The following is a 98,154-nucleotide window of genomic DNA, read 5'->3' as shown; positions in this document are numbered from 1 at the left end:
GTCGGCACGTCGGCCGTTTTCCCCGACGGCGAGTACCAGGTGCGCACCAAGTGCAAGGAGGAGGGCGACGTCGACTACCAGGACCCGATCGCCCCGGTGCGGGTCACCGTCACCTCGACCTCCCCGGGCGGTGGCGGCCTGGACTTCGGTCTTGACGGCCTCCTCGACCTCCTCAGCGGGTTCGGCAGCTAACAGCCGCAGCGGCGGTGGCGACGTCCCAGACGTGGCCACCGCCACCACGCTGCACCGGCCGAAGGTCGTCGGCCCCGTTGTCGCCGCCGGGTCCGGGCGCGCTCACGTGCCGCAGCATTGGATCCCAACGGTTTCCAGCCTTGCGCACCACTCTCACATTGGACGGCAGGGCAAGTGCTGCATTGTTCTGTCGACGGTTGGGGCTGATCCGGGTCGGTAGCCCACCCGGAACGAGCGGCCTGTGAAGGGGACCTGCTGTCCGCGAACCGTGTTCGCGGAGATTCATCCGGGCATGGCAGCGGCCCGACTTCCACTGTCCTGGTGAGTCGAGCTGCTGCTGTCTTAGTTTGGCGCCGAACGGTCAGCCGATGCCGATGCCACCGCCGAAGGTGACGCTCAACCACTTCAGGAAAGCGTCGAATGCGACACTGAAGTCAATACCTGCAGAACCCATCAGAAATCACTCCTCACCCTTGTTGCATTCCACGGGATCTGCTGATCCGCGCTTACTTGCATATCGACCTGACTTCAGAAACGTTTCACGACACGGAGAATTTTTTTGATTTCATCGATTTGAACAATTGACCAATATCTGAGGACCTGTGCTCGCATTTATTGGACGGGCGATCAAATGGTCAAACGTCCTGGACAATTAGTCAGATAAAGAAAGTCCTCAGCAGTCCCGTGTCATATCGAGGGGTCCGATCCCGAGGACGGTGTCCCGTTCGCATCGTGAAACAGGCAGACCACCTGCTCGGCTTCGTCTGCGGTAGGAGCGGCCGGGGCGCAGCTGCGCAGTCGCCATCGGGTATGGGCAGTACCTGGCCCACACAGGTGGCCGGTGGCCAACGCCCGCTCGATGCGGCACCGGACAGCGCTTTTGGGCCGGGCCGACGGTGAACACGATCCGGATCCGGACCTGGTCACCGTCACGGATCGTCTGTATGTGGTGCCGCGCCAGCGAGCAGGGCCGCTGGTGGCCCCAGTGCGTGCATAACGCGGACGTGACCGCGGCGCCGGGGCACCGGTATCAGCGTCCGGTGTCATGACCAGAACAGCTTGGTGAGCGAACACGCTCCGCATATCTCGTAGTGTCCTCCCGGGAAGGTCCCTGCCAGGTTGATGGGGACCGGAAGTTCACAGCCAGGAAATCATGGACGCCCGACGACTGGGCGTGAGTACTGGCCGTTGCGGTGGGCCGCTGTACGCGCGAATATTTGAATTCGCGGATCGAGAGAGGTATCGGTAACGGTGAAAAACTCGTGAAGCAGAGATCCGGCCGAGAATGTGAAAACATTCCCGGCCGAACCCCTGTCTGGGGGAATTCTCGATGACAGCAGCGGACCCGGAGAAGTTCCTGCCGTGCTCGCTCGCCCGCGCCAGCCGACGGGGCCGGGATCCGGTCCCGCCTGCTCTGCCGCTTCTCATCTTCGAAGAGCGAGGACTAGCCAACGGCAACGCTTTCGGTGCCGACCCGGCGGACCCGAACACAGTGGGGCCGATGTTCCACGACGTGGGAACAGTCTCCACCGCTGGCGATTAAACGTCTGATGTCATTCGAATAACTGAACAGGCGCACAGCATGATTCGACCGTGTCAACGATCGGGACGGCGTGTCGGTTAATTGATTAGCTGTCCCCGAAAAGGCGCGCGTGCGCCCCGCGGGGAAATTGCTGATTGAGAACCTATCGGCGGGGAAAGGGGGGTGGGCCAACGCCGCTACCCCGTAAGAATCGCTTTCTGCAAGGACGGAGATTGTGCATCCGAGAAGGAGACGACTGGCTTCGTAAATGCCTGGGCAGTGTGCTTCTCTGAATTGGTCGGACGTACAGTAAATTTCGGTTCTGGTCAGACGTACAACGGTTTTTATTACTGGTTGGACGTCCAGCAAGAGAGATTGCTAGCTTGTTACCAAGCTACATTGCATGGCATTTCATACCGGCGGCGCGATAGCTGGTGCCAAACACTAGCTGGAACCGTGATTACCCTTTTTGTCCGACGGGCACTACGTATCCTGCATTCGTTTGTTTTCTTGGTAACAACCTATTTTGCCTTCACGCCTGCTATCTTTCTATCCGTAGGCTTCCTATCCGTAGGCTTCGGTTCAGGTCCGTTCCAGTCGTCACTGTAGGCAACAGAATTTCCGATACTCCGCGTAACCCGCAACATGTCGACTGCAAGGCCGGCCTCGTGGAACGGACACGCCAGGGTGCAGCACCGAGGCCGCCGATCTCGTCGACAGCTACCTCATCGGTTCGTCAAGGAGATGAAGATGTCCAACGAGCACTTCATGGGAGCACCCGACACCGCGTTGCAGACCGCGACGCCCGATGGTGATAACAGTTCGCTCGTACCGAGGACTGCAGCCGAGTTCGCCGCACCGTCCGTGGGTGCGCCGAAACTCCCTCAATTCTCCGCCCGCGTAGACCCGGAGTTGCTGCGGCAGGTGAAGATCGAAGTAGCCACCCGGGGGACGACTTTGCAGGCGGCGACGGCCGAAGCATTCAGACTGTGGCTGTCCTCGAAGTAGCCCGTCCGGGCCGTATGGTCGTCGACAGGCGATTCAAGCGGGACCGGCCGACGCATCGTTGAGTTGCTTCGTGACACAGCGGGAGGGTGAGTTTATCGCTCCGAGGATCCCGGTCGAGCTCGACGTGTTCGTGCGCTCATCGGGTTCCGGCCGAACCGCCAGTTGGTCCGCTGCGCCTCGACGTCGTACGTCACGAACGCCACTTGGCGCACCTGAAGCACGTCGGCGAGGTCGGCAAGACCTTCTTCCTGCGCCATGCAGCGGCCCGTGGTTTCGACGATGCCGCATTCGTCGACCCGTCACGGTCGCTTGGCGAGGCCACCATTTGGAACCTCGCCTTCTGGGACGGCGAGTCTGTCATTTGGCCACGCGCCGGCTTGCTGCCCGGGATCACGATGCAAGTTCTGGCCAGGAGACTCGCCGCCCGAGGAGTCGCGCATCGAACAGTCGACGTACACGCCGAGGATCTCGGCGTGTACTCAGCCGCCGTCGTCATGAACTCGTGGACCCCCGGGATCCCGGTGGACCGGATCGGCGACCACCAGTTCACCGACGACGAGCAACTCGTGCGGGTGCTGCACGCCCCGTACGCCGACGAGTCTCTCGTCACCGTTTGAGGCTTGCTGCTCCTGGATGGTCTCGATCGACGAATGCCGACGTTGACCCTCAACGGATCTTGTGCCACACGGGCTCCCCTGATGTGACCACGTGCGGACACGTCGATGATGGATGCCACACTTCGGAGTTCGATCGCGTCGTTCGGGCGGCGACGGCTGACCCGGATGCGGCTAGATATCTGATGGTTGCGGCTGAGCCGGTTCCTCGGACTTCGCCCCCTTGGTGCCGTCCGCGACCTTGAGCCAGACGACGCCGCCGATGATGACGGCCAGCCAGAAGGCCTTGACGGGGGTGAGGGTCTCGTCGAAGAAGACTGGTCCGAGGACGGCGGCGCCGACCGCGCCGATCCCGGCCCACACGGCGTAGCCGATGCCGACGTCGATGCTGCGAAGTGCGACGCTGAGCGCGAACAGCGTCAGGAGGAAGAAGGCGATCGCGACGAGAGACCAGGGCAGCACTGTGAAGCCTTGGCTGCCTCCGACCGAGAGCGCGTAGCCGATTTCGAAGAGTCCGGCCAAGAGGAGGACGAGCCAGGCGCTCGTGATGGTGCTGCGGGAAGTGGTCGTGTCCGTGGACATCTGTGTGGCCTTCCTGTGGGGCTTGGTCGGGCAGGTGGGCTGTGGCTGAGGGTGCGTGCGTGGGGTCATGCCGCTCCGCTGATTTGGAGCCCGACGACGCCGCCGATGACGGCCGCGATCCCGAGGGCCTTGCGCCAGTCCAGGCGCTGTCCGAAGAGCAGGGCACCGAGGATGACGATCCCAACGCCTGCCACGGAGGTCCAGATCGCATACCCCACTCCGATGTCGAAGGTGAGCAGCGCCAGGCTGAGGAAGTAGGTGGCGACGCCGCCGCTGACGAGGGTCGCCGCGGTCCACCCGACGCGGGTGAAACCTTGCGCCTTGCCGGCCGCGATCGCGACGGTGATCTCGAAGAGCACGGCGATGCCGAGGTAGAGCCAGTGCATGGTTGGTCCTTCGTGTGAGTGTGACTTCAGTGCTGGGGGGCCAGTGCGGTGCCGTGAAGCTCGAGGAATCTCGCGAAGGGCTCGAGACCACGGTCGACGGTCACGAGTTGCGCACCCTGGGCGATGAGCAACCGGTCGGTTCCGAGCGCGTCGTAGCTGGAGCGGTAGTCGAATCCCCAGCGGGCGACGGTGGTGCGATCGACGGCGAAGTGGACTGCGTCGACTCCGTGCTCCGCGGCGAAGCGGTAGCACAGAGCACACGGTTCGCCCGTGGCCAGCAGGGTCATGCCCTTCAGACTGGTGAGACCGCGTTCCTGCAGGACGTGCCGCATCGCGACGATCTCGGCGTGGGCACTGGGGTCACCCGTCTCGCGGACCAGGTTCACGCCGGGGTCTGACACGGACCCGTCATCAGCGACCAGCAGCCCAACGAAGGGAAGTCCCCCAGCCTCGACATGGCGCACACTGAAATCCACCGCTTCGGCCATCAAGGTCACGAGCCGGCTGGTGTCGCGGCTCATGCAGCAGCCGCCTCGTCCAGGGCCCGCCGGATCACGCCTTCGGTCGCCACACCGTTGATCCGACGCCCGCCAATGACGATGGTGGGCACGACGGTGATCTCCATCCGCTCCGACTCGGCCAGCGCCTGGCGGTGCCGCTCGGCGTACTCCTCCTGGTCGAGGGCTGCGGAGTAGGCGACCGGATCCAACCCGGCCTCCTCGGCCAGGCGGGCCAACACCTCCCGATCGCCGATGTCCAGGTCCTCCCGGAAGAACGCAGTCAGCAGCCGCCGGTGATAGTCGCCGCCCAGCCCCTGATCGGCGGCGTACTGGGCGCCGCGAAAGGCCAGCCTGGTGTACGGCTGCGGTGAGACACTCGGCAACGTCATGGGCACCTCATGGTGGCGGGCCATCGGGTAGACGGTGCGCTGCCAGATGTCGGGCAGGTATTCGTCCTCCGGCCGCAAGGTCGGCGTCGGGTAGGGACGCAGCTCGTTCGCATGGTGGACGACCTCCACGTAGGCTCGGTCAGCGATCGCGCGCTCGATCAGCTCATCGGCGATCAGGCAGAACGGGCAGACGTAGTCGGACCAGATATGGATCTGGACAGTCATGCGACCTCCGGTTCGATCGGCACCCCGATCGGGTGCGGCCCGTCGATTGTGGAAGTTCACACCGGTGTCAGCTGCAATGCTGGGGCCAGTTCGGCCCGATCTGGAGGTGTCATGCGCATCGGTGTACTGGCGGACGCAAGCGGAGTCAGCCCACGGTCACTGCGGTACTACGAGGACCACGGCCTGATCCGGTCCGAGCGCACAACCGGCGGCTGGCGCGACTTCGACGACTCCATGGTCGAACGCGTCATCATGATCCAGCACCTCTTCGCCGCAGGCCTGTGCAGTGCCACGATCGGCGACCTGCTCCCGTGCCTCGAAGCGCCACCCGAGGAGCGCACCGGCGTGATGGACCAACTCCTGGCACAAGAGGTTGAGCGCCTCGAGGCCAAGCGACGCGACATCGACCGCGAACTCGACACCCTGCAGGCACTGCGAACCGACACAGCCCTGCCCAGCACCTCGCGCGACTGAGCCCCCGCGCGACCGGTCAGCGATCGGTGACCGGTCATCGATGGCCAGGCGGCCGGATCAATGCCGTGTCTGTCAGTCCGGTGCGTCGTCGCCGATGTCGGTGGGGGCGGTGTGGGCCCGCTCGGCTGCGTGGCGGTGCGCATCCGTACCGGGGGCGGAAAGCTCTACTCGGACGCTGGCGTGCGCGCTACGAGTGATCCCGGCGATCGATCGAGGTCACATGTTGTCGAAGATGACGGCCTCGGGGACGCCCGCGGTTTGTGCGGCGCCGACCGCCTCCATCAGTTCGTCGGTGAGCTGACGGTAGGTGTCCACTCGGACGGGTGTGGGGATGTTGGGGTCCGTGAGGTACATGAAGCTGCGCAGCACCGCGTGTGCGTCCCGCACCCGTTCGAGCGCCCCGCGCTGTTCGGCGGTCATCTTCGGCGCCCGAGTGCAGGAGTTGCATCGGGCCCTGCCGTTCGCAACGCTTCGCCGCACGGAGACACCGAGCGGTTCCTAGTTCGGTGTTCCGGGGGTGTGCGCGGGTTCGGGCGCATCGGTCCGGTGCGCGGTGCCGACCGCCCTGGTGAGGTCGCGGTGCAGGCGCCGGTAGGTGCTCAACCACGCGGCGTCGACCGGTTCGGCGCGCAGGTGCGCCATCAGCGCCGCGCTGTTGTCGTCGGTGGCCAGCCATCGGCGCATCGCGGTCGCGCAGTCCTGTACCTGTCGCAGCGACTGGGGATGTCCGGACTGGTTCGGCATCGTGCTCACTCCCGCCTGTCACGAATCGGTGCGGTGCAGTGATACGCCGTTCATGGTTGCACGGTCGGAGTAGTCGCCGCGTGCTATCGGCCGGCAAAGATCGTGCGGACCGGCGGGAAGGAGACCGGCGGATTGCCTGTCGGCATGAAATCCGCATCACCGGCTCACTAAACCGGGGTGGGCACTGGTCATAGTGTGGATCCGGTGCCGTAAATCAGACCCGCTGTCCGCCTTCGGTGTGGTGACGGGTCCGCTCCCACGGCCACGTCATCATCGCCCACACGATGAGGATCAGCGTGGTCGCGGTCAGCAGATACAGCGGCCAGGGGCCCAGCACGTCCAGCAGGGTCGCGGTGGCGGGTTTTCGGTTGAGGAACCCGTAGTTGGTGCCGGCGATGGCGTTGAAGGTGACCGTGGCTGCCGCCCAGACCGCCGTGACCAGGACCACGATCCGGTAGCTGCGCCACCGCGGCCGCATCCGCCGGCCCCAGGTGAGGTAGATCGCCGCCCAGACGACGAGCAGGTGGATCCCCCAGAACGCGAGGAACTCGTGGTGGGGGAAGTCCGGGCTGGTCAGCACCGGTGAGATCAACGCCTGTGTGCTCAGCACCAGACCCCAGTAGTAGGTGAGCGCGAACGCCCACTGTGCCTGCGACCACAGCGCGTAGGCCGCCGCCACCGTCGCGAGATCGGTCAGGCGCAGCGGCACCGACCCGCCGATGCTGGGCGGGAACAGCGAATAGACCAGCGCCGCACCGTAGATCACGGCGGTCAGCACCGCCAGGGCGCGGCCGAGACGGCGCGCCTGCGCTTCGCTCTGCCGGCGCCCGAGCCAGACCAGCAGCGCGGCGACCGTGACGAATACCGCGATCACGGCCCAGTACGACGGACCGTAGGCCGTGAACTCCCGTTGTGCGGTGAACACGTCCATCAACTCCGCAGTGTCATCCCCCGCGGCGTTCTGGTGCATCGGGGTCCCTCCACGCGCGCCACCTGCGGCCCGCCCCGGTCACACAGCGGTGAGCTTCCTCCATCCTGTACCACACCGCCGGTCCCCTGCTGATAATTCGCTTTCACGGAGGGGTGCGTTGTTGGTTCCGAACGGAAGCAGCTGCGGAGCGGGAAAGCCGTGGCGAGGTTGGACGACGCGAACGCTGCGGTGGCGGCAGCGGCGGCGGCAGGGGGGTGATCCTGCTGGTCCAGCAGGATCGCGGGCGCGGGTCCGGCACCGCCAGGCGCCACCCCGGGGCGCCGGTCCGGCCGGACCTTGGCTGGGCGGCGGCCGAGGAACAGTGCCAGTAGCGCTCCCGCCGCGCACACCACCGACGTGATCAGAAATATCCCGCGGCGCTGTTCGGTCGGTCCATCACCGTATGCAGGTGGGGTACATCCAACGGGCACGGAAAGGCTGCTGACCCGGCGAAACCTTGTTGCAGCCGTGGATCGGGGCAGTGTCGTTGTCAGGAGGGCGCCAGAATCGCCGCTACCGGGAGGGCGCCATCTGCCGTTTTGGTGGTGGCGGCCGGCGATCGTCGTGGCGGTGACTGCGGGTGTGCCGTCTGCGCTCGGTTTCGGTCATGCCGCCCCAGATTCCGTATGGTTCACCGGCCGCCGGGGCGTGGTCGCGGCACGCGGTGAGCACCGGGCAGTCCTGGCAGATCTGCCGGGCCCGCGTTTCCCGTCGGGCTCGGGCGTGGCCGCGTTCCTTGTCCGGGGAGAAGAACACCGACGATTCGGCCCCGCGGCACGTTGCACGGTCCTGCCATCCCACGGCCTCGGTGGTGGCGGTCTCGGACGCCGGTATCGGTGCGGTTCCTGCGGGTAACACTGTCGATTCCTTTCGTTTTCTCCGACCCCGAGGAATGAATCGCCCGCGCCAGGGCATTGGTTTTCAGGTCGTTCAGGTGGCTTCGGGTACCGGTTACCCCTCGTGGCATATAGCAACCGGTCACCCTGTTTTTAGAGGTATACCGGAGGGCGCGGCCCCGGCGCTACTCGATCGGGTGTCCAACACATCCGCCAGTCAAGGCTGCGAGTCCGCGATTTACCTGCAGGTTTGCTCACATCCACGCGCCGTTCACGTAGACCGACCACCTCGGGCCACGCCGATGCCTCCGGCGGCCGGTGCCGGCTCCCCGGCTACGTGGTGCGGCCACCTCTGTGGCGGCGGCGCTCGTTGAACCGGGCCCGCTGCCGAGCGAGCAGAATCAGCCGTTCGTGCTGGATCCGCTGCTGCTCATGGGCGATGGTGAACCGGACAGTGGTGGTGTGGCGGCGCAGGTCCGCGGCGCGGGCGGCGGCATTCTCATCACCGAGCAGGTACGCGGCGGCCCGATCGCAGTCGATCAGGAAATGCTCGAACGCCAACCGGGCCGGTGCCTGCTCGTCGATCCGGGACATCCCCCGGTCTTCGATCACCTGCAAGGGGATCCGCAGCACCCGGTAGTTCAGGCGCGCCAGCGTCACCGGCACCGAATCCAGTCGCATCGTTGCTCCTCACCACGGAAGATGGTGTGTCGCCGCCACGTGTCGGGCGAGGTCAGCCGTTCGGGTGGAACGGGGCACCGCGGGTGCGGCGGGTACCGACCCGGCCGAGAAACCGTTGCAAAGCCGCGGTGCCGGCGATGGCGGCGGACAGCACACTCACCCGCACGAAGACGGTGGTCATGTCGATTCTCCCGGCCGCGCGGACTCGTCGTCGTGGGCGAACGTGGCCTCGATGCGGGCCTTGATCTCCTCGGTACTGATCGTCCCCGACACCGCCGAGGTGCGTGCCGGGACGGGTGTCGGTGTGATGGTGCTCATCGGTGAATTTCCTGTCGGGTGGAGGGATTCGGATGCGCCGGAAAGGTGGTCAGATCATCACAGCGGCGGCGGCGATGCAGATCAGGGCCGCGACCGCGGCCAGGCCGCCCAGGGGCAGGGATCCGGTCACGGCCCATGCGGGTGCGGACGCCGCTGCCGCGGCGCCGAGCGTGATCGATGTCCCGGACCGCATGCGTGAGGTCGTCGGTTCGTCGGGACATGCGGTGTGGTCGGTGGTGTGCATGTCGGATCCTTCCTCGGTGCCGGGGTCTGACCTGCGGGGTTGGATGGGGTTCGGGGTCTACAGTCCGACGGCCCGCTCGAGGGCGTCGAGTTCGTCGCCCAGATGGTCGAGCATCGGGTGCAAGTCCGGCACGGCACGCCGGCAGCCGGTGAGCCCGAAGGCAATCCGGTCGTCGCTGCTGGTGGCGGTGATGTTGAGGGCCTGCCCGGTGGTCGGAATCGACAGCGGGAACAGGGCGTCGAGGCGGGCCCCGTTCCAGTACAACGGGGTTCGTGGTCCGGCCACATTGGAGATGACCACGTTGAACGGTGGCCGCAACGGGCCCCGCCGGCCGAGGAGCATCTCCAGCCCGAGTGGGGCGGCGCCGAGGGCGCTCATCGCGAGCACCTGCGCCGGGCTCATCGCCCGCAATGCCTGCTTGCCCTCGTTCATGCTGGTGCGGACCATTTCCAGCCTGTGCTCCGGGTCGGGTAGGTGGGTGGCCAGGTTGCACATCAACACCCCCACCCGATTGCCGCCGGATTCCCCTCCGGACTCGTGCCCGGTGTCGGGGCCGCGCAACGAGACGGGGACCATCGCGATCAGCGGATCCGCCGGCAACGCGCCGCGGCCGCGCAGGTAGGAGCGGAGCGCCCCGGCACTCATGGTCAGGACGATGTCGTTGATGGTGGCGTCGGCGTGCTTGGCCAACAGCCGGATCCGCTCGAGCGCAACGGACCGGGCGGCGACCTGCCGGGCACCGCCGATCGGGACGTTCAGCAGGGTGCGCGGCGCGGTCAGCGAGACCGCACCGCCTCGGCCGCGCAGCGCCCGGTCCACGGTGCCCACCGCCGCGGGAACCAGACCGGCGACTTCCCCGGCCACACTCCGGGCGGCGTCCCACGCCATCCCGGGCAGCGTCGAGGTCAGGCCGGCGATGCTCTCGGCGTCCGTCGGTTCCGGGACCACCGCCAGGCGGTGCCGGGGTTGCCAGGGGGCGGGCAGGTGCCGGCGGTGCGGGTCCTCGCTCATGCTCTCGCGCAGCAGCCGCATCGCCGACGCCCCGTCTGCGAGGGCGTGGTGGATCTTGATGTAGACCGCGTACCGGCCGTCGGCGAGGCCTTCGATCAGGTGTATCTCCCACAGCGGGCGGCTGCGGTCCAACAGGATGCCGTGCAAGCGGGACACCAACGTCATCAGCTCGGCCATCCCACCCGGCCGCGGCAGTGCATTCCGGCGGATGTGATGGCCCAGATCCACCTCATGGTCGGGCAGGGTGTCCCATCCCCAGTGGCCGAGGGAGGCCACCGAGCGGCGGGCCCGCCGACAAAACAGCGGCGCCACCTGCTCGCCGGTCAGGGCGGTCTCGAACAGCACCCGCACGTCCGCCGCCGTCGCCCCCTCCGGCGGGGTGAACAGGGCCAGGCCGCCCACGTGCATCGGATGCTCGCGGGACTCACCCAGCAGAAACAGCGAGTCGGTCGGCGACATCGGAAGCAACATGATGGTTCGGCCCTTTCTTCCCCGACGCGTGGCTTCCGGAACTCGGAACGGAAAGTTCCGTTCCGGAGGAACCGGCGGTGGTGCGGATGTAGGTCACGGTCACGGTTAGGTGTGTGATGAATCACAAACCGGACACGTTGGTTTAGTTGTACCCCACCGCGACGGAGATGCCAACACGGGCAATCATCTGGCGCCGAGTGCCTATTCGCAGGTCAGTGCAAGGTTCAACGACTGGACGCTCGAGTAGGTGACAGGCGGGCAATCCTCGGGTTAGAACTGGTCGACTATCGAAAAACGTGACGCAACCCACTACGTTGTCGGGTGCGGTGAGACCACGGTCCTGCCGATGCACGAGCCGCAAGAAGCAACCCGTGGCCGTCGAAGGACATCCCCGAACCATCGCCACCAGTCGTCCCACTACCGGTGCCGATTTCCGCTGCTGCGGCGGCGACCCGACGGCCGGGAAGTCCTCGCCACCGCGAAGGGGATCCTGATCGCCGGCCGCGGCTGCACCGACACCCAGGCATTCGACGAACTGCTCGATGTCGCGCGGCGCCACCACCTCGGCGTCACCCAGCGGTCGGACCAACTCCCGATCCCCTCCCATCCAAGGAGATCGGGAGCGCCAGCACCAAAGAATCGGTGTCGGCGTACTCATCGTCGTTCAACCCGAAATCGGATTCCGCTCGCTGTCGGCGGCCGCCGGCTGATGAAAAGCTGGGGCGTCGAAATACGCTGCGTCGTAAGGCCCACCACGGCATTGACCGGCACACGATGCGCGGCGAGAAGCACATCTATCCCGGGACGAGAGAAGGAGAGCGCGGATGTCCTCGAAGGATAAGTATTTGAACAAGGGCCAACCGGGTGGCATCGGTTGCGGTCATGGTGCTGATGGTCGTGTCCGGGGGCAGCGTGCTTGCCTGGTGCGGTTCGGCGTCGGCCGATATTCCGTCGGGGTCACGCACAACCTCGGCGGTCTCAACGCGGACATCCATCACGCAGACCGGGACACCCCGCCGGCCAACCTCCCCCGCGAGGCCTAGGGCTGGCTACTCGCCAAACACCGCACCGCAGCCGGCAACCACCGGGACCCTGCCCAACAAACTGAAAAACAGGGCGCCACACATCTAACCGATCTGAGGAAACTCCGCAGATCAGGACCATGAAAGATCCATGGTCTGGTCAGTGTGCAGCGACCTGTTGCTCGTCGCGGAAGCCACGATAAACCGCCGCACCGACAACAACGCGTCGGCAAGCTATCGCGGCGTCCCCTCGAGGCTGCGGGGTATTCCGTGAAACGGGGCCAAGTCCGCGCATGCTGACGGACGGCACCATGTGGCCGGGTCAGGTGAGGCCGGCGACTTCCTTGGCGATCGCCGCCAAACGGGTCTGGGCGGCCGAGACGACCCCGTGCCGGTTCTTGTTCGCTTCCTCGTAGGCGACGATCGCCCGCACATCGGCGGATTCGGTGAGTTCCTTCACCGCCGCGACGGCCTGGGAGACGTTGAGCTCGTCGAAGTCCTCGATCGGCAACTCGCCGGGTTCCAGGACACCGGTGTTGGTGCGGACCGAATGCAGGGCGTCGGCGGTACCGTTGGCGCCTTCTCTGCGGGTGACCCTCTCCGCGGTCTCGAGGGCAGCGTCGCGGCTCGCGGCCAGGGTTTTGACCGCGACATCGCCGGCGTGCGCGCCCCGGCTCAACAGGTCCCCCAATGAGGGTGGGGTGGCGCGGACGGAGTCGAGGGCCCGATCCAGGCCGCGGGCGGACCAGGACACCGGCACATTGATCAACCGCACCGCCGTGCCGGTGGCAGCCTGCAGCGGGGTGCGGCGCAGCGCGGCCGGGCCACCGAGGGCGTCCTCGGCCAGGACGATGGTCAGCCAGTCCACCGTGGCCTGGTGCGCGGTGATCAGGCGGAACGCCAGATTCTCGAGGTCTTTCCGGCCCGCGGCGGTGGCGAGGGCTTTGACGTAGCGGGCGCGGTCGAGGAGTTGATGTTCGAGGGCGAGGTCACCGAGAAGGGCTTCCTCGAACGGTTGGGCCTGCTCGACCACCGTCTTCACCGCCGCGGCGGCGCGTCCGAGGAAGGGCCCGATCAGCTCGGGGATTCCCCCGAGGTCGCGGATCGCGGCGTCGATGGCCTCGGTCCGGGCGCGGGCGTTCTGCGCGTTCTCGGTCAGTTCCCGGCGCACGGCCTCGGTTCGGGCCTGGGCTACCCGGGTCTCGGCGATCTGGATCTCGGTGTTGGTCAGGTCGAGGATGGTGCGTAGCTGCGTCAGCAGTGTGGTGGTGTCGGGTGTGCTCATGCGGGATTACCCCTTCGACGGTGGACGGCATCGGTCGGCGCAGGGTGCACCGCCCCGTGACTACCCCGCCCCACCCTTCGGTAATCGTCGTGCGCCGGATCGTGTCGCTGCTTATGCGGAGATCTGCAAATGCCCCGGGGGATCCACCGAGCGAAAGGATGCGAGCAATGCCCGACAACACGAGTGCGAAGAGACGGTGCCTGCGGCGGCGGTCACGGTGGGTATGCGGCTGTTGGTGCGCCGACAATCCGAGGAGGCGCAGACCGCTGAGTCGTCGAGGACTATGCCGCGCCGACCGACTTGGACGAGCGTGGGCACGAGTGGGCACCCGTGCATCGGTGGGCCATCGCCCTCGAAGACGGACGCCTCGTCTTCGAGGGCACCGAGGACCTGACCATCGGTTCCGGCACACCGCAATCCGGGCCGCTGAACAGAACTCAGCTGACCAGCAGAGTTTTCCCACGATGTGTCTCACTCGTACGGGAGTGGGCGGCCACGAAATCTCCCGGTGGAGCGATCGCAACATCAGATGTGCCCGCCCATAACGCGTCGCTGGGAAGTGGCAGCTAACAATGGGCCCTCCGGACTCGACCGGCGCCAGATCGGCCAGCTTGGCCCACGGATACCGGCCCGGAGCATCGGCTACAGATTCGATGACAGCCTCATCACCGTCGATGCTCACAATCGCGAACACGGAAAACCCGAACTTTTCGTCTTCGATGCGGACGGTAACCCTGTTTCGACGATCGATGCGCCGTGGGCGTACGACGCCAACGGCACCCCCATCCCGACGCACTACGAGATCCGGGACGGGCAACTCGTCCAGGTCGTCGACACCGCGGGCATCGAAAACCTGGTGTATCCGATCCTCGCCGACCCGTTCGAGCCGGGAAGCCCGGAATGGTATGCGGAGCAGGCCCGGTTGGAGGAGATCGAGGCTGCAGATCTGCAGAAGTACCTGCCCACACCGGACGATTCCGATGACACGCCGGCATTACCCGAGAATCCGACGGTCGAGGGCGGCGACCAGGGGCTGGTACCGGGTGTAATCGGGACCGGGGTCCTGGCAGGCGCTGCCACCGAAGCCGGTGCCGGAGCAGCGGGTGCGGCGGCGGGTGCGGCGTTGCCGTTGGCGATCGGTGCCGGAGTGATCGCCGGAGCTGGGTATGCGGGGTATCAGTTGGCGCGCTCGCGTGATGGCGCCGACACGGTCAACAGTTCCCCGATCATCGTGCCGATGGGCTCTCCGGCGTGGATCGAGCAGCAACGTCAGCTCGAGCAGATCGAATCCGATGATCTTCAGAAGTATCCGCCCCGCTGGACGCGGAACCTATTCCCGAGACCCCTGACAATCCAGAACAAGGGGATGGAGAGGGCACTGCGCCCGAGACGGGTCCGGAGATCACACCCCAGCCCGATCCACTCCGGAACCGGGGCAAGAATCTGGTGACAGTGATGGCGAGCAGAGCACCCCGGAATGGACCGGCCCTGGATGGAGGTGAAACCGCACCCGGTACCAGCCCGGGCAGCGACGTCGAAGTTCCGCAGATCTCCGAGACCCCGCAAACGGCGCCGCCTTCACCGATCGTGCCCGACCCGAAACAGTCGGGTGTCGACCCCGAAACACCCGGCGCACCGACACGACCCGGATCGCCGGAGTTCGATCCCTTCGCTACCGATCCGAGCACCACCCCCACCCCGGTGTCATCGAGGATCCGACCGAGCAGCCGTCAGTCACGATGCCTCCTACACAGCCGGAAAGCCCGGACATGCCGGGGGGTCCGAGCCGGGGGTTGTGGAGGATCCGTTGTGGTGGATGCCGTTCGCACGCGAGAACCACCACAACTCGCGCCCGGAGAAACACCGCCGGACATCGTCGAGGTCGAAGGAGTCGGCCCGTTGGACCTGCGTACCCTCCAAGCACGGATCATCGGTGATCGGGCGGGAACCGAGGACGGGGCATGGGGTCGGGCAGGCGAAGGTGAACGGTACACCCCTGGTGGGGTGTTGAAGCCTTCTCGGGTATTTCAAGAACTCGTCACTCTGGTGGACGGGAAGTATGCCTTCATCCTGCCGCTCGATACCGCGAAGCCGGGGAGATCAAGTTCGACGGTTGGTTCCCGGAACTGAACATCATCGTCGATGCGAAGCACCTTTTCGAGTTTCTGTTCGACCGGACCGGCGAACCTCACGATGCGGGCTTCCGGGGCCGGCGCCGGGTTTGGGTTCGGGTGTTGATCCGCAGGATGCGAGGGCGAGGCATGAGAGTGCGATCGCGGCGGCGATGGTGCGCCCTTGACGCGTCATTTCGGTGGTTCCCGCCCTGTATTTGACCGTGTATGAGTGTGCGGGTGAGCGTGGTCAGTCAGCGTCTCGGCGTACCCACGTCGAGTTGTGCGTTCAGCTGAGGCGGTCGAGGAGGTCGGTGCGTTGACGGGACCCGACGCCGGCGACCCGGCGCGATTCCGCGATCTTGGTGTCTTCGATGGTGTTTCGTGCTTTGACCCTTCCGGCCTTCGGTAGTGATTCGAGGATATAGAGCAACCGCGTTCTGCCGACGACCTCCTCGGTGTCGGCGAGGTCGAATACCTGGGTGAGGGTGAGATTGCCGGCCTTGAGATTGTCGCGGAGCTCGGCGCGGGTGCGACGAGCGATGAAGGCCTTCTCGAGGGACGGCGCCTCGTTGTTCGGTGGTGAGGGTCGGAGGAGGTGTCATCGTGGATTCCTTTCGAGGGGTCTCTACTTCTCCGTAGGGAGAAAGGTAGACCAGATCGTTCGCCTGGGGGTGGCTGCGCGTGTCGTCCTTGGACCCGAACTCTGGTCAAGGGGCCGATGAATTCGGACACCGAACGGCTGCTGTGGGCCCGGCTCTCCTTATTTCCGGGTAGCTTCGATCTCGATGCAGCAGAAGCGATCTGCGGATTCGGGAACCTGTCGGACACACTGGTCATCGACGTCCTCGACCGGCTCATCGGCAAATGCCTTGTCACCGTCGATCGTTCGACCGAGCAGCTCCGATACTCACAACTAATGACCGTGCGCGAATACGGTCACGAACTTCTCGAATCCAGTGGTGACAGCGAGGAGCTGTGTCAGCGCCATCTCGAGCACTATTCGACGCGAGCCGGCCGTTCGTCGATCGACTGGGTGCGGGCCTGGACAGGAGCGGGGTGAAGTGCTCTGGGTGACCGCCTGGACCGCCCTCATCCAAGGTGACCGCGACGCCGCCCTCGAACACCTCGACGAGTGCACGACGATTGCCACCGCACTCGGCGACGATCGGCTGCGGGCACACGCGGACCACTGGCGCGGCATCCATGCCGTCTTCTCCGGTGACCCCGCGGATTCGATCCGTCTGTTCCACGACGCCATCGCCGTTCACCGCTCGGTGGGCGACACAGCGTCAATGCTGACCGCATCGTTCGAACTGGGCATGGCCCAGACCTACGACGGCCGGCTCGACGACGCCCTCCGGACGTGCCATGAGGTGATCACCCTGTCGGACACGCACGGTGAGAAGTGGAACAAGGCCTATGCCCTGTGGGTTTCGAGCGTCGCATACTTCCACCTCGGCCGGAGCGGCGACGCCGTCGAGGCGGCCCAGCAGGCATTGCGCATCCAACGCGACTTCAAGGACAAGATCTGCACGGCCCTGTCCATCGAGGTGCTGTCCTGGGTGGCGACGTCGAGCGGCGATGCCAACGCGGCAGCCACACTGAGCGGTGCCGCCAAGGGCGTCTGGCACCGGCTCGGCACGTCCGTCGCAGCGTTCGGTCCACACGTCACCGAGGATTCACTGACGTCGGAGCGCGAGGCCTGACGATCGACCAGGCCGTCGACCTCGCACTCGGAACCCGGCAGGAGGCGGCACCGGCGCCGACCGCGGAGACCTCACCGCTCACCCATCGTGAGCAGCAGATCGCCGAACTCCTCGCCGAGGGACTCAGCAATCGACAGATAGCCGACGCACTGGTGATCTCACGGCGCACCGTCGACGGCCATGCCGAACACATCCTCGACAAGCTTGCCGTCAGCTCGCGCACCCAGGTCGCGGCGTGGGTTGCGGCTCGCGCGCACCCTCGCCCGGTGCAAGCCGGCGGATAGCCGGAACGTAGCCATCACCCACGCGAAAGGTGGTGCACACCCGGGCATCTGGGCGGGTCTATACTCCACGTCGGCGCTCACGGTTGTGGGCGTGACCACGGGGAGGCATGCATGACGGCGCAGCATCAGGACACCTCGGCAGACTGCGACGGCCCACTGGCGCCGCCGCCCGCGAGCAGTCTGCCGCTTGCGATCCTGGCGGTCGTCGCCTTCGTTCCGTTCGGCGTCGTCGCGCTTCTCCGCGCGCTCACGGTGCACCGGCTGTGGGAGCAGGGCGAGTACGACCGTTCGGTGCGGGCCGCCTCCGACGCCCGCCAATGGTCGATCAGAGCCATTTCTCTCGGCGTCTCGATCACGGTGTTCCTCGTCGGCGCCGCGTACGTGCTTGCAAACCCCTAGCCGTTCGTCACCCAGGTGTTCTGGGTGCGTGCCTCTTCCGTCGGTCGAGGCCGTAACCAGGCGGGCAGCCAGCGCGGCTGCGCGTCCGGTGCCTGATCGAGCACCCCACCCGCCGGATCGTCGATGAACCCGTACCGCACGAGGTCCTCCTCGGGCCGGTAGATCTGACGGATGATCAGCACGCACAGAGCAATCACCGCGACATCCCGAATCACCACCGCGGACGTGAACCACTGCTCGGGAAGACCTTTGTTGGACACGCCGAGGTAGTACAACATGCGGGGCACCCACACCAGTGCATCGATGGTCATCCAGGCGAGAAGAATTCGACGGTGCGGTAGGGCGAGCACAGCCAACGGGATGAGCCACAGCGAATACTGCGGACTCCACACCTTGTTGGTGAGCAGGAATCCCGCGACCAGCAGAAAACACAACTGTGTCAGCCGGGGACGCTGCGGGGCGGTGAGCGCGACATAGCCGACGCCCACGCAGACCAGTGCGAACAGCACCAACGACACCGCGTTGAGGATGGTGGGCGCCTGGCCCGCCGGGAGAATCCCGTCGAAACCCGTCCAGCCGGTAAACGAAGACACGACGTTGTACAGCGAGTCCGGGTCGGCGCCGCGCTCGGAGTTGAGCCTGAAGAATTCGGCCCACCCGCGCGGGAACAGCAGGGCGATGGGCAAATTGACCGCGAGCCACGTGGCTGTCGCGGTCAGCGCGGTCACCGACCAGTCCCGCATCTTGCCGGCACGAAAACACAACACCAGCAGTGGCCCGAGGAGCAGCAGCGGATACAGTTTGGCCGCACCGCCGAGGCCCAGGAGCACACCGGCGAGCACCGGACGTTTCCGCGACCATGCGAGCAGACCACCGGTAGCGAAAGCTGTTGCCAGCGGGTCGAAATTGGTGAACGCATGGACGATCACAAGCGGTGAGCCGGCCACAAGCGCCGCGTCCCAGATACGACGTCCGGCCAGAAGTGCACTGGCCCAGACGGTGACGAGCCACGCCAAGGACAACCCCAGCGCCACGACGTTGAAATAGATGGCGACCTGCAGGGCGCCCGGTAACCAGTGGACGGCGTCCCACGCCTTGGCCACCGCCATGGCGCCGTACTGGTACAGACCCGACACCACCGGATACTCCATGTAGCGGCGCTGCATCTGGCCGTTGCCGGCGTCTTCCTCCCACCACTTCTTGTACGGGAAGGCGCCCTCGTTCAGCCGCTCGGCACCGTACAGCGGCACGGTGTCGGAGTAACACATCGCGACGTACTGCCGGCTACCGCTCCAATCGAGGCCGAGCGCTCCGTTCGCTCCCACCGGGGCCTGCTGGATGCAGGGGGCCTTCGCGAACCAGCCGAGTGCGAGGAAGACGATCGCCAGCAACAGGATCGCTCGCATCGGGGTGAAGAACCGACTGCGCCCCACCACCGCGTGCCGTCCCACCGGGCCGCCGATCACCCCCGAGAGCTCCGAGACCAGCGGGTCGGTGCGGCCGGGAACATCCCGCCAGTCCGCGGAACGCCGATCCTTCGCCAACGGTGCGGGCGAGACGAATCCCGCCTCGCCCGCGTCTCGGACGACGTGCGCGTTCGGGTTCTCGGCCACTACGCGAGGCTACCGGTCGCCGCTAACCCGTCGGAACCTGCCGCTGACCGTTGCCCGCGTTCGGTGGTGTCGTGATCTCCGGTTCGGCCGGCGCCACCGGTGCCGGTGTGGTCGGTCTCGGGGCCAGACCCGGAACCGGAATGGTGATGCCCGGCAGGATTTCGACCGGCGACGGCGTCACCACCACCGGCGGCACGAGCTGCGTCGGCAGCTGGAACGTACTCGTCGGCGGCGCAGACGTCTTCGTGGGCGCGGGCGCCGAGTACGCCGGCAGACCCGACTGGCCTCCGATGGGCCCCGGCTTCGGGAACTTCTCGACGGGGGTGCCTTCGAGGGCACCGTCCATCGTGTCCTTCCAGATGTCGGACGGCAGGCCGGAACCGTAGATCATGGCACCGTTGCTGTTTTCGAGGGCCTGACCATCGGTGGTGCCGACCCAGACCGCCGTGGACAGCGACGGGGTGTACCCCACCATCCAGGCGTCCTTGTTCTGCCCGGTGTCCCCGAGCTGCGCGGTACCCGTCTTGGCCGCGGACGGCCGTCCACCGGACAGGTTGTGGCCGCGCGAATATCCGGCGATCGGCTCCATCGCGGCCGTCACGTTGTCGGCGACGTCCTTGTCGATGCGCTCCTCGCCCGGATCGACACCGCGGTCGAGCAACACGGTGCCGTCCGCGCTGACCACCTTCTGCACGAAGTGCGGGGCGCGGTAGACACCCGACGCCGCCAACGTGGCATACGAGGACGCCATGTCGAGCACTCGCGACTGGTACTGACCCAGCACGATGCCGTTGTTGGGACCGCTGCCGTCCGGCTCGGTCAGCGTCGGCCCGACACCGGGGATCTCCTCCGGGATACCCGCCCGGTGGGCCATCTCGGCGATCGCCTGCGGCCCGCCGTCGAGTTCGAGTTGCTGACGGTAGAAGCTGGTGTTGAGTGAGCGCTTCAACGCCTCGGCGATGGTGCAAGTACCACAGCCCTCACCTTCGACGTTGCTGATCGTGATGCCGTTGACCGTCAGCTCCGAACTGTCGTACATCTGCGACAACGGAATTCCCTGATCCAGCGCCGCAGCGAGACCGAACACCTTGAACGACGAACCGGTCTGCAAGCCGGCATTCGCGAAGTCGTAACCGCCGCCGTCCTCGCCGCCGTAGTAGGCACGCACAGCGCCGGACTTCGGATCGACGGACACCACACCAGTCCGAAGGTTCTCCGGCTCACCGTCCATGTTGGAACGCACCGAGTCCACCGCGGCAGCCTGAGCGGCCGGGTCGATGGTCGTCGTGATCTGCAGTCCCTCGGTGTTGAGCAGTTGCTCACTGATCCCGGCGTCACCCAGCTCCCGCAGAACCTGATTCTTGATCAGGCCCTCCGGACCGGAGTCCTGGTTACCGTTGTCGACGTGGGCGAGGGGCACGTAGGGCGGATACTGCATGCCGGCGCGAGCCGACTGCTCGAGCGTGCCTGCGGTGACCATGCCGTCGAGGACGTAGTTCCACCGCGACTGCGCACCCTCGGGGTTGGTCTCCGGGTCGAGCAACGACGGTAACTGGATCGACGACGCCAGAACCGCGCTCTCCTCGACGGAGAGCTGGTCGACGGGCTTGTTGAAGTACGCCTTCGACGCGGCCGCGATGCCGTACGCACCACGTCCGAAGTAGATGGTGTTCAGGTAGGCGGCCAAAATGTCGTCCTTGGACCACTCGCGGGCCATCTTCGACGAGATGACCAGTTCCTTCATCTTTCGCGTCAGCGACCGTTCGGAACCCACCATCGTCTTCTTCACGTACTGCTGGGTGATGGTCGAGCCACCACCGGCACTGTCTTTGCCCAGGACGTTGTCGCGGGCAGCACGTGCGAAACCGCCGATGGAGAAGCCGGGGTTCGAGTAGAAGTCGCGGTCCTCGGCTGCCAGCACTGCATCCCGCGTGTGCTTGGGGATCTGGTCGAGCGTCACCTCGGTGCGGTTACCTTCGGGCGGCACGACCTTGCTCAGCACCGACGAACCGTCGGAGGCGTAGATGGTAGCCACCTGATTGGTCTTGAGGTCGCCGGGACGCGGGACCTCCTGCACGACGTAGGCGGCCATGAACAGCAGGATCGGGATGATCAAACCCAGCGCGACACACGTGTAGGCGGCGCTGCGCACGATCCTCCACCGCGAACTCTTCTTCGCCGGTGGCTTCCTCGGCGGTCCACCAGCGTTGCCTCCGGGTCGACGGCCACCCGTCGGCGGCGGACCGGGCGGACGTCCACCGGGAGGCGGCGCGCTGCGGGGACCCGCAACCGGACGGCCGGGCGGCGGACCGGGACGTCGCGGCGGGGGACCCGGGGGCCTGCCACCACCCTGCGGCGGGGGACCGGGACGACGTGGCGGGGGACCCGGGGGCCTGCCGCCGTCCTGCGGTGGAGGAGGCATGCGGCGCGGGGGCGGAGGCCCACCTGCAGGCTGTCCGCCGCGGGGTGGTGGACCTCCGGGGCGTCCCTGTGGCGGGGGGCCACTCGGTCGTCTCGGTCCGTTCGGTCGATCACCCGGGGCGTTGCTGCGGGGGGAACTCACGTACAAATCTCCAGTGGTTGTGGACCTGTTTCAGTCCTGCGTTACGTCAGTGGGCAATCCTCGGCCCTCGTCCGTATTCGGGCGTTCTACTCGCTCGCGGTCCGCCGACTCGGCGGCCGAGGCCTCGGAGACGATCGCCTCGGCCTCTTCGGTGCGGGCACATTACCGAGAACATAGGACTGGACCAGATGGTTCCAGCTACAGGTTCTGCACACCTCGACCACGTGAACCGAGAACTCCTCCTGGGTGGATGCGAGACGCACCAGTTCCTCGGCGGTCCGAGCCGAACCCGATACCGGACCCAGCTTGTCGCCGAAGACCCAGGAAACCAGAGTCAACTGCTCTTTCCGGCAGATAGGGCACACCACGTCACAGCCCTTGCCGTGGAACTTCGCGGCCCGAAGCAGGTACGGGCTGGCATCACAGACCTCCGTGACGCCTGTCCTGCCCGAGTAGACCTCGGCCAGCAGAGACTTGCGCTGAAGCGCGTAGTCCACCACCTGCCGCTGTATCCGCACGGAGACCAGAGTACGTGCGTCGCGTCCGGAGAGAAGGGGTCGGTCGAGTGACACTGGTCAAACATCGTTCCCCCACTACGATGCCGATGTGGCCTCCGCACCGTCCCCGCGCACCCGCGCACGCGACCTCGATCGCGTCAATGCGTGCAGCCAGCTCGACGCCGCCTACGCCGACGGGCAGCTCGGTGCCGACGAGTACCACGACCGCACGTCCCAGGCTATGGCGGCGAAGACCCTCGCCGAGCTGAACCTGCTGATCAGCGACCTGCAGTTGCCCGCATCCCTCACCGACGACGTACCCGTTCGCCGCCCCGGATCGCCCAGAAGAGCCCTGCGTATCGCCGTGGGTGTCGCCGCATTGGTGGGAGCGGGCATCGTCGCAGTCGCGCTGACGCAGCACGACGGCCCCGAGCACGCAGGCGCGTCCGTGCCGGTCCAGGTCCAGGTCGAGCCACCTGTCGACAAGCCCGCCGCGGCAGACCCGGTCACGCCGATCGTCGTCACAGCCCCCAATCCGCTCACCCCGGCCGGCATCGCAGCAGTATTCGACGCCTATCGGGGCAAGTTCGGCGACCTCACGGCTCATCGGATGGCGCTGCATCCCGCTTACGCGTTTGCGGACAGAACGGTGATGGAAGCACCCGACAAGACCGACAGCTACTCCTTCCGCGGCGAATTCACCCCGTGGGGACCGCGCACCCCGCGACTGTCCGGCGCGGCCGACGTCGACCTGGGGCAGGTAGACGTTTCCGCGCTGGGAGCACTGCTCGGCGACGCTCCTCGGCTCGTGGGTGCCCCGGACGGCAGCATCGGCCACGTCCTCATCGCCGACGGGGGCAGGGGTCCGACCATGAACATCTACGTCAAGAAAGCAGGAAATTTGGGCGGCGGGTATGTCAAGGCCGGTCTCAGCGGCGACATACTGCAAATCGTCCCGGCAAGTTAGAGGTCCGCACACTAGGATCTCTCCGTGGCCAGCCGATACCCAGCGAATACGCGCGCGCGTGACATCGACCGCGCCAGCACCGCCGCGATACTCGACGCCGCATTCGGGGATGGACAGCTCAGCCAGGAAGAGCACCGCGCCATGACCGAACTGGCCGCCGGGGCGCGCACACTCGACGAACTCGAAGCCCTCGTCGGCGACCTGCAGCGCCCCGCGGATGCGCCACCCGAGGCTCGGCCACCCCGCGAGACCCGCCGTCACCTCTTCACCGCCGCAGTCGCAGCAGCCGCCGTCATAGCCGCCGTCGGTGCCTTCACCCTCACCGACAGCGACGACGCGCAGGTGCCCGCACCCGCCGCGCAACCGGCCGCGCTCGACCTCGGCGCGGCCCAGCCGGTGGTGATACCGACGCCGGATCTCACCACGCGTGAGGGAATGGCCCTCTTCATCGACCAGTACCGCGCCAAGTTCGGTGACACGGTCGTCGACGAGTTGAACCTCTACCCGGGACATGCCAATTTCGAGCGCGCGCAACCGTGGGAACCGAACCGGCTCGTCAAGTACGACTATCAGGGCGGATTCTCCAGGTCTGGGCCGCCGACCACTCGGAAGATCGATACACCGACCATCGACCTCACCAGCCTCGATCTGGACGCTCTGGCCGGAATCGTGGCCGGGGCGCCGACAAAGATCAACGTTCCGGACGCGCATATCGTCTACCTCGGAATCGACACCGACGGCGGCACACCCCTCGTGCGGATCTACGCAAGCAACGACTTCGACGAAAGCGGAATGATCGTGGTCACGCCAGCCGGCGCGCTCCTGCGCGTCTCGCCGTTCGGGGGATAGGACGCGAATGACCAAATCAACTCTCGCCGGTTTACGGGCGCGCGACTCCGATCGGGCCGACGCCTGCGGAGTGCTCGACGCCGCCCAGGCCGACGGTCAGCTTTCGGCTGAGGAACACAGCTACCGCACAGCCCGGGCGATGAGCGCGAAGACGTTCGACGAACTCGACCGGCTCGTCGGCGACCTGCAGATTCCCAGTCGCCTCGCCAATGCTCCCGTCGTCCGCCCGAAGCAGCGCAGGTCCCGGCGACGGTGGATTGCCGCCGGTGCCATCGTTGCGACAGCTGCGGTGGGCGGCGCAATCGCCGGCACGCTCGGGGAGGAACCCGGATCCCCGACTTCGGTCCCGACGTTGACCACGGGCAGTGGCGTCCAGTTCTTCATCGACGACTACAGCGCAGAGTTCGGTAACACCATCGCCGACGAAGTCGACCTCTTCCCCGAGCACGCCGTTTTCGACCGGCAGGCGGCCGCCAACCCGTCCCAATCCGACCCGTACTACTACGACGGAGAATTCGACAGCTGGGGCAGCGTCTCGAGCCGCGACGCCGACGAGCGGTCGTTCGATCTCGCTACGGTGAACCTCCCGGCTCTCGCCGGCCTGCTGAAGGGCGCACCGGAGAGCGTCCGCGTCCCCAACGGAACCGTGGATCACCTGTCCTTCGGCTTCGAGGCCGGCGAAGAGGACGGCCCACCGATCATCTCCGTGTACGCGAACAACGAAGCCGGCAACACCGGATACTTCAACGTCACCTTCGACGGTGAGATCGTCGCCGTCTACCCGTTCGGCGACTGACAGTCGGCAGGGTCCGGCGGGGGCCGCCTGCCGGGACGGAACATCGCTCGTAAACAATCTGTGACGGCTTGTCCCATGTATCGCCCACGCGTATCGTCGTATATATCGGTGCGATATAGTTCGGCATCGCATCACACGGTTAGGTCTGGCGACTCAGGGGGTGGACAAGTGCTCGAATTGGCAATTCTCGGGCTGCTCCACGAGTCACCCATGCATGGATACGAGCTGCGGAAGCGGTTGACGGGACTTCTGGGTGCGTTTCGCGCGTTCTCCTACGGTTCCCTCTACCCGACTCTGCGACGCATGCAGGCGGACGGGTTGATCGCCGAGGACGCAGGTGCCCCGGGCACCGTCAAGCGTCGTGCCCGCCGCGTCTATCAGCTCACGCCGGTCGGACGGGAGCGGTTCAAGGAACTGGTCGCCGACACGGGTCCACAGAACTACACCGATGACGGTTTCGGTGTTCATCTCGCCTTCTTCAGCCGCACACCCGCCGAGGCGCGGATGCGCATTCTCGAAGGCAGACGACGCCAGGTCGAGGAGCGCCGCGAGGGGCTCCGCGAAGCCGTGGGACGGGCCAGTGGGTCGATCGACCGCTACACCCGTCAGCTTCACCAGCTCGGCCTCGAATCCAGTGAGCGCGAAGTGCGCTGGCTCAACGAGCTGATCGCCGCCGAGCAATCGACAGCAACACCTAATAAAGAAGGAGAACCCGACCATGGGTGAGAACAGCACCGCGGTGCGCGTGGCCATTGTGGGCGTGGGGAACTGTGCCTCGTCCTTGGTTCAGGGCGTGCAGTACTACAAGGACGCCGACGAGACGGCGACCGTTCCCGGCCTCATGCACGTCAAGTTCGGCAAGTACCACGTGCGCGACGTCCAGTTCGTCGCCGCGTTCGACGTCGACGCCAAGAAGGTCGGATTCGACCTCTCCGAGGCCATCTTCGCCAGCGAGAACAACACCATCAAGATCGCGGACGTTCCGCCGGCCGACGTGCCGGTGCTGCGCGGCCCCACCCTCGACGGCATCGGCAAGTACTACGCCGAGACCATCGAGATTTCCGAGGCCGAGCCCGTCGACGTCGTCAAGGCTCTGCAGGACGCCGAGGTCGACGTGCTGGTCTCGTACCTGCCCGTGGGTTCCGAGGACGCCGACAAGTTCTACGCCCAGTGCGCCATCGACGCGGGTGTCGCGTTCGTCAACGCCCTCCCCGTGTTCATCGCCTCCGATCCCGAGTGGGCGGCGAAGTTCAAGGACGCCGGTGTCCCGATCGTCGGAGACGACATCAAGTCGCAGGTCGGCGCCACCATCACCCACCGCGTGATGGCGAAGCTGTTCGAAGACCGCGGCGTACAGCTCGACCGCACCATGCAGCTCAATGTGGGCGGCAACATGGACTTCAAGAACATGCTCGAGCGTGAACGCCTGGAGTCGAAGAAGATCTCGAAGACGCAGGCCGTGACGTCCAACCTGACCCGCGACCTCGGTCCGGGCAACGTGCACATCGGCCCGTCGGATCACGTCGGCTGGCTCGACGACCGCAAGTGGGCGTACGTCCGCCTCGAGGGTCGCGCGTTCGGTGACGTGCCGCTGAACCTGGAGTACAAGCTCGAGGTCTGGGATTCCCCGAACTCGGCCGGCATCATCATCGACGCCGTCCGCGCCGCCAAGATCGCCAAGGACCGCGGCATCGGTGGACCCGTCTACCCCGCTTCCGCGTACCTGATGAAGTCCCCGCCGGTTCAGATGGCGGACGACAAGGCTCGCACCGAGCTCGAGGCGTTCATCATCGACGCGTAAGACCCAGTTGTTCTCGAGGCGGATGCCCCTTTCGACGCTTTTCACCGCGCCGTAAGGGGCATTCGCCTTTGTGTTCGAATACTTGTCAGACCCTCCCTCTACGGTGACACCCAGGATTCATCGAGGGAGGCGTGATGTCCGAGAACATTTTCGATCGGGAGATCGATGACGCCTGGACGCAGTTCCAGGATCGTCTGACCCGGTACGTGCGCGCGATGCAGGACAATGACGAGTTGATGCTGGTGTCGCGTTACGACAGCACCGACGACGGGCTCGCCGAGACGGCCGCGTGTGTGCGGTTCTTCGCCTGGGCCGGTGACACGGTGCGGTGCGAGGTGCCGTCCAACCTCTTCCTGCATCCGGCGCGTGCACTCTCCGAGGAAGATCACGTTCGGCTGCTCGAACTCGGCTGGAACCGCCCTGATACGCCCGAGCACGCCGACGAGGGTAACGGCTCAGCTTCGTTCTATCTCGACGCCGACCGCAGCGAGGCCGATCGGCTGGCGACAATGACGATCACCGTGTTCCGGGAAATCTGGGACCTCATGCACCCGTCGTTCCTGCACGCGATCACCGAAGGCCGCCACGATATCCCGCCGCTCGAGTCCCTCGACGAGTCGCCACAGCAGGTACGCAACGGAACCGGTTTACGCGAAATGGTGGACTCGGCCGTCGAATCGATGCTCGGGCAGGCACCGGAAAAGGACGCGGACGGCGACATCCTCGTCTGGGTAGGTGAGATGCCCACGTACATCAGGGTGCTCGATGATGACGCCCGGGTCGAGGTGTTCGCGCGTGTGGTCCACTCGATCAGTGACCGCACCCGCGCCGCGGAAGCGTTGGCAGACCTCAACCGTCAGTGGTCCGACATCAAGTTCCTGTTGATCGTCGACAATGTGGTCGCCGTCATGCGGATCGACGGTTCCCCCTTCGCCGCCGAACACCTGCTGTCGGTGTTCCGTACCTTCGAGCACCTCGTCGACACCGCCGACGAGGCATTCGCCGAACGACTGGGCGGCACCCTCAACACCACTGCCACAAGTTCACCCGGCGGCAGCGAGCACGAAAGCCACGAGTTGCCCGCGGCGCTGATGACGCTGATTCATCTGGACTCCGACAGCGGGTTGGATCCCGACGATGTCGCCGAGATCTGCGGGCGTGACCGCGACACCATCCTCGAATTCCTGCGCCTCTGCTCCGACCAGGAAGTCGAGTGGCGCCACAACGCGGACCTCACCCGTGAGCACGACTCCGAAGAAGCGGATATGTGTGAGAGCGAAGCCCAGTCCTGGGCAAGAACGACCGACAGCCTACGAGCGGCGCTGCGCGTCGTGGTGCTCCCGCATCGCGCGCCACCCGGTAGCGGGTATCGGAGCCTGGGCTAGCGGATCAGCGAACGCTGAGGCCGCGGTGCGGCAGGTCGCGCCACGGTCTCGCGCCGCAGGCCTAGCCCGGCAGCGGAATGATTACACCCGGCAGGATTTCGATCTGAGTGGGCGCCGGCAGCTGTACCGGCGGCGGAGGCTGAAGGGGCGGGAGCGGTGCGGGCGGCGGCGCCTCTACGGGCGCAGGCGTGGGATTGGCAGTCTGGCCGGTGCCAGACCCGGACCCGGTGCCGTCGCCACTCGAAACGCCACTCCACGAAGGCACACCCGCCTGCCCGCCGATGGGATCGGGCCACGGGAACTCCTCCCAGTCGGTGTCCTCGAGGGCGCCGTCCATCGTTCCCTTCCAAATGTCGGACGGCAGGCTAGATCCGTAAATCAGTCCACCCCAGCTGTTGTTGATCGCGGTGGCGTCTGCCTTGCCGATCCACACCGCCGTCGACAACGACGGGGTGTAACCGACCATCCACGCGTCTTTGTTCTCACCGGTGTCGCCCAGCTGCGCAGTGCCCGTCTTCGCCGCCGACGGACGTCCTCCCGCGAGTGCGTGACCGCGAGAGTAGGCGGCGACCGGCATCAAGGCCTGGCTGATGTTGTCGGCCACCGCCGCCTCGAGTCGACGCTCGCCCGGGCTCGGCGCCCGATCGAACAGGACAACTCCATCGGCGGTCACCACACGCTGCACAAAATACGGCGGGTGATAGATGCCCGAGGCGGCGAGCGTCGCATAGGCCGACGCCATATCGATCGGACGAGACAGATACTGACCGAGAACGATGCCGCCCTCGGGTTCGCCGCCGTTCTCACTCAGTGTCTCGCCCTGCACGCCGGGAATGAACTCGGGTATCCCCGCCTTGTGCGCCGCGTCCGCAATAGCCTGCGGACCGTTGTCCAGAGACATCATCAGCCGATAGAAGCTGGTGTTCAGCGACCGCTTGGTGGCCTCGGCGATGGTGCATGTGCCGCAGGATTCGCCCTCGACGTTTCCGATCTGCACATTCCCGACGGTCAGGGGTGCACTGCTGAAGCGGGCGGAGAGCGGAATGCCCTGCTCGAGCGCGGCGGCCAATCCGAACACCTTGAACGACGAGCCCGTCTGCAGTGGGGCCTGCGCGTAGTCGAATCCGGCGCCGTCCTCACCGCCGTAGTACGCGCGGACGCCCCCAGTGTGTGGGTCGATGGACACCACCGCGGTGCGAAGACCGGGATCCTCCCCTTCGAGGGTTTCATGAACGGAGTCGATCGCGGATTGCTGCGCTTTCGGATCGATCGTCGTGGTGATCTGCAGGCCTTCGGTGTTCAGAGTCTGCTCGGAGATCCCGGCGTCCGACAGTTCCCGAAGCACTTGATTGCGAATCAGACCCTCCGGGCCGGGCGCAGAGTTGGCGTCGGTGGGCCGATTGGCCGGCGCCGCAGCCGGGAACTCGATGTCGCTCCGGCCCTGCGCGGTGAGCACACCCATGTCGACCATGCCGTCGAGCACATAGTTCCACCGGGCCTGCAATTGGTCGATGTTCGCTTCGGGGTCGAGGTATGACGGGCTCTGGATCACTGAGGCGAGCACGGCACCTTCGGCCACCGACAGTTCGCCGACCGGCTTGTCGAAGTACGCCCGCGACGCCGCCTCGATGCCATACGCGCCGCGGCCGAAGTAGATCGTGTTGAGATATGCCGCGAGGATCTCGTCCTTCGACCATTCGCGGGCCATCTTGGTGGAGATGACGAGTTCGCGCATCTTGCGGTACACGTTGCGGTCGGCGCCGACCAACACGTTCTTGACGTACTGCTGGGTGATCGTCGACCCGCCGCCTGCGCTCTCTTTACCGAGGACGTTGTCCCGGGCAGCGCGCATGAAGCCGGTGATCGAGAAGCCGGGATTGGAATAGAAGTTCCGGTCCTCCGCCGACAACACAGCATCCCGGACGTGCTGCGGAATCTCACCGAGCGCGATCTCGGTGCGGTTGCCCTCCGGAGGAATCACCTTGGCCAATTCGGAAATGCCATCCGCGGCAAACACCGTGGCCACCTGATTGGTCTTCATATCCGACGGGCGCGGAACCTCGGCCTGAACATAGCTCACCAGAAACACGACAAGGGGAATGATCAGAAGTAGTGCGATCACGCCCAGGCCGGCGCGGCGGACGGTCCGCCAACGGCGGGACTTCTTCCTCCCGGCCGGTGGCGTGCTTGGAGCGGCCGCGCCGTCGTCAGCGACGGGCGTGCCGCCGGACTCGGAGGCGCCATCGCCCGTAGCGTCGTTGCCAGAACTCACTTACACACTCCCGGTCAGGTATCCGGTCACGGAGGATCATCGCACCCACCCCGTACGTATGTTAGGTGATTGCGTCGAGTGTGACGCGCGCCGCGCTACCGTTCAGCAAATAATCCGACCACGCGTTCTGTTTCAAGGGACTCGTTTGCGGGCCACCACTGCCAGCCCCGACAGCACCAGACAACCGAGCAGGACGAGCGCCGGCGTGACGCCGGGGTCACCGTTCACCACTTCCACCACCGCCGCGACGAACGCCATCACCGTGAAGAACCCGAGGATTCCGATCAGAACCTCGAGCCGCTGCCGCCTCGCCACCGGATGCACAACAAAACCTCCCCTCGCTCCGCTCGACCGTCAACTCTTCACGCCGCCTGCCGTCAGCCCCGACACGATGCGACGCTGGAACAGCAGCACCATGATCACCAACGGAATGGTCACGATGGTGCCCGCTGCCATGATCGCCGCATACGGCACGACGTGCGGGTCGTTGCCGGAGAACCGGGCGATCGCCACGGTGACCGGTTCGGTGGCATCACTCGACAGCTGGCTGGCGAGGAGATACTCGTTGACGGTGGCGATGAAGGCCAGGATGGCGGTGGTGAACAGCGCGGGCGCGGCCAGCGGCAACATCACCAACCGAAACGCCTGGCCGCGGTTGGCGCCGTCGATCCGTGCCGCCTCCTCGAGTTCCCAGGGAAGCTCCTTGAAGAAGGACGTCAAGGTATAGATGGTGAGCGGGAGGACGAACGAGATGTTGGGGATGATCATCGCCTGGTAGGTGCCGATCCAGCCGATGTTCGTGAAGAACTGGAATAACGGAGTGACCAGTGCGACGACCGGGAACATCGACGCGCCGAGCACGATGCCGACCACCACGTACTTGAACCGGAACTCGATGCGAGCGAGGGCGTAGGCGGTGAAGATGCCGACAGCCAGAGCCACCGCGGTGGTGACGCCGCCGACGATCATGCTGTTTATCACGGCCCGCGTGAAGTTGTTGCCGCTACTCGTCGACAACGCGTTTTGGAAGTTTTCGAGGGTCAGGTGCGTCGGCCACGGTGTGGTGTCGAAGGTGTAATCGGGGTCGCGGAATGCCGTCACCGTCATCCAGTAGAACGGGGCGAGACCCCAGACGAGGATGATCGCGACGCCGACATAGATGCGAGAGTTTTTGAAAGCGAACCGCTTGCGACGATTGCGCCGCCCCGAATTGTCGGGGACGTCCGGTTCAGGTGCGCGATGCGTCACGGCTTCGGCCCCTTTCGCTGTGCTTCCTGAGTCTCGACGGCATTGGCCCCGAGGAACTTCACGAGGATGAACGCGACCGCGAAGATCATCAGGAACGTGATGGTCGAGAGCGCCGACGCGCTGTTGAACCCCTGCCGCACCTGGTCGACCACGAGAATCGACACGGTGGTGGTGGCGGGGTTTCCGCCCGTCAGGATGGCGGGTAGGTCGTACATGCGCAGCGCGTCCATGGTGCGGAACAGGATCGCCACCATCAACGCCGGCTTGACCAGGGGGAGGGTGATCCGGCGGAATCGCTGCCAGGCCGACGCGCCGTCCACCCGGGCAGCCTCGTACACGTCCTGAGGAATCATCTGCAGACCGGCCAGGATCAGCAGCGCCATGAACGGTGTCGTTTTCCAGACGTCGGAGATGATCACGGCGAAGCGGGCCGGCCATTCGTCCGACGTCCACAGGATCTGCGTGCCGAGTAGCCGGTTGGCGATGCCGTCGTACGCGAAGATGAAGTACCACAGCTTCGCGGTGACCGCGGTCGGGATGGCCCACGGGATGAGGACGGCCGCGCGCAACAGCGCACGACCCTTGAACGTCTTCCCCATGATGATCGCCATCCACAGGCCGATCGCAACCTCGATGCCGACCGTGACGACAGTGAAGAAGGCGGTGTTGCCGACCGCCGCCCAGAACTGCGAGCCGAGCGTTCCGGGCGGGCACGCCACGGCCACACCGCCCGGGGAGGTGCACTGCTGCAGGATCCAGTGCGTGTAGTTACTGAACCCGGCCCAGCCGCCCTCGACGAACATGCCCGTCGACGGGTCGAGGCCCGCGTCCTTCTGGAACGACATCACCAGTGCCCGGATCACCGGGTACCCGATGACGACTGCCAGCACTGCCAGCGTCGGCACGACGAACAACCACGCGCGGCGACCGCTCAGCCCAAAGCGTCGCCTGTTCTCGCCCTTCTCACGCGAACCGCGGCCGGGATCGGAATCCCCGGCCGCGGTACGGGCCGGCGCTCCACTGGTGGTCCCAGTCGGAACGGCCATCTTCACTCCTGTGTTCTACGAGCCTGTGTTTTCTACGAGCCCGCGGACTGGATACCGGACTGCATGTCCTTGATCGCCTGATCGACCGACTTCTCACCCTTGATGGCAGCGTAGGCATTGTCCTGCACGGCCTTCGACACAGCCGGGTAGAACGGTGTGACCGGGCGGGGAACGGCGTTTTCGATCGACACCTTCAACGTGGGCATGAAGGGGTACTTCGCGACGATTTCCGGGTCGTCGTACAGCGCTGCACGGACCGGAGGAAGCGAGTCCATCGCCATGATGCGCTGGGCCTGCTCGCCCTGCAGGAACGTCAGGAAGTCGCGGGCGGTTGCCTTGTTCTCCGAGAACGCGCTGATGGCAGCGTTGTAACCGCCGAGCGTCGAGGTGCCGATGCCGTCCTTGCCGGGCAGGGGAGCGACTGCGAACTTGCCCTTCACCGCGGAAGAATCCTTCTCGGCGTTGGCGTACACGTACGGCCAGTTACGCAGGAACAGCGCCTTGCCGTCCTCGAAGGCCTTCTGGCTTTCGGGCTCCTTGAACGTAGTGTCCTGGGCCGGGATGTCGCCGTTCTTGAAGTTGTCGACGAGGACCTGCAGGCCTGCGCGCGACTCCGGGCTGTCGACGGTGGGAGTCTTGCCGTCCTCACCGACGAACGAGCCACCGAACGCGTTGATGACCTCGGCCGTGTTCACCGTCAGGCCTTCGTAGGGCGCGAACTGCCCGGCGTAGCAGTCGATGTTGTTGGTCTTGGCGACCTCGCACGCCGCGGCGAGTTCCGTCCACGTCTTCGGGGCGGCGGGCAGCAAGTCGCTGCGGTAGTACAGCAGACCACCGTTGGTGTTCTTCGGTGCCGCGTACTGGGTGCCGTTGTAGGTGGCGCTGTCGACCGTCGCGGGGAGAATTCCGGTGTTGTCCACCGCGAACTCACCCGTCAGTGGCTGCAGCCAGCCCTTGGCCGCGAACTCCGCGGTCCAGGGCACGTCGAGTGCGACGACGTCGTAGTCGGACTGCTTTGCCTGCAGGTGCTGGACCAGGTCGTCGTGCGCCTGATCGGCGTCGTTCGACTGCTCCTTGAACGTCACCTGCTCGTCCGGGTGCTCGGCGTTCCACGCGTCGATGATCTGGCGGACGACACCGGTCTCGGTGGTGTCCTTGCCCTCGACGTACGTGATGGGTCCGCGGCCGTCGAGGTTCTCCGACGTGGAGTCGCTGCCGCTGTCGCTCGAGCACGCGGTGAGCGTGACCAGCGATGCAGCGGTGGCAAGCACCGCGGCGCGCCGGACCGCTCTCGAAATCTGAACCATGGAGTCTCCCCGTAGGTAGATGTGGATGAACCCGCCACCGGCACCAGGATTTCGGCACATTGCACACGAAATCCGGCGGCACCGGTGCGGTGTCGGAACATACTGTGGCACGGAACACCGTCGAAGTGCCGCATTACCCCCGACCTGAATCGTTCAGGAACGGCGATGCGCACTCCTCGACTAGCTCAACCGGTAGCCCTCGGACGCCGAGAACAGGTGTACCGCGGCGGGATCGACGTGCAGTTTCACCAGGTCGCCCTTGCGCGGAGGGTTCCGCCAATCGGCGCGGGCCACCAGCTGGTGTGTCTCGCCGTTCACAGTGCTGCGGCCGTAGATGTAGGCGTCGGATCCGAGCTCCTCCACTACCGCGACCTCCATCGGGATGCCGGTGCTGGACAGCTCGAGGTGCTCGGGACGGATCCCCACTACCACCTCGGTTTCGGACGTTTCCGAGCGCAGTTGGCGGGGCAGAGGAATGGTCGCGTCCCCGAGCACGACCCCGTCCGGAGTGATCGGCAAGGTGAACAGATTCATCGACGGAGAACCCATGAAGCCGGCGACGAACACGTTGGCCGGCTTGCTGTAGAGGTCACGCGGGGAGGCACACTGCTGCAGCACACCGTCCTTGAGCACTGCCACCCGATCGCCCATCGTCATCGCCTCGACCTGGTCGTGGGTCACGTAGACCATCGTGGTCTCGAGGCGGCGCTGCAGCTGCGCGATCTGTGTGCGAGTCTGCACGCGAAGCTTCGCGTCGAGGTTCGACAACGGCTCGTCCATCAGGAACACCTGAGGTTGCCGGACGATCGCACGGCCCATCGCGACCCGCTGACGCTGGCCGCCGGACAGCGCCTTGGGCTTGCGGTCGAGGTACGGCTCGAGGTCGAGCAGTTTGGCCGTCTCCTCGACGCGCTGCCGGATGTCGGCCTTCGGCTTCCCGGCGAGCTTCAACGCGAAGCCCATGTTCTCGGCCACCGACATGTGGGGGTAGAGGGCGTAGTTCTGGAACACCATCGCGATGTCCCGTTGCTTCGGCTCCTGGCCGGTGACATCCCGGTCACCGATGAGAATGCGCCCACTGTGCACGTCTTCGAGTCCCGCGAGCATCCGCAGCGACGTCGACTTACCGCAGCCGGACGGGCCGACGAGGACCAGGAACTCACCGTCCTCGATCTTCAGGTCGAGCGTATCGACGGCCGGCTTGTCCGAGCCGGGGAACAAACAGGTGGCACCGTCATAGGTCACTGTGGCCATGAACGTCGAAGTCCCTTCTACCCGGCGCGCCGCGCGCACGTGCGTGCGAATGTACCTTCTGGCATCTTTTGCACGCACATGGATCTACTACCGGCCGTCTGTCGTGGCCACAGCCGACATCTCGATCACGCGGTAGTGCTCAGGGTTACCCACCACTGCGGCGCTGCACGCGGTCAGCCGCGGTGGCGCAGACTCGGTGCGCAATCGCACCCGCACAGTCGCGTCGCGGAGACCGACGACGACGTCGGAGTCGCCGTCGTCGCGCAGGGCGGCGGTCAGCGGAACGACGTCGTCGATACCGACCAGCGCCCGGTCGGCCCGCACAGCGTGCTCGGCAAACTGGAGCAGCGGCGCATCGATGCACCGCCCGCGATAGTGCTCGAGCACGATGCGACCCCGATCATGTTCGGCAACAATATGTTCGGCTGCCTCGGTGGTGACGCGCCCGTAGTAGATGCCGGACGGCAGACACACCATGGTCGCCGCGAACCTGTCACCGCCGACGTGCGTGGACTCCCACACCCGGCCACCACGATCGCCGAGGCCGGCAACCACCGGACGTCCGAAGGCGGCGCAGCAGGCATCCTTCTTCCCGTGCGTGCACACCAGGAACAGGGACGGATGGACGGCGGACGGGTTGACACCAGGAACAGCAATTTTCGAGACGAGGTCGAGCAGGTCCCGATCGTCGTGCACCAGTTCTCGCTCGACCCACGCGTCGGACCGGCCCGGACGGATGAGGTAGACGCGTCGCCCAGCGCTGATGTCTCGACGCCCCCTGGTCCGAATCAATACGGGACGGACCCCGGCGTCCGCGCAGCGAGTGGCCAGCGTGTCACCGAGGACCGGGTCGAGGCGACTCTGCCGTAGCCGGTCCCGTCCCCACGGACCCGGTTGCTCGATCAGCAGCCATGCCCGCACCTCCGGAGCTGTGCCTGCCATCGGCTCCTGCAAGGAACGCGACAGATCGGCACACGCGGGCGGCCTGAGGCGACTCGTCGGATCGGGTTGAAGTGGGGTACGAGAACTGGACGGCACGGGCTTCTCCGATCACGGTCGACATCAACCCGCCGCCTACTCTATAAGGTTAGGATCGCCTATCTTCGCCCCTTCGACATCGAGGTACGACATGCGCGCAGCCACGTGCTCCCCGGAAGTGACCGACGCCCAATGGCAGGAACTCGTCGCTGCCCTCACTCGACGGCAGTTCGGGGTCGGCCTCGGTGCGGCCGCACTCGCCGCGCTCACCGCCGCCTGCGCCGGCGGTGAAGCCGATTCCGGCACCGATGCCGAGGGGCGTCGCACCATCACGCATGCAATGGGAACCACCGTCGTCGGCGGACATCCCACCCGCATCGTTGCCCTCGACAGCCTGCCCATCGATACCGTCGTCAGCCTGGGGAAGACACCGGTCGGCGCCGCCCAGGCCGGATCCGCAGACGGGCTGCCCGCCTACCTCGGCGCCGGACTCGTGGACACCGCGGTGGTCGGATCGATCGCCGAGCCCAGCCTCGAGGCGATCGCAGCACTGCGCCCCGACCTGATCCTCAGCAGCAAGCAACGCCACGGTGAGCTGTACGAATCACTCGCCGCGATCGCGCCCACGGTCTTCGCGGCATCACCCGCGGTCGACTGGCAGGCAACGATTACCTTGTTCGCCGAGGCGATGGGGGAACAGGACACCGCTGCACAGAAATTGGCGGCCTTCCACTCCAGGGCCGCCGCGGTACGCGCGCGACTCGGAGCCGGTGGCCGCACCGCCCACATCATCCGGGTGATGGACAACGGCCTGCGTTTGCACGGACCCGGGACTTTCGCCGGTTCGGTACTGACCGAGGCCGGGTTCACGATCACCGGTCAGCCCTGGGACGCGAAGAACAACATGTCCGAGATCTCGCTCGAGCACGTGAACCAGGTGGACTCCGACATCGCCTTCGTCGCGAACACCCTGGCGCCGGGCCAGCTGGGAATCGCCGGCGAACTCGTCGCGCAGATGGGAGCATCACGACGCGGTGGCGTCCACCAGACCAACTACCGCACCTGGATCACCGGCATCGGTCTCGGTGGAGCGAACCTCATTCTCGACGACCTCTAGGCGCTTCGCGCCCGTGCGCGGTTGAGGAGTGTCTGGACTCGTTAACCACGCACGGGCGTAGCCTGCCCTGGTGAGTTCCGACAAGATGCTGACCCGCATCGGTGGGCTCCTCCGGCAGGCGGAATCCACCGACAACGCGCATGAAGGTGAAGCGTTCATGGCGGCGGCGCAGCGGCTCGCGACGGCCGCCTCCATCGACTTGGCCGTGGCCCGGTCACACGCTGCGGGCAAGGAGAGGCGGGCCACCCCGACGCAGCGGCTGATCACGATCGGTGAACCGGGCAAGAAGGGTCTGCGCACCTATGCGCAGCTGTTTCTGGTGATCGCGGCCGCCAACGACGTCCAGTGCGACATCGCGCAGACGTCGGCCGTCGTCTACGCCTATGGGTTCGCCGGCGACATCGACGTGTGCGAGGCCCTGTACACGAGCCTGTTGATCCAAATGGTCCGGGCGTCCGATGCTTACATCAAATCGGGCGAGTACCGGAACGAGACGACCGTGCGCACGCAGGTCGAGCAGCGCGGGCGGCGCCGGGTCCGGACGACGGTGCGCCGACCGGTTGCGGGTGTGACCGCTCGGCTGAACTTCCAGCTCGCCTATGCCGCCCGCATCGGCCAGCGCCTCGCCGACGCGAAGAAGGACGCCGAGCAGGAGGCCGCGTCCATTCCGGAATCGTCGGCGGAGACGGCGTTGGTGCTGCGCGACAAGCAACTCGAGTTGAAGGACTACTACTCGGAGAACTCCGAGGCACGTGGGACGTGGCGTGGAGCACGCGCCTCGGCAGGCCATGCGTCGGGCGCTCACCGAGCCGGGGATCGGGCCGCGCTGACGGCGCGGTTGAGTAATTCGCCCGAGCTGTCGACCGCACGCAAACAGATCCCGTCGTGAAACGCACCCGCGACACGCAGCGCGGCGCCGTCTACGAGGCGGAAGCGTTGGTGCGCACGATGTTCGACCGCGCCGACGAGCGTGGGCTGCGCGTCGTCGACGTTCTGGGGTCGCAGGTGACGCTGCCGGTGGAACGTAGATTCGCGTCTATCGAGTCGGTGCAGGACTACGTGAACCGGGTGCTCGCTCTCAACTGGGTGCGGGAGACGTGGACGCGAGCCTCCACCCCGATCCATGTTCGTGCGAGGTCGGGCAACAACGCCGCGCATTACGAAAGTGATTGCGCCACCATCGCGGTCCCCGAGTACCGCAGTGGCAAGGCCTGGGCCTTCCGGGAACTGGTGGTCCTGCACGAACTCGCACATCACCTCGACCCGTCCGACCCCGACGATCCGAGCACCGCGGCACACGGGCCCGAGTACGTGGACCGCTACCTCACCTTGGTGCGTGAAATCATCGGCCCGGAAGCCGCATTCGTCCTGAGAGCAATGCTGCTGGCGGGCGGCGTGCGGCTCAGTTGATACCGGTGGCGACAGTGATCCCACGGTCAGCGCGTCCAGTTCAGCGTGCTGATGTCTACGTCGGCTGCCTCGAAGGGGACCCGGAGCGCGGTCGCGCTTGCCCAGCCACGAACGAGGACACCGGCGTCGGTCTCTTCGGAGTCCTCGTTGTCCTCGGCGTGGATCTCGGCGAACGTGACGTTCATGAACCCGTCGTCCACTTCGCCGATATTTGCCTGAACCGCGCCGAACGCGGCCAGCGGAGCCGGGCGCAGGCCCTTCAACTTGTCGAGCGGAATGTCCGGGGCATTGACGTTCAGCACCGTGCCCGGGGGGTGCCGTTTCCGAGGATCCAGGCCAATACCTCCGGCACACGACTTCGGCGGTGTCCCAGTGCTGGGGCCGTAGTTGATTCCCGACAGCACGATGTGCGGCGGTGGCCGAACGCCCCGCTCACCGCCACGAAACTGATGAGCGCGGGGGAGGCTTCCACCGCGTGGACCGCCACCCCGGGGAGGTCCGGCAGCGAACGCCAACCGGGCCAGGAGAAGAATACCGTGGCTGTCCACGCCGTCGTCGTTCGTGACCAGCGCCGAGTACGGTCAGGCCTCTCTCGAGCGCTGTCGTCATGGTCGGGCCGGACAGGTCGGCGACCTCGTGCCGGGACATAACATGCGGGCGGACCTCTGCCAGCGGCGTCCAGTCACCCCACGGCGGTCGTGCACGTAAGACCCGTTCTCACCGGCCGTAAAGATCGCGCGGAACCTGATACCTTCACGCTCGATGAGGGTCTGGAGAATGCCGCCCGTCTCCCCACCGAACACCCCGCACAAGGTGACGTCGTGGCCGAGCGTCGCCGCCATCCTGGCAATCCACACTCCCTGCCCGCCGCGTGAACGTGCAGTTCGGTGCTCTCGTCCGGGGCGGCTTCGATCTTCACCGTCAGCAAGGGCGATGGTGCGAATACGAAGGCGGACAAAGCACTCATCGGGTCAAACCTCATCTCGGTCGTGGACGGCGTGGCGTGCCGTCAAGTACCCGGAAGCTGACCGATTCACCCGGACGCGGTGGCCGTACCCCCTCGAGACGAGCAAGATGGATTCGAGAACGATCTGCACGCACGGGCCCCGCACAAGGGCCGCCGCACTCATTCGAGGAGCCACGTATGACCCGTTCAGTTCGCATCGGTGTCCAGATTCAGCCACAACACGCGCCCGACTACGGACTGATTCGCGACGCCGTTCTGCGGGCCGAAGACGCCGGCGTCGACATTGTCTTCAACTGGGACCACTTCTACCCGCTGTACGGCGACCCGGCCGGTGCCCACTTCGAATGCTGGACGATGCTCGGGGCTTTCGCCGAGCAAACGGAACGGGTGGAAATCGGCGCCCTCGTCACCTGCGCCGGCTACCGCAACCCCGACCTGCTCGCCGACATGGCCCGCACCGTCGACCACATCAGCGGGGGGCGGCTGATCCTCGGGATCGGTTCCGGATGGTTCGAGCGCGACTACGACGAGTACGGGTACGACTTCGGCACCAAGGGGTCGCGGCTGGATCTGCTGGCCGAATACCTGCCGCGGATCACGGCTCGGTTCGGCAAGCTCGAACCCGTACCCACACGGCACATTCCGATCCTCATCGGCGGCGGTGGCGAGAAGAAGACACTGCCGCTGGTCGCGCAATACGGCGACATCTGGCACAGCTTCAGCGACATGGACACGTACAAACGTAAGTCGGGGATCCTCGCCGGGTACGCGCAGGATGCCGGACGCAGCCCCGACAGCATCCAGCACTCCACGTCGTGGCCGGGCGTCGGCGACGCGGCAGCCCACGTCGACGCCGGCGTCACCCTGTTCACCGTCGGCACCAGCGGCCCCGACTTCGACCTCACCGAACTGAAGGAAGCCATCGCGTGGCGGGACGAAAACACTCCGCCGCCGCTGTCGGGCCTCGCGTAGGCGCTCCGCGCCCGTGAGTGGTTGACGAGTCTCTGCACTCGCCAACCACGCACGGGCGGCGAAGCCGCCCTAGCTCAGGCGTTCGAGGACCATGGCCATGCCCTGGCCGCCGCCGACGCACATGGTTTCGACACCGAACTGCTTGTCGCTGGACTGCAGGTTGTTTAGCAGGGTCGCGGTGATGCGGGCGCCGGTCATGCCGAACGGGTGACCGAGGGCGATCGCACCGCCGGAGACGTTGAGCTTGTCCTCGTCGATCCCGAGCTCACGAGCCGAACCGATCACCTGAACCGCGAACGCCTCGTTGATCTCGAACAGATCGATGTCCCCGATACCCATGCCCGCGATCGCCAAGGCGCGCTTGGTGGCCTCGATCGGGCCGAGCCCCATGATCTCCGGCGACAGCCCGGACACACCAGTGGACACGATCCGGGCCAGCGGGGTCAGCCCCAACTCCTTGGCCTTCGTGTCGGACATGATCACCAGGGCGGCGGCACCATCGTTGAGCGGGCACGCGTTCCCGGCGGTCACGGTGCCGTCCGGGCGGAACACCGGCTTCAGCTGGCTGACGGCCTCATAGGTGGTGCCCGCACGCGGGCCGTCGTCCTTCGATACGACGGTGCCGTCGGGCAGGGTGACCGGGGTGATCTCCCGCTCGAAGAAGCCGCTGTTGATGGCTTCCTCCGCACGGTTCTGGGAGCGCACCGCCCACCGGTCCTGCTCCTCGCGGGTGATGCCGGTGATCTGGGCGACGTTCTCGGCGGTCTGGCCCATCGCGATGTAGGTGTCCGGGACCAGGCCCTCCTCGCGCGGATCAACCCAGGTCTGCCCGCCCTGCGCGAGCTTCTCGGTACGCGTCTGGGCGTCGGCGTACAGCGGGTTCTGGGTGTCGGGCAGCGAGTCGGAGTTGCCCTTGACGAACCGGGAGACGGTCTCGACGCCGGCGGAGATGAAGACGTCTCCCTCGCCGGCCTTGATCGCGTGCAGCGCCATCCGGGTGGTCTGCAGCGACGACGAACAGTACCGGGTGATGGTGGTGCCGGGGATGAAGTCGTAGCCGAGCTGGACGGCGACGTTACGGCCCATGTTGAAGCCCTGCTCACCGCCGGGCAGGCCGCAGCCCAGGATCAGGTCGTTGACGTCGGTGGGGTCGAGGGCGGGCACCTTGTCGAGTGCCGCCCGCACCATCTGCGCGGCGAGGTCGTCCGGACGCATGCCGACCAGTGACCCCTTCATGGCGCGACCGATCGGCGAACGGGCGATGGAAACAATGACGGCCTCGGCCATGAGGAACTCCTACCGATTCGAATTCTAAGCGTATGCTTATTTTCTAAGCGTTTGCATATATTGACTCTCGCGCTCGTCTCCTGTCAAGGCCTGTCACTCGTGCGCCCTTCTGGTTGTCCCGAGGATGGCCTCCAAGTCCGCGGAGGCGGACAGGGTGCCGTATTCGTGGGTGCGGTTCGGGCCGAGGCGGGCGGCGACGAACGCGTCGGCGACGGGGGCCGGGGAGAACCGCGTCAGCAGCGACGCCTGCAGTGCGAGGGCCATCGATTCGACGACGGTGCGGGCGCGCAGCTGGGCGCGTACCGGATCTTCGGTGACCAGTTCGCCGAGTTGCCGGCGGACTCGGTCGAGGTGGGCGTCCAGGACCGGATTGTTGCCGCGGGCGAGGTTCACCTCGGCGTCGAAGGCGGCAACGCTGTCGGGTTCCCGGGTCATCGCCCGCAGGACGTCGAGTGCGATGACATTGCCCGACCCTTCCCACACGGCCATGACGGGTTGTTCGCGATAGCGCCGGGCGAGCGGGAAGTCCTCGGTATACCCGTTGCCGCCCAGGCATTCCAGTGCTTCGTAGGCGTGGTGCGGGCCCCGCTTGCAGATCCAGTACTTCGCGACCGCGGTCGCCAGGCGACGGAAGCTGCGTTCCAGCTCGTTTACGTCGGCGTCGTGGGCCCGAGCGAGGCGCAGCGCAGTGACGGTCGCCGCCTCCGACTCCAGCGCGAGGTCGGCCAGCACGGACCTCATCGCGGGTTGTTCCGACAGCACCGTGCCGAATGCCATGCGGCGCCGGGCATGCCATACCGCCTCCGCGACCGACTGTCGCATGCCCGCCGTACTGCTGAGCACACAGTCGAGCCGGGTGCGGGCCACCATTTCGATGATGGTGCGCACCCCGCGTCCGGGTTCGCCGATCATCACGCCGACCGTGCCGTCGAGTTCGATCTCGGAGGACGCGTCGGACTTGTTGCCGAGCTTGTTTTTCAGTCGTTGAAGGCGGTACACGTCACGCGTGCCGTCCGGGAGCACACGCGGTACCAGGAAGCACGAAAGTCCGTTGCCGCCTCGGCCTTCCGCCTGCGCGAGCATGAGAAAGGCGTCGGACATCGGCGCCGAGCAGAACCACTTGTGCCCGGTCAGGAGGTAGTCGGCGCCCGTACCACCGCGCCCGGCGGGTGCCGCGACGGTGGTGTTGGCGCGGACGTCCGAGCCGCCCTGCTGCTCCGTCATCGGCATGCCGAAAATTGCGGAGGCTTTGCCGGGAGCATTCAGTTCGGGCGTGTAACTGACGAACGGCGTTGGTCGGCCGCCGACATGATGCGGTGGTACGCCGGGTGGTACTCGACCTCGTCGATCCGATTGCTTCAGCGGTCGAACGACTTCAGCTCCGGGAGCACAGTGTTGGCGAGTTCGGCGTCATGCTGAAAAGATGCGCTGCCCACAAGTTCCCCGATGCCGGTGAGCTCGTTGATCACCCAACCGGCATCGTGCCGACGCACGCCCTCCACCAACGCGGGGTCGAGGGTGAACTCGTTGACGCCCGTCCGCGGCGCCGACTGGTTGAGCACTACGTGCGTGCCGTGCGGTGCGGGATGGGTGACGGGATGTTCGTAGGTGTCGGTCATAGCAGACCTTTCAGAGGGTGCTTTCGCGCACGGACTCGGGAATTCGAAGGCTTGCGAAGATGACGGCGACGGCTTCGCCGAGGGAGTAGCCGAAGCTCTCACCGGTGGCGGTCTTCTGGATGGCGAGCCCGAAGATCGCCGACCAGAAGGCCTTCGCTTCGACGTCGATACCGGCGCGGAGTTGCCAGCCGGTACGCATCAGTGTGCGGATCAGCGCGTTTTCCCCAGACGAGTGCAGGGTGCGCAGGGTGTCGGTGATGTGTTCCCGGAGTTCACCCCTCCGGCCGGTCATCAGCATCGCTTCGACGAAGAGTTCGACGCTGGGGCCGCCGGGGCCGAGCAGCGAACCGACGAGTTTTTCCGTGTAGTCGCCCACAGTCTCTGCAGCGGCGGCATCGTCCTCCGCCCGCTTCCCCGCGCGGAGAACCGCGGCGCACGCGACTTCGACGAAAAGTCGTTCCTTGGACCCGAAGTAGTAGGTCACCTGATTCGGGTGGGCGCCCGCGGCCGCGCAGATCTGGGTGATCGGGACACCGTCCCCGTGTTCGAGGAAGAGGTCGGTTGCCGCCGCGAGCAGCGCGTCGCGGGTCTGACGGCCGGACTCACGGGTCGCGCGCGCTGCCCGCCGTGCTTCCTGCATCACCATCACCAACTTCCACTTGTTTGTACAGCAGACAATAAACGGTTCTTGTTTGTATGACAAACAAGAGGAGTGACGGGCGTCGCTCACGCCTCCTCCGACCACGGTCTTTGCGGACCGCCGGGGTTACGCTGCTCACCATGTTTTCTTCCGTGGGAGCGAAGATCCGTCTGGTGGTGGCACTGTTGCTGACCGCCCTTATGGCACTGACCCTGTCGTCCTGTTCGAGCGACAGCAGTTCTTCGGGGGCGGCGCCGCAGGATCTCTGCGCTCCCCCCGGAGTCGGTGCCGCGACAGCAGCGCCCACCAACCTGGACGCGTCCGCAGGCGCCGGCGCGGAAGACAGATACACCACGCCCAGCGTGACTCCACTCGATCAGATCGACACGTCGAAGCTGAACCTCATCACCCCGGGCGTGCTAACCGTCGGCACGCTGTCCGACGCGCCGCCGAGCATCTGCGTGAACTCGGAGAACCAGTTCACCGGCTACGACAACGAACTGCTGCAGGCCGTCGCCGACAAGCTGGGCCTGCGCGTCGACTTCGTCGGCACCGAATTCGCCGGACTCCTCGCTCAGGTGTCGGGGCGGCGCTTCGACGTCGGATCGTCCTCGATCACCACGACGGACGAGCGGCGTAACACCGTCGGCTTCACCAATGGCTACGACTTCGGCTACTTCTCTCTCGTCGTCCCCAACGGCGGACCGATCAAAGGTTTCGACGACCTGAATTCGTCCACGCGCATCGGCGTCGTCCAAGGCACCGTGCAGGACGACTACGTCGTCAACACCCTGAAGCTCGACCCGGTGAAGTTCCCCGACTACGCCACGGCATACGCGAATCTGAAGACCGGGCAGATCGACGCGTGGGTAGCGCCGTCGCAGCAGGCGGAAGGCGCCATCGCGCCGGGTGACCCGACGTCGATCGCGCAGAACACGTTCAGCGTCAACAACTTCGTCGGGTGGGCCGTCGCGAAGGAGAACCAGCCCCTGATCGACGCGCTGAACGCCGGCCTCGACGCGACCATCGAGGACGGCACGTGGGCGGAACTGTATTCCGACTGGGTGCCTCGCGAACTGCCCGAGGGGTGGAAGCCCGGCAGCAAGGCGGCGCCGATGCCGGACCTGCCCGACTTCGCGGCACTCGCCGCCGAGAACATCGAGACCGACGCCGAGACCCCCGTCAACGAACCCAAATCGACTCTCGCGCAGTTGAAGGACACGTTCTTCGACTGGAACCTGTACGCGCGGGCGTTCCCCGACCTGCTGAAGACCGGTCTGCCGAATACCCTGATCCTCGCGTTGGCGTCGGGCATCGTCGGCACGGTGCTGGGCATGCTGCTCGCGATAGCCGGCATCTCCCGCACCCGGTGGCTGCGGTGGCCGGCACGCGTTTACACCGACGTGTTCCGCGGGCTCCCCGCAGTCGTGATCATCCTCATCGTCGGCCTCGGTGTCGGACCGGTGGTGAAGGGCCTCACCGGGAACAACCCGTACTGGCTGGGCGCCGCCGCGCTGTCGCTGCTGGCATCCGCCTACATCGGGGAAATCTTTCGGTCCGGGATCCAGAGCGTCGAACCCGGGCAGCTCGAGGCCGCCAGAGCCCTGGGCTTCAGCTACCGCAAGTCGATGACGCTGGTGGTGATTCCCCAAGGTGTGCGGCGGGTGCTGCCCGCACTGATGAACCAGTTCATCTCCCTCATCAAGGACTCGTCACTCATCTACTTCCTCGGCCTGCTCGTCACCCAGCGCGAGTTGTTCGCCGTGGGGCGCGATCTCAACGCGCAAACCGGAAACCTGTCGCCCCTCGTCGCAGCCGGCCTGTTCTACCTTGCACTGACGATTCCGTTGACGCACCTCGTCAACTACATCGACAACCGTCTGCGCACCGGCCGCGCCGACACGTCCGGCACGCTCGATCCGGTGGAGCAATCCATCGTCGTGGAAAGGGGATAGGGCGATGGCCGTTTCTCTCACTGGCACCAACCTGCATCTCGCATTCGGCACCAACAAGGTGCTCCGGGGCGTCGACCTCCACGTCGACGCCGGTGACACCGTCACCGTGATCGGCCCGTCCGGATCCGGAAAGTCCACCCTGCTCCGTGTGCTCAACCGATTGCACGAACCCGATCAGGGTGACGTACTCATCGACGGCAAGTCGGTGCTGAAAGACAATCCGGACAAGTTGCGGCAGCAGATCGGCATGGTGTTTCAGCAGTTCAACCTGTTCCCGCACAAAACAGTCGTCGAGAACATCGCACTCGGTCCGCGCAAGCTCAAGGGGCTGTCGAAGGACGAGGCGCGGTCACTGGCCCTCGAGCAGCTCGAACTCGTCGGCCTTGCAAACAAGGCCGATTCCCGGCCGGGCAACTTGTCGGGTGGTCAGCAGCAGCGGGTCGCGATCGCGCGGGCACTGGCCATGAAGCCCGAAGTGATGTTCTTCGACGAGGCAACCTCTGCGCTCGACCCCGAACTGGTCAAGGGTGTTCTCGCGTTGATGGCCGACCTCGCCAAGGGCGGAATGACGATGGTCGTGGTCACTCACGAGATGGGTTTCGCCCGCGAGGTGTCGGACACCGTGCTGTTCATGGACCACGGTGCTGTGGTCGAAACCGGAACGCCGGTACAGCTTTTCGATAAGCCCGCGACCGAACGACTGCAGCAGTTCCTGTCCCAGGTGCTGTAGGGCGCTCCGCGCCTCGTGCGTGGTTGACGAGTCCACAGACTCCTCAACCACGCACGGGTGCGAAGCGCCCGTAGAAGCCCTCGATGTGTTCGCGGACGAGGGTGGACGCCTTGGCGCCGTGCCCGCGGCGCAGGGCGGTGACGATGGCGCGGTGCTCGCAGCGGAGGTTCTGCGCGACCTCGCTCCAATCGTCGAGCAGCGGAACGGCCTGCATGACGTAACCGTGAATGGAGTCGCGGAGCGAGACCATCATCGCCTCGACGAGGACATTGCCTGCGAGTCCGGCCATCGCGACGTGCAGGTCGGCGTCGAGCCGGTGGAAGGCCTCCGGCGACAGGGTGTGCTCGTCCATGGCGTCGAGGAGTGCGTCGATCGCATGCAGGTCGAGTTCGCGTGCCCTCCCGGCAGCCTCTTCCACTGCCCACGACTCCAGCAGGGTGCGCGTCTGGACGACGTCGCGGATGGGCAGGGTGCGCGTGGCCATGTGTAGTCGCAGCGCAACCCCGATGGACGCGGCGGGGTTCGCCGCCACGATTGCACCCGAGTCCGGACCCGAACCCACGGCGGTACGGACGATGCCCATGGCCTCGAGCACTCGCATGGCCTCCCGGACGGAGGAGCGCCCGACTCCGAGTTCTTCCGCGAGCGCACGCTCCGCGGGTAGTCGGCCGCCGACGGTGAGTTTTCCGTCGGCCAGATCCTGCTCGATCCGCTGCAGGACTACCTCGTGTGTACGCACATCCGGAGTTTACCCGGTGTGGTCTGACCACAATGCGCTACTGTGGTCAGACCACAGCCCAGCCTGGTTGGAGTACCGATGAAGATCGCATTGTTCGCCACGTGCATCGCGGATGCCCTGTTCCCCGACTGCGCCACCGCGACGGTCCGGCTCCTCGAACGCCTCGGCCATGAGGTGGTGTTTCCGCCGAAGCAGACGTGCTGCGGGCAGATGCACGTCAACACCGGTTACCAGGCCGAGGCGCTTGCGCTGGTACGCCACCACGTCGAGGCGTTCGAGAGCGAAGCCTGGGATGTGGCGGTCGCGCCGTCCGGTTCGTGTGTCGGGTCCGTCCGGCACCAGCATGCGATGGTGGCGCGGCGTTACGGTGACGAGTCCCTCGCCTCGCGTGCCGAGGACATCGCCTCCCGGACCTACGAACTGTCGGAACTGCTGGTCGACGTCCTCGGTGTCACCGATGTCGGCGCGTACTACCCACACCGGGTCACCTACCACCCGACGTGCCACTCGCTGCGGTTGTTGCGGGTGGGGGACAAGCCCCTGCAACTACTCCGCGCTGTCCGCGGGATGACGCTCGTCGAACTTCCCGCCGCCGATTCCTGCTGCGGTTTCGGCGGAACGTTCGCGCTGAAGAACTCCGACACCTCAACGGCCATGCTCGCCGACAAGATGGGCAACGTGCTGCGCACCGGTGCGGAAGTGTGCAGCGCCGGTGATTCGTCGTGCCTGATGCATATCGGCGGCGGACTGTCCCGGCTGCGCAGCGGGGTTCGCACCGTTCACCTCGCCGAGATCCTGGCGAGTACCGAGAAGATCGGAAGCAACGCATGACCACCTTCCTCGGCTCACCCACCTTCCACGCCGGCACCGGAAACATCCAGGGCACAGAATCTTTCCCCGACGCCGCGCGGAAATCACTTGCCGACACCCAACTGCGCGCCAATCTAGGCGCGGCTACCACCACCATCCGCAACAAGCGCATGGCCGCCGTCGCCGAAGTCGACGACTGGGAGGAGCTGCGCCGGGCGGGCAGCGCCCTGAAGGCGGACGTAATGGCGCGGCTGCCAGAACTGCTCGTGCAGTTCGAGGAAAACGTCACCGCGCGAGGCGGAACCGTCCACTGGGCGCGCGACTCCGAGGAGGCGAATCGGATCATCACCGACCTCGTCCGGGCCACCGGCTCCGACGAGGTCGTGAAGGTCAAGTCGATGGCCACCCAGGAGACGGGCCTCAACGAGTACCTCGAGGAGAACGGGATCGCGGCGATCGAGACCGACCTCGCCGAGCTGATCGTGCAACTTGGACACGACAAGCCGAGCCACATCCTCGTCCCCGCCATCCACCGCAACCGCGCCGAGATCCGCGAGATCTTCCTGAAATCGATGCCCGGCATCGACAAGGACATCACCGACGACCCCCGGGCGCTGGCGATGGCCGCGCGGGCACATCTTCGGCGAAAGTTCCTCTCCGCCAGGGTGGCAATCAGCGGCGCGAACTTCGGAGTCGCGGAAACCGGGACCCTCGCGGTGGTGGAGTCGGAGGGCAACGGGCGGATGTGCCTCACCCTCCCCGACACCCTGATCACACTAATGGGCATCGAGAAGCTGGTGCCCGCGTTCACCGACCTCGAAGTCTTCATGCAGTTGCTTCCCCGCTCCTCGACCGCGGAACGCATGAATCCCTACACCTCCATGTGGACCGGCGTTCATCCCGGCGACGGGCCGCAGAACTTCCACGTCGTCCTGCTCGACAACGGACGCACCAACGTTCTTGCCGACGACGTGGGACGCTCAGCCCTGCACTGTATTCGGTGCAGCGCCTGCCTGAACGTGTGTCCCGTCTACGAGCGGGCCGGCGGCCACGCGTACGGCTCCGTCTATCCGGGACCGATCGGCGCGATCCTCAGTCCGCAACTCACCGGGACCACCGGCCACGACGACCCGAACGCCTCACTTCCCTATGCGTCGACACTCTGCGGTGCGTGCTTCGACGCGTGTCCCGTGCGCATCGACATCCCGAGCATCCTGGTACATCTGCGGGCCGAGCAAGTCGACTCGGAACGGCACGGCGTTCCCGGCGGACAGGACCTCGCGATGAAGGCCGCCGGCTTCGTGATGGGATCGGAGAAGCGGTTCGCTGCCGCCGAAAAGGTATCGAAGATCGGCCGGCTACTCGGCGGCAGGAAGGAACGCATCACCTCGCTGCCGTATCCGGGGTCCAAGTGGACCGCGAGCCGAGACCTGCCCTCCCCACCGAAGGAAACCTTCCGGCAATGGTGGGTCCGCACCCATGAGGACGCCGAATGATGCACGCCCGCAACGAGATCCTGTCCAGAATCCGATCGGCGATCGCTGACGCCCCCGCTCCAGAACCCGTTTCCCGCGACTACCACCGGAAACCGCTGTCCGGCCCCGGAGACGTGGAGTTGTTCGCCCACACCGTCGACGATTACCGCGCCCAGGTCCATCGCGCCGACGAGAGTACCGTCACCGAGATCGTCACCGGGCTGATCGCGGAGGGGGCGCGCGCCGTTGTCCCGCCGGATCTGCCGCAGGTGTGGCGACCACGACGTGATGTCGTCGTCGACGGTGCACCCGCCGCACTGTCGACGCTCGAACTCGACGCAATCGACGTCGTCGTCACCGGGTGCACGCTGGGCATCGCGGCCACCGGCACGGTCGTTCTCGACGGCGGCGCCGGTCAGGGCAGGCGGGCACTGACGCTGGTGCCCGATCATCACATCTGCGTCATCCGCGCCGACCAGATCGTCGACACCGTGCCACAGGCCTTTCAGACCCTCGACGCGACCAAGCCGCTGACGTTCATCAGCGGCCCCAGCGCCACCAGCGACATCGAACTCAACCGCGTCGAGGGTGTCCACGGTCCCCGGACGCTGGACGTCGTCATAGTGCGCTGACGCGCCCGTGCGTGGCTTGCGAGTCCAGAGACTCGTCAACCACTCACGGGGCGCGGAGCGCCCTCTCGGCCAGAGCGACGGTGGCGCGGACGATCTGCGCGCCACCGAACATCACGTCGTCGTTGTGCCCTGCCCCTGGCAACACGACAGTTTCGACGGGGCCGAGCGCCGCATCTGCCACGCGTTCGCTCTGGTCCGGAGGGACGACGGTGTCGGCCGTGCCGTAGACCACGGTGGTGGGCACATCGACTCGTGCCACCGCCTCCGCTACGGGAAATCGGTCGCGCAGCACCAACCGGACCGGCAGGAACGGGTAATGCCTGGCGCCGAGGGATGCCAGGTCGACGAACGGTGAACGCAGCAACATGCCCGCCGGCGGATGCTCGGTGGCGAGTTCGGTGACGACGCCGGTGCCGAGGCTTTCACCGAAGTACAGCAAGCGCTCGCGCGGCACCCCGCGCTCGTCGACGAGGTGGCGGTAGGCCGCACGAACGTCGAGGGCCAGGCCCTTCTCGCTGGGGTGACCGGGGTTGCCGCCGTACCCGCGGTAGTCGAAGAGCAGCGTGGCGAAACCTGCGTCCGCCAGGTCCGAGGCCAGCAGTGCCCGGTCGGCCCTGTTGCCGGCGTTTCCGGCGGCCACGAGGACGGTCATGTGCGGATCCCCGCTCGCGGGTGGGATGTACCAGGCGCCCAGCTCGAGTCCGTCCGACGTTGTGAGAGTGACGTCCTCGGCGCGGGTCAGCAGCTGCTGCGCCGACGGCACCCGGGAGGCGTCGGGGAAATAGATCAACCGCCGCTGAAATGTCCACAGCACGGCGATCAGCAGCGCAACGACCGTGAACGCCACCAGGAGAACACGGGTCAGTGCCGATCGGGTGAGCCGGTCCACGCCAGCAACTCGGTCACGGGCAGGGTGTTGATCACGTTGGCCGGCTCGACCCCGCGCTCGGCGGCCCGCTCACAGGCATAGCCTTGCCACGCGAGCTGACCGGTGCAGTGTGCGTCGGTGTCGACGGAAAACAGGCAGCCGCTCGCGAGCGCGAGATCGATCAGTCGGCCGGGCGGATCCCGCCGCTCCGGCCGGGCGTTGATTTCGACCGCCGTGCCGTGTTCGCGGCACGCGTTGAACACCCGCTCCGCATCGAACTTCGACTCGGCCCGGGTTCCCCTGTTTCCGGCGACGAGCCGTCCGGTGCAGTGGCCCAGGACATCGACGTGTGGGGACTTGACCGCCTGCACCATCCGCTTCGTCATCGTGGCACGGTCGCTGTCCAGGTGGGAGTGCACACTGGCGACCACGACGTCGAGGTCGCCGAGCAGATCGTCGTCCTGGTCGAGGGAGCCGTCCTCGAGGATGTCGACCTCGATGCCGGTGAGGACACGGAACGGCGCGAGCTCGGCATTCAGTTCGGCGATCACGCCCAACTGGGCGAGCAGGCGCTCCGACGTGAGCCCGTTGGCGGCCGTGAGGCGTGCCGAATGATCGGTCAACGCGCAGTATTCGTGACCCAGCGTGGCGGCGCGCCGCATCATCTCCTTGATCGGGCACCGGCCGTCCGACCAGTCCGAATGCGTGTGGAGGTCGCCGCGAAGGGCCTCCAGCAGTTCCATTCCGCCCAGCCCGATCGGCTCGGCGGAACTCCGCAGGTAGGTGAGATAGGGCGGCACCGAATGGGTGCACTCCCGGATTATCGCGGTAGCTTCGGCTCCGATGTCGGGCAGCGACCTCCAGTCGTCGGCCTGCTGGACGACTCGCTCGCGGGCCGACAGATTCGCAACCACGTCTGCGGCCCGCCGGAAAGCGGCGATCCGGTACGTCTCCGCACGTGAGCGCTCGAGCCAGAACGCTATTTCCCGCAGCGCCTCGACCGGGTCCATCTCTCCATGGTGCACGGCCGGCAGGCTGTCCGCTAGACGTAGATGCCACGACTTAGGGTCGCCTCGTTCGTCGCCCGTTCACACAGGCGTTCCCTTTCACTTGCTTACGACTTCTACGGTGCCGGAGTTATCCACTTCTAATCGGGAGCCACGGTGAGCTTGAAACCCCTCGCACTGTTCGTCACTCACGACGGCGTGTCGTCGCGCGCCTCCGTCACCTGTCAGTACAAGTGCGGTAACGCCTGCTCCCACGACGTGCCCAATGCTTCGCAGGGCGAATACTTCCGCGACATCGCGCGGGCGGCGCTCTCCAGGCGGGGTGTATTGCGGGGCGCCGGAATGGCAGTGCTCGCCGTCGGTGCGGGCAGCGTTCTGGCAGCCTGTTCCGACGACTCCGGCAGCGGCAGCGCCCCCACGTCCGGTGGCTCGGACGGCGCGGCCACCCCCGGTACCGCCTTCGACGCGGTGGCACCCAACACCGAGGATGCCGTCGTCATCCCCGACGGGTACGAGCAGGCTGTGGTGATCCGGTGGGGCGACCCGGTACTGCCCGGGGCTCCCGCGTTCGACTTCGACAACCAGACTGCCCCAGCGCAGGCGCAGCAGTTCGGGTTCAACAACGACTTCGCCGGACTCCTCCCCATCGAGGGAGAACCCGACACGTTCTTGCTGGTGGTCAACCACGAGTACACCACCGAACCGTTCATGTTCAAGGGTTACGACGCCGAGAACCCGTCGCCTGAGCAGTTCCAGATCGCACTCGCCGCGCACGGATTGTCCGTGCTGCAGGTGAAGGGCGACAGCGGCTCCGGCAGGCTCACCCCCGGATTCGGCCCGTACAACCGGCGCATCACTGCGACCACCGAGTTCGTCGTCACCGGGCCCGCGGCCGGCAGCGAGTTCTTGAAGACGTCGGCCGATCCGACCGGCACCAAGGTCCTCGGCACCCTCAACAACTGCTCCGGCGGTGTCACTCCGTGGGGCACGGTGCTGTCGGGGGAGGAGAACTTCAACCAGTATTTCGCGAACGCCGAATTGGCCACCGACCCGATCGTCGCCGCACGACTGAAGCGTTACGGCGTGGAAGGTGCTGCATCGGAACGCAAATGGGAGCGCTTCGACCGTCGTTTCGACCTCGCGCAGGACCCGAACGAGGTGAACCGCTTCGGGTACGTCGTCGAGGTGAACCCCTGGGATGCGGCGTCCGCACCCGTCAAGCACACAGCACTCGGCCGGTTCAAGCACGAGGCCGCGACCATTCACGTCACCGACGACGGCACCGTGGTGGCCTACAGCGGCGACGACGAGCGCTTCGACTACATGTACAAGTTCGTGTCGAGCCGGAAGATGATGGACGGCAACAGCCAGGCGGCCGTGCGTCACAACATGACGTTGCTCGACGCGGGCACCCTGTACGTCGCGAAGTTCAGCGGCAACTCGGCGGACGAGATCGACGGCTCCGGAACGCTGCCGGCGAGCGGTTCCTTCGACGGTACCGGCGAGTGGATTCCGTTGCTCCGCACGGGTGAAGACGGTAAGGGCGAATCCCTCGTCGACGGGATGAGCGCCGAAGAGGTCGCGGTCTTCACCCGCGAGGCCGGCGACAAGGTCGGTGCCACCAAGATGGACCGCCCCGAGGACTTCGAGCCGAACCCGAAGACCGGCAAGGTGTACGTGGCGCTGACCAACAACACCAAGCGCGGCGTCGACGGCGCGGCGGCGGCCGACGAGGTCAACCCGCGGAACAACAACAAGAACGGCCAGGTCCTCGAGCTCACCGACGACCACGCCGGCACCGCGTTCACGTGGAACCTGCTGCTCGTGTGCGGTGACCCGACGGAGGCCGACACCTACTTCGGCGGGTTCGACAAGGAGAAGGTCAGCCCCATCTCCTGCCCCGACAACCTGGCGTTCGACACGCACGGCAATCTGTGGATCTCCACCGACGGCAACGCGCTGAAGTCGAACGACGGACTGTTCAGCGTCACCCTCGACGGCGCGAACCGCGGTGAAACCAAACAGTTCCTGTCGGTGCCGAAGGGCGCCGAGACATGCGGACCGATCGTCGACGAGGAGCGAGTGGTCGTGTGCGTGCAGCATCCGGGTGAACTCGACGACGCCAGCGCCGACAACCCCGCCTCGCACTGGCCCGACGGCGGGAGTACTCAGCCGCGCCCCGCAGTCGTGGCAGTGTGGAAGTCGGGCGGACGCATCGGCGTCTGACGCTATCCGCCGATTCTCGCGGGCGGACGCCCGAGCAGCGACTCGAACATCGCTCCGCCCGCGAGGAACCCGTGCCGATCGTAGAACTCGAACATCGCGGACAACCGCGCGCGACCGTCGTCCGTCAGGTCCCGCCCGTGCCGCGACATCCCACACCGGTCTTCCCTGGCGGAGGCGGGGGTTGAGGATGTGCCGTCCTCGCGATGGCCACTGGATGAACTCATAGCCGGTGAGCTCGCCTTGCGCGGTGTCGGCGTCCCAGACCGCGGCCTGCGGGTAGGGGGCTTCCTTCGAACGCCGTGGCAGAGGTTGAACCCGCCCACCGCCGGCCCCCGCCAGCCGATAGTGACGGCGTACTGGTCGCTGATCGCGAGTTCCCACACCAGACGTTCTACCTGCACGTCACGTCCGTATCGCAGGCACGACAGATCGCGGGCAACGGCTCCGATCGCGAGCCGCCACGCAGCCGGCGGCTCAAAGCCCGGAGGCTCGTAGAAGTCCGGACCGTCGTCGGTCATAACGAAGCGCAACACCAAGCTGTCCTGGTTCCATTCCGAAATCGGCATGGAACGATCATCAGGGTCGATGACTTCCCGCGATGCGCTTTCACCTACGGGATGGGATGGGGAGGTGACGCTTTTTACTTGTTGGGCAACGTATTTCGTTCGCGATCCGGGCGGCGTGAACCCCGGACCCCAGCGGTCGTCGTCACCCTCGACCGAGCCCGAGTCCGTCATCCGTTCCGCTGCCGCGCCCAACCGCATTGTATGTTCGTTTTTTTCGTTTTATGGTGAGATATGGGCGCTGGGACGAACCACACGGTATTGCCGCCGGCCACCGACGATCAGGATCTTCTCGGAGCGCTGAAGGCCGTTCTTGCTGGTTCTGAGGAGGTGTCGATCTCGTCCCCGGGCGGGTCGGTGCCGTTGCCGGACAGTGTTCGGGGGTTGCTCGTCGACGCGGTTGCTGCTTTGGATCGGGGTCAGGCGGTGACGGTGGAACCGCATCGCACGATGTTGACGACGCAGGAGGCCGCGGACCTGTTGGGCATTGCGCGGCCGACGTTGGTGCGGTTGTTGGAAGCGGGGAAGATTCCGTACACGTCGCCCGGCCGGCATCGGCGGGTGGAGTTGGCGGACGTGCTCGAATTCCAGCAGGGTGAGCGGGCGCGTCGGGGCCAGGTGTTCGAGGAGATGGCGCACGAGGAACCCCCGGACCCGGGCGATGCCACTGACGGCTTCGTGTCGACTCGTTGATCTGGGGCGGGTTGACCTATGACGACCTTGCGGGTGGTTCTCGACACGTGCGTCATGCTTCCCCAGACCCTGAACAACCTGCTGCTGACGCTGGCCGATGCCGAGTTGTTCCGGCCGGTGTGGACGCCGGATCTGCTCGACGAGGTCGAGGGCAACCTGTCCGGGGAGAGGTTCGGTAAGTCGCCACAGCAGGCGGCGCGGCGAGTGCAGCAGATGCGCAGAGCATTTCCCCTCGCAGAGGAGGAATCGCGCGGATACCGTGAGCTGATCCCCGCGATGACCAACGATCCGAAGAACCGGCACGTCCTGGCTGCGGCGGTGCGGTCCGGTGCGGGTGTGATCGTGACCGCAACTCTGCAGGATTTCCCGCCGGCGGCCCTCGATCCGTTCGACGTCGAGGCGATCCATCCCGACGAATTCCTCTGCGATCTGCTCGATCTGGACCCGGAAGCGGTGTTCGAGTGCATGCACGTACTGGTCGCCCGGAACATGCTCGCACTGCGCACGGTGGGGGAACTGCTCGCGTCACTCGAGCGGCTGACCCCAAAGTTCGTCGACGCCGTCCGTGCGTTGCTCATAGCCCGGGGCGAGGCTCCCGACGTTGGTGCGGTGCCGGCGGCGTCCACCTTCCCGGAATTGACCGACGAACAGGTCAACGCCTTGCTGCCCGAGATGCGGGAGGCCTACCTCGAGCTTCGTGCGATGGATCCGGCGGAATTGTTGCGGTTCCTCGGTCATACGAAGCTGGCGAGTGCGGCGTGGACGTTCTTGACGTCGGTGTGCGTCGACGGTGATCTGTTATCGGTGTGGCCGAACGTGGATCCCGACTTTCGGTCGGTACTCGCATGGCGGTGGGTGCGGGACAACCATTATCAGATGACTGTTGACGGTTGGGAGAGTGAGGCGGTCGCGGCGGCCCTCGCGGGTCCGGTGCCGGAGCATCCGCTGTGGGTGCATTTCGAGCGCGTGCATGTGCGGTCGTTCCGGGCGATGCTGCCGGACCCGGCGACGTGGGGGATCGGTACCGGAACAAGGATCGTCGGCCCCGGTGTAGAGGTGCTCTATGTGCACGAGATGTCGACGCTCGACAGCGGCGTGTGGGAGCCGAACGTTCCCCGGCCTGTGTTTCCGATCCTGATGCATCTCGTCGACGATCGGTGGCTGGTGCGGAACCTGGGGACCGAGGAGGACCCTGCCGCCAGGGCCTGATTCCTTCGCACACGAACCTTGCCCGTACCGCGAGCGCAGCGGCTTTCGGACCGACGCTTACCGCATGGTCGACGATCGTGTGTCCGATCTGGTCGGCGAGCGTGCGCGCCTACCCGACCAGAGCAGCACCACTTTGATGGTCCCGTTGCTGTTCGGTCATGACGCCTCACTGAGCAGGCCGCGTGACCCCCAGAGCTGTAAGAAGGGTTTGGCGATCTGCAAACCGACTTCGGCATCGTCCTCGGCAAACCCAGAAGTCCATAGCGTCCCGCAGATTCGGCTGACTCAACACTGAGGTAGACGTAATCCGAGTCATTCGGGGATGAGCGGGAGTTTCGTCGCCAGCTCGCCGAGTTCGGCCTTCTCCATGTCGGTCGGGAGGTGGGCGATCAAGTCGAGGTGGTGCAGCGTCGATTCCAGGACATACGCGGAGAGGTAGTCGCCTGCAGTGAGGACCTCGTCGCGGGTGCGGACCCGCAGGTCCGGGTCGGCGAGTTCGGCGGCGCGGCGGCGGCGGAGCCGACGTCGTCGAAATGGAACTTCAGCAGCCGAGGCTCCTGGTACGCGGCGGCCAGCCGGACGGTCAGCTCGTCGAGCGGGTCGTCTCCGGTCGGCGGCGTGTCGGCGAGGTACCAGTAGGTCACGGCGTCGCGAGTCGGTTCCGTGTCGGAGGGGGTCACGAGGGTGATCAGGACGTCCTGCGCGTCGATGATCAGGTGGCACACCAGATCCCGCACGAGCCAGCCGCTACAGCCGGACTGCTGTGCGAAGTCCTCGTCCGGCAGTTCGGCGACTGCGGTGCGCAACGCCGACCACGAGCGTGAGAAAAGATCCACATCGGCACGGTAGTCCGGGCGTACCGTCGATGTCATGACCGAGGACAACCAGGTAGCGCCGTGGGACGACATCTACCGAGGCGATGCGGAGGAATTTTCGGGACCGGTGCCGTGGAACATCGGTGAGCCGCAGCCCGAGATCGCCGGGCTGATCGCGGAGGGCAAGTTCCGCAGCGACGTGCTGGACGCGGGCTGCGGACATGCCGAGACGTCCCTCCACCTGGCTGCGCAGGGGTACACGGTGGTGGGCCTGGACCTGTCGCCGACGGCCATCGGGGTGGCTCAGGCCGCCGCCGCCGATCGTGGACTGACGGCGACGTATCAGGTGGCGGACATCAGTTCGTTCACGGGTTTCGATGGCCAGTTCTCCACGATCGTCGACAGCACCCTGTTCCATTCCCTTCCCGTCGACCGGCGGCGCGACTACCTGCGCGCCGTCGCTCGGGCGGCCGCGCCCGGCGCGTCCTACTACATCCTGGTGTTCGCGAAGGGCGCCTTCCCCGAGGGCGAGGGACCGAACCCGGTGACCGACGACGAGCTGCGCGAGGCCGTCGCCGAGTTCTGGACCATCGACGACATTCGCCCGGCCTTCATCCACGCGCTGCTCGGGCCGGACCAGGCCGCGAACTGGGAGCACGACGAGAAGGGCCGGTCCAAGTTGCCGGCGTGGCTGCTGTCGGCTCACCTCGACTGAGTCGGAAGGCAGAAACCCTTACCCGGCAGAATAGTTCGTACCGGACGGGCGCAGGAGGAATTCTCCGGCAAGTTGGATGGCTTCGTGTTTGGTGTACCCGGGGTGGTCCGCGACGATGCAGTGGCGGTCGATCGCAAGTCCGAACAGGAGGGTGCTGCGTGCCTCGATCTCGTCGGGGTCGGTGACGAAGGTGCCGAACATCTTTCGCAGGAAGTCTATCCGCTCGTTGTCGATGGCGTGCAGGCGCGTCGCGACGGACCGGTCGTGGTGGGCCCAGGCCCGGATCGCGAGATCGATCCGTTGAAAGTCCTCCGAGTAGGTCAGTTGCCCCACGCGCCGGATTCTGTCGGCGGGGGTGCCGCCTTCGGCATCGGCCTGGGCGATAACGGCGGACTACGAGCTGCAGATGACCGTTCTCGTCAAGCCCAACGGATGGTTCGGGCGGCTCTACATGACCGCCATCGCGCCTTTCCGGTACCTCATCGTGTACCCCGCCCTGACCCGGCAATGGGCGCGAGCGTGGCGCGACCGCCACCAAGCGGTGGCGAGGTAGGGCGGCGTTTCGGCCTTAGCGGCTCACCGCGGTTTCCCGCTCGACGCGCGACAGCTTCTCCGGGTTGCGCACGATGTAGAGCCCGGTGATCATGCCGTCGTCCATTCGCACCGCCACGACGTCGTCGATTTCCCCGTCGAGCCGGACGATCAGCGCGGGGGAGCCATTCATCTGCACCGGCTCGACCGACACCTTGCCGTCGATCCGGGGCAGGCCGGCCGCCAGCAGGCGACCCACCTTGTCGGCTCCCACGATGGGCCGCAGCACAGCCTGCTTGACTCCGCCACCGTCACCCAGGAGGACGACGTCCGGTGCGAGCAGGTCGAGCAGGCCCTGCAGATCGCCTGTTTCGAGCGCCCGTTGGAAGGCCTCGAGTGCGCCTCGGGACTCGGCCGGGGATACGACGCCGCGCGGCCTGCGCGCCGCGACATGCGCCCGCGCCCGGTGCGCGATCTGACGGACGGCGTCCGGGCTCTTGCCGACGGCGTCCGCGATCTCGCCGTACTCCAGAGCGAACACCTCGCGCAGCACGAACACGGCCCGCTCGGTCGGCGCGAGCGTCTCCAGCACCAGCAGCATCGCCATCGAGACGCTGTCGGCCAACTCGACGTCCTCGGCCACATCGGGCGCGGTCAGCAGCGGCTCGGGCAACCACGGGCCGACGTAGGACTCCTTGCGCCGGCTGAGTGTGCGCAGCCGGACGAGCGCCTGGCGGGTGGTGATCCGGACCAGGTACGCACGCTGATTGCGCACCGTGTCGAGATCGACGCCCGCCCACCGCAGCCAGGTCTCCTGGAGGATGTCTTCCGCGTCGGCGGCCGACCCGAGCATCTCGTAGGCGACGGTGAACAGCAGGTTGCGGTGGGCGACGAACGCGTCGGTGGCGGGATCCGAACGGTCGTCCTGGCTCCCGCCGCGATCGTCGGGCGTGGTCTGCGACGTGCCGGTCATGGTTGGCTCCTCTTCACTTTCGACTGTGTCACACACCAGACACCGGGCCCCACCGTTTTGTGACACCCGGACCGCAACCGACCGGTGTTGCCCGCTGCCGAATTACGTAACTTCGAGGCATCGGCGTGTGCGGTTGTCACAAGGACCGGGTCCCCGGCATCTCATGTTCGTACAGACCAGCACACCACCACGAGTGAGGACGAAGTCATGGACGCCCGATTCAACCTGTTCGACAACGAGATCGCCATGAAGTTCGGTAAGAGGTTCGCAAACGCCGCCCTGGTGATCGACCAATCGCCGCTGCCGAAGGCCACTCAGCACCTGGTCGAGATCCGGGCCAGCCAGATCAACGGCTGCGGCTTCTGCACCGACATGCACACCAAGGACGCCACGGCAGCCGGCGAGACCCCGGTCCGGCTCAACCTGGTCGCGGCCTGGCGCGAGGCCACCGTGTTCACCGAGGCCGAGCGGGCCGCGCTGGCGCTCGCCGAGGAAGGCACCCGGCTCGCCGACGCCCACCACGGCGTGTCCGACGAGGCCTGGGCCCAGGTGCGCAAACACTACGACGACGACCAGATCGCCGCGCTGGTCTCCCTGGTCGCCCTGATCAACGCCGCCAACCGGATCAACGTGATCGTGCGCAACCCGGCAGGGTCCTACGAACCCGGCATGTTCGCCAGTATGACGAGCTGACCGGCAGACGAGGGTCGGGTGAAGGATCGCCGACCGGTCGGCGATCCTTCACCGCGGCCGAACCCAACTGTTGCTGTTTCTGGTGGGAGGCGACACACATCCGAGTACGTTCGTGGCATGGGTGACGAGGCAATCGACCCCGAAGCGGCGTATGAAGCCCTTTCCGCCGGCGCGCGCCTCGCTCTGCTGCGAAACCCCGAAGGCATAATGCCGCCGCAGTTCATCGGGCAGGTGATGACCGTGTGCGGAAACTCGTGCGTCGCAGGTATCAGTGGTGGAGCTGATTCAGTACCCCAGATGGCGGTCTTGCAGGGACCGCTCTCGCGATATCTCTCCCAATGCAGGTGTGCTCTCGACGCATGGTGGAACTCTTTGACTCCGCCACTCCGGGCGGACATCAGGTGTCGCGAAGCGATACCCGATGCGCTGACCCTGCAACTGCCCGAACACTCTCCCTGGGCTGCGAAGTACACGCCATGTTCCCACCTGTTGGTGCACGACTATCTGGAATTGCAAGCGACGGGACGCGAACTGATGTAGCTCTGGGGTGGGCAGTTCCCGTGCCTGGGCGCCGGGCGGCGTCAGGAACTCGTGAGGATGACGAGTTGCCGGGTTGCCCGGGTCATGGCGACATTCGGGAACCGGTCGAACGGTTGAACGCCGTAACCGACGTCAGCTGCCGAACGGGGAGGCGCTGTTGGAGTACCGCCCGAAGTCGCCCTGCGCTCCGCTGTAGACGTTGAGGTCGACGTTGCCGTTGACACCGGGGATGCGCCCTGTGCTGGTGTACTGCCAGAAGGTCCAGTTGTTCCACCCGCCCGGAAGGCGGCCGGGGGCGTTCTGCCCGTTGTAATCGGCGATCCACAGGGGATACCCGGAGAATTCGTGGGTGTCGGCCATCGCCGTGCGCCAGAAGTTGGGGTACGTGTAGATGATCGGCTGACGCCCGGTGAGCGTCCGCACAGTGTTCAGGTAGCGGTGCGTCCAGTCGATCAGCGCGGCGGGCGGCAATCCGCCGGAATGTTCGATGTCGAGTACCGGAGGCATGTCGCCGGGGCCGTTGATGCCCAACACCACAGTCGAGTAGAAGGCGGCCTGCGCTTCCGGCGACTGTGTCGGGTCGGCGTAGTGATAGGCGCCGCGGGATACTCCCGCCGCCCGCATGGCCAGGCAGTCCTGCACGAAGAACGGATTGACGTAGTTCAGGCTTTCGGTGGCCTTCACCATCGCGAAGTCGTGACCGGAGTTACGGACGGCGAACCAGTCGATCGGCGAACCGCCCGGATGTTGCCAGGATGCCACGTCGGGCCCCCGGACGGGTTCGGCGGCGGCGATCCCAGGCACCGCCGCTGCGACAGCCCCAGCGATGAGTAGTGGTGCGATTGTGGACAGCTTTCGGACGTTCTCCCCGATATCCATGCGCCCGAGGTTAACGCTTCGCGCCCGTCAGTACTCGTTAACCACGGAGTGTTGACAAGTACTCAGTGCTGGGTCAGCCCAACCAGTCCAGCACCGCGGCGGCGGTCCACGACTGCTGCATGCTGCCCAGCGGTTGACCGGTGAACGGTTCGTAGTACTCGGCGAAACTGCCGTCACTGGCCTGTCGTAAGCCCTCGGATCGGAGCATGTGCGAGCGTTCCGCCCACCCCCGCCGCGCGAAGGCCCACGAGAACAGCCAGGTCATCACCGGCCACACCGGGCCACGCCAGTACTCGCGGGACCGGAAGTCGCGCGAGACCGGGGATGTCGATGGCGGTACCGCGTATCGGAGGTCGGGGTGCCCGCAGAATTTGGGTCCCTCGAAGGTGCGGAGCAGGGCTCGCTCGGCGTCGCGGCTCAAACCTCCGCACAGCAGTGGCGAGAACATGGCGAGGGTTTCGGTGGAAATCCACTTTCCGCTCCGCAGATCGAAGTCCCTGGCGGCGCCGGATCGTTCGTCGGTGGTGGTGAGCACACCCTGACGGAACCGTCCTGCCCACCCGTGCAATTCCCGCACATCGGAATTCGGCATCGAGTGCTCTTCACCGATAGTGGCGAGGACTTCGCATGCCATCGAGAAGACCGCGCTGACGAACACGTCCTCCACGGCGAAGCTCATCGCGGTGGCCAGTTCGTCGTCGTCGTAGCGGACGCTCTTCATCTCCTCGAGCAGCCACAGGTAGCGGTCGTACTCACCGTTGGACGGTCGCTGCGACGTATCCGTGACGACGGTCAGGTCTTCGCGCAAGTACTTCGGTATCGTGCCGGCCACCACGTTGGCGTACGCGAGATCCCAGCGCGGCGAATTGTCCATGCCTGATTCCCAGCCGTGGAAAAGGGCGATCCGGCCGTTGCCGTCGAGGTCGCGGGCGTGGGCCAGCCAGCGGTGCCAGCGAACGAGGTCGGGCCAGCGGCGGTCGAGGAATTCCTCGGCCACAGCCCGGGTGGTGCGCCCGTGCCGGCGCGAGTGGTCGAGGATGCGCTGCACGGCGATGGCATGGACCGGTGGTTGCGTGATGCCGGAGGTCTGCGGCCCGTTGGGGGCGTGCGCGGCGAGTGTCGCGGTCTGCCACCTGGCCGGACCGGGGAAGTAGCCGTCCACACCGTTCGCGAACACGATGTGCGGGATCATCCCGTTCTTCCATTGTGCCGACAGCAGGGTGTCGAGTTCGACGACGGCTCGTTCGACGCTCAGCGGCGCCAACCCGACGGCGACGAACGCCGCGTCCCAGCTCCACATGTGCGGGTACAGGCGCGGTGCCGCACTGGTCATCGTGCCCAGGTCGTTGCCGCGAAGCAGGTACGCAGCACGCGCTGCGAGCTGTGTCGGGGTGAATCCGGGGTCCGCCATCGCACCATTGTGCTGCGGGTTCCCTCAGATTGCGCGCCGTCGGGCTAGGAAGCCGGCGACACCGGTTCGCTGGTTTCGAGTTTCGAGTGCGTCCGGGAGTAGAAGAAGTACACGACGAGGCCGAGGATCAGCCAGAGTCCGAATCGCAGCCAGGTCTCCCATGGCAGGGAGAGGATGAGCCAGCCGGAGAACACCACACCGATGATGGGCACGACCGGCATGAACGGCAGCCGGAAGGCGCGGGGCACCTCGGGTCGGGTACGCCGCAGGACGGCCACGGCGACGCAGACCACGATGAATGCCGACAGGATGCCGGTGTTGGTCAGCTCGGCCACGGTGTTGATGGGCAGAAAGCCCGCCATCAGTGCGGAGCCGACGCCGACGATCCAGGTGACCCGCGTGGGCACCTTCCGCACGGGATGGGTTTTGGCGAACCATTCGGGCAGCAGGCCGTCCCGGCCCATGGCGAACCACACCCGCGTCACGCCGAGCATGAAGGTGAGCACGACGGTGATGATGCCGACGATCGCGCCGACGGCGATGATGTTCGCGACCCCGGGCATCCCGACGGATTCGAACGCGGTGGAGAAGCCGCTGTCGGGGCTGATCTCGGTGTACTTCTGCATTCCGGTGAGCACCAGAGTTGCGGGCACATAGAGGACCATGGCGATGCCGAGGGAGTACAGGATCGCCTTGGGCAGATGCTTCTTTGCTTCCTTCGACTCCTCGGCAGCGGTGCTCATCGCGTCGTAACCGAAGACGGCGAAGAACACCGTTGCCGCTCCGGTCATCACCGCGGCGGTGCCGAACGGGAAGTACGGGGTGTAGTTCGCGCTGTCGATGTGGAACACGCCGAGCACGATGATCAGCACGACGAGCGCCACCTTGATTCCGACCGCGACCGTTTCGAATCGCCCGACACTTCTGATGCCGCGGGAGAGCACCCAGGCCGTGCCGAGGCAGAACACCGCCGCGAAGACGTCGAAGACGTGACCGTCGCCGGTACCGAGCGCACCCATCATCCAGTCGGGCAGGGAAATGCCGATCTGTTCGAGCAGGAACCTGAAGTACCCGGACACGCCGATCGCGACAACCGCGGCGACCGCCACGTATTCGAGGAGCTGGTCCCAGCCGATGAACCAGCCGACGATCTCACCGAGCGCGACGTAACCGTAGGTGTAGGCGGAGCCGGCCTTGGGGATCATGCCCGCGAATTCGGCGTAACAAAGCGCGGCGGCGGCGCTGGCGACGCCGGCGATCAGGAAGGAGATCAGGACCGCGGGCCCGGTGACCGAGTGTGCGACGGATCCGGCGAGGGAGAGCACCCCGGCGCCGATGATGCCACCCACCCCGATCGCGGTGAGCTGCCACAAACCGAGCGACTTGGCCAGCTGCTCGTCGACAGGTGTTTCCTCCTCGATCTCTTCGAGCGGTTTGCGGCGCAGCAGTTGAGTTCGCAACGTGACGAGTGACATCGCCGGTTCCTTTCCCGGTGAGGCGAGATGCGGGTGAGGGCAAACTCGATACCTTCGGCGACCGGTGTGTGACGGAAAACGTCGAACCCGACCGTCGCTGGTCCTTGTCAAAATACCGTAGGGGGGTATGGTAGTCAGAAGTAGTCGAACACCGAGAGCCCCGAGAAAGGCACACCCGTGAGCACTTCGACCGTGACCGTCACCGGCATGACCTGCAACCACTGCGTCGCTTCGGTGAGCGAAGAAATCGGCGCCATCCCCGGCGTCACCTCCGTGGACGTCGACCTCACCACCGGCAAGGTCGTCATCGACAGCACCACCGACCTCGATCCGCGCGCCGTCTCCGACGCCGTCGAAGAGGCTGGATATTCCGTCGGCGGCTGAGCCACCGCCCAACTCTCTGCAGGAGCAACAACCATGAACGCCACCGGTAAGTTCGTCGGCTTCACCCTCGGTCTCGTCGCCGTCTTCGCTGCCGCGACGGGAGTGGGAGCGTTGGTCGGACCGGACATCGACGAACCCGCAGCCCACGCCGCGGGCGACAGCCACGGTTCCGGGGGACACGACGCCGGGGGACACCCGGCGGCCGCCGACGCGGCGCCGAAGGGACTGCAGTCCACGCAGGACGGCTACACCCTGGAACTGGCGTCGCCCGTCGCCACCACCGGCGCCGAAGTCCCTCTGCGGTTCCGCATCCTCGACCACACGGGAACTCCCGTGACACGGTATGTCGACCAGCACGAGAAGCAACTGCACCTCATCGCGGTGCGCCGAGATCTGACCGGGTACCAGCACGTTCACCCCACTCTCGACGAGTCGGGGACGTGGAGCGTCCCGCTCGATCTGGCCGGGGCGGGTGACTACCGGGTGTTCGCCGACTTCATGCCTGCGGGCGGGGACGCGCTGACCCTCGGTACCGACCTTCGGGTCGCAGGCACCTACGATCCGCAGCCCCTGCCTCCGACGCAGCCGTCCACCACAGTGGACGGTTACACCGTCACGCTCGCCGGCGCTCTCGAACCCGGGCAGACATCCACGCTGACCCTCACGGTCAGTCGTGACGGATCACCGGTCACCGACCTGCAGCCCTACCTCGGCGCCTACGGGCACCTGGTCGCGCTCCGCACCACCGACCTCGGATACCTGCACGTGCATCCCGAGGGACATCCGGGGGACGGCGCAACGCCCGCGGGACCCGGCATCGACTTCACGGTCACAGCGCCCGGTTCCGGCGAGTACCGCTTGTTTCTGGACTTCCAGCACGCCGGGATAGTCCACACCGCCGAATTCACGGTTTCCGCCCCTCCCCAGGAGAAGTGATGACCCGCACCACCGACGTCCCCGCGCCCTCGGGATCCCAGATCGAATTGTCGATCGGCGGAATGACGTGCGCGTCGTGCGCCAACCGCATCGAGCGCAAGCTCAACAAGCTCGACGGGGTGAGTGCCACCGTCAACTACGCCACGGAGAAGGCGCGAGTGCACTACTCGGCCGACGTGTCCCCCGACGAACTGGTGAGCACCGTGGAACAGGCCGGGTACACGGCGCGGTTGCCCGAGACCGCACGACCCGTCGTGCAGGAGGACGATCCCGCGGCGAGCCTGCGACAACGACTTCTCGTCTCGACCGTGCTGACCGTTCCGGTCATTGCACTGGCGATGGTCCCGGCCCTGCAGTTCACCAACTGGCAGTGGCTCTCGCTCACCCTCGCGGCGCCGGTCGTGGTGTGGGGAGCGTGGCCCTTCCACAAAGCCGCCTGGACCAACCTCCGGCACGGCGCCGCGACCATGGACACCCTGGTGTCGATGGGCACTCTCGCCGCGTTCGGCTGGTCTCTGTACGCCTTGTTCTGGGGAACGGCCGGAATGCCGGGCATGACACACCCCTTCGAACTGACGATCGCGCGCGTCGACGGCAGCGGCAACATCTATCTCGAAGCCGCAGCCGGAGTCACCACCTTCATTCTCGCCGGCCGCTACTTCGAAGCCCGGGCCAAACGGCGGGCAGGCGCGGCGCTGCGAGCTCTACTGGAGATGGGCGCCAAAGAAGTATCGGTGCTGCGCAACGGAGTCGAGCAGCTGATCAGCATCGAGCAACTTGCCGTGGGCGACCGCTTCGTGGTCCGTCCCGGTGAGAAGATCGCCACCGACGGCGTCGTCGTCGAAGGGTCGTCCGCGGTAGACGCGTCGATGCTGACCGGGGAGTCGGTGCCCGTGGAAGTGGCACCCGACTCCGAAGTCGCCGGCGCCACCGTGAACGTCGGGGGCCGAATAGTGGTCGAGGCCAGCCGGATCGGCTCCGACACGCAACTGGCACAGATGGCGGAGATGGTCGAGGACGCGCAGACCGGCAAAGCACAGGTGCAGCGGCTGGCCGACCGGATCTCGGGAATTTTCGTGCCGATCGTGATCGCACTGTCGGTGGCGACGCTGGGGTTCTGGATCGGCACCGGCGGTTCTGTGGCCGCCGCCTTCACGGCCGCGGTCGCCGTCCTGATCATCGCGTGCCCGTGCGCCCTCGGCCTCGCGACTCCGACCGCTCTGATGGTGGGCACAGGGCGCGGCGCGCAGCTGGGAATCCTGATCAAGGGCCCGGAAGTGCTGGAATCGACCCGCCGCGTCGACACCGTGGTGCTCGACAAGACCGGCACCGTCACCACCGGCACGATGTCGCTGCACGACGTGGTCACAGCCGGAAACACGGACGAAGACACGGTCCTACGGTTCGCGGGAGCCTTGGAGGACGCGTCCGAGCATCCCATCGCCCGTGCCGTCGCACGCGCCGCGCGGGACCGGCTCGGCACGCTGCCGGAGGTCGAGCAGTTCGCCAACATCGAAGGCCTCGGCGTGCAGGGTGTCATCGACGGACATGCGGTGGTCATCGGACGACCGACGTTGCTCCGCGATTGGTCACTGCACCTTCCCGAAGCGCTCCGCGAGGTGGTGGAGGCGGCGGAGGCGAAGGGCCGGACCGCAGTGGGGATCGGCTGGGACGGCGAGGCCCGCGGCGTGCTCGTGGTCGCCGATTCGGTGAAACCGACTTCCCGCGAGGCGGTGTCACAGTTCCGCAGTCTGGGCCTGACCCCGATCATGCTGACCGGTGACAACCAATCGGCCGCGCAGGCCATCGCCGCTCAGGTCGGCATCGACCAGGTAATCGCGGAGGTCCTTCCCCAGGACAAACTCGAGGTGGTGAAACGCCTGCAGGCCGAAGGGAAGGTGGTGGCGATGGTCGGTGACGGTGTCAACGACGCCGCCGCCCTCACACAAGCCGACCTGGGCCTGGCCATGGGAACCGGAACCGACGTCGCGATCGAGGCGAGCGACCTCACGCTGGTGCGCGGTGATCTGCGGGCCGCAGCCGACGCGATCCGACTGTCGCGCAGAACATTGAGCACAATCAAGGGAAACCTGTTCTGGGCCTTCGCCTACAACGTCGCCGCGCTCCCGCTGGCCGCGGCCGGTCTGCTCAACCCGATGCTGGCCGGTGCCGCGATGGCGTTCTCCTCGGTGTTCGTCGTCAGTAACAGCTTGCGACTGCGCCGGTTCCAACCACTCACCTCCGACCCGAAAGAGCGATGACCGTGGCTTCAGAAGCAGACACCCGGCACGACGAGCATTCCGGACACGGCTACATCAGCGGGAAAGACGAATACCTCGAGCGGTTACGCAGGATCGAGGGGCAGGCCCGCGGCCTTCAGCGGATGGTCGAGGACGAGAAGTACTGCATCGACATCCTCACCCAGGTCTCCGCGATGACCAAGGCACTGCAAGCCGTGGCACTCGGTCTACTCGATGACCACATCAGCCACTGCGTCGTCGACGCCGCCGTCGCAGGCGGACCGGAGGCAGCCGCCAAGATCAAGGAAGCCACCGACGCCATCGCACGCCTGGTGCGTTCCTGACCCACGATATGAGCACAGCTTCCGAGGGAGCAGACATGTCTCACGATCACCAGCAGGAAGTACACGGTGGCCACCGAACCCACCAGGAACACGGCGACCGGCATGCCGGACACGGGGCGCACGGCGAAATGTTCCGGGAGAAGTTCTGGATCACCCTTCTGCTGTCGGTGCCGGTGGTGGCGTTCAGCCACATGTTCGCCGACCTCCTCGGCTACACGGTTCCGGACTTCCCGGGAGCGTCTTGGATTCCCCCGGGCCTCGGCACCGCAATCTTCGTCTACGGCGGCGCCCCGTTTCTCACCGGCGGCGTGGCCGAACTGAAGTCGCGTCGGCCCGGCATGATGCTGTTGATCAGCATGGCCATCACCGTGGCGTTTCTCGCATCCTGGGTGACGACCCTGGGAGTGGGCGGGTTCAATCTCGACTTCTGGTGGGAGCTCGCACTTCTCATCGTCATCATGTTGCTCGGCCATTGGCTGGAGATGCGGGCTCTCGGCTCGGCCTCCGGCGCCCTCGATGCACTTGCGGCGCTCCTACCGGACATCGCGGACAAGGTGACCGACGACGGAATCACCGAAGTGCCCATTTCCGATTTGTCGTCGGGTGACCTCGTATTGGTGCGCGCCGGCGCCCGTATTCCCGCCGACGGCACCGTGGCGGATGGACAGGCCGAAGTCGACGAGTCGATGATCACCGGCGAATCTGCACCGGTTCTCCGCACCACAGGCGACAGGGTCGTGGCCGGCACCGTCGCAACGGACAGCGCCCTGCGCGTTCATGTCGACGCAGTGGGGGCGGACACCGCACTCGCCGGGATCCAGCGACTCGTCGCCGACGCCCAGGCCTCGTCGTCCCGCGCCCAGGCCCTCGCGGACCGCGCCGCGGCCTTCCTCTTCTACTTCGCCACTGTCGCCGGAGTTCTCACCTTCTCGGTGTGGTCGCTCCTCGGGAACGTCGACGAAGCGGTCGTGCGTACCGTGACCGTTCTGGTGATTGCCTGCCCGCACGCGCTCGGTCTGGCCATCCCACTCGTCATCGCCATCTCTACCGAACGCGCCGCGAAGGCCGGTGTGCTGGTGAAGGACCGCCTGGCGCTCGAGCGCATGCGCAATGTGGACGTGGTGCTGTTCGACAAGACCGGCACGCTGACCCAGGCCAGGCACGCAGTCACCGGAGTCGTCGCCGTCGCAGGTACCACGGAGCACGAACTGCTCGCCCTGGCAGCAGCTGTCGAGGCAGACAGCGAGCATCCCGTGGCCCGCGCCATCGTCGCCGAGGCCGCCGCCAGGGTACCCGCGGACCGGCATCGCGCCGCGTCACAATTCCGGTCGGACCCTGGTCGGGGCGTCCGCGCGGTCGTCGACGATCATCCAGTCGCGGTGGGTGGTCCGGCAATGCTCGCCGGACTCGGAATCGCTGTACCCGAACCAATTACGCGCATCACCGCGGGATGGATCGATCGGGGCGCGTCGGTTCTCCACGTCGTCCGCGACGGGTCGGTTCTGGGAGCGCTGTCACTCGAGGACGCCGTCCGACCGGAGTCGCGGCAGGCCGTCGACGCACTCCATGCCCGCGGCGTGAAGGTCGCGATGATCACCGGTGACGCCCGGCAGGTTGCCGCCGCCGTGGCCGCCGACTTGGGTATCGACGAAACCCTCGCGGACGTACTGCCCGAGAACAAGGACGCCGAAGTTGCTGCACTGCAACAGCGGGGGCATCGGGTGGCGATGGTCGGGGACGGTGTCAACGACGCACCGGCGCTGGCCCGGGCGGATGTGGGTGTCGCGATCGGAGCGGGAACGGATGTCGCCATCGAATCCGCCGGCGTCGTCCTGGCCGCCGACGACCCCCGTGCAGTACTTTCGATCATCGACCTCTCCCGCGCCAGCTACCGCAAGATGTGGCAGAACCTGGTGTGGGCCACCGGATACAACATCATCGCCGTCCCACTGGCCGCGGGTGTACTCGCCTTCGCGGGTGTGGCGATCTCGCCGGCGGTGGCCGCCATCCTGATGTCCGTGTCCACCGTCGTCGTCGCGCTCAACGCTCAACTATTGCGGCAACTGAACCTCGATCCACGAACGCTGGGACGGAACTGACCGGGTGTGGTCAGCCCACGAGTAGGACACCGACCAGCGCGATCGAGGCCACCCACACCGTCGATACGGCAGCGAGCACCAGTGGGCGGACACCGACCTTCTTGATCGTGGCCACGTGCACTCCCGCCCCGAGCGCGAACATTGCCGCCGTCAGCAGCGCGGTCTGCACTACCTTCGCCTCGACCAGCAGGCTCGCGGGCAGCAGTCCGGTCGACCGCAGTCCCGCGCAGGTGATGAAAGCGAGCACGAACAGGGGGACGAGGGGCGGGCGCTTCACGTCCATGTCCGGATCGGCCGTCAATCGACGCTGGCGCACGCTGAGGACGGCCATCACGGGCGCCAGCATCAGGACCGACCCGTGCCAGCAGTGGGACCGTGGGAATCATCGGTGTGCCGAAGACAACCACGACGGCGACGGCGGTGAGTACTTCTTCCTCCTCAGCGCTCACCACCCCGTCGACGGCCGCGACGGCCGCGGCACCGCAGATCGAGAACCCGCACGCGATGAGTAGGCGCTGCGTCCACGACAGTCCGAGGAGCTTACCGGCGAACATCGTTCCGAGAATTCCGAAGCCGACAATTGCGACGACCACCACGATCACACCCCACCCGAGCCCGAGGATGTCGCTGAACATCAGATATGTCTTGCGCAGAGGTCATATACTGGATGCATCCCCCGCAGATGGCCCGACTTCGCCGTTCTCGAGCTGCTCGTCGGCGTCGACGACCACGGAAGTCTCGGCGCCGCCAGCAGACTCGCGGGAATGGCCCAGCCGAACGCGAGCCGCGCCGTCAAACAACTCGAGCGGCAGTTCGGTATGACCCTGCTGCAGCGCAGCCCCACGGGGTCCACGCTGACGCCTCAGGGCACGGTGATCGCGCACTGGGCTCGCCGGGTTCTCTCCGATACACGCCGACTGCTCGATGTCGCGGACGGTTTGCGCGCCGAACGCACCGCCGAATTGACGGTCGCGGCCAGCATGACGGTGGCAGAGCATCTGATGCCGGCGTGGCTGGGGCGGTTCCGCAGCCTGCACCCCGACGTCACCATCCATCTGCAGGTGCACAATTCGACACAGGTGTTCGAGCGGATCGCCGGCCGGACGTGTGACGTCGGGTTCGTCGAATCCCCCTCGGTGCCGCGGCCCCTGAAAAGCCTCACGGTTGCGCGGGACCGGTTGGTCGTCGTCGTTCATCCCACGCATCCATGGGCGCACAGGCGAAAGACACTGTCCGTAGCCGAGTTGGCCATGACGCCGCTTCTGGCCCGTGAACCGGGCTCGGGTACGCGCACCACCCTCGATGTGGCGTTACAGGAGTACGACAGGGCGGCACCGCTCCTGGAACTCGGTAGCGCCGCCGCCATTCGCACCAGCGTGCTGGCCGGGGTCGGCCCCGCGGTGATGAGCACTCTCGCCGTGGCGGAGCAGGTGGAGGCCGGTGAGCTGAAGGTGATCGACGTCGAGGGTCTCGACCTCGACCGCGTACTGCGCGCAGCGTGGCGGGGGCCTCGTCAACTCGACGGTCCCGCGGGGGAACTGGTCCGGCTGGTTCGCCGCGTCGGTATCGATCGCTGAGCGCCTCCGTCTATCCGACGGCGAAGGTCACCGCGCCTGCGGCGATGACCAGCACGGTGACGGCCGAGCGGAACACGCCCGGCGACAGAAGGACCGAGGCAACAGTCGCGCCCGCATGAGGAGCAGCACCGGGGTTGGGCCGTGGAGAGAAGTGGTGGTTCCGAAGCGGTCTTTCGCTCCGCGTCTAGTGTCGTGGGTCGGTTGCTCGGATGAGGCTGGCGCAGCAGGCGGATACCAATCGTGTGGTGGCGGGGCTGCCACCGTGACCGCAGGACGGACAGACCATCGTTACTGTCCGTGCAATCTCGTCCACAGTCACGATCAGCGGCACGGCGCATCGACGGCACCACCTGTGCCGCGTAATGGCGTTGACGTGTGCCGGTGAGGCGACGCATTGGTGGATCCACCGTCGGTGCAGTGGACACGTCGTTCGGTCATCGGGGGACAAGCGTTGCGCGTCTTCCGCAGCGTCTTCCCGGGCCAGTTGTTCCTGCACCGCCGTCGCCGCGGACCGTTTCATCCTTGGTGAGCGGCGGTCCGGGGCGGGCCGGATAGCGCAGGGGGTTGTCATGGGGTCACCTCGACGAGATCGAACTGGGAGTGCAATTGCGCCCAGGTCGCACGGCGCCGGCCGTCGCAGGTGCTGTAACCGCTGCCGGACTCCGGGACCCAGGTCCGCATCAGATCGTCACGTACGGCGGGACGATCGGCGGGTTCGCGGGTGTGGGCAAGCGCAGCGACCAACCACACCCGGGAGGTGCTGCGTGGGCATTTCGGGTAGGTCTCCGCGCTAGGCGGGTTCATCTTCATGGGTGGTCCTCCACATCGCCGCGTTCGCGTCTCGGGTCTCGGAAACGGTTGCCCCTCACTGATTGCTGTTCCGTGCGGGGCTTGCTTTCTGACCTCATGATCCGCCGGCTGGGGCGCGCTGCCTGTCTCATTTCCTGACACGTCCCCCGAAGGGCCTCGTGTCACCCTGGCCGATCGCAGACGGAGACGGTCGGACGACGACCACTTGCGGTCGATGCCGTCCTCGTGCCGAGCGCATTGTGGCGGGGCGCATAGCGGGAGGGCGTCAGATGTCGATTCCGAATTCCTTGATCTTGCGGTAGATGGTGGCCCGCGAAATGCCGAGAGCTGTTGCCGCTGCCTTCTTGTTGCCGTGATTCTCTTCGAGACTGCGCACGATGGCGTCGCGCTCGAGGGCTTCGATCTGGGTCAGGGTGTGACGGCTCAGGGACCGGCACATCGGGGGTAGCTGATCGACCTCGATGACACCGGAGCGCTGACGCTGGACCACCTCATGCAGAACCTGCCGGAGTTCGGTGACGTTTCCGGGCCAGCTGTACTTGCAGAGTTGACGCATCGCTGCCGGCGAGAGAGACAACTCTGCGCCGCGACCGAGCTGTCGCAGCAGATGCGGTACCAGACTGTGCAGATCGTCGATGCGATGACGCAGCGCGGGCATGGTGACGGTATGGCTGAAGTGGGGAAGGATCAGCGTGTCGAGGTCGGTGTTGTGATCGGTTCCGCCGATGGTCGCGCCGATCCATCCGGCGTGTTCGCGTCCTTGAACGAGGTCGGCGACAGTCCGCAGGTGCGACTCACCGAGGAGGTCGATGTCGCGCAGGATGACGCTGAATCGGTCTTGTCCGAGTTCCTGTTCGAGTGCCGGCAGGCCGGCGCTGTCGCCCGCGAGTTCGGCCACCGTGAAGATCCGTGTGCGGGTGGGAATGTGTTCGATGGCAACAGCTTTGAGAGCTGATGCTCGGCCGCTTCCGGCTTCGCCGGAGACGGTGACCCACTGTTGTTCGCGTGCGCAGCGAGCGATCTGCTGGCAACTGCGGCGCCAGGACGCGCTGGTGCCGGTGATTCCGGGCAAGACGCGGATGCTCTCCAGAGCAGGGGATCCCGATGTGGGGATCTCCAGCAGATGTACGTAGAACAAGGCCATCTGCCGTCGGGCCCCGAGCCCGAAGTCCTCGACCGAGGACAGCCGGGCCGTCTGCCCGCTGGGCAGGGCGACGATGTGTCGTTGGGTGGCCGGAGCGCCGCTCAGGTCCACGGCGTGCTCGAGCAACGCGCCCTGATCCTGGGCATCCAGTGCCACGCGTAGTTTTCGGTTGACGAGAACGACGTCGTCGCCGAGCGCCAACACCCCCGTTTGGGGTGACCGTCGACAGGCCTTCAGATAGGCGTTGAGTAACGCGGTCTGGTCCGCACTGGCCTGTGCCAGGAGGCGGCCTTCGATCTGAGCCGTCGCGGATTTGGCGAGGGTGGTCAACAGCGGGCCACCGTCCTCTACCCAGCCGGTGAGATCGAGCGCGCCGACGAGGGCGCCGGACATCGGATGGGTGATCGGGACACCGGCGCACGCCAGTTGCCCGAGACAGTCGGCGTAGTGCTCGGCGCCGGTCACCAGGGTGGGCTTGCGGGTTTCGAGAGTGGTGCCGATGCCGTTGGTCCCGGCGAATTCTTCCGAGTAGCTGTAACCGGGTATCAGTTGGACGTCGTCGAGTGTGCGATTGAGTCGTCGGCTGGCGGTGATCCTGGTCAAGATCACTCCGTCAGCCGAGGTGAGGATGACGCTCACCGGTTCGTCGACCAGTCCGTCCGCGAGTTGCCGCAGGACGGGTTCGGCTGCCGCCACGAGAGGGCAGTCCAGATTCGGCTCTCGTACGAATGGGAGGTCGAGTTGGTCGGGGCGCACCTTGAGCGACTTCGATCGCTGCCACGAGTACGAGATGGGCTGGCGAACGGAGCTGTCGAGGCCGTCGTCGGCGAGGAACAGCTCTCGCGCCTTCTGTAGATCCTTGCTGGTCATGCTGTATTTACGCCCCGATTCTCCACCTCTCACGTAGTTGAGGGTACGTCGTCTCGATGTGAGACGGGTCTCAATATGAGACGGGGTGGTGGAGGACCGGGATCAGCGCGGGGGCGGGAAACGGCGTCCGGCCAGGACCTGCAGGCGCTCGAAGTACTGCGCCTCGGTCCACCCGAACGTGACGAAGATGTCTTCGGCGCTGCCGCCGCCGAACACTGCCCACCGGTTGCCGAACTCCAGGACGAGGTCGTCGTCCCGCTTCGATCGGACGTGTGGTTTCGTGGGTGTCATATCGCACGTCCCGGATTGAGAATTCCGGTGGGGTCGAAGGCGGCCTTGATTCCTGCCATCAGGGACGTTTCCACCGAGCCGAGCATGGGTTCGAGGTAGGGGCGTTTGAGGTCGCCGACGCCGTGCTCGCCCGTGATGGAACCGCCCAGCGCCAAGCATCGCGTCACCATCTCGTCGAAGGCCTGGTGTGCCCGTTCGGTGGCGTCGGGATCTGCGGGGTCGAACACTATGGTGGGATGCAGGTTGCCGTCGGCGGCGTGCCCGAAAGTGCCGATGAGCAAGTGGTGGCGGTCGGCGATACGGGCAATCGCGTCGAGCATGTGGGGCAGCCGGGGCACCGGCACGGCCACATCGTCGAGCAGTGTGCTGCCGCGGCGTTCGAGGGCGGTCAGCGCGACACGGCGGGCCTGCATGAGGGCGTCACCTTCGGCGGGGTCGGTGCTCGAGTACAACTCGGTGGCCCCGGAGGCACGACACGCGTCCGCGCTGCGCTGCGCCTCCGCGGCGGCCGCGTCACCGTCGCATTGGATCAGCAGCAGCGCGCCGGCCGTCTCGTCGAGGCCCATGTGGGTCATGTCGTTGACCGCTGCGATCGTCGTGCGGTCCATGAGTTCGACCAGGCTCGGGTCGGCCACCGCCTGAATCGCCATCACCGCATCGACCGCCCGAACAGGATCGGAGAAGGCCGCTACGACGGTCGCCGTGTGCGTCGGTGTTCGGCGCAGCCGCATGGTCGCCTCGACGATGACGGCCAGGGTGCCCTCGGAACCGACCAGCAGTTGAGTCAGGTTCAATCCGGCGACATTCTTGCGGGTGGCGGCGCCGGTGTGGATGATCCGGCCGTCAGCGAGCACCGCCTTGATCCGGGCGACGTGGTCACCGGTGACCCCGTATTTCGCGCAACACGCCCCGCCTGCGTTGGTTGCGAGATTCCCCCCGATCGTGGAAACGGCGCGACTACCGGGGTCGGGGACGTACCACAGGCCGCGCTCCGCCGCGGCGGCCGCGAGATCACCGTTGATCACTCCCGGCTCGACCGTGGCGATGCGGGACTGTTCGTCGATCGCAAGAATGCGGTTGAGTTTCTCGGTACTGAGCACGATACAGCCGTCGATCGCGTTGGCCCCGCCGGCCAGGCCGGTGCCCGCTCCCCTCGTCACGACCGGAATACCGTATTGATGAGCGGTTTTCAGCGCCGTCACGACGTGCTCGGTGGATCGGGCGCGGACCACCGCAAGCGGGCGGCCGGAGGGCGAGAGCAACGACTGGTCTCGGGTGTAGGCGATCATGGTGGCGCTGTCGGTCACCACGGCATCACCCAGTCCCGCAACCAGATCCGCGACGGGACCGGTCGACACCACGGTCATGCATTGTCCTTCCACACTGATGGGTTCTCGTCAGGTTGTGCACCACGCCGGGTTACCGGCTGATCTCCAGCTCGCCCATCCGGGCCCAGTCGTCGCCGGGCAGTTCGATGTGGATGATGCGCGGTGTCTCGCTCAGTGCCGGGCGCATCGCGTCCAGCCCTTTGCGAAAGTGGTCGGCGCTCACGTGGTCGGAGCCGGCCTGCCCGTCCCGGAACGCCTCGATCAGCACGAATTCAGCGGGATCGTCTGCGCTGCGATGCCATTCGAACCAGAGATTGCCCGGCTCGGACCGGGTCGCGTCGGTGAACTCCTTGGTGACGAGCAACCAATCGTTCCGGTACTTGTCGAGGACCTTGAACTTGACCACGATGAAAATCATCGATAACTCACCTTCTTTCGGACGAATGCCTCACCGCTGGAACGGGGAAAGGGGGTCACCGCCCCCAGGGCAGTCGAGGCGGTGACCCATTGGTCCGCTCTAGTAGATGTTCGACGGGCGGACCATGCCTTCGGCGAGATCGCCGAAGCCGGGCGCCATGATGGCACCAGGATTGCCTATAACCTCCTCCACGACAGCGGTTTCGGTGGTGATCAGCAGTGCCGCGATCGAGGCCGCACTCTCGAGTGCGGCGCGGGTGACCTTGAACGGATCGATCACCCCGTCGTCGAACATGTCCCCGTATTCGCCTGAGAGCGCGTTGAATCCGTGCCCGAGCGGCAAACCGGCGACCACTTCGACCACCTCGTGGCCGTCGAACCCGGCGTTTATTGCGATCCAGCGCAGCGGTTCGGGGAGGGCGCGGCGCACGACGTCGCACCCGATGGCCTCGTCGCCGGCCAGGTCGAGATCGGCCAATGCCCGGTGCGACTGCGCCAGCGCGGTGCCACCGCCGGAGACGATTCCCGCCTCTACCGCGGCGCGGGTGGCAGCCAGGGCGTCGTCGACGCGAAGCATCCGTTCCTTGAGTTCGACACTGGTCGCACCGCCGACGCGGATGACAGCAACCCGACCGGTGAGCCGGGCGATGCGCAGTTCGAGGCTTTCCTGGTCCGCCTCGATCTTGGCGCGTTCGAGCTGGGCCTCGAGCTGGGCGATGCGGGCTTCGAGGAGGCGCTGGTCCCCGTGTCCGCCCACAATCGTGGTCTCGTTCTCGGTCACGGTGATGCGGTCACACGAACCGAGATGTTCGACGCTGATTTCGGACAGTTCGATGCCGGTGTCCTTGGCGATCACGTGCCCACCCAGCGCCACAGCGAGGTCTTCGAGTTCGGCGACGCGGCGGTGACCGAAACCGGGAGCCCGCACGACCACCGACTGCATCGTCTTGTGCATGTTTCCGCCGACGAGCAATTGTAGGGCCGGACCGTCGACGTCCTCGGCCAACACCACCAGCGGCCGGTCGGCGCGCTTGGCCACCTCGATGCTCGGCATGATGTCTTGGACCTGGGTGATCTTCTTGTTGGTCAGCAAGATCAACGGATTGGTGTGCACCGCTTCCATCCGCTCCGGGTCGGTGACCATGTAGCCCGAGATGTAGCCGTGGTCGAACTCGATACCGTCGACGATGTTGACCGACAGCCCGAGGGTGTCGCTCTCCTCGGTGGTGACGACCCCGGACTTACCGACGTAGTCGACGGCCGTCGAGATGGCGTGACCGATCACTTCGTCGTCGCTGGCGGCGAGGGTCGCGATCCGCTGTAGATCGCTCTGCCCCGCGATCTGGGATGCCTGCTCGCGGAGGGAGTCGACGACCACGGACACGGCCCGCTCGATGCCACGTCGCACCCGCATGGGGTTGGCGCCGGCGTCGACGGACCGCAGTCCCTCGCGGACCATCGCCTGGGCGAGCACAGTCGCGGTGGTGGTGCCGTCGCCGACTACACCGTTCGTCTTCATCGCCACTTCCTTGACCAGCTGGGCACCCATGTTGGCAAAGGGTTCGCGGAGCTGGATCTCGCGCGCGATGGTCACGCCGTCATTGGTGATCGTCGGTGGCCCGGTGAGCTTTTCGAGCACCGCGTTACGCCCCTTGGGGCCGAGGGTCACCTTGACCGCGTCGGCGAGAGCGTTGACGCCCTGCTCGAGACGCGCTCGGGCGTCCGTGTTGTACCGCAGCTCTTTGGCCATGGCTGATGTTCCTTTCGTGCTTACTCGGGCGGAGGATGCGGATTGCTACGGGACGAGAATCGCCCGGCCGCGCACCCGCCCGGCATCGAGATCGTCGAGTGCTTGCTGGAAGTCCTCGAGCCGGTACCGGGTGGTGTGCAGAGTGACCTTGCCCTGGGCGGCAAGGGTCATGAGCTCCTGCAGATCGTTGTAGGAGCCGACGAGGTTTCCGATGAAGTTGATCTCGGTGGAGATCACGTCGATGGTTGGTACGTCGATGTTCTCGCCGTAGCCGACGACGTAGTAGTTCCCGGCGCGGCGCAGCATCGCGATCCCTTCCCGGGTCGCGCCGCCCTCGCCGACAAAGTCGACGACGGCTTCGGCGCCGTGCCCGCCGGTCAGGTCGAGCACCTGCTGAATGTGGGTGCCGTCGGCGACGATGCCGTGGTCTGCGCCGATCTTCACGGCGAGTTCGACGGCCGCGGGGTTGCGGTCGAGCACGACCACGGTGACACCGGAGATGGCCTTCAGGACCTGGATCCCGATGTGGCCGAGTCCGCCGGCCCCGATCACCACGCACACGTCTCCGGGCCGGGTAGTCTTGGCGACCTTGGCGACGGCGTGGTACGCAGTCAGGCCTGCGTCGGCGAGGGCGGCGACGTCGGCCGGTTCGAGCGAGTCGTCGATCCGGACCACGCTACGGGCGGTGGTGTGCAGATATTCGGCGTACCCGCCGTTGACGTCGATGCCGGGGAACTTGCTGTTCTGGCAGTGGACGTCGTCACCGAAACGGCACGCCCGGCACAACCCGCACGTGATGAGCGGGTGCAGGATCACCTTGTCGCCGACCGTCACATTGCTGACGGCGTCGCCAACGGCGTGCACCCAGCCGGCGTTCTCGTGGCCGATCGTGTACGGCAGCGCGACACCGGTCTTCTCCTCCCACTGACCTTCGAGGACGTGCAGGTCGGTGCGGCACACGCCGGCTCCGCCGATGCGCACAATGACATCGAGGGGGCCCTCGATCGTGGGTTCGGGAATGTCGGTGAGCTGCAGCTTGGTGTGGTATCCCACCACTTGCACGGCCTTCATCGCGGGCTCCTGGTTCTGAGGTTGGTGATTCGCGGTGTGACGCCGACGGATTCGTTGTCGGCGTAACGGGTAGCCAGCAGGCCGCGGCAGAAGTGGGCGTTGCCTTCCATCGAGATGCGCACCGACTTGGCGAAGCGAAGCCGCATGGGCACCGACTCCGCGGGTATGCGTTTGCCGTCGTCGTCGACGAACACCGGGCTGACCGGGCAGATGCTCAACCCGATGCGGATTCGGCGTCGCAGCAACGCGGCCTTCGCTTTTCCGGGAGCGAGGTCGCTGAGAACGAGTCGGTAAATCTCGTTCACACCCATGTCGGTGGTCTTCAGGTGCGCCTCGACGCACCGCTCCATCGCCGCGGCGTGCGACTTGGACAGAAAAGTTCGGCGCAGTTCGTGCAGACTCTCCTCCGCCTCGGAGCCGAACGTCCCGACGTATCCGGCGTCGGCCGCGAGGCCGGCGTTGATCTTGTCGCTGTCGTGGTGGTCGTCGAGCAGCACCCGTACCTCGCCGATGTCCTCGATCAGATGCAGGGCGTCGAGGGCGTCGGAGGCCATGAGGTAGGCGAAGTTCGGCGAGCAGAACGCGGTGGGCAGCCGGAGATGAACGGTGACCCCGTCGTCGTCGAGGGTGACCGACCGGACGAACCCGAGATCGGTGATCGGCTCGTCCAGCTCCGGATCCGTGACCGTCGACAGGGCCATCAGCACGTCCTGTTCGGTGCAGGCAACGGCGGCGGTCATGACGACACGGTCTCCTGGGCCCCGGCAGCGACCTCCACACCTTCCTGCCCGGCCGGCTCGGCCAGTCGCAGGTCCGCGGGAACGTCGATGTCGTACAGCGCTGCCGCGTTGAGACCGAGGATCTTCTGCTTCTGCGGGGCGGTGATCGGGGCGTACTCGCCCTGCATGTCCTCGGGGATCTGGAAGTCGACGAACTTCTCGATCAGCCACTTCGGGGTCCACAGCGCATAGTCGCTGCCGAACAGGATCTTGTCCTCGCCGATCCAGTAGAGCAGCTCGCCGATGATCTGGGCGAAGTAGCGGGGCCGGGTGTGGATGAACGGAAGGGCAACCGCCAGGCCGCCGTACACGTTCGACTCCTGGGTGGCAATCCAGCAGAAGTCCTCGAGCCGCGGCAGGCCCACGTGCTCGACGACGAAACGCAGGTCCAGGTAGTCGGTGGCGACCTTGTCGACGTCCGAGACGTCGAAGGCGTCGCGGTCGAGGGGGCGGATCGTCGGACCCTTGTGGACGTGAATGTTCTTGATCCCCAACTCGATGCACTCTTCGAGGTAGCGCCGGGACCAGGGATCATCGAGTTTGTAGCCGCGGGAGTCGCCGTGCCATTCGGCGGTGTAGAGCTTGACGCCCTGCAGGTTCATCCGGTCGGCATCGCGGCGGAGCTGCTCGAGCCCGGCCTCCTCGTGGCGGGGATCGTAGGCGTGGTTGTAGGTCAGTTTGCCGGGGTGCTTGGCGACCAGGGCGAGTGCCTCGTCGGTGCGCCCGAATCCGTTGTGGTAGAAGTCGCTGAGCAAGGTGGCCTGGAAGATCGCGTGGTCGACGTATCCCTCCACGAAGATGTCACGCTCGAAGCGTTCGCTGCCGTAGTACGTGTAGGTGTCGTAGTCCCACACGACCTCTTCGGGGCTGAGGTTCTTGTGATAGTCGTAGAAGCAGTCGATGAACTGCTTGCCGTGCACGTTCTTCTGGTTCGACTCGCGGGCGTCCCAGACGTGTACGTGGCCGTCCACGATGAAATACTTCTGACCGTCCTTCTGATACATCGGGTCCTCGCTTGGTCCTGGTTTTCGGGTGGGCTGGGGGTGTCCGGGGCCACCCTGTGTGGCCCCGGACGGCTGTCATCTACTGCGCTGTGAGGTCGAATCCGATGTACTCGGCGGCGTCCTCCGGGCTGGCGAACAGCAGGGTTTTCTCGTCGAGGTGGACCATGCGCCCGTAGTGGGTGGAGCTGATCTCCTCGAAGATGGAGCCGTCGAATTCCTGGCCGAGGGCGTCGGTGAGTTCCTCGTAGTCGAAGTCGAGCAGCTTCTGGCCGTCGACGCGGATCATCGACGGGTACTCGGTCAGCTCCACACCGTCCTTGGCGCCCATCACCTCCGCGACGACGCGGCCGATGGGGGTGTTCATCAAGGTGACGCCACACATGTTGGAGAACTCGGTGGACGATCCGAATTGCATGCTCACTTGTCCAACTCCTTGGGGATGTCGAGCCCGAGGTCCTCGAGCAGGGAACGGAACTTGTCGGTGGCGGCATCCAAACTGGTGGCGAAGGTGACGGCCTTGTCGGCCGGCTGCGACCAGATCGGCTGCAGGGCCCGGGCGGCGGCGAGGCATCGGGGCACCCAGGTGGCGAGCCAGGTGCCGAAGAGCTCCTTGTTCGTTTCCCCGTGCTCGGGGTCGCGGGTGAGCAATCGGAACAGGTTGCGGGTGTAGTTGAGGTCGCGGTCGTAGTCGTGTTCGCCGGTGCCCACGATGGTGGGGGTGATGTAGTCGCCGTTACCGGCGGCGATCTGCATGACCAATTCGCTGCGGAACAGGGTGCCGACCAGCTGCTCGAAGATGATGTTCGAGGCGAACAGCAGCTCGCACCAGTCCGGAACCGCGGTGAGCCGCTCGACGACCTCACGGGTGGGCTGCCATTCGGGCGCGGACTGCCAGACCTCCTTGTGGGCGGCACCGTCGAAGTTCTCGGTGGCCTCGGACAGATCCAGGTTGAACAGGGCCAGGTCCTGGGCGAAGCGCATCTTGTGGGCGGCGTTCACCGCGACAGCCGTGTTGATCATGTTCGTCGGGCAGGACCGCTGGATGGAGGTGAACACGTGCAGCGCCAACCCGTTCTCGGCGTGCATCCACGCCCCCAGGTTGCGGGAGATGAACGTCAACCACGGGGTGTTCCAGGCGTCGTAGACCCGGGCGCGCTTGGCGTTGGACAGGCACAACTCGACCTGATGGACCACCTTGGAGTTGTTGCGGTAGATGGTCTGGTCCCACTCCTCGTTCGGGTCGAGGAAGGCGTGCCAGTTCGACGACTTTGCGGCCGTCCACTCCTGTGGGTACCCGCCGGGGCCGTCACCGAAGCCGTAGATCCAGCCCTGGGACAGGTGACGGTCGGGATCGGGCTGCACGTCGACGGTCACGTCCTCGTACATCGTCGACCGCTTCTTGGCCGGCGTGTAGTAGGTGAAGGAGCGGCTGCGTGAGCTGGGGAACTCCAGCGCACCGGCTTCGGAGTCGGTGAACTCGATCTTCGGAAAGCTACGTTGCTTGGACTCGGAGGTTGCGGTCATCTCGTTTCTCAGTTCTGTCGGTGAAGCAGGAAAGTGGTTTCCTCGGTGCCTACTCGAAGGCGGGGCTGGTGAACTTGTCGTAGAAGATCTGGTCGTGCGGGGTGCCCCTCGCCTCGAGCAGTTCCAGGGCCGCATCGACCATCGGCGGCGGCCCGCACAGGTACACCTCGGCTCGACCGATGTCCGGTTCGCGGCGGCTGACGACGTCGGTGACATTGCCGTCCTCGACGGCGATCGCACCCGCAGGTGGAGGATTCATCGAATGCGACAGGCAAGCAACAAATATGAAGTCCGCCAGCCCTTTTCCGAGTTCGAGGATCTCGTCGAGGTAGAACAGGTCCTGCGGGGTGCGGGCACCGTAGTAGAAGTGAACCTGCCGGGTGTTGCCCGTCTCGCTCATGTGCCGCAGCAACGACAGCAGCGGAGCCATCCCCGCGCCGCCGCCGATGAAGACCATCGGCAGGACATGGCCGTCCTTGATGGTGAACGACCCGTACGGGCCGGTCAGGGCGATCTCGTCACCCACCGAGATCCCGTTCCCGAGCAGGCCGGCGAACTTGCCACCGGGGTACTTCTTGATGAGGAACTCGACCTCCCCCGGCGTCGATTGGGTTGTCGCCATGGAGAAGGACCGATGCTCCTCGGTTCCCGGGATGTACAGGTCGGAGTACTGACCGGGTTTGAATTCGTACGCCGCCGGTTCGACGGGCGCCAGACGCAGCGACACGATGTCCTTGGTCATCGACTCGATCCCGGTCACCCGAGTGCGCACATCTTGGATGGGGACACCGCCCAGGAGTTCGTCCTCGTCGAAGTTGAGTAGTTCGATTGTGCAGTCGCTGTATGCAGTTGAGCGGCAGAGCAGAACGTTGCCCTCGTCGACCTCGGCGTCGTTGCACGCAAACGTCGAATAGTCCTCCATCTGGATATCACCGTCGAGGACGAAGGATTTGCAGGCCGAGCAGCGTCCCTCACGGCAGCCGTGCATCAGGTGGATGCCCTGCCGGAACGCGGCATCGAGGATGTACTCGTCTTCGCCGACTTCCATCTCGATGTCGACGGGTTCGAAGTTGATTACGTGCTTGTCGGCCACGGGGGTTTCTCCTGGGCTTTGTGAAGTGAATGGTGGAGCGGTGGGTGGCGCCGGAGTGGCCGCGGCGCCACCCACCGAGCCTGAAATCAGGCCGGAACTGCGCCGCCGGCGCGGTACGCGGCGATGTGTGCGTTGCGTTCAGCCTCTGACATTTCGTTCAAGAGCACATTCGGGCTCTGGAAGGTGTTGCCCCGAACGTCGTCGAGAGTCCACATCTTCTTCGGGTCGTCCAGGTCGAGGTGCGGCTGGCCGACCAGGGTCTTGCCGTCATCGCGGACGTACCCGAGATCGGAGACGATGTCGGCGAGGTCCTTACCGTGATGCAGGGTCTCCCACTCTCGGAATCCGGTGAGCCTCCCCATGTTCGGGGTCGGTCTGCCCTGGTACTCGCTGCGGAACGCGACAGCGTCGGTCCAGTAGCAGGTTTCCGAGCAGTAGGTGCGCCACTGATCGTCAACCTTCTCCACGACCATGTCCTCACGGATGAGGGCAGGCACCATGCAGGTCCAGCATCGGTGCGGGTACTGGTACCCGACCTCCTCGAACGCGATCGGCTTGTTGCGGCCGGGGTAGGCGAGGCGGTTGTACTCCTCCCACCACTTGCCGTACTTCGAGTACCAGCCCGGGTACTTGTGCTCGAACCACTCGAAGTCCTTGTCGGTCATCGCGTCGATCCGCCAGTAGTTCACCGGCCATCCGGTGGCGAAGAACCGGGCCACCTCGTGGACGTAGCCCTTTTCGGTGATCCGCTTCCACGCCTCCTCGACCAGGTCGTGCGGGATCGTCAGTCCGTACTTCTCGAGCGGGATGAGGTAGCTGCGGTAGTAGTCGTCGTAGATCCACCGCCGCCACATCTCTGCGTAGCTCTCCCGATCCTTGCGGCGGTCCTTGGTGCCGTACTCGATGAAAGTACCGATCGCGGCGTCGACGACGCAGTGGTTGTTCCACCACGCGTACCGCAGGTCGCGTTCGAGCAGCGGACGGTTGCGTTCGTCGGCGAGTGCCATCAGCAGAATCGAGTAGCCGTTCGATATATGCCGCGACTCGTCCGACTGCACCGAGTGAAACACGGTCGGCAGCAGGTAATCGCCGTTGGCGGCGGCCTCGTCGGGCATGGCCACGAACAGGGTGTTCGTAAACGCGGTCTCGGCGACCACGGTCAGGTAGATGTTCGCCGAGGTGATCGCGTCGCCGGTGATGAACCCTTCACCGAACTGCCGGCCGATTGTGCCCGCGTAGTTGTTTGCGAACGCCTTCTCGGTCATGTCGAATCCGGCCGGATCGATGTAGTTGTTCATGTACAGCTTCTTGAGATTCATCTGGATCGTCGAGTGACGCACCTCGTCGATCATCTGCACCGCAAGCCCGTTGTGAATTTCCGGGTTGGGAACGGCGTCGATGGCCATCGGCATGGCCCTGGCCGCCGAGATCTCCGGGAAAGGGATGATCGACAGGAACAGCTTCTGCCATTCGAGCCACCGCTGCTGGACCTGGCGGAACATGTTGCCGCGGATCGCGCCGTCCATGGCGCCGTACACGCGGTTGTCCTTCTCCTCTTCCATCGGGAAGTAGGACCGCATGATCTGCTTGAGGGGGTCCTTCTTCGGAGCCTTCTCGAAGGTGTAGTCGGTGCCGAACCGGGTTGCCGGGGTTGCGAATGTCGGATCCCATGACAGTTCGGTGATCTTCGCGTGGGCCTTTGTCAGGCTTTGCCTACTCAATGTGCGCCTCCTGGATCAAGAGCCGGCCGGGTGCCGGCTGTGGGGGACGTTGTGCAATTGATTGAACCGTGTGATCCAGCCCACGACCGTCTCAGTGTGAGACTGGCATCACACCGACGTGAGTGGTGGCTTCCTACGCTGACGCACAAGGCCGCGGGTCGAACCGGAGTTGGCCTCGCCGGGAGTAATCTTCAGCGCCTATCAGGCGCGCGGTAGATAGCTCGCGCGTCGCCTGCGAGCGTGCCGTTCGCATACTGCGGAGGTGGTGGACCGCACGCCACGCGGTCTCACGGGTCGCAGCGGCCTGGCACCGCCACGAGAGATGTTGAGCGCGTTCGGCACCAGATCAACGTGCTCACCATGAGGCTATGGAGTCAGCTCGCGGCACCTGCACGGACCGGGATCCCGGATGCCGTCATGCTCCCTAGATGGAACCGCTCTGAGCATGGAGCCGCGCTCGCGTGTCAGGAACGCAGATGAGAGGGGCAGGCCCGGTCGGGATTCGGATGAAACCAGCTCGGCACCGAGGAGCCCAGGTACCGGTCGGAGGTGGTTCGCGCCGAACGCCATCCTCGGCCCAGCGACCATCATCTCCAACGCAGTGCGGCACCCCTCGAGTATGGACTCGCAGGGTGCCGCATGAAGAGATCAGGAGAGATCGAACCGATCGAGGTTCATCACCTTGTCCCACGCAGAGACGAAGTCCCGGACGAACTTCTGCTGGGCGTCGTCGGCAGCGTACACCTCAGCCAGCGCGCGCAGCTCCGAGGTCGACCCGAACAGCAGGTCGACGCGGCTTCCGGTCCACTTCACCTCGCCGGTGACGCGGTCGCGGCCCTCATAGGTAGCCGAGTCCGCAGACAATGGCGCCCAAGCCGTTTCCAGGTCGAGCAGGTTCACGAAGAAGTCATTGGTCAACGACCCGGGGTTCGAGGTGAAAACTCCCAGTGGAGACTGCTCGTGGTTCGCGCCCAGCACCCGCAGACCACCTACCAGGACAGTGAGCTCCGGGGCGCTGAGGTTCAGCAGGTTCGCCTTGTCGACCAGCAGGTACTCGGCCGGCAGCCGGTGAGTCTTCCCGAGGTAATTGCGGAAACCGTCCGCGGTCGGCTCGAGCGCGGAGAACGACTCCACATCGGTCTGCTCCTGCGTGGCATCGGTGCGGCCCGGTGTGAAGGGCACCTCGACGTCGTGCCCGGCGTTCCTTGCGGCCTGTTCAACAGCAGCAGCGCCACCGAGCACGACGAGGTCGGCGAACGAGACCCGCTTGTTCCCGGTCTGAGCGGTGTTGAAGGACTCCTGAATGCTCTCCAGGGTCCGCACCACCTGCGCGAGCTCGGTCGGGTTGTTGACCTCCCACCTGCTCTGCGGCTCGAGGCGGATACGACCACCGTTGGCACCGCCGCGCAGATCGCTGGCGCGGAAGGACGACGCCGCCGCCCACGCAGTGGAGATCAACTGCGGGATAGACAGACCCGACGAGAGGATCTTTCTCTCGAGGATGGAGATGTCATCGGCGTCGATGAGTTCGTGGGTCACCGAGGGGAGGGGATCCTGCCACAACAGAGCCTCCTCCGGGACAAGCGCCCCGAGGTAGCGGACGACAGGGCCCATGTCACGGTGAGTCAGCTTGTACCAGGCCTTCGCGAACTCGTCCGCAAGCTCCTCCGGGTGGTCGAGCCAGCGACGGGTGATCTCCTCGTAGATCGGGTCCACGCGTAACGACAGGTCAGTGGTCAGCATGGTCGGGGCACGCCGCACCGACGGGTCGAAGGGATCGGGCACAGTGCCTGCACCGGCGCCGTTCTTCGCGACCCACTGGTTCGCGCCGGCGGGACTCTTTGTCAGCTCCCACTCGTAGCCGTACAGGGTCTCCAGGAACGTGTTGTCCCACTCGGTCGGGGTGGGCGTCCAGACAACCTCGAGGCCACTGGTGATTGCGTCCTTACCCACGCCGGTACCGAAGGAGCTCTTCCAGCCGAGACCCTGCTCCTCCAGCGGTGCCGCCTCGGGCTCGGGGCCGACGTGGTCGGCGGGGCCGGCGCCGTGGGCCTTGCCGAAGGTGTGGCCACCGACTATCAGTGCGGCCGTTTCGGCGTCGTTCATCGCCATCCGCCGGAATGTCTCACGGATATCGGCAGCCGCGGCGAGGGGGTCTGGGTTTCCGTTCGGGCCCTCGGGATTCACGTAGATCAGACCCATCTGGACTGCGCCGAGCGGCTTCTCGAGGTCCCGGGCACCGCTGTAGCGCTCGTCGCCGAGCCAGGTGAGTTCCGGGCCCCAGTACACGTCCTCTTCCGGTTCCCACCGGTCGACCCGGCCGCCACCGAAACCGAAGGTTTCGAAGCCCATCGACTCCAGCGCGACGTTGCCGGCGAAGACAATCAGGTCGGCCCAGGAAACGGTCTTTCCATACTTCTTCTTCACCGGCCATAACAGCCGGCGGGCCTTGTCGAGGTTCGCGTTGTCGGGCCAGCTGTTCAGGGGCGCGAACCGCTGCATACCTGCCCCGGCGCCGCCGCGTCCGTCGGTGATGCGATAGGTGCCCGCGGCGTGCCATGCCATGCGGACGAAGAGGGGGCCGTAATGGCCGTAGTCGGCGGGCCACCAGTCCTGTGAGGTGGTCATGACCTCCTCGATGTCACGCTTCAGGGCTTCGAGGTCGACGGACGCGAATTCCTTGGCGTAATCGAAGTCCTCGTCCATGGGATTGCGCACGGCGGGGTTCTTCTGGAGGATCGCGAGGTTGAGCTGGTTCGGCCACCAGTCACGGTTTCCACCACCTTCGGTGGGGTGCCCCAGCCGACCGTGGGCAACGGGGCACCCGCCGCTCTGCTCGGATTCGGTGCTGGCCGCCGCGATCGGGGGGTGCTCTTCTGCGAGGGTTTGCGTGTTGTCGGACAAGGCTTTCCTTCCAAGGGGGGTACTTCGGGTTGTGGTTCGTTGATCGGCTATGCGAAATGCGATGGGAAGCAGTCGGGACACTGGCCCCAGAAGATGACCTCCGCCTCGTCGACACAGAATCCGTTGTCGTACGACGCGGTCAAGCAGGGCGTGTCACCGACGGCACAGTCGACGTCCGCGATAGCCCCGCAGGGCCGACACACCACATGGTGGTGGTTATCGCCGACCCGAGACTCGTAGCGGGCCAAGGATCCTGAGGTTTGGATCCGTCGCACCACCCCTGCCGCGGCCACAGCATGCAGCACCTCGTACACCGCCTGTTGAGAAACGCTCGGAAGGACGGCGCGTACCGCTCGGAGAATCGCCTCCGTGTCGGCATGCGGATTCGCCTACCGCCTCCTGTACGGCAACCCTGGGGCGGGTAACACGCAGGTCAGCGAGCCGCAGCTGCTGCCGCATCAAATCCATCGTCGAGGACACGGGCCGACTATGCCCGCTCATTTTGTAATTGATCAAGATAGTGAGTCAGATTGAGACGCATGCCCGAGGCCGCCGAGGCGACTCAACTGTGGAAGGTTTCGGCAGTTTCGGTGGTGCGGCCCTGGTGATCAGTTTTTTTCGCACAATGAACACTTTCCCACTTATACAAGCCCCGAAAACTGAGAGTGTGCCGCCCAACTGTTACGCCACCGACCTCCACCCCCACGTAAATGCTGGGCGCACGCACACGCTCATTCGTCGCATTCACGCCTGGATAGCGCCTTCGGCCGCACCCAGATGATGGTGGATCAATGTTCGAAACCGCACTGGGTATACGGCACTAGAGCGGTAGCGCGTCGCCTGGTTCTGGAAGACATCCTTCGAAGGTGCGGCGTGCGCATTCGGCGATCACCTCGGCAACGCTGCCCCGGTGCGCAAGGGTCCTGCGTTGCCGGATTGCCCCGTTACCCTGATCGAGCACCGCAGCCACCGACGTGGTCACCTGCCAATGCTCACCGAGCTCCGCCAGGGCCGGCTTGACGTGCGCCAACAGTCGGTACACCAGGCGATGCGCCGGCATCCGCTGCACGGTCACCGGATCGAGGCCGTGCCCGGCGAGCCCGTCGCGGGCAGCCAGCCAGCACGCCCCGCGTAGCACCTGCTGGTCGATCGCCGGCGCCGATTCGCCGCGGCCGATCGCCCTGATCGCGGTCATGACCAATGCGTGCACCAGGGTAGTCAGCGTCATCGTCTCCTTGATGGTGGCAGGGACATCACTGATCCGGATCTCGACAGTGGGGAGATGATTCGATACCCGCACATCCCAATAGACCATTCCGGTGTCGAGGATGGCGCCGGTCTCGAGCAACACCTGCACCGCGTCGTCGTAATGCTGCGCGGAGCGGAAGTACGGTGGCGGTCCCGCACTGGGCCACCGTCCGAACAGGACGTACCGCCAGCTTGCGTAACCGGTGTCGAGCCCACCGGCGATGGGGGAGTTGGCGGTCAGCGCGAGCAGCGCCGGCAGCCACGGCCGCAGATGGTTGCTCACCTGCACCGCTTGCTCGCGGTCCTCGATGCCGACGTGCACGTGGCAGCCACACATCACACCAGTGGCGAGGGCGCCGAATCGCTCGCCCATCTGCTGATACCGCCGTGTCTCGGTGATCGAGTCCGGCGGCGGGTCGTACATCGGCGTTCCGACTGCGAGGAGCTGGCATCCGGTGCGGGCCGCGGCGTCGGCGGTCACGGCCCGGGATTCACACAACTGATCGCGCAGATCACGGATGTGCGTGCCGACCGATGTCGACGTTTCGATCTGGCAACGGCAGAACTCGCGCTGGAGGTCGATGCCCAGCTCGTGCCCGGCTGCGCAAACCTCGGTGTTGTACAGGCTGGGGCGTCCAGTGTGCGGGTCGACCAGGACGAACTCCTCCTCCACCCCCAGGGTCGGACCCGACGATAGGAACGAGCTACTCGTCGGCCCGGTGGTAGTTGCCATTTTCGTCCCTCCAACCCGCGAACACCACCAACTTTACGAGCATCGAAGCGGTGCCTGTGCGGGACTGCTCAGTGAGCAGCGATCAACCTCGGCACGCCGGATTTCCTGGGAATGCCGGGACACCGAATCGACAACCGACCTCAGTCACGGCTTCCACTCGCAGGGTCGGCTCCCGGACTTGCAGCGCCGGCAGGAGTCCGTCGAGCAACAGCGCGTTCTTGTTCGCAGGCTCTGTGGCCCGGGCCGCGAGGGTTCCGCGAATTCGTGCGAATTCGACGAGTTCGTCGTAGACCATCGACAGTGCCGCTGCTGTGGTCTGGTCTTCCGGCGCGAGCCCGGCGAAATCCACGCCGGTCTCGTACTCGTGACGGACAGCGTGCGGACCCTGATCACAGGTGGGTTTGTTCAGATCGATCCGGAATTCCGGCCGATCGGGCGATGGCGGAGTGATCGTGCCGGCATCGGTGCAGACATGGTGCGAGATGCGGTCACCGAGAGCGTGGAGGTAGATGCCGATCCTCGCGTTCGAAGATTCGCTCCCGATCCAGGAGTCGAATTGCGCCGATCGGACCTCGCCCGAAATGACCTGCTGGCCCGTGGCGTTGGTGAACGGGATCGCGACCGGGGTCTCGATGCTGTACACGCCGTTGATCTGCGCGGGCTGAGCGTCGCCGTAACAGCCTGTGCCGGTGGCATAGTCACCATCTGCTGACGGATTGGTAAAGCCTGCCGTGCACAGTGGAGCACTACTACCCGGGCCTGCCATGGCCCAGCGCCGCACGTGCGTGAGCATGACCTCGTGTCGGGGATCGTCGATGTCGGGTCGCAAGCCGTCGGGTTCGGGATCGAGCGGTCCACGCATCGTCGGCAGAAAGTGGAAGAGAAACCCGCCGGTGGCGAAGTGGGTGCGCACGAGGCCGCCGATGTCCTTGGTGGTCCACGTGTCCGCGTCGGCGACGAGTTGGCCGTTGATGTCGCGAGGCGCGAAGGTGCCGAGGTCGGTCGCTTCGTCGTACGCCGCGATCCAATATGCATCTCGCACCGAGAAACCGACGGCGCGGGCGATGATGTACGTCGAGTCTGCGTGCACGAGGCTGCGTCCGCCGAGCGGTTGACGCAACGTGTACCCGTAGCGCGCGAATGCCTCGAGGCCGCAGATCGGACCGTTGGGGTCGTCGAGCGAACAGCTGGGCGGAAGTGGCGCGCAGTTGTGCGGCGGTGCGCCGTCCGGGCTGTAACAGATGTCTTCGGCGAAGCCAGAGGCCTGCGGTGGTGAGACGACGAACGCCGCAGCGACCAGCGTCAGCGCCACGGTGGCCAATCTCCGAATGAATCCATTCATCGACAAGCGCCTTTCCGGTCGCCCAATGCGTCCACGCTAACACCGGAGCGATAGGCGGGACTCGAATATCCGCAGTTCGGAGTTCTGTCTACCGGGATGTATCGCGCCCGGGATGGAAAGGGTTGTACTGAACCGATTTCCGATTTCAATTCACCAACAGCGTTCAGGGTGGCGATCACTACCCCTCGGGTGACTATTCGGTATCGGGCACGTGCCGGACGCTGGGAACGTCAGCAACCGCACATGTGGAGAGAGAACCCCTGCGATCGAAAGGACCCGCCGCTGTGTCGCACAATTTCGGCACCATCGTCCCCGCCGTGCACGATCACGAACTGACGGGCTCTGCCGTGCCCACCGTCGAACCCGCCCCGAAGAGCGTCCGCCACCACGGGACCCTCACCCGAATAGGGCTGTACCTGCTGCTCGCAGCCCTACCGCTGCTGGCGATCTCGGCGCAGGTGTTCGGCGTTGTGTCGATGAACACCACCGGCGCGCTGGTGATCATTCCACTCGCGGCCGTCCTCGCGGTGCTGTGCGTTTTCGCTCCGCACCCGATCGACCGCATCGTCGGGCATGGCCTCGGCTGGGGAATGTTCGCGTGTCTGGTCTACGACATCTTCCGCCTCGACACCGTGTATCTGCTCGACCTGTGGGGCGACTTCATTCCGAAAATGGGTACCTGGCTCCACTCGGGATCCGACACTCGGAGCGGCGCGATCGTCGGTTACCTGTGGCGTTATATCGGTGACGGAGGCGGAATCGGAATTGCGTTCTTTCTCATCTCCCTAGCGCTGGGCCTCCAACATATGTCGCGCCGCACCGTCGTCCTCACCTCCGTCGGCTTCGCCGTGTTCCCAGTGTGGGCCGGGCTCATCGCCACGGTCGCCCTCTCGCCCAGCGGGCAGCAAGCCATGTTTCCGCTCACGCCGACGACGCTCGTACTTTCGCTGATCGGGCACCTGATCTTCGGGTTAGTGCTCGGCCTCGGCTTCCTGCGGGCGCGGCGCAGGGTCGGCCGGCACTGGCCCTGGTTGCCGATCCTTCCGGCAGCGCGGAGGAAGAGGCGCCGTTCTCTCCACCCGGTAACCGACTCCGGAGGTGACGGCCGACCGGCCGCGCGCTTCAGGTCCGCTGTGCGGTTTCCGGCCCGTGCACGGCAGCCGCGCAGTGCGGCCCTGATCCAGGCCTGCGGGGAGTGCGGCGCGACTGCCGGTGAGAACGAACGGTAGGACTCTCGATGCGCCTGCGGCTTGCCCAGGCAGGCGCAACTCCCGTCGAGGCGTAATTGCTGTACACCACAGCGCATCCGTTGTTTCCTAGCGCGATCCCGCCCACTCCAGTAGATCGTCGGCCGACCAGGTATTGATCACCTGTTCGGGTTCGACGCCGCATCGCATCGCCCGCTCACACCCGTACCCTTGCCACGCGAGTTGACCAGGCGCATGCGCGTCGGTGTCGATCGAGAACAGACACCCGATGTCCATGGCCAGATCGATCAGCCGGCTCGGGGGGTCGCGACGTTCGGGACGGCTGTTGATCTCGACAGCGGTGCGGTGGTCGCGGCACGCGGTGAACACTTTCTCGGCGTCGAACGTGGACTCCGGCCGGGTACCGCGGCCTCCTTCGACGAGACGGCCCGTGCAATGTCCCAGCACATCAACTCGCGGATTCTCCACGGCTTTCAACATCCGCCGCGTCATCGCCCCGTGTTCGGCCCGAAGCTTCGAATGCACGCTGGCGACCACGATGTCGAGTTGGTCGAGAAGTTCCGGATCCTGATCGAGCGAACCGTCTTCGAGAATATCGACCTCGATGCCGGTGAGGATACGGAAGGGCGCCAACTCTTCGTTGAGCCGGGCGATCACCCCGAGTTGGGCGCGCAGCCGATCGGCGGACAACCCGTTGGCCACCGTCAGTCGTGGGGAATGATCTGTGAGAGCGCAGTATTCGTGACCGAGTGCCGCCGCACTACGCATCATCTCGTCGATCGGGCTGCCACCGTCGGACCAGTCCGAATGAGTGTGCAGATCACCCTTCAGCGCTTCGCGTAGTACCCCTCCGCCGAGGGGTTCCGCGTTTCCCCGCAATTCCGTGAGGTAGGCGGGAACACCGTCGAGGGCCTCACGGATCACCGTGGCCGTCTTCGGTCCGATACCCGGCAGGTCCTTCCAGCTGTCGGTGCGCTGACGGATCTCCCGCTGCTCCTCGGCCAGCCCCGCCACCACGTCGGCAGCACGCCGATATGCCTTCACCCGATGCGTCTCCGCCCGAGATCGCTCGAGCCAGAACGCTGTCTCGCGGAGGGCCTGCACCGGGTCCATCGGGCTGTCGGCGACCATGTCACCAGTGTTGCGCCCACCACACATCACCGCAACGCTTCGCGAGCCGCCTCCCGGACCGCACTGGTGAGAGCGGTGAGAAGGGGCGAATCCAATTTCCATCGCTGCCAATACAGCGGGACATCGACCGGCCGCGCCGGATCGAGCTCGACGAGTCCGTGGTCCGTGCCCGTGTGCAGTTCGGGGAGCAGTCCCCAGCCGAGCCCGTGGCGAACGGCGTCCGAGAACGCCGAGGAACCGGGAACGAAGTGGCGCGGTGGGTGCAGTCGGCGTCGAGTGAACCCCCGCAGGAATCTGGCCTGGAGCTCGTCTTTGCGGTCGAAGTCGAGCATGGGGGCCACTGCCAGGGCGTCGGCGGTCGGCCCGTCCGGAAACCAGTGGTCGGCGAACGCACGGCTGCACAGTGCGTGGTACCGCATCGACCCGAGGGTCTCCACCGTGCACCCTTGCACTGGTTCCGGAACCGACGTCACCGCCGCCATCACCGTTCCCTCCCGCAGGAGTGTCGTGGAGTGGTACTCGTCTTCGCGGTGCAGGTCGAACAACACTCGATGCTCCGGTGCCAACCGTGCCAGGGCGGGGATCATCCAGGTGGACAGGGAATCCGCGTTGACGACGAGGGGCAGCGTGCTTGCCTGCGCGGCGTCCGGGTTGAGCGACGACATCGTTTCCCGCTCGAGCTGGGCCACCTGCCGCGCGAATGTGAGCACCACGTGCCCCGACTCCGTGGCTCGTGCCGGTTTCGCCCGCTGCACCAGCACGCGTCCCACCTGTTGCTCGAGCGCTTTGATGCGCTGGCTCACGGCGGACGGTGTGATGTGCAGTGTGCGGGCCGCCGCCTCGAAAGTGCCTTCGTCGATGACGGCGGCGAACGTACGCAACGCGGAAAGGTCCAGTTCCATGTGAAGCGATGCTAATGGTTATGAAGGAAAATTAGCTGGCCTGATGTTCGGGTAATTCGTAGCGTGGTGTCCATGGACTTCACACCCAGCGTGCTCACGGCAGCAGCAGGCTTCGGCACCGGTCTGTCGTTGATCGTGGCGATCGGCACCCAGAACGCCTTCGTTCTGAGGCAGGGCATCGTCCGCCGGCACGTCCTACCCGTCGTCGCTCTCTGCGCGGTCTCCGACGTCATCCTCATCGGAATCGGGATCAGCGGAATTGCCACGATCCTCGCCCACGCGCCCGGTGCGATCACCGTCATCCGCTGGGCCGGAGCCGCGTTCCTCCTGGCCTACGCAGCGTTCGCGGCCCGTCGCGCACTGCGGCCCGGCGCGCTCGACACTCCGCAGGAAGTCGGGTCCGCCACACTCGCCACCGCGATCTTCACGTGCCTCGCACTTACCTGGCTCAACCCGCACGTCTACCTCGACACCGTGCTGATGCTCGGATCGGTTGCCAACAATCAGGGCGATCCGGGGCGTTGGCTGTTCGGCCTCGGAGCGGCCGTCGCCAGCGTCAGTTGGTTCCTAGCCCTCGGCTACGGCGCTCGATTCCTGCATCGAGTCTTCGCCCGCCCCGGTGCCTGGCGGGCATTGGACGCCGGTATCGCCGCACTGATGCTCACGCTCGGCATCACGCTGGTTGTCCAGTAGTCAACTTCTGGTTGACATAGTCTGCTTTGTCAACGAATGCTTGACATGTGCCCTCGCCTTTCGAGTCAGCTAGTGTCGTACGCAATCGCTCGCGCCGACGAGATGCGAATCTCATATGGGCCAGTGAATATTGTTGGCACTCCGTTGGTTTCGGGCAGACCGCTGAGATCTCCCGCGCGACCCGAGCCTGTCAGCGGTGACTACCTCATGGAGTCGGAAATGAATCCCGTGCAGCGATTCTCCACTGCCCGCGTCGCACGGCTCGCCACCGCCGGACCTGATGGTGCGCCGCACGTCGTACCGCTGGTCTTCGCCGTCGACGAAGATACCATCTACTCGTGCGTCGACTATAAACCCAAGCGCAGCACGGCTTTACGAAGATTGAAGAACATCGCCGCGAATTCCGCCGTCAGCCTCCTCGTCGATCACTACGACGACGACTGGAACCAATTGTGGTGGGTGCGGGTAGACGGCGTGGCCGAAATACTCGACGCGACCACTGCGGAGGGCGCCTCCGCCATCGACGTTCTCGCCGCCAAATACCCGCAGTACGTCGCGCGCCGGCCGGACGGCCCGGTAATCGCCGTCCGCTCCCTGCGATGGCATCACTGGTCGGCGTCGTGAGTTCTTGTTCACCGGGCCGTTGAGAAGTACTCCCGGGCGCTAGCCTCGACCACGTGCCCACAGCCCTGATCACCGGAGCGAGCCGCGGCCTCGGAGCCGCCATCGCCCGCGAACTCGCACCCACTCACCACCTCCTTCTCGGAGCCCGAACAGCAGCATCGTTGACCGGGATCCTCGGCGAACTCCCCGCCGCGACCCCCTGGCCTGTCGAACTCACCGACTACGACGCCGTGGCCGCCGCCTGTGCGCCGATCGAGCACCTGGACGTGCTGGTACACAATGCGGGGGTCGCCGACCTGTCGACCGTCGCGGAGTCCAGTGTCGAGCAGTGGCGTAGCACGCTCGAGGCGAACGTGATCGCCGTGGCCGAGCTGACGCGCCTCCTGTTGCCGGCCCTGCGAACCGCCGGAGGACACATAGTGCTCATCAATTCCGGTGCGGGAATTCGCGCGAACGCGGGGTGGGCGTCCTATGCGGCGAGCA

The 98,154-nt window shown here is 65.9% G+C and carries 95 protein-coding genes and 7 pseudogenes (1 of these 102 only partly in view); 43 read left to right on the top strand and 59 right to left on the bottom strand.

Annotation, left to right across the window (positions count from 1 at the left end; translation table 11 throughout):
• From NOF53_RS11145 to NOF53_RS11130, 4 genes are all read left to right on the top strand, one after another.
• On the top strand, positions 1-192 hold a 192-nt coding region (locus NOF53_RS11145; RefSeq protein ID WP_255968147.1), incomplete at its 5' end, for a hypothetical protein.
• A 1,330-nt stretch (positions 193-1,522) separates the two neighbouring features.
• The gene (locus NOF53_RS11140; RefSeq protein ID WP_255968145.1) at positions 1,523-1,735 is read left to right on the top strand and encodes a hypothetical protein; all 213 of its coding nucleotides are present in this window, start codon (positions 1,523-1,525) and stop codon (positions 1,733-1,735) included.
• A gap of 723 nt (positions 1,736-2,458) precedes the next feature.
• Positions 2,459-2,722: a hypothetical protein gene (locus NOF53_RS11135; RefSeq protein WP_308213801.1), complete on the top strand. Its 264-nt coding sequence runs from the start codon at positions 2,459-2,461 to the stop codon at positions 2,720-2,722.
• A gap of 86 nt (positions 2,723-2,808) precedes the next feature.
• Entirely contained in the window at positions 2,809-3,339 is a 531-nt protein-coding gene (locus NOF53_RS11130) for an aminotransferase class IV (RefSeq protein WP_255968142.1), read from the top strand.
• A 171-nt stretch (positions 3,340-3,510) separates the two neighbouring features.
• On the opposite strand, the gene NOF53_RS11125 is transcribed toward NOF53_RS11130, so the two are convergent.
• The 4 genes from NOF53_RS11125 to NOF53_RS11110 form a co-directional block, all read right to left on the bottom strand.
• Entirely contained in the window at positions 3,511-3,918 is a 408-nt protein-coding gene (locus NOF53_RS11125; protein WP_255968140.1) for a DMT family transporter, read from the bottom strand.
• A gap of 65 nt (positions 3,919-3,983) precedes the next feature.
• Complete coding sequence (locus NOF53_RS11120) at positions 3,984-4,304, bottom strand: DMT family transporter (RefSeq protein WP_255968138.1); 321 nt, start codon at positions 4,302-4,304, stop codon at positions 3,984-3,986.
• 26 nt (positions 4,305-4,330) lie between these two features.
• On the bottom strand, positions 4,331-4,825 hold the full coding sequence (locus NOF53_RS11115; RefSeq protein WP_255968136.1) for a tRNA-specific adenosine deaminase: 495 nt from the start codon (positions 4,823-4,825) through the stop codon (positions 4,331-4,333).
• Positions 4,822-5,418, bottom strand: coding sequence for a DsbA family oxidoreductase (locus NOF53_RS11110; RefSeq protein ID WP_255968134.1), 597 nt, complete (start codon positions 5,416-5,418; stop codon positions 4,822-4,824). Before NOF53_RS11110 ends, NOF53_RS11115 begins: the two co-directional genes overlap by 4 nt.
• A 111-nt stretch (positions 5,419-5,529) precedes the next feature.
• Between NOF53_RS11110 and NOF53_RS11105 the strand changes: the two genes are divergently transcribed.
• On the top strand, positions 5,530-5,892 hold the full coding sequence (locus NOF53_RS11105) for a MerR family transcriptional regulator (RefSeq protein ID WP_255968132.1): 363 nt from the start codon (positions 5,530-5,532) through the stop codon (positions 5,890-5,892).
• A gap of 216 nt (positions 5,893-6,108) precedes the next feature.
• On the opposite strand, the gene NOF53_RS11100 is transcribed toward NOF53_RS11105, so the two are convergent.
• From NOF53_RS11100 to NOF53_RS11060, 9 genes are all read right to left on the bottom strand, one after another.
• Entirely contained in the window at positions 6,109-6,312 is a 204-nt protein-coding gene (locus NOF53_RS11100; protein ID WP_255968131.1) for a hypothetical protein, read from the bottom strand.
• A 78-nt stretch (positions 6,313-6,390) separates the two neighbouring features.
• A complete protein-coding gene (locus NOF53_RS11095) occupies positions 6,391-6,636 on the bottom strand; it encodes a hypothetical protein (protein ID WP_255968129.1) in 246 nt (81 codons plus the stop codon).
• Between the two features lie 214 nt (positions 6,637-6,850).
• Positions 6,851-7,561, bottom strand: a complete 711-nt coding sequence (locus NOF53_RS11090; RefSeq protein WP_255968175.1) for a YwaF family protein — start codon at positions 7,559-7,561, stop codon at positions 6,851-6,853.
• A gap of 558 nt (positions 7,562-8,119) precedes the next feature.
• The gene (locus tag NOF53_RS11085; protein WP_255968127.1) at positions 8,120-8,464 is read right to left on the bottom strand and encodes a WhiB family transcriptional regulator; all 345 of its coding nucleotides are present in this window, start codon (positions 8,462-8,464) and stop codon (positions 8,120-8,122) included.
• A gap of 311 nt (positions 8,465-8,775) precedes the next feature.
• Positions 8,776-9,123 carry a hypothetical protein gene (locus tag NOF53_RS11080; protein WP_255968125.1) on the bottom strand — a complete coding sequence of 116 codons (348 nt, stop codon included), beginning with the start codon at positions 9,121-9,123 and terminating at the stop codon, positions 8,776-8,778.
• A gap of 52 nt (positions 9,124-9,175) precedes the next feature.
• Positions 9,176-9,304, bottom strand: a complete 129-nt coding sequence (locus NOF53_RS11075; RefSeq protein ID WP_255968124.1) for a hypothetical protein — start codon at positions 9,302-9,304, stop codon at positions 9,176-9,178.
• Complete coding sequence (locus tag NOF53_RS11070) at positions 9,301-9,441, bottom strand: hypothetical protein (protein ID WP_255968122.1); 141 nt, start codon at positions 9,439-9,441, stop codon at positions 9,301-9,303. The genes NOF53_RS11075 and NOF53_RS11070 overlap by 4 nt, the downstream gene beginning before the upstream one ends.
• A gap of 49 nt (positions 9,442-9,490) precedes the next feature.
• Entirely contained in the window at positions 9,491-9,685 is a 195-nt protein-coding gene (locus NOF53_RS11065; protein WP_255968121.1) for a hypothetical protein, read from the bottom strand.
• Positions 9,686-9,742: 57 nt separating this feature from the next.
• Positions 9,743-11,167, bottom strand: a complete 1,425-nt coding sequence (locus tag NOF53_RS11060; protein WP_255968119.1) for a WS/DGAT/MGAT family O-acyltransferase — start codon at positions 11,165-11,167, stop codon at positions 9,743-9,745.
• A gap of 436 nt (positions 11,168-11,603) precedes the next feature.
• Here NOF53_RS11060 and NOF53_RS11055 point away from each other — a divergent pair.
• Positions 11,604-11,738, top strand: a pseudogene (locus NOF53_RS11055) (ANTAR domain-containing protein); the annotation flags it as partial.
• Positions 11,739-11,991: 253 nt separating this feature from the next.
• Positions 11,992-12,210: a hypothetical protein gene (locus NOF53_RS11050; protein WP_255968117.1), complete on the top strand. Its 219-nt coding sequence runs from the start codon at positions 11,992-11,994 to the stop codon at positions 12,208-12,210.
• Between the two features lie 301 nt (positions 12,211-12,511).
• Here the strand turns inward: NOF53_RS11050 and NOF53_RS11045 are convergent, their stop codons facing one another.
• The gene (locus NOF53_RS11045; RefSeq protein ID WP_255968116.1) at positions 12,512-13,474 is read right to left on the bottom strand and encodes a ferritin-like domain-containing protein; all 963 of its coding nucleotides are present in this window, start codon (positions 13,472-13,474) and stop codon (positions 12,512-12,514) included.
• Between the two features lie 223 nt (positions 13,475-13,697).
• Between NOF53_RS11045 and NOF53_RS11040 the strand changes: the two are divergent.
• The 3 genes and pseudogenes from NOF53_RS11040 to NOF53_RS11030 form a co-directional block, all read left to right on the top strand.
• Positions 13,698-13,900 (top strand): annotated as a pseudogene (locus tag NOF53_RS11040) (hypothetical protein); the annotation flags it as partial.
• A gap of 133 nt (positions 13,901-14,033) precedes the next feature.
• Positions 14,034-14,924, top strand: coding sequence for a hypothetical protein (locus NOF53_RS11035; RefSeq protein WP_255968115.1), 891 nt, complete (start codon positions 14,034-14,036; stop codon positions 14,922-14,924).
• A gap of 362 nt (positions 14,925-15,286) precedes the next feature.
• Positions 15,287-15,604 (top strand): hypothetical protein, encoded by a 318-nt coding sequence (locus NOF53_RS11030; protein WP_255968114.1) that lies wholly within the window; start codon positions 15,287-15,289, stop codon positions 15,602-15,604.
• 270 nt (positions 15,605-15,874) lie between these two features.
• Here the strand turns inward: NOF53_RS11030 and mihF are convergent, their stop codons facing one another.
• Complete coding sequence (gene mihF / locus NOF53_RS27540) at positions 15,875-16,129, bottom strand: integration host factor, actinobacterial type (RefSeq protein ID WP_308213805.1); 255 nt, start codon at positions 16,127-16,129, stop codon at positions 15,875-15,877.
• Between the two features lie 183 nt (positions 16,130-16,312).
• Between mihF and NOF53_RS27700 the strand changes: the two are divergent.
• Positions 16,313-17,578, top strand: a pseudogene (locus NOF53_RS27700) (LuxR C-terminal-related transcriptional regulator); the annotation flags it as partial.
• A gap of 111 nt (positions 17,579-17,689) precedes the next feature.
• Positions 17,690-17,977 (top strand): CD225/dispanin family protein, encoded by a 288-nt coding sequence (locus NOF53_RS11010; RefSeq protein ID WP_255968111.1) that lies wholly within the window; start codon positions 17,690-17,692, stop codon positions 17,975-17,977.
• Here the strand turns inward: NOF53_RS11010 and NOF53_RS11005 are convergent.
• The 3 genes from NOF53_RS11005 to NOF53_RS10995 form a co-directional block, all read right to left on the bottom strand.
• Positions 17,974-19,590, bottom strand: coding sequence for a glycosyltransferase family 87 protein (locus tag NOF53_RS11005; RefSeq protein WP_255968110.1), 1,617 nt, complete (start codon positions 19,588-19,590; stop codon positions 17,974-17,976). The genes NOF53_RS11010 and NOF53_RS11005 overlap by 4 nt on opposite strands.
• Before the next feature lie 22 nt (positions 19,591-19,612).
• A complete protein-coding gene (locus NOF53_RS11000) occupies positions 19,613-22,012 on the bottom strand; it encodes a transglycosylase domain-containing protein (RefSeq protein WP_305086749.1) in 2,400 nt (799 codons plus the stop codon).
• Between the two features lie 227 nt (positions 22,013-22,239).
• Positions 22,240-22,671, bottom strand: a complete 432-nt coding sequence (locus NOF53_RS10995) for a DUF5318 domain-containing protein (protein ID WP_255968108.1) — start codon at positions 22,669-22,671, stop codon at positions 22,240-22,242.
• A gap of 88 nt (positions 22,672-22,759) precedes the next feature.
• Here NOF53_RS10995 and NOF53_RS10990 point away from each other — a divergent pair, with 88 nt between their 5' ends.
• The 6 genes from NOF53_RS10990 to NOF53_RS10965 all read left to right on the top strand — a co-directional run bounded on the left by NOF53_RS10990 (position 22,760) and on the right by NOF53_RS10965 (position 28,448).
• Positions 22,760-23,617 (top strand): DUF1707 SHOCT-like domain-containing protein, encoded by an 858-nt coding sequence (locus NOF53_RS10990; protein ID WP_255968106.1) that lies wholly within the window; start codon positions 22,760-22,762, stop codon positions 23,615-23,617.
• 24 nt (positions 23,618-23,641) lie between these two features.
• Positions 23,642-24,466, top strand: coding sequence for a DUF1707 SHOCT-like domain-containing protein (locus tag NOF53_RS10985; RefSeq protein ID WP_255968105.1), 825 nt, complete (start codon positions 23,642-23,644; stop codon positions 24,464-24,466).
• Between the two features lie 7 nt (positions 24,467-24,473).
• Entirely contained in the window at positions 24,474-25,262 is a 789-nt protein-coding gene (locus NOF53_RS10980; protein ID WP_255968104.1) for a DUF1707 SHOCT-like domain-containing protein, read from the top strand.
• 168 nt (positions 25,263-25,430) lie between these two features.
• Complete coding sequence (locus NOF53_RS10975; RefSeq protein WP_109334622.1) at positions 25,431-25,988, top strand: PadR family transcriptional regulator; 558 nt, start codon at positions 25,431-25,433, stop codon at positions 25,986-25,988.
• Positions 25,981-27,063 (top strand): inositol-3-phosphate synthase, encoded by a 1,083-nt coding sequence (locus NOF53_RS10970; protein WP_255968103.1) that lies wholly within the window; start codon positions 25,981-25,983, stop codon positions 27,061-27,063. Before NOF53_RS10975 ends, NOF53_RS10970 begins: the two co-directional genes overlap by 8 nt.
• A gap of 134 nt (positions 27,064-27,197) precedes the next feature.
• Positions 27,198-28,448, top strand: a complete 1,251-nt coding sequence (locus NOF53_RS10965; protein ID WP_255968102.1) for a T3SS (YopN, CesT) and YbjN peptide-binding chaperone 1 — start codon at positions 27,198-27,200, stop codon at positions 28,446-28,448.
• Positions 28,449-28,509: 61 nt separating this feature from the next.
• Here NOF53_RS10965 and NOF53_RS10960 read toward each other — a convergent pair whose 3' ends face one another.
• From NOF53_RS10960 to NOF53_RS10930, 7 genes are all read right to left on the bottom strand, one after another.
• Positions 28,510-30,720 carry a transglycosylase domain-containing protein gene (locus tag NOF53_RS10960; protein WP_255968101.1) on the bottom strand — a complete coding sequence of 737 codons (2,211 nt, stop codon included), beginning with the start codon at positions 30,718-30,720 and terminating at the stop codon, positions 28,510-28,512.
• A gap of 132 nt (positions 30,721-30,852) precedes the next feature.
• The gene (locus NOF53_RS10955; protein ID WP_255968100.1) at positions 30,853-31,044 is read right to left on the bottom strand and encodes a hypothetical protein; all 192 of its coding nucleotides are present in this window, start codon (positions 31,042-31,044) and stop codon (positions 30,853-30,855) included.
• 30 nt (positions 31,045-31,074) lie between these two features.
• Positions 31,075-31,968, bottom strand: a complete 894-nt coding sequence (locus NOF53_RS10950; RefSeq protein WP_255968099.1) for a carbohydrate ABC transporter permease — start codon at positions 31,966-31,968, stop codon at positions 31,075-31,077.
• Positions 31,965-33,014, bottom strand: a complete 1,050-nt coding sequence (locus NOF53_RS10945) for a carbohydrate ABC transporter permease (protein ID WP_255968098.1) — start codon at positions 33,012-33,014, stop codon at positions 31,965-31,967. Before NOF53_RS10945 ends, NOF53_RS10950 begins: the two co-directional genes overlap by 4 nt.
• A 32-nt stretch (positions 33,015-33,046) precedes the next feature.
• On the bottom strand, positions 33,047-34,321 hold the full coding sequence (locus tag NOF53_RS10940) for an ABC transporter substrate-binding protein (protein ID WP_255968097.1): 1,275 nt from the start codon (positions 34,319-34,321) through the stop codon (positions 33,047-33,049).
• A gap of 180 nt (positions 34,322-34,501) precedes the next feature.
• Complete coding sequence (locus tag NOF53_RS10935; RefSeq protein ID WP_255968095.1) at positions 34,502-35,575, bottom strand: ABC transporter ATP-binding protein; 1,074 nt, start codon at positions 35,573-35,575, stop codon at positions 34,502-34,504.
• An 87-nt stretch (positions 35,576-35,662) separates the two neighbouring features.
• Complete coding sequence (locus tag NOF53_RS10930) at positions 35,663-36,517, bottom strand: ferredoxin family protein (RefSeq protein ID WP_255968093.1); 855 nt, start codon at positions 36,515-36,517, stop codon at positions 35,663-35,665.
• A gap of 187 nt (positions 36,518-36,704) precedes the next feature.
• Here NOF53_RS10930 and NOF53_RS10925 point away from each other — a divergent pair, with 187 nt between their 5' ends.
• From NOF53_RS10925 to NOF53_RS10915, 3 genes are all read left to right on the top strand, one after another.
• Positions 36,705-37,670 carry an ABC transporter substrate-binding protein gene (locus tag NOF53_RS10925; protein ID WP_255968091.1) on the top strand — a complete coding sequence of 322 codons (966 nt, stop codon included), beginning with the start codon at positions 36,705-36,707 and terminating at the stop codon, positions 37,668-37,670.
• Positions 37,671-37,740: 70 nt separating this feature from the next.
• Positions 37,741-38,559 (top strand): DUF2786 domain-containing protein, encoded by an 819-nt coding sequence (locus tag NOF53_RS10920; protein ID WP_255968089.1) that lies wholly within the window; start codon positions 37,741-37,743, stop codon positions 38,557-38,559.
• On the top strand, positions 38,556-39,080 hold the full coding sequence (locus NOF53_RS10915) for a TIGR04338 family metallohydrolase (RefSeq protein ID WP_255968087.1): 525 nt from the start codon (positions 38,556-38,558) through the stop codon (positions 39,078-39,080). The genes NOF53_RS10920 and NOF53_RS10915 overlap by 4 nt, the downstream gene beginning before the upstream one ends.
• A 26-nt stretch (positions 39,081-39,106) precedes the next feature.
• On the opposite strand, the gene NOF53_RS10910 is transcribed toward NOF53_RS10915, so the two are convergent.
• A complete protein-coding gene (locus NOF53_RS10910; RefSeq protein ID WP_255968085.1) occupies positions 39,107-39,382 on the bottom strand; it encodes a hypothetical protein in 276 nt (91 codons plus the stop codon).
• Between the two features lie 842 nt (positions 39,383-40,224).
• Here NOF53_RS10910 and NOF53_RS10905 point away from each other — a divergent pair.
• Positions 40,225-41,019: an LLM class F420-dependent oxidoreductase gene (locus NOF53_RS10905; protein ID WP_255968083.1), complete on the top strand. Its 795-nt coding sequence runs from the start codon at positions 40,225-40,227 to the stop codon at positions 41,017-41,019.
• 69 nt (positions 41,020-41,088) lie between these two features.
• On the opposite strand, the gene NOF53_RS10900 is transcribed toward NOF53_RS10905, so the two are convergent.
• The 3 genes and pseudogenes from NOF53_RS10900 to NOF53_RS10890 all read right to left on the bottom strand — a co-directional run bounded on the left by NOF53_RS10900 (position 41,089) and on the right by NOF53_RS10890 (position 44,565).
• Positions 41,089-42,306, bottom strand: coding sequence for an acetyl-CoA C-acetyltransferase (locus tag NOF53_RS10900; protein WP_255968081.1), 1,218 nt, complete (start codon positions 42,304-42,306; stop codon positions 41,089-41,091).
• A 93-nt stretch (positions 42,307-42,399) separates the two neighbouring features.
• A pseudogene (locus NOF53_RS10895) lies at positions 42,400-43,925 on the bottom strand (acyl-CoA dehydrogenase family protein).
• Positions 43,926-43,935: 10 nt separating this feature from the next.
• Complete coding sequence (locus NOF53_RS10890; protein ID WP_374212599.1) at positions 43,936-44,565, bottom strand: TetR/AcrR family transcriptional regulator C-terminal domain-containing protein; 630 nt, start codon at positions 44,563-44,565, stop codon at positions 43,936-43,938.
• A 140-nt stretch (positions 44,566-44,705) separates the two neighbouring features.
• Here NOF53_RS10890 and NOF53_RS10885 point away from each other — a divergent pair, with 140 nt between their 5' ends.
• Together NOF53_RS10885 and NOF53_RS10880 are read left to right on the top strand one after the other, a co-directional pair.
• Positions 44,706-46,520, top strand: a complete 1,815-nt coding sequence (locus tag NOF53_RS10885) for an ABC transporter substrate-binding protein/permease (protein WP_255968079.1) — start codon at positions 44,706-44,708, stop codon at positions 46,518-46,520.
• Between the two features lie 4 nt (positions 46,521-46,524).
• The gene (locus NOF53_RS10880) at positions 46,525-47,250 is read left to right on the top strand and encodes an amino acid ABC transporter ATP-binding protein (protein ID WP_255968077.1); all 726 of its coding nucleotides are present in this window, start codon (positions 46,525-46,527) and stop codon (positions 47,248-47,250) included.
• A 43-nt stretch (positions 47,251-47,293) separates the two neighbouring features.
• Here NOF53_RS10880 and NOF53_RS10875 read toward each other — a convergent pair whose 3' ends face one another.
• Positions 47,294-47,989: a FadR/GntR family transcriptional regulator gene (locus tag NOF53_RS10875; RefSeq protein WP_255968076.1), complete on the bottom strand. Its 696-nt coding sequence runs from the start codon at positions 47,987-47,989 to the stop codon at positions 47,294-47,296.
• 78 nt (positions 47,990-48,067) lie between these two features.
• Between NOF53_RS10875 and NOF53_RS10870 the strand changes: the two genes are divergently transcribed.
• From NOF53_RS10870 to NOF53_RS10860, 3 genes are read left to right on the top strand one after another with little or no spacing between them, the layout of a single operon-like run.
• Complete coding sequence (locus tag NOF53_RS10870; RefSeq protein WP_255968074.1) at positions 48,068-48,820, top strand: (Fe-S)-binding protein; 753 nt, start codon at positions 48,068-48,070, stop codon at positions 48,818-48,820.
• Complete coding sequence (locus NOF53_RS10865; protein WP_255968072.1) at positions 48,817-50,295, top strand: LutB/LldF family L-lactate oxidation iron-sulfur protein; 1,479 nt, start codon at positions 48,817-48,819, stop codon at positions 50,293-50,295. The genes NOF53_RS10870 and NOF53_RS10865 overlap by 4 nt, the downstream gene beginning before the upstream one ends.
• Positions 50,295-50,906 (top strand): LutC/YkgG family protein, encoded by a 612-nt coding sequence (locus NOF53_RS10860; protein WP_255968170.1) that lies wholly within the window; start codon positions 50,295-50,297, stop codon positions 50,904-50,906. The genes NOF53_RS10865 and NOF53_RS10860 overlap by 1 nt, the downstream gene beginning before the upstream one ends.
• A 43-nt stretch (positions 50,907-50,949) precedes the next feature.
• Here NOF53_RS10860 and NOF53_RS10855 read toward each other — a convergent pair whose 3' ends face one another.
• Together NOF53_RS10855 and NOF53_RS10850 are read right to left on the bottom strand one after the other, a co-directional pair.
• Positions 50,950-51,771 carry an alpha/beta hydrolase gene (locus NOF53_RS10855; protein ID WP_255968168.1) on the bottom strand — a complete coding sequence of 274 codons (822 nt, stop codon included), beginning with the start codon at positions 51,769-51,771 and terminating at the stop codon, positions 50,950-50,952.
• Positions 51,768-52,784: a PHP domain-containing protein gene (locus NOF53_RS10850; protein WP_255968070.1), complete on the bottom strand. Its 1,017-nt coding sequence runs from the start codon at positions 52,782-52,784 to the stop codon at positions 51,768-51,770. Before NOF53_RS10850 ends, NOF53_RS10855 begins: the two co-directional genes overlap by 4 nt.
• Before the next feature lie 153 nt (positions 52,785-52,937).
• Between NOF53_RS10850 and NOF53_RS10845 the strand changes: the two genes are divergently transcribed.
• Positions 52,938-55,007, top strand: a complete 2,070-nt coding sequence (locus NOF53_RS10845) for a PhoX family protein (RefSeq protein ID WP_255968068.1) — start codon at positions 52,938-52,940, stop codon at positions 55,005-55,007.
• Between the two features lie 2 nt (positions 55,008-55,009).
• Here the strand turns inward: NOF53_RS10845 and NOF53_RS27925 are convergent, their stop codons facing one another.
• Positions 55,010-55,573, bottom strand: coding sequence for a hypothetical protein (locus NOF53_RS27925; protein ID WP_374212597.1), 564 nt, complete (start codon positions 55,571-55,573; stop codon positions 55,010-55,012).
• A 231-nt stretch (positions 55,574-55,804) separates the two neighbouring features.
• On the opposite strand from NOF53_RS27925, the gene NOF53_RS10835 reads away from it, so the two are divergent.
• Both NOF53_RS10835 and NOF53_RS10830 read left to right on the top strand, forming a co-directional pair.
• Complete coding sequence (locus NOF53_RS10835) at positions 55,805-56,263, top strand: helix-turn-helix domain-containing protein (protein ID WP_255968066.1); 459 nt, start codon at positions 55,805-55,807, stop codon at positions 56,261-56,263.
• A gap of 18 nt (positions 56,264-56,281) precedes the next feature.
• Positions 56,282-57,472, top strand: a complete 1,191-nt coding sequence (locus tag NOF53_RS10830) for a PIN domain-containing protein (protein ID WP_255968065.1) — start codon at positions 56,282-56,284, stop codon at positions 57,470-57,472.
• A 375-nt stretch (positions 57,473-57,847) separates the two neighbouring features.
• Here the strand turns inward: NOF53_RS10830 and NOF53_RS10825 are convergent.
• Positions 57,848-58,308 (bottom strand): annotated as a pseudogene (locus tag NOF53_RS10825) (maleylpyruvate isomerase N-terminal domain-containing protein); the annotation flags it as partial.
• Between the two features lie 34 nt (positions 58,309-58,342).
• On the opposite strand from NOF53_RS10825, the gene NOF53_RS10820 reads away from it, so the two are divergent.
• Entirely contained in the window at positions 58,343-59,002 is a 660-nt protein-coding gene (locus NOF53_RS10820; protein WP_255968064.1) for a class I SAM-dependent methyltransferase, read from the top strand.
• A gap of 18 nt (positions 59,003-59,020) precedes the next feature.
• Here NOF53_RS10820 and NOF53_RS10815 read toward each other — a convergent pair whose 3' ends face one another.
• A complete protein-coding gene (locus NOF53_RS10815; RefSeq protein WP_255968063.1) occupies positions 59,021-59,335 on the bottom strand; it encodes a hypothetical protein in 315 nt (104 codons plus the stop codon).
• A gap of 73 nt (positions 59,336-59,408) precedes the next feature.
• Between NOF53_RS10815 and NOF53_RS10810 the strand changes: the two genes are divergently transcribed.
• Positions 59,409-59,555: a DUF2867 domain-containing protein gene (locus NOF53_RS10810; RefSeq protein ID WP_445263532.1), complete on the top strand. Its 147-nt coding sequence runs from the start codon at positions 59,409-59,411 to the stop codon at positions 59,553-59,555.
• A 15-nt stretch (positions 59,556-59,570) separates the two neighbouring features.
• Here the strand turns inward: NOF53_RS10810 and NOF53_RS10805 are convergent, their stop codons facing one another.
• The gene (locus tag NOF53_RS10805; protein ID WP_255968061.1) at positions 59,571-60,506 is read right to left on the bottom strand and encodes an RNA polymerase sigma-70 factor; all 936 of its coding nucleotides are present in this window, start codon (positions 60,504-60,506) and stop codon (positions 59,571-59,573) included.
• A 207-nt stretch (positions 60,507-60,713) separates the two neighbouring features.
• On the opposite strand from NOF53_RS10805, the gene NOF53_RS10800 reads away from it, so the two are divergent.
• A complete protein-coding gene (locus tag NOF53_RS10800; RefSeq protein ID WP_255968059.1) occupies positions 60,714-61,199 on the top strand; it encodes a carboxymuconolactone decarboxylase family protein in 486 nt (161 codons plus the stop codon).
• Positions 61,200-61,871: 672 nt separating this feature from the next.
• Here the strand turns inward: NOF53_RS10800 and NOF53_RS10795 are convergent.
• From NOF53_RS10795 to NOF53_RS10785, 3 genes are all read right to left on the bottom strand, one after another.
• A complete protein-coding gene (locus NOF53_RS10795) occupies positions 61,872-62,618 on the bottom strand; it encodes a glycoside hydrolase family 25 protein (RefSeq protein ID WP_255968057.1) in 747 nt (248 codons plus the stop codon).
• A 73-nt stretch (positions 62,619-62,691) separates the two neighbouring features.
• Positions 62,692-64,029 carry a glucosylglycerate hydrolase gene (gene ggh / locus NOF53_RS10790; RefSeq protein WP_255968055.1) on the bottom strand — a complete coding sequence of 446 codons (1,338 nt, stop codon included), beginning with the start codon at positions 64,027-64,029 and terminating at the stop codon, positions 62,692-62,694.
• Between the two features lie 44 nt (positions 64,030-64,073).
• Positions 64,074-65,504, bottom strand: a complete 1,431-nt coding sequence (locus NOF53_RS10785; RefSeq protein ID WP_255968053.1) for an amino acid permease — start codon at positions 65,502-65,504, stop codon at positions 64,074-64,076.
• A 177-nt stretch (positions 65,505-65,681) separates the two neighbouring features.
• Between NOF53_RS10785 and NOF53_RS10780 the strand changes: the two genes are divergently transcribed.
• The 5 genes from NOF53_RS10780 to NOF53_RS10760 are packed head-to-tail and all read left to right on the top strand — an operon-like array spanning position 65,682 to position 71,507.
• A complete protein-coding gene (locus NOF53_RS10780) occupies positions 65,682-65,888 on the top strand; it encodes a heavy-metal-associated domain-containing protein (protein ID WP_255968051.1) in 207 nt (68 codons plus the stop codon).
• A 33-nt stretch (positions 65,889-65,921) separates the two neighbouring features.
• Complete coding sequence (locus tag NOF53_RS10775; protein WP_255968049.1) at positions 65,922-66,824, top strand: DUF8832 domain-containing protein; 903 nt, start codon at positions 65,922-65,924, stop codon at positions 66,822-66,824.
• Positions 66,824-69,085 (top strand): heavy metal translocating P-type ATPase, encoded by a 2,262-nt coding sequence (locus NOF53_RS10770; protein WP_255968047.1) that lies wholly within the window; start codon positions 66,824-66,826, stop codon positions 69,083-69,085. The genes NOF53_RS10775 and NOF53_RS10770 overlap by 1 nt, the downstream gene beginning before the upstream one ends.
• On the top strand, positions 69,082-69,408 hold the full coding sequence (locus NOF53_RS10765) for a metal-sensitive transcriptional regulator (RefSeq protein WP_374212596.1): 327 nt from the start codon (positions 69,082-69,084) through the stop codon (positions 69,406-69,408). The genes NOF53_RS10770 and NOF53_RS10765 overlap by 4 nt, the downstream gene beginning before the upstream one ends.
• Before the next feature lie 35 nt (positions 69,409-69,443).
• On the top strand, positions 69,444-71,507 hold the full coding sequence (locus tag NOF53_RS10760; RefSeq protein ID WP_255968045.1) for a heavy metal translocating P-type ATPase: 2,064 nt from the start codon (positions 69,444-69,446) through the stop codon (positions 71,505-71,507).
• A gap of 10 nt (positions 71,508-71,517) precedes the next feature.
• Here the strand turns inward: NOF53_RS10760 and NOF53_RS10755 are convergent.
• Positions 71,518-72,145, bottom strand: a pseudogene (locus NOF53_RS10755) (putative sulfate exporter family transporter); the annotation flags it as partial.
• A gap of 33 nt (positions 72,146-72,178) precedes the next feature.
• Between NOF53_RS10755 and NOF53_RS10750 the strand changes: the two are divergent.
• Positions 72,179-73,084 (top strand): LysR family transcriptional regulator, encoded by a 906-nt coding sequence (locus NOF53_RS10750; RefSeq protein WP_255968164.1) that lies wholly within the window; start codon positions 72,179-72,181, stop codon positions 73,082-73,084.
• Positions 73,085-73,651: 567 nt separating this feature from the next.
• Here NOF53_RS10750 and NOF53_RS10745 read toward each other — a convergent pair.
• From NOF53_RS10745 to NOF53_RS10665, 17 genes and pseudogenes are all read right to left on the bottom strand, one after another.
• Positions 73,652-73,894: a hypothetical protein gene (locus NOF53_RS10745; RefSeq protein ID WP_255968043.1), complete on the bottom strand. Its 243-nt coding sequence runs from the start codon at positions 73,892-73,894 to the stop codon at positions 73,652-73,654.
• A 265-nt stretch (positions 73,895-74,159) separates the two neighbouring features.
• Positions 74,160-75,908, bottom strand: coding sequence for a sigma-54-dependent Fis family transcriptional regulator (locus NOF53_RS10740; protein ID WP_255968162.1), 1,749 nt, complete (start codon positions 75,906-75,908; stop codon positions 74,160-74,162).
• 102 nt (positions 75,909-76,010) lie between these two features.
• Positions 76,011-76,199, bottom strand: a complete 189-nt coding sequence (locus NOF53_RS10735; RefSeq protein WP_255968041.1) for a hypothetical protein — start codon at positions 76,197-76,199, stop codon at positions 76,011-76,013.
• Entirely contained in the window at positions 76,196-77,566 is a 1,371-nt protein-coding gene (locus tag NOF53_RS10730; protein WP_255968038.1) for an FAD-binding oxidoreductase, read from the bottom strand. Before NOF53_RS10730 ends, NOF53_RS10735 begins: the two co-directional genes overlap by 4 nt.
• Before the next feature lie 52 nt (positions 77,567-77,618).
• Positions 77,619-77,945 carry a putative quinol monooxygenase gene (locus NOF53_RS10725; RefSeq protein WP_255968036.1) on the bottom strand — a complete coding sequence of 109 codons (327 nt, stop codon included), beginning with the start codon at positions 77,943-77,945 and terminating at the stop codon, positions 77,619-77,621.
• 99 nt (positions 77,946-78,044) lie between these two features.
• The gene (groL, locus tag NOF53_RS10720; protein ID WP_255968034.1) at positions 78,045-79,694 is read right to left on the bottom strand and encodes a chaperonin GroEL; all 1,650 of its coding nucleotides are present in this window, start codon (positions 79,692-79,694) and stop codon (positions 78,045-78,047) included.
• 45 nt (positions 79,695-79,739) lie between these two features.
• Positions 79,740-80,765 (bottom strand): NAD(P)-dependent alcohol dehydrogenase, encoded by a 1,026-nt coding sequence (locus NOF53_RS10715; protein WP_255968032.1) that lies wholly within the window; start codon positions 80,763-80,765, stop codon positions 79,740-79,742.
• Entirely contained in the window at positions 80,762-81,505 is a 744-nt protein-coding gene (locus NOF53_RS10710) for an iron-sulfur cluster assembly protein (protein WP_255968030.1), read from the bottom strand. Before NOF53_RS10710 ends, NOF53_RS10715 begins: the two co-directional genes overlap by 4 nt.
• Positions 81,502-82,548: an amidohydrolase family protein gene (locus NOF53_RS10705; protein WP_255968028.1), complete on the bottom strand. Its 1,047-nt coding sequence runs from the start codon at positions 82,546-82,548 to the stop codon at positions 81,502-81,504. Before NOF53_RS10705 ends, NOF53_RS10710 begins: the two co-directional genes overlap by 4 nt.
• 79 nt (positions 82,549-82,627) lie before the next feature.
• Positions 82,628-82,969 carry a propane 2-monooxygenase effector subunit MimD gene (gene mimD, locus NOF53_RS10700; RefSeq protein ID WP_009472934.1) on the bottom strand — a complete coding sequence of 114 codons (342 nt, stop codon included), beginning with the start codon at positions 82,967-82,969 and terminating at the stop codon, positions 82,628-82,630.
• On the bottom strand, positions 82,966-84,072 hold the full coding sequence (locus NOF53_RS10695) for an aromatic/alkene monooxygenase hydroxylase subunit beta (RefSeq protein WP_255968025.1): 1,107 nt from the start codon (positions 84,070-84,072) through the stop codon (positions 82,966-82,968). The genes mimD and NOF53_RS10695 overlap by 4 nt, the downstream gene beginning before the upstream one ends.
• A gap of 49 nt (positions 84,073-84,121) precedes the next feature.
• Entirely contained in the window at positions 84,122-85,165 is a 1,044-nt protein-coding gene (locus NOF53_RS10690) for a 2Fe-2S iron-sulfur cluster-binding protein (protein WP_255968023.1), read from the bottom strand.
• A gap of 86 nt (positions 85,166-85,251) precedes the next feature.
• The gene (locus NOF53_RS10685) at positions 85,252-86,886 is read right to left on the bottom strand and encodes a ferritin family protein (RefSeq protein ID WP_255968022.1); all 1,635 of its coding nucleotides are present in this window, start codon (positions 86,884-86,886) and stop codon (positions 85,252-85,254) included.
• 648 nt (positions 86,887-87,534) lie between these two features.
• Positions 87,535-89,790 carry a catalase/peroxidase HPI gene (gene katG / locus NOF53_RS10680; RefSeq protein ID WP_255968021.1) on the bottom strand — a complete coding sequence of 752 codons (2,256 nt, stop codon included), beginning with the start codon at positions 89,788-89,790 and terminating at the stop codon, positions 87,535-87,537.
• 47 nt (positions 89,791-89,837) lie between these two features.
• Positions 89,838-90,258 (bottom strand): annotated as a pseudogene (locus tag NOF53_RS10675) (Fur family transcriptional regulator).
• Positions 90,259-90,610: 352 nt separating this feature from the next.
• On the bottom strand, positions 90,611-91,771 hold the full coding sequence (locus NOF53_RS10670; protein WP_255968020.1) for a glutamate--cysteine ligase 2: 1,161 nt from the start codon (positions 91,769-91,771) through the stop codon (positions 90,611-90,613).
• Between the two features lie 82 nt (positions 91,772-91,853).
• On the bottom strand, positions 91,854-93,113 hold the full coding sequence (locus NOF53_RS10665; RefSeq protein ID WP_255968019.1) for a hypothetical protein: 1,260 nt from the start codon (positions 93,111-93,113) through the stop codon (positions 91,854-91,856).
• A gap of 284 nt (positions 93,114-93,397) precedes the next feature.
• Between NOF53_RS10665 and NOF53_RS10660 the strand changes: the two genes are divergently transcribed.
• The gene (locus NOF53_RS10660; protein ID WP_255968018.1) at positions 93,398-94,342 is read left to right on the top strand and encodes a hypothetical protein; all 945 of its coding nucleotides are present in this window, start codon (positions 93,398-93,400) and stop codon (positions 94,340-94,342) included.
• A gap of 87 nt (positions 94,343-94,429) precedes the next feature.
• Here the strand turns inward: NOF53_RS10660 and NOF53_RS10655 are convergent, their stop codons facing one another.
• On the bottom strand, positions 94,430-95,434 hold the full coding sequence (locus NOF53_RS10655; RefSeq protein ID WP_255968160.1) for a PHP domain-containing protein: 1,005 nt from the start codon (positions 95,432-95,434) through the stop codon (positions 94,430-94,432).
• Positions 95,435-95,478: 44 nt separating this feature from the next.
• Positions 95,479-96,354 (bottom strand): LysR family transcriptional regulator ArgP, encoded by an 876-nt coding sequence (locus tag NOF53_RS10650; protein WP_255968017.1) that lies wholly within the window; start codon positions 96,352-96,354, stop codon positions 95,479-95,481.
• A gap of 72 nt (positions 96,355-96,426) precedes the next feature.
• Between NOF53_RS10650 and NOF53_RS10645 the strand changes: the two genes are divergently transcribed.
• The 3 genes from NOF53_RS10645 to NOF53_RS10635 all read left to right on the top strand — a co-directional run.
• On the top strand, positions 96,427-97,047 hold the full coding sequence (locus NOF53_RS10645; RefSeq protein ID WP_255968016.1) for a LysE/ArgO family amino acid transporter: 621 nt from the start codon (positions 96,427-96,429) through the stop codon (positions 97,045-97,047).
• Positions 97,048-97,266: 219 nt separating this feature from the next.
• Positions 97,267-97,671, top strand: coding sequence for a TIGR03668 family PPOX class F420-dependent oxidoreductase (locus tag NOF53_RS10640; protein WP_255968015.1), 405 nt, complete (start codon positions 97,267-97,269; stop codon positions 97,669-97,671).
• A 53-nt stretch (positions 97,672-97,724) separates the two neighbouring features.
• Positions 97,725-98,154: the 5' portion of an SDR family oxidoreductase gene (locus tag NOF53_RS10635; protein WP_255968014.1), read on the top strand. 239 nt of this gene lie beyond the right edge of the window; 430 of the gene's 669 nt are visible here — the first part of the coding sequence; the start codon lies at positions 97,725-97,727; its stop codon lies beyond the right edge, outside the window.

This window comes from Rhodococcus tibetensis, from assembly GCF_024438035.1.
GTDB classification, from domain to species: domain Bacteria; phylum Actinomycetota; class Actinomycetes; order Mycobacteriales; family Mycobacteriaceae; genus Rhodococcus_F; species Rhodococcus_F tibetensis.
Note: the sequence above shows the minus strand (reverse complement) of the source record. Positions and strands in the feature narration are given on the sequence as shown.

What these genes read in the sequence shown, in the direction of transcription:
- NOF53_RS10725 (WP_255968036.1), bottom strand. Translation starts at nt 77,945, where the DNA reads ATGATTTTCATCGTGGTCAAGTTCAAGGTCCTCGACAAGTACCGGAAC.
- NOF53_RS11135 (WP_308213801.1), top strand. Translation starts at nt 2,459, where the DNA reads ATGAAGATGTCCAACGAGCACTTCATGGGAGCACCCGACACCGCGTTG.
- NOF53_RS10860 (WP_255968170.1), top strand. Translation starts at nt 50,295, where the DNA reads ATGCACGCCCGCAACGAGATCCTGTCCAGAATCCGATCGGCGATCGCT.
- NOF53_RS11000 (WP_305086749.1), bottom strand. Translation starts at nt 22,012, where the DNA reads ATGCCTCCTCCACCGCAGGACGGCGGCAGGCCCCCGGGTCCCCCGCCA.
- NOF53_RS11105 (WP_255968132.1), top strand. Translation starts at nt 5,530, where the DNA reads ATGCGCATCGGTGTACTGGCGGACGCAAGCGGAGTCAGCCCACGGTCA.
- NOF53_RS10710 (WP_255968030.1), bottom strand. Translation starts at nt 81,505, where the DNA reads ATGACCGCCGCCGTTGCCTGCACCGAACAGGACGTGCTGATGGCCCTG.
- groL (WP_255968034.1), bottom strand. Translation starts at nt 79,694, where the DNA reads ATGGCCAAAGAGCTGCGGTACAACACGGACGCCCGAGCGCGTCTCGAG.
- NOF53_RS10965 (WP_255968102.1), top strand. Translation starts at nt 27,198, where the DNA reads ATGTCCGAGAACATTTTCGATCGGGAGATCGATGACGCCTGGACGCAG.
- NOF53_RS10695 (WP_255968025.1), bottom strand. Translation starts at nt 84,072, where the DNA reads ATGACCGCAACCTCCGAGTCCAAGCAACGTAGCTTTCCGAAGATCGAG.
- NOF53_RS10805 (WP_255968061.1), bottom strand. Translation starts at nt 60,506, where the DNA reads ATGACCGGCACGTCGCAGACCACGCCCGACGATCGCGGCGGGAGCCAG.
- NOF53_RS10935 (WP_255968095.1), bottom strand. Translation starts at nt 35,575, where the DNA reads ATGGCCACAGTGACCTATGACGGTGCCACCTGTTTGTTCCCCGGCTCG.
- NOF53_RS10800 (WP_255968059.1), top strand. Translation starts at nt 60,714, where the DNA reads ATGGACGCCCGATTCAACCTGTTCGACAACGAGATCGCCATGAAGTTC.
- NOF53_RS10640 (WP_255968015.1), top strand. Translation starts at nt 97,267, where the DNA reads ATGAATCCCGTGCAGCGATTCTCCACTGCCCGCGTCGCACGGCTCGCC.
- NOF53_RS11115 (WP_255968136.1), bottom strand. Translation starts at nt 4,825, where the DNA reads ATGAGCCGCGACACCAGCCGGCTCGTGACCTTGATGGCCGAAGCGGTG.
- NOF53_RS10880 (WP_255968077.1), top strand. Translation starts at nt 46,525, where the DNA reads ATGGCCGTTTCTCTCACTGGCACCAACCTGCATCTCGCATTCGGCACC.
- NOF53_RS11095 (WP_255968129.1), bottom strand. Translation starts at nt 6,636, where the DNA reads ATGCCGAACCAGTCCGGACATCCCCAGTCGCTGCGACAGGTACAGGAC.
- NOF53_RS10670 (WP_255968020.1), bottom strand. Translation starts at nt 91,771, where the DNA reads ATGGCAACTACCACCGGGCCGACGAGTAGCTCGTTCCTATCGTCGGGT.
- NOF53_RS10785 (WP_255968053.1), bottom strand. Translation starts at nt 65,504, where the DNA reads ATGTCACTCGTCACGTTGCGAACTCAACTGCTGCGCCGCAAACCGCTC.
- NOF53_RS11125 (WP_255968140.1), bottom strand. Translation starts at nt 3,918, where the DNA reads ATGTCCACGGACACGACCACTTCCCGCAGCACCATCACGAGCGCCTGG.
- NOF53_RS10865 (WP_255968072.1), top strand. Translation starts at nt 48,817, where the DNA reads ATGACCACCTTCCTCGGCTCACCCACCTTCCACGCCGGCACCGGAAAC.
- NOF53_RS10735 (WP_255968041.1), bottom strand. Translation starts at nt 76,199, where the DNA reads ATGACACCCACGAAACCACACGTCCGATCGAAGCGGGACGACGACCTC.
- NOF53_RS10945 (WP_255968098.1), bottom strand. Translation starts at nt 33,014, where the DNA reads ATGGCCGTTCCGACTGGGACCACCAGTGGAGCGCCGGCCCGTACCGCG.
- NOF53_RS11045 (WP_255968116.1), bottom strand. Translation starts at nt 13,474, where the DNA reads ATGAGCACACCCGACACCACCACACTGCTGACGCAGCTACGCACCATC.
- NOF53_RS10765 (WP_374212596.1), top strand. Translation starts at nt 69,082, where the DNA reads ATGACCGTGGCTTCAGAAGCAGACACCCGGCACGACGAGCATTCCGGA.
- NOF53_RS11070 (WP_255968122.1), bottom strand. Translation starts at nt 9,441, where the DNA reads ATGAGCACCATCACACCGACACCCGTCCCGGCACGCACCTCGGCGGTG.
- NOF53_RS10835 (WP_255968066.1), top strand. Translation starts at nt 55,805, where the DNA reads ATGGGCGCTGGGACGAACCACACGGTATTGCCGCCGGCCACCGACGAT.
- NOF53_RS10980 (WP_255968104.1), top strand. Translation starts at nt 24,474, where the DNA reads ATGACCAAATCAACTCTCGCCGGTTTACGGGCGCGCGACTCCGATCGG.
- NOF53_RS10760 (WP_255968045.1), top strand. Translation starts at nt 69,444, where the DNA reads ATGTCTCACGATCACCAGCAGGAAGTACACGGTGGCCACCGAACCCAC.
- NOF53_RS11140 (WP_255968145.1), top strand. Translation starts at nt 1,523, where the DNA reads ATGACAGCAGCGGACCCGGAGAAGTTCCTGCCGTGCTCGCTCGCCCGC.
- NOF53_RS10650 (WP_255968017.1), bottom strand. Translation starts at nt 96,354, where the DNA reads ATGGAACTGGACCTTTCCGCGTTGCGTACGTTCGCCGCCGTCATCGAC.
- NOF53_RS10930 (WP_255968093.1), bottom strand. Translation starts at nt 36,517, where the DNA reads ATGGCAGGCACAGCTCCGGAGGTGCGGGCATGGCTGCTGATCGAGCAA.
- NOF53_RS10775 (WP_255968049.1), top strand. Translation starts at nt 65,922, where the DNA reads ATGAACGCCACCGGTAAGTTCGTCGGCTTCACCCTCGGTCTCGTCGCC.
- NOF53_RS10730 (WP_255968038.1), bottom strand. Translation starts at nt 77,566, where the DNA reads ATGACCGTGGTGTCGACCGGTCCCGTCGCGGATCTGGTTGCGGGACTG.
- NOF53_RS11100 (WP_255968131.1), bottom strand. Translation starts at nt 6,312, where the DNA reads ATGACCGCCGAACAGCGCGGGGCGCTCGAACGGGTGCGGGACGCACAC.
- NOF53_RS11080 (WP_255968125.1), bottom strand. Translation starts at nt 9,123, where the DNA reads ATGCGACTGGATTCGGTGCCGGTGACGCTGGCGCGCCTGAACTACCGG.
- NOF53_RS10645 (WP_255968016.1), top strand. Translation starts at nt 96,427, where the DNA reads ATGGACTTCACACCCAGCGTGCTCACGGCAGCAGCAGGCTTCGGCACC.
- NOF53_RS10925 (WP_255968091.1), top strand. Translation starts at nt 36,705, where the DNA reads ATGCGCGCAGCCACGTGCTCCCCGGAAGTGACCGACGCCCAATGGCAG.
- NOF53_RS10715 (WP_255968032.1), bottom strand. Translation starts at nt 80,765, where the DNA reads ATGAAGGCCGTGCAAGTGGTGGGATACCACACCAAGCTGCAGCTCACC.
- NOF53_RS10820 (WP_255968064.1), top strand. Translation starts at nt 58,343, where the DNA reads ATGACCGAGGACAACCAGGTAGCGCCGTGGGACGACATCTACCGAGGC.
- NOF53_RS10830 (WP_255968065.1), top strand. Translation starts at nt 56,282, where the DNA reads ATGACGACCTTGCGGGTGGTTCTCGACACGTGCGTCATGCTTCCCCAG.
- NOF53_RS10740 (WP_255968162.1), bottom strand. Translation starts at nt 75,908, where the DNA reads ATGACCAGCAAGGATCTACAGAAGGCGCGAGAGCTGTTCCTCGCCGAC.
- NOF53_RS10705 (WP_255968028.1), bottom strand. Translation starts at nt 82,548, where the DNA reads ATGTATCAGAAGGACGGTCAGAAGTATTTCATCGTGGACGGCCACGTA.
- NOF53_RS11065 (WP_255968121.1), bottom strand. Translation starts at nt 9,685, where the DNA reads ATGCACACCACCGACCACACCGCATGTCCCGACGAACCGACGACCTCA.
- NOF53_RS10850 (WP_255968070.1), bottom strand. Translation starts at nt 52,784, where the DNA reads ATGGACCCGGTCGAGGCGCTGCGGGAAATAGCGTTCTGGCTCGAGCGC.
- NOF53_RS10770 (WP_255968047.1), top strand. Translation starts at nt 66,824, where the DNA reads ATGACCCGCACCACCGACGTCCCCGCGCCCTCGGGATCCCAGATCGAA.
- NOF53_RS10795 (WP_255968057.1), bottom strand. Translation starts at nt 62,618, where the DNA reads ATGGATATCGGGGAGAACGTCCGAAAGCTGTCCACAATCGCACCACTA.
- NOF53_RS10970 (WP_255968103.1), top strand. Translation starts at nt 25,981, where the DNA reads ATGGGTGAGAACAGCACCGCGGTGCGCGTGGCCATTGTGGGCGTGGGG.
- NOF53_RS11060 (WP_255968119.1), bottom strand. Translation starts at nt 11,167, where the DNA reads ATGTTGCTTCCGATGTCGCCGACCGACTCGCTGTTTCTGCTGGGTGAG.
- NOF53_RS10810 (WP_445263532.1), top strand. Translation starts at nt 59,409, where the DNA reads ATGACCGTTCTCGTCAAGCCCAACGGATGGTTCGGGCGGCTCTACATG.
- NOF53_RS10745 (WP_255968043.1), bottom strand. Translation starts at nt 73,894, where the DNA reads ATGAAGATGAACCCGCCTAGCGCGGAGACCTACCCGAAATGCCCACGC.
- NOF53_RS10870 (WP_255968074.1), top strand. Translation starts at nt 48,068, where the DNA reads ATGAAGATCGCATTGTTCGCCACGTGCATCGCGGATGCCCTGTTCCCC.
- NOF53_RS11120 (WP_255968138.1), bottom strand. Translation starts at nt 4,304, where the DNA reads ATGCACTGGCTCTACCTCGGCATCGCCGTGCTCTTCGAGATCACCGTC.
- NOF53_RS11110 (WP_255968134.1), bottom strand. Translation starts at nt 5,418, where the DNA reads ATGACTGTCCAGATCCATATCTGGTCCGACTACGTCTGCCCGTTCTGC.
- NOF53_RS11050 (WP_255968117.1), top strand. Translation starts at nt 11,992, where the DNA reads ATGTCCTCGAAGGATAAGTATTTGAACAAGGGCCAACCGGGTGGCATC.
- NOF53_RS11075 (WP_255968124.1), bottom strand. Translation starts at nt 9,304, where the DNA reads ATGACCACCGTCTTCGTGCGGGTGAGTGTGCTGTCCGCCGCCATCGCC.
- NOF53_RS10885 (WP_255968079.1), top strand. Translation starts at nt 44,706, where the DNA reads ATGTTTTCTTCCGTGGGAGCGAAGATCCGTCTGGTGGTGGCACTGTTG.
- NOF53_RS11010 (WP_255968111.1), top strand. Translation starts at nt 17,690, where the DNA reads ATGACGGCGCAGCATCAGGACACCTCGGCAGACTGCGACGGCCCACTG.
- ggh (WP_255968055.1), bottom strand. Translation starts at nt 64,029, where the DNA reads ATGGCGGACCCCGGATTCACCCCGACACAGCTCGCAGCGCGTGCTGCG.
- NOF53_RS10900 (WP_255968081.1), bottom strand. Translation starts at nt 42,306, where the DNA reads ATGGCCGAGGCCGTCATTGTTTCCATCGCCCGTTCGCCGATCGGTCGC.
- NOF53_RS10890 (WP_374212599.1), bottom strand. Translation starts at nt 44,565, where the DNA reads ATGCAGGAAGCACGGCGGGCAGCGCGCGCGACCCGTGAGTCCGGCCGT.
- NOF53_RS10940 (WP_255968097.1), bottom strand. Translation starts at nt 34,321, where the DNA reads ATGGTTCAGATTTCGAGAGCGGTCCGGCGCGCCGCGGTGCTTGCCACC.
- NOF53_RS27925 (WP_374212597.1), bottom strand. Translation starts at nt 55,573, where the DNA reads ATGCCGATTTCGGAATGGAACCAGGACAGCTTGGTGTTGCGCTTCGTT.
- NOF53_RS10665 (WP_255968019.1), bottom strand. Translation starts at nt 93,113, where the DNA reads ATGAATGGATTCATTCGGAGATTGGCCACCGTGGCGCTGACGCTGGTC.
- NOF53_RS10655 (WP_255968160.1), bottom strand. Translation starts at nt 95,434, where the DNA reads ATGGACCCGGTGCAGGCCCTCCGCGAGACAGCGTTCTGGCTCGAGCGA.
- NOF53_RS10905 (WP_255968083.1), top strand. Translation starts at nt 40,225, where the DNA reads ATGACCCGTTCAGTTCGCATCGGTGTCCAGATTCAGCCACAACACGCG.